Origin of the sequence: Rathayibacter sp. AY1F2 (assembly GCF_002930885.1) — a bacterium.
GTDB lineage: Bacteria > Actinomycetota > Actinomycetes > Actinomycetales > Microbacteriaceae > Rathayibacter.
This window is the reverse complement of the sequence record NZ_PSVG01000002.1, coordinates 222018-337304: the sequence shown is the minus strand read 5'-3', so window position 1 is coordinate 337304 and position 115287 is coordinate 222018. Positions and strand designations below refer to the sequence as shown.

The window sequence follows — 115287 nt, the reverse complement described above, 5'->3', positions numbered from 1 at the left end:
CGAGCTCATCGTCGAACGCGTCAACGCCGGCATCGCCGCTGCGCGGGCGAACGGGACCCGCTTCGGCCGACCCCTCTCTGATCCGGTCGTGATCGCAGAGAAGCTCGCGATCGCCGCCGACGCTCGCGCTCGCGGCCGCACCGCCGAGGACGCCGCTCACCTCGTCGGATGGAGCCGCGCGACGCTCTACCGCCATCAGCAGGCCCACGCGGCACGCGAGAGCACAGCAATGTAGCTGAGGACCGCTGGCACGGAGCAATCATAGAACGCCGTCCAACAACCCGTTATGCTTGCTACTCTCCCATATTCGACCTCACGGTACGAAATGCATTGACCGCCATGCGCAACAGCGCAAAATTTGTCAAATGACTGCTTGCGCAGGCCACTTATCTACCGATGGTGTTACCAGCGTTGGCTGTGGCCCGGCAGAAGTGACAGTGACACCGTCTTTTTCTTGCTGAGCTAGCAGCAGGTTGAGTTCTAGAATTTACGTTAAAGGATCTTCCTCGCCATTAAAACCATATGCTGCCGTCACCGCGTCATCGAGTTCTTTATGCAGATCTCGGAAGGTTGAAGACCCCGGCTTGCGAAGGACATCGTATTGCTGAGCAAGCGTTGACCCGAGACGGAACAGTGCCGCACGCTGGTTTACAATGGCGACCATTGCTTGTTTAATCCGGTCAACCGCTTCCGGCGTCGGCTCTTGCGGCCACGGGAAGGATCGGAAAACAGCTTCGGAAGTGTAGGTTTGACGAGTTTCTAGGGTTGTGCAACGTTCCCTGAACCAAGTCACGTGAACCTTGCTCTGGAGCACTCCCAGCGAGTAGTCGTCGCTGTAAGGGAAGGCCACAAGAGAATCCGCGATACGAAAGCGACCATCGATAAATGCGAAAACGGGCCCACGGAGTTCACTCGAAGTTCGAGTAAGCGCAATGTACCTGTCCATGCCAGCGGTCGACGCTAACAACTCCTCACGCCGCCAGCCGAGCATCCACAATCGATTAAGGAAACCAGCGTGGTGCTTATTCAGCCTAGCCTTAGGATTCGCCGCTAAGGCGATGTCATGAGCAGCCTTTTCAGCGACAGCTTTCGCCTGACGAGTAGGAAGCACCTCTTTTTCGAGATATTTCATCACGGCCGGATATTTCCGGCATGCCTCGTCGGCAGACTTATCCGGAAAAACCTTGTCATCTATACCGACGTCGCTAAGCACCTCACAATCACGTCGGTAGCTACCCGCGCCGTATCCGGTACCAGCAACTGCACAACAACTCCGTCGCCGGCTCCACGACGACGTACTTCCGCTCCGACGGTGCGGGAAGGGCGGTGCGGGGCTGTGGCGGGGAATTGGACAACCGGGTGGCGAAAAAGCACGAACGCCGGCAGCACCACGGACCCGGTCCTTGGACTCGGGGGTGCCGGTAAGACGTATACCACCCACCAGCCTGTCGCAGCCAGGACAGGCGAGGCGAGGGCCTACGTCCCCACTTTCGACCACAGATCGACCGTGGGGTGATCGCGTCCAGTGTCGCCGGATCAGGTCGACTCATCGAAGCGAATTGCCCCCAATGAGCGACGCCACCTCACAGGCGGCCGGCGGCAGTTATGCTGCGCGCTACAGCCACGCACTGAACGGCATGATGATGAGCCCCAGAATCGCGCACTCATCACCATCGACAGACGTCACTGTCTCCCCCGTGCAACGGCACACATGCTGGTGGGGGCTCTGAACCGCAGCTCCAAGCCCCCGCCAAACGCATGTGGTGTCAGTGGGCGGCGTCGTACGCGTCGACGACCTCGGAAGGGACACGGCCGCGGCTGGATACCTCGTAGCCGTTCTCGCCCGCCCACTCGCGGATCGCCTTCAGCCGCTGCGGGTCGCTCTTCTTCGCTGCCGTCGCGGGGGCGTTGCTGCCGCCGCGCACGCGGCGGCCGGCGTCGGTGTACTTCTTCAGCGCATCGGTCAGCTTCGCGGTGTTCTCGGCGGACAAGTCGATTTCATAGTTCGCGCCATCAATCGAGAACCGGACGATTCCGCCGCCGTCCTCGATCGGGGAGCCGTCGAGGTCATCAACAAAAGACAGTTTCTGTGCCATGCATCATTCGTATCAGAGTTTGCAGATCAAGTGGCCCGCCGCGCTAAGCACAAGCGGTCACGGCCACGATTTCATCGGTCGTAGTCGTAGTCGTAGTCGTAGTCGTAGTCGTAGTCGTAGTCGTAGTCGTAGTCGTAGTCGTAGTCGTAGCCGTAGCCGTAGCCGTAGCCGTAGCCGTAGCCGTAGCCGTGGCCTCGGTCCCGGTTTCGATCGCGGTCTGCTTGTTCCCGGGCGCGCTGCACCGAGTTGCGTGCTTCCGCTTCCCGCTCCTCGGCAGTACGAGGTCGTTTCAGCGTCTTCGCGAACTCCTCGATCGGCATCATGCCTGCCGTGGCGCGCGCGCGAATCTCCAACGCCCGCCGCAGCTCCTCCGCACGATGCTCGGTCAACGCCCGCTCTTGACCCCGATACCGCTCGTTCTGCCGCTGCTGCGGAACGCGCTGCCGTTGCGGGGTCCGCTCTCGGGGTGCTTGTTGCAGGTTGTAGTCTTTTTCCAGCTGGGTGGCTGCGCGTTGCGCGTTCCGGAAGTCATGTCGTGCATGCCAGAACTCTCCCGTCTCACTAACTCGACTGGCGACGATATGCACATGGTCGTCGCCGTGGCGGACCATGACCCAGGGATTATTCGTGTACCCCATTTGCTCCGCAAACTGCTGGCCCGCGTCCGCCCACTCTTGATCCGAGAGCTTCCGGTCACCGGCCGCGCATCGTAGCGATACCTGCCAGATCGGCTTTGTGATGTCCTCACGGGTATGTGCGGCGGCGCGGAGGTCTTGCGCCCACCGCGTTCCGTCCGTTTCCCCCTCGCGGCCGAGATTTCCGCCGGTCACTACACCGCCGCGCTGCCGCATGTAGTCCTTCGTGAACTGATGCTCGTTCGCTTTACCCGGCCCGTGCAGATACGCGGCGATATCACCCGGCCGGGATCCGCGGGTGATCTTCGCGATCACTCCAACTCCTGCAAGCGATTTCGCACTCGCGCCAATTCAGCCCGTGTCGCCTCAATAATTTCCGCAACCGCTTTCACCGCGGGCGGCGGACCTCCGAAACGCTGAGCAACATTTAACGCCTTCGCGATCTGATTCAGGTTCGATCCCGCATGAGAAAGGTCCGCCCGGATCTCCTGCAAGCCTTCGATCTGTATCGGTCCAGTGCGACCGTTGAGATGATCCGAAATGGACTCCCGTACCCACCGGCCCATCTGCCCGCGACCATTGGCGGCAGCAGCGGCAAGCCATACCGCGTGCTCCTCCGGAGTGAGACGCACCGCGACGGTCTTGGTCCGCTCGCCACGTGGACCCGACACCTGCTCCCCCGGAGCGGGTTTGGCATCGCCAGACGATGCCCCTGCCGCCCCCGCGGCAGGTGGTGGCCCGTCGGCCGGCCGTCCAGGCCGACGACGCCACCACGGGATCGAGTCAGTCATGACGAGAGACCTTCCGCAGCGGCCACGCGGAGGGTGACACCGAAGGTGGCACGAGGCACCCCGTGAAGGGGTGCGCGCCCCGCAGGGCAAGGAATTGCTGGTACGCACAGCGTAACGGCAATCACACCTTCTGCGGGGTCGGCGGCGGGGAGCGCGACGGCCGCGTAGCACCGCAGGCGCCAAGCGCAAGGGGCCCGCGCGAGCCGGGGGCCCGGCCTAGCGTGAAAGGAGCGGCGCCGCCGGTGGCGGCCCGCGGAGAAGACCGATGCAGAGGAGAGTCATGCCCGCCCTGACCGACACGTTCACGCTGTCCAACGGAGTCGCCATCCCGAAGATCGGGTTCGGCACCTGGCAGATCCCCGACGGCCCCGAGGCCTACGACGCGACGACCGCCGCGCTCGAGGCGGGCTACCGCCACATCGACACCGCCCGCGCCTACGGCAACGAGGCGAGCGTCGCCCGGGCCCTGCGCGACAGCGGCGTCCCGCGCGACGAGGTGTTCATCACCACCAAGCTCCCGGCCGAGGTGAAGGACTACGAGGGCGCGAAGGCGAGCTTCGAGACCACCATGGCGGCGCTCGAGCTCGACCACGTCGACCTGTACCTCATCCACGCCCCGTGGCCCTGGCAGGACATGGGCTCGGACCACCGCGAGGGCAACATCGCGGCGTGGAAGGCGATGGAGGAGATCCTCGAGGACGGTCGCTCGCGCGCCATCGGCGTCTCGAACTTCCAGGTCGCCGATCTGGAGTCGCTGATCGCGGCGACCGACGTGGTGCCGCACGCCAACCAGATCCGCTGGTTCGTCGGCAACACCCAGGACGAGACGACCGCGTACTGCAAGGAGCACGGCATCCTCGTGGAGGGCTACTCGCCGCTCGCGACGGGCGGCCTGCTCGACAACTCCGACATCGGCGAGATCGCCGCGAAGTACGACAAGTCGGTGGCGCAGCTCTGCATCCGCTACCTGCTCGAGAAGGACGTGCTGCCGCTGCCGAAGTCGACGACGCCTTCGCGCATCGTCGAGAACGCCGACGTCGACTTCGAGATCTCGTCCGAGGACCTCGCACACCTCGACTCGCTCGTCGACACGGAGTCCTGACCCGCGGTCGCCCGCTCCTGACGGTCCGGAGGCCGTCGCACTCGAGCTCGAGCGCGGCGGCCTCCGTCGTCTCGGCGCATCGGCCGCCGCCTCCGCTCGCGAGTGCGCAGGAGTTGCCGCGGTCGGTCTCGAGTGCGACGACTACTGGAGTCTCGGGGTGCTCGGCGTAGGAGCGACGGGCGTCCGGCGTCCCGAGGCCGCTCGCGAGTGCGCAGGAGTTGTCGCAGTGGGCGTCGAGTGCGACGACTACTGGCTTCTCGTCGGGCTCATCCCGATCGCGGTTCCGCGATTGCGCAGTATTTGTCGCAGTCGGTCTCGAGTGCGACGACTCATGGCTTCTCGCCGAGGCGAGCCGGGGCGAGGCGGGGCGAGCCGGGGCGGGCCCGCCCGCCCCGGCCGGCGCCCGCGCGTCAGGCCAGGCGCAGCAGGCGGCAGCCGTGCGGCTCGAGCTCGAGCTCGACGGCGCCGCCGACGATCGGCAGCTCGGCGCCGCTCCACACGTCGACGGCCGAGGCTGCGCCGGAGCAACCCAGGTCGGCCAGGTGCGCGGAGTAGGACCGCGCCGACGAGCCCAGCCAGAACACTCCGCGCCACTGCTCGTCGCCGCGCCACGCCGACCACACCACCAGGTCGCCGTCGCGGACGATCTCGCGGCTGCCGTCGCTGCCGAGCAGCGCGAGGACGTCGTCGTTCGTCAGCAGCGCCAGGGTGTCGGCGGGCGTGTCCGGGAGGTGCCCGCCCATCATCAGCGGCGAGCGGAGCAGGCACCACAGCGTCACGAGCGTCCGCTGCTCCGCTGGCGTGAACCGCGAGAGCCGGTCCTCGCCCACGTGCGCGCGCACGCCGATCCGCCCGAGCGGCAGCATATCGGCGTCGGCCCAGGCGCCGGGGCGCTGGTGCGGAGCCCAGCGCGCCGCCCGCTGGAACTGCTCGTGCAGGTGCGCCCAGTCGTCCCAGAAGTCGTCCGAGATCCGCCACATCTGCGCGGTCGACCGCAGCAGCTCGAGGTTCTCGAGCGAGAGCTGCTTGCCCGGGGAGAGGCTCAGCACCATCGGACGGCCGGTCGCGTCGATCGCGCGCGAGAGGGCGGCGATCTCCTCCGCCTGGATCGGCGGGTAGAGCACGTCGTCGAGCTTCACGAAGTCGACGCCCCACGAGGCCAGCTGCGCCATCACGGAGTCGTAGTACTGCTGCGCGCCGGTCGCGCTCATGTCGACGCCGTAGTTGTCGGGGTTCCACGGGCAGACGTTGCCGCGGTCGGCGATGTCGGCGCAGGTCACCTCCGCCCCGAGCACCGGCAGGCCGAGCTCGACGGCCCGCCGGGGGACGCCGCGCATCAGGTGCACGCCGAAGCGGAGGCCGAGGGCGTGCACGCGCGCGGCCAGCGCCGTGAACCCGCCCGTCGCCGCGGAGGGGAAGCGTCCGACGGCGGGCTGCGGGCGTCCCCAGTCGTCGAGCACCGGCTCCGACACCTCCTGGTAGTCGCTCGTGCCGGGATCGGGCTCGTACCACTGGATGTCGACGACGACCGTGTCCCAGCCGTGCGGCAGGAGGTGCTCGGCGAGGTACTCGGCGTTCGCGAGCACCTCCTCCTCCGTCACCGAGGCGCCGAAGCAGTCCCAGCTGTTCCAGCCCATCGGCGGGCGGCGGGCGGCCTCCGTGCGCGCGGCGATCACGACAGCTCCAGCGTCACGGTCGCGAAGGAGTGCGGGGGAAGCGTGACGCGCAGGCCTGTCGCCGTGGTCTCGATGCCCTCGAGGGCGACGGGACTCACCTCGTCGGCGGCACCGGGCCGGTTGTGCGCGTCGGGGCGGTCGGCCGTCAGGAGGCGGCCGGTCGCGCCGGTCACGGTCCCACCGCGGAAGTCGAGGGAGACCTCGAGCGGCTCCTCCAGGTCGACGTTCGTCAGCGAGACCAGGACGCGGCCGTCCTTCGTGGAGGCGGAGGCGGAGGCGACGGGGATCTCGCGGCCGTCGACCGCGTGCGTCGGGCCGGCGACCGTGGTCGGCAGCACCGTCGCGTCGTGGTGCCCCTTGTTCATCTCGAACACGTGGTAGGTCGGCGTGCGGACCATCTCGCCGCCGTCCGGGTCCGTCAGCAGCATCGCCTGCAGCACGTTCACCGTCTGCGCGATGTTCGCCATCGTCAGGCGGTCGGCGAAGCCGTGGAAGACGTCGAAGTGCCAGGCCGCGACCATCGCGTCGCGGATCGTGTTCTGCTGGAAGAGGAAGCCCGGGTGGGTCCCCGGCTCCACGTCCCACCAGGTGCCCCACTCGTCGAGCACCATCCCGTACTTCTTCTCGGGGTCGTGGACGTCCATCACCGCGGCGTGCGAGCGGAGCAGCTCCTCGATCCCCTGCGCGGCCACGATCGTGCTCCAGTAGGTGTCGGCGTCGAAGTCGGTCGCGCTGCCCTTCGCGTGCCAGCTGCCGCCGATCGTGTAGTAGTGCACCGAGACCGACTCCCACGGCACGGAGGAGAAGGGGTGCCCCTCGATCTCGGGGATCACCTCCATCAGCGTCTGCGTCCAGTGGGTGTCGGCGCCGTCGGCTCCGGCGGCCACGCGGTAGAGCGGAGTGTCGTTGCCGCTCTGCACGAAGGTCCCGAACTGCCGCGCCAGGTCGGCGTAGGCGCCGGCGCGCATGTTGCCGCCGCAGCCCCAGGTCTCGTTGCCGAGCCCCCAGAAGCGGACGGTCCACGGCTCCTCCCGGCCGTGGGAGCGGCGCAGGTCGGCCATCGGCGACTTGCCCGCGCCGGTGAGGTACTCGGCCCAGTCCGCCATCTCCTGCACGGTGCCGGAGCCGATGTTGCCCGAGATGTAGGCGTCGGCGCCGAGCAGCTCGCAGAGCGCCATGAACTCGTGGGTGCCGAAGGAGTTGTCCTCCGCGACTCCGCCCCACTGCGTGTTGATCAGGCCGGGGCGCTCCTCGCGCGGGCCGATGCCGTTGGTCCAGTGGTAGCGGTCGGCGAAGCAGCCGCCGGGCCAGCGGAGGTTGGGGATGTCGAGGGCGCGGAGGGCCTCGACGACGTCCAGGCGGATCCCGCCCTCGTTCGGGACGGGCGAGTCCTCGCCGACCCAGAAGCCGTCGTAGATGCACCGGCCGAGGTGCTCGGCGAAGTGGCCGTAGAGGTGGCGGCTGATGGTGGCGCCGGGGCGGTCGAGGTCGACGGTGACGGTGCTGTTCACGGCGTGCTCCAGGGTGGTGGCGGACGGGTCGGCGGCGGTGCCGGCGGTGTCGAGGACGCCGGGGGCGGCGGCGGTGCTCACGCGGTCGCGCGGACGAGCCGCAGGACGATCGCGCGGTCGGCGTGGAAGGTCGGCAGGTCCAGGCCCGCCTCGCCCAGCAGGCTCCCCGAGTAGGCGGGGGCCGGGGCGTCGGAGTCCAGCGGCACCGTCGACTCCAGCCAGTGCGGGCTCTGCCAGGGCGGGCCGAGCGAGCCGGGGCGCGCGGTCTCGATCCGGTAGCGCGCCCGCGGATCCAGGCCCGGGAGGCGGACGCGGCGGCGCGAGTCCGCGGTCAGCGCGGGCGTGACCAGCGTGTACAGCGCCTCCGAGCCGTCCGGCGCGACGACGCCGCGCAGCGACGGCGCGTCGGGGTCGGAGTCGTCGCCCCCGACGACCCGGCCGGTCGCGATCAGGCCGCGGTGCTCGCGGTACGCCGCGATCCAGCCCGCCAGCACGGGCTCCTCCTCCGCGTCCAGCTCGCGGAGGTCCCACTCGATCCCGAAGTGGCCGAGGAAGGCGATCGCGCAGCGGGTGTGCAGGTCGCTGGTGCGACCGGTGACGGAGTTGACCGGCGAGGCGACGTGCGAGCCGAGCATCTCCGGCGGCACGAGCAGCCCGGTCCAGCGCAGCATCCGCGAGCGGTCCAGCGGGTCCTGGTTGTCGGAGGTGTGCACGCGGTCGGTGCGCTCGAGGATCCCCAGGTCGACCCGGCCGCCGCCGGAGGCGCAGCTCTCGATCTCGAGCTCCGGGTGCCGGGCGCGCAGCTCGTCGATCAGCCGGTACAGCGCGAGCGTCTGCTCGTGCACCGCGGCCGTCCCGGTGGCGGGGTGGCCCGCGTCGATCAGGTCGCGGTTGTGGTCCCACTTGAGGTACGCGACGCCGAGGTCGGCGACCAGGCCGTCGAGCACGCCGAGGATGTGCGCGAACGCGTCGGGGTTCGTCATGTCGAGCACCTGCTGGAAGCGGAACCGCGGCGGCAGCTCCTCGCGGGCCCGCAGGATCCAGTCGGGGTGCGCGCGGGCGAGGTCGGAGTCCTCGTTGATCATCTCGGGCTCGACCCAGAGGCCGAACTCCATGCCCAGGCCGCGGACGTGCTCGGCGAGGGGGAGGAGGCCGTCGGGCCAGGCGACGGGGTCGGGCGTCCAGTCGCCGAGGCCCGCGCGGTCGTCGCTGCGGCCGAGGAACCAGCCGTCGTCGAGCACGTAGCGCTCGACCCCGAGGGCGGCGGCTCGGTCGGCCAGCTCGGCGAGGACGGCGAGGTCCTGGTCGAAGTAGACCGCCTCCCAGACGTTGAGCGTCACCGGGCGCGGCCGGCGCGAGGAGCGGGAGACCCCGCGGAGGTGGGCGTGGAAGCGGGCGGCCGCAGCGTCGAGGCCGTGGCCGAAGCTGCCGGAGATCCAGGGGGAGGAGTAGCTCTCGCCGCTCGCGAGGCGCACCTCGCCGGGCAGGAGCAGCTCGCCGCCGCGGAAGGCGAGCCAGCCGTCGCCGCGCTCCACCGCGTGCTCGTGGTTGCCGCCGATGCCGACGTGGCAGAGCCAGACCCGCCCGTCGGCGGAGTCGAAGCCGGGGGTGCCGACCGCGACGACCGTCGTCGCGTCCAGGCCGGTGCGGCCGCGCCGCGAGGAGCGGGAGTGGGTGCCGGTGACGACGGGGTGGCGCTGGGGGATCTTCTCGGTGCCCCAGCGGCCGGAGAAGTCCAGGATCTCGCGGGCCTCGGTCGGGATCCGGAGGGCGGGGTCGACGCCGATCACCTCGAGGTGCCCGGCGCCGTCGTTGCGGACCGAGACGCGGGTCCTGAGCAGTCCGGCAGGAGAGAGAACGATCTCTAGGACGACCCCGATCCGGGCCTGCGCGTCGTGCGCCTCGACGGTCACGGCGGCGCTGCCGGCCTGCGCGACCGCGCCCTCCGCGAGGGCCTCCCCGTCCACCGAGACGGTGTCCACGGTCAGCCTCGGCGACCAGCCGGCGCCCTCCCGGTGCACCCGGAGACCCGGCAGGCCGGCCCAGCCGAAGGTGTGCTCGGGCAGGATCCCGGGCTCGTAGGGGACGTCGGAGGAGCCCTCGATCCCCGTCCGCACGGGAGTTCTTGCGAAAGCTGCGAGATCGTCGTCGCTCGCGTCGAGTCGCGGACCCCAGTGCAGCAGCACGGGCAGGTCGCCTCCCGACTGAGTGAGGAGGGCGGACACGTCATCGGCGACGAGATGGATCACTCTCGGGGATTGCATGTCCCCATTCCTATCGTCGATCCTGGTCTGAGTACAGCGAGAGATCGATCTCGACCCTCGGTCGGAGGGACCACCGCGCGGATCGACCCGCGCCGATCGACCACCGCTCGCACCGCTCACCCCCACCACCCACGGCCTCGACGAGGAGCACCCATGCCGCTGACCCACCCGGCCCCGCACGAGACCCGCCTGGAGCGCGGAGTGCTCGACGCGCGGCGGCGGCTCAACCGCGACTACCTCCTCTCGCTCACCGACGAGGGGCTGCTGCAGAACTTTCTGATCGAGGCCGGGATCGGCGACCAGGGCTGGCACCTGCACCCCTCGCAGGACTCGCGCGAGGCCCGCGGCCTCGACCGGCACTGGGGCTGGGAGACGCCGGGCTCGCAGCTGCGCGGGCACTTCCTCGGCCACTGGCTCTCCGCCGCGGCCCGTGAGGTCGCGGTCACCGGCGACCCGCTGCTCCGGGTCCGGATCGACTCCGTGCTCGACGGACTCGAGCGCTGCCAGGAGGAGAACGGCGGCGGCTGGATCTGGGCGATCCCGCGCGGCTACCTCGACCGCCTCGCGACCGGCCGCCCCAGCTGGGCGCCGCAGTACGCGATGCACAAGCTGCTGATGGGCCTCGTCGACCTGCACCTCGACCTCGGCGACGAGCGGGCGCTGCGGATGGCGCGGGCCGCCACGGTCCCGCTGCTGGAGTGGGTCCGCGGATTCGACGACGCCGCGTTCCAGGAGATCCTCGAGGTCGAGACCGGCGGCATGCTCGAGGTCTGGGCCGACCTCCTCGCGATCACCGGCGACCCCGTCTACACCGAGCTGCTGGGCCGCTACGACCGCCGCTCCCTCTTCGAGGGCCTGCTCGAGGGCCGCGACGTGCTGACCAACATGCACGCCAACACCACGATCCCCGAGGTGCTCGGCGCCGCCCGCGCCTACGAGGTCACCGGCGACGAGCGCTGGCGGAGGATCGTCGAGGCCTACTGGGAGCAGGCGGTCACCCTCCGCGGCACCTTCTGCACGGGCGGTCAGACCTCCGGCGAGATCTGGACGCCGCCCTTCGCGTTCGCCGCTCGCCGCGGCGAGAAGACGCAGGAGCACTGCGTCGTCTACAACATGATCCGGCTGGCCGACGTGCTGCTGCGCTGGACCGGCGACCTCGCCTACGCCGACTACATCGAGCGGAACCTCTGGAACGGCCTCCTCGCCCAGCAGAACCCGCGGACCGGGATGGTCGCCTACTTCCTGCCGCTCGAGGGCGGCGCCCGCAAGGACTGGGGCAGCCCGACCGAGGACTTCTGGTGCTGCCACGGCACGCTGGTGCAGGCGCACACGCGCCACTCCGGGCTCGTCTTCTACCGCGGCGGCGACGCCGAGCTGACGATCGCGCAGCACGTCGACGCGAGCCTGCGCCTGCCGACCGCCGCCGGCGACGCGGCGGTGCGGGTCGAGGTGCTCGACACCGCCGGCTACGTCGGCCCGGACGCCAACGCGGGTGCCGCGGGCGACGTGCACCGCCCCACCGCCTCGCGGATCCGGGTCGAGATCGTCTCGGAGGAGGGGGTCGCGCTGCACGTGCGGCTGCGGGTGCCGGAGTGGACCGTCGGCGAGCCGGGGGTCGCGGGCGACGGCGCGCTCCTGATCGAGCACCCCGGCGGCCGCACGAGCGTCGACCTCGCCTTCGGCACCGAGATCCGCGCCGTGCCGATCCCGGACGAGCCGGGCACGGTCGCCTTCGTCGAGGGCCCGATCGTGCTGGCCGGCCTCGTCGACCGCGAGATCGCGCTGCGGGGGCGCCTCGAGGACGCCCCCGCCCTGCTCGCCCCCGACAACGAGCGGCAGTGGACCCAGTGGCTGCGCGGATACCGCGCCGTCGGCCAGCCCGCCGCCGTCCGCTTCCGGCCTCTGCACGAGGTCGTCGACGAACCCTTCTCGCTCTACTTCCCGGTCTCGGCCGGGAGCTGATGGACAGGATCCCCTCCGTGACCTGCGCTCCGCGCTCATGACCGCCTCCACCGCCTCCCCCGCCGTCCAAGCGATGCCCCGCGGCCGCCTCCTGCTGCCGATCTTCGCGATGCTCGTCGGCTTCGGGCCGCTCACCATCGACCTGGTGCTGCCGTTCCTGCCGACGCTGCAGGACGATCTCGGCGTCTCGGTGGCGACCGCCCAGCTGGTCGTCACCGGCGCCACCTTCGGCTTCGCGGCCGGCCAGCTCGTCTCAGGACCGCTCAGCGACGCGGTCGGCCGCAAGTGGCCGCTCGGCGTCTCGGCGGCGCTGCACATCGCGGCGAGCCTCGTCGCGGCGATGACCTCCGACACCGCCGTGCTGCTCTCGGCCCGCTTCGTCCAGGGCGCCGCCTGCACCGCCGCGGGCGTCGTCGTCACCGCCATCGTCCGCGACCTCTACAGCGGCAAGCGGCTCGTCACGATGCTCGCGAACCTCGCCGTGATCGTCTCGGTCTTCCCGATCCTGGTGCCCTCCGTCGGCGCGCAGCTGACCAAGGTGATCGACTGGCGCGGCTCCTTCCTCGCGGTCGCCGCCTGGGGAGCGCTCGCGACCGTGATCGCGCTCCTGGTGCTGCCCGAGACGCTGCCCCGCGAGCGGCGGCACCAGGGCGGGCTCGGCCCGTCGCTGCGCAACTCCTTCGGGATGCTCCGCCGGCCGCGCGTGCTGGCGCTCGCCGCCGCCTCGGCCGCGGGCTGGTCGGTCGGCTTCGCGTATCTCGCGACCGCTCCCTTCCTCTACACGAACGTCTACGCGGTCGGGCCCGACCTGTACGGGCTGCTGTTCCTGGTCACCTCGCTCGTGACGATCGCGGTCGGGCAGACGACGGGACGGGTGATCGTGCCGCGGTTCGGACCCCGGTTCGCGATGTTCGCCTCGGCGATCGTCACGGCGCTCGGCGCCGTCGTGGTCGCGGTGCTCGCGCTCACCGGCACGCAGCCGCTGCTCGTCGTCGTCGGCGCGCTGACGTTCGCGCTGGCCGGCCGCTCGCTCGGCTTCGCCCCGGTGCAGTACCTCTCGCTGCAGGGCCCGTCGAGCGAGGCGGGCAGCGTCACGGCGATCCTCGGCACGGTCAGCTTCACGGCGGCCGGACTGGTGATGCCGGTGATGGGCGCGTGGGCCGAGATCTCGCTGATCCCGTTCGCGATCCTGCTGCTGCTCGCGGGCCTGGTCGAGGGCGGCGTGGCGCTGCTGTTCCGGCCGGGCTCGCGGCGCTTCGATCCCGGGGCGCAGCGGATCGAGGACGAGCGGGCGGGGGCCGCCCCATCGGCCGGCCCCCGCGCGCACGACGAGAAGAGCTGAGATGACCCTCCGGGAAGGAACCACCGTGGAACTGCGCTCCGGCGACTACACCCTCCGCGTCGAGGCGGGCGGCCTCGAGGTGCTCAAGGGCGAGCGCGTCCTCTACGCGAACGACCGGCCCCTGCGCGTCACGGTCAAGACCGTCGCCGCGATCAGCGAGTACTCCGGCGCGCCCTACGACGACGTCTCGCTGTCGGAGGGGGCGATCACCGCGAGCGGGACGATCACCGTCCGCTCCGGGTCGGCCTTCGCCGTCACCGACGTCTGGCGCGTCGCGGGCGACGGCTTCTCCGTGCACCGCGACGTCGAGGTGCTGGCGGCCGGCGGCGACCTCGGCTTCTCCACCGCCGTCTCGCTCGGGCTGACCGGGTCCGACGACCTCCGCGACTACGAGTGCTTCGCCCCCGGCGCCTGGTACCGCGACAACGCCTTCGGGCCCGCCGACGCGATGGGCCGCGACCCCGGCAGCGAGTACTTCTGGCGCACCGAGACGCACTACGCGCTGCCGCTGTTCGCCGCGCAGAGCCTCGCGACCGGCGAGACCGTGGCGCTCTCGCGCTGGGCGGCCGACGCGACGCTGCCGCGCCTGGACGTGGTCCGCTCGGAGAACTTCACCGACCCGGAGTGCACCGTCGGCTCGATCGGCCTGAGCCGCCCGCAGGGCACGACGCTGAACTACCTCTACTACGGCTTCGGCGTGCGGACCCCGCTCGACGTGCCGCCCGCGGGCCTGTCGATCGACTACGTCCACCCGGGCGTCGACGGCGAGCGCCCGATCGACAACCCCTACTCCGGCCTCGACTACGACGCCGCCCCGAAGGCCCTGCAGCGGGTGAACCACCCGGTCGAGGTCGGCTTCCGCCAGCGCTACGCCGTCGCGGTCGACCTCGGTCGGTACGACGACTTCGCGACGATGATGCGCGCCACCTGGCGCAGCACCTACGCCCGGCTCCGCGACGACCTGTTCGAGGTCGACAACGAGCGGCACTTCCACCACGGCATGGCGATCCTCCAGCGCCTCACCCGCCGCTACGGCGACTCCTGGGGCCTGCCGTTCGCCTGCCAGCTGCCGGACCTCGACGTCTCGAGCGTCTCCTTCCAGTTCGGCTTCGTCGGGCAGCAGCCCGGCATCGGCTACCAGCTGCTGCGCTACGGCGACCGCGAGGGCGTGCCGGAGGCGTTCGAGCAGGGCGTCGGCATCGTCGACTTCTGGGCGCGGACCGCGCTGCCCGAGTCGGGCCCGCCGCGGATGTGCTTCAACCCCTCGCTCGGCGGCTTCGAGCCGTACCCGCACTACCTGCGGATGCTCGCCGACGGCGTCGAGGCGATCCTCGACGCCTACCTGCACCTGCGCGACCTCGGCGACGAGCGCCCGCTCTGGCTCGAGTTCTGCCGGCGGACCGCCGACTGGCTGCTCGAGGTGCAGGACGCCGACGGCAGCTTCCACCGCGCCTACAACGCCGACGGCTCGGTGCGGATGGACTCGCGCTCGAACACCCCGAGCGTGATCCGCTTCCTCGTGCAGCTGCACCTCGTGACGGGGGAGGGGCGCTACCTCGCGTCCGCCGTGCGCGCCGGCGAGTGGTCGTTCGCGAACATCCACCGCACGCTGGAGTACCGCGGCGGCACCTGCGACAACGCCGACATCCAGGACAAGGAGGCAGGCATCTACGGGCTGTTCGGCTTCCTCGCGCTGTACGACCTGACGGAGGAGCCGCGCTGGCTGGAGGGCGCCGTCCGCGCCGCCGACTACACGGAGACCTGGACCTACGCGTGGTCCTTCCCGGTCCGCGCGCCCTGGGCGCATCCCTTCAACCGGTACTCGATCAGCGGACAGAGCATCATCACCCTCGGCGGCGGCGCCGACGTCTACATGGCGGCCTGCTCGTACAGCTACTACCGACTGCACCTGATCACGGGCGACGAGCACTACCTCGATTTCGCCGAGTTCCTGCACCGCAACACCCGCCAGTCGACCGACGTCGACGGCAGCATCGGCTACGCGATGCCCGGCCTCGGCCACGAGAGCGGCGACTTCGCGACCCAGACCCTGCGCAGCCACCACCACTGGCTGCCCTGGTGCACCTTCGTCGAGGTCGACCCGGCCTCGCGCCTGCGCGACACCTTCGGCGTCTACGAGATCGCCGACGCGCAGCGCCTGCCCGCCGCCGAGCGGGCGGCCCGCAACCGCGTCTACGACCGCTACGGGCACTCGCGGAGCTGACCCCACCCACCGCATCCGGCTCGCGTCTCGTCCTCTCGTCGACGCAGCCACACGGCGGGTCCGGCGGCCAGCCGGGACGACACCCGGTGCGCTGCTCCGCCTCCGTCGGCGGACCGGAGCCCGTTCCGCGTGCTGCAGCCGTACCCTCCGCAGTGCCCTCAGCCGCGCCACTCCACGTCCACGCGCACCGCCTCCGCACCGAGCTCCAGCCCGCCCGACACCTCGCGCCCGTCGACCCGCAGCACTGCGTCGCGCAGCGTGCGCACCCGCGTCCCGCCCGCCGGTGCCAGCCACTCCGCGCTCGGCACCCGCCGCACCCACAGCGACGCCCGTCCCGGCGACCACTCCAGCCGGTCCACGACCACCCCGCCGCGCGCGTGCAGCCCCGTCACGGCACCCCGCGCCCACGCGGACGGCAGTGCCGGCAGCACCGTCAGCGTCTCGTCATCCGATCCCAGCAGCATCGCCGACACGAGCCCCGGCAGTCCGCCGCTGGCGTCGAGGTTGAAGATCCGCCCCGCGTCGTGCCGGGTCGTCAGCGTCGGTGACCAGTGCTCGACCGCGAGCCACTCCGCGCAGGTCAGCGCCGCGTCCCCGTCACCCAGCGCCGCCGCCGCGACGCCCACCTGCACCAGCCCGAACGCCATCTCCATCCGCCCGGGAGGAGCGGTCGGCGCCTCGGCCCGCCACGCGATCTTCGCCGCCACCGTCGCCGCCGCGGCGGCCCGCAGCCGCACCGCGGAGGCGCCGGGGCCCTCGAAGGCAGCGTCGCCCGCGTACCAGAGCGGGTACAGCTGCGACGCGTGCCGGTGCGCGATCTCCTCCGCGAACCGAGGGTCGATCCACTCCGCCAGCGTGCCGTCCTCGGCGACCCGGTACTCCGGCAGCTCCGCCACCACCCGCGCCCAGCGCTCATCGAGCGAGTCGTCGCCGCGGGCCCGGCCGAGCAGCGCCGTCGCCCGCGCGGCGTCCCGCAGCACGGCGACGTCGATCGTCGCATCGACCGCTATCGGCGAGCGCGCACCACCCGGTGTGTTCTCGGGGGAGTAGGAGGGGACGATCCGGCGCACCCCGTCGACCACGGTCGTCCCGGTCTCGGCGAAGCGCAGCACGCCCTCGGCCAGCTCCCACAGCCGGTCGTCGACGATGCCGCGGTCTCCCGTGGCCGCGACGGCGTCGGCGGCCAGGCGCAGCACCCAGCCGCCGCAGCCCGTCCAGAAGAGGTGCGGGTAGCTCGCCGCGAAGTGGTCGGCGCGGCCGTGGGTCGACATCCGCGACGGCAGGAGCATCCCCTCGGACCCGTAGACGAGGCGCGCGTTGTCGCGGTAGTCGTCGAGGTGCGGCAGCACCAGCTCCAGGATCGACAGCGCCAGCTCGGGCGTGCCGGTCGGGATCATCCCGGCCATCGCGCCGTTCTGCACGTTGCCGTTCAGTGTGTAGTCGGCCGACCAGGCCGGCCGCCAGGTGCCCTGCCAGACGCCCTGCAGCGTCGGCGGCAGCTCGCCGGTCGACGCGACGATGTTGGCCCGGCCGCTCAGCCAGGCCAGCTCGACCACGCGGCGACGGGCGCCCGCGTCTCCGGAGCGGGCGGCGTCCCACAGGTCCTCGGTCAGCTCGGCGTCGGAGGCGCCGTCGAGATCCAGCACGGAGGCGCCGACCAGCCGGCCGTGCCCCTGGCGCTGGGCGTCGCGCAGCTCCTCCCAGGAGAGGTCGGCGGAGGCGTCGGGAGCCGCGCCGATCGCGACGTCCAGCCGGAGCACGCGGGCGACCCCCGCGGAGATCTCCACGTCCGAGACGGCGGCGCCCCCGGCCACGCGCCACGTCGCTCCGCTCGTCGCCCGCGTCACGGCGCGGATCGCGGTCGGGCCCTCGCCCGCCTCGGCCGTGAGCACCGCGGAGGCGCCGCCCTCGACGTGCGACGAGACCACGGCCGAGGCGTCGGGCACGCCGGTGTCGAAGGAGGTCGCCTCGCCGGCCCCGAGCGCGAGCTCGACGGTGACGACGGTGTCCGCGGAGGACTCCAGCGCCAGCCGGACGCCCTCGCCGCCGTGCGGGGCGAGCAGGCGCACGGCGTGGCGGCCGCCGTCCTCGTCGGTCCACTCCACCGCGGCCTCGCCGCCGAGCGGATCGATCAGGCGGACCGCGGAGGCGACGCCGCCGGGGGTGCGCAGCGTGACGGTCGCGCAGAGGCCGAGCGGGTCGGTCCAGATCAGGCCGCCGTCGTAGCCGCTGTCGCGGGCGGCGCGGGCGAGCAGGGCGGTGGCGGTGTCGGAGTCGCCGGCCAGCAGGGCGCCGCGCAGCTCGTCGCGGACGCCGGCGAGGTCGGGCGCGTCCGGGCGCGGATTGACGGGGAGGAACCAGCGCTCGTGGGCGAGCGGGACGGTCAGGGAGTCGGCCGGGCCGTGCACCACGGCGCCGACGCGGCCGCTGCCGACGATCAGGCCCTCCTCCCAGGTCGGGGCCGCAGTGGCGGTGACGAGGGTGGGCGTGCGCGACAGTGCGCCGGCGATCGGGGCGATGATCGGTTCCTTTCGGGCTCGCGGGAGTGCCTGATATGTTGCGTGAACCCTCAAATTACCTCTCCCGGTGCGACGGCGCGCGGGAGTCGAGAGTTAGGAATCCGCGATGACGCGACCGATCACCCTCTTCACCGGCCAGTGGGCGGACCTCCCCTTCGAGGAGGTGGCGCGCCTCGCGGGGGAGTGGGGCTACGACGGCCTCGAGATCGCCTGCTGGGGCGACCACATCGACGTGGCGCGCTGGGACGACGCGGAGTACGTGCAGAGCCGGAAGGACATCCTCGAGCGCAACGGCCTCCAGGTGTTCGCGATCTCGAACCACCTCACCGGCCAGGCGGTCTGCGACGACCCGATCGACGAGCGCCATCGCGACATCCTCAGCGACCGCGTCTGGGGCGACGGCGACCCCGAGGGCGTCCGGCAGCGCGCCGCCCAGGACCTCAAGGACACCGCCCGCTTCGCCGCCGCGCTCGGCGTGACGCAGGTCAACGGCTTCTCCGGCTCGTCGATCTGGAAGGGCGTGGCCATGTTCCCGCCCGCCTCCGACGAGTGGATCGCCGCCGGCTACCAGGACTTCGCCGACCGCTGGAACCCGATCCTCGACGTCTTCGAGGAGGTCGGCGTCCGCTACGCGCTCGAGGTGCACCCGAGCGAGATCGCCTACGACTACTGGACCGCCAAGCGCACCCTCGAGGCGATCGGCCACCGCGCCTCGTTCGGCTTCAACTTCGACCCGTCGCACTTCGTCTGGCAGCAGCTCGACAGCGTCGCGTTCGTGCTCGACTTCGCCGACCACATCTTCCACGTGCACGTGAAGGAGTCGGTCACCAACCTCGACGGCCGCAACGGCGTCCTCGGCTCGCACCTGCCGTGGGCGAACCCGCGCCGCGGGTGGACCTTCGTCTCGACCGGGCACGGCGCCGTTCCGTGGGAGCCGGTGTTCCGCGCGCTCAACGCGATCGGCTACACCGGCCCGACCAGCGTCGAGTGGGAGGACGCCGGCATGGACCGCCTCGACGGCGCCCCCGAGGCCCTGGCCTTCGTGCGGAAGCTCAACGCGATCACGCCGCCGGCCGACGCCTTCGACGCGGCGTTCTCGACCTCGCGCGACTGACCGCCCGCCGCACGCCTGCATCCCGGAGGCCGGAAGGACCGACTGCCCGCGAGGGCCGTCCGGGCCTCCCGGCCTCCGTCGTGCTGCGAGCGCGTCCGCAACCGGGGCCGGGACGCTGCAGCGGGCGCCGAACGGGCCGGAGAGGACGATCCGCCCTCGATCGCGGACGCGATCCAGGTCGGTCTCGGCGGCGGGCCCCCGCCCCGACCCGGCGGCGTGCCGGGAACGACGGACGGCCGACCCCCCGCAGGGAGCCGGCCGTCCGGCCTCGCAGGATCTACAGGCCCTGGGAGAGGCGGTAGTACGCCGCGTTCGAGCGGATGTCGGACTCGAAGCCGCGGAGGGTGGTCGACTCGTCGATCACCAGGAGCTCGACGCCGGCGATGCGGGCGAAGTCCTCCCACGCCTCCAGGCCGATCTGCGTCGTCATGACCGTGTGGTGCGCGGCACCGGCGGTGATCCAGGCGGCGGCGCTGGTGCCGAAGTCCGGGGCGGGCTGCCAGACGGCGCGGCCGACGGGCAGGTGCGGGAGCGTCTGGGGCGGCTCGACGTTCTGGACCTTGTTCGCGACCAGGCGGAAGCGCTCGCGGACGTCGCTCAGGGCGACCACCACGGCGGGGCCGGCGTCGGCGGTGAAGACCAGGCGCACCGGGTCCTCGCGGCCGCCGATGCCCAGCGGGTGGATCTCGAGCGAGGCGCGCTTCGACGACAGGGACGGCGAGACCTCGAGCATGTGCGCGCCGAGGATGAGCTCCTCGCCGGGCGTCATGTCGTAGGTGTAGTCCTCCATCAGGCTGGTGCCGCCGGGGAGGCCGGCGCCCATGACGGCGGCGATCCGGATGAGGACGGCCGTCTTCCAGTCGCCCTCTCCGCCGAAGCCGTAGCCGTCGGCCATGAGGCGCTGCACGGCGAGTCCGGGGAGCTGGCGGAGCCCGCCGAGGTCCTCGAAGCTGTCGGTGAACGCCTCGAAGCCGCCCTCCTCCAGGAACGAGCGCAGGCCGATCTCGACCGCGGCGCCGTAGCGGAGCGACTCGTGGCGCTCGCCGCCGGGGAGCAGCTCGGGGACCACATCGTAGCTCTCGAGGTACTCCGCGACGAGGGCGTCGATCTGCTCGGAGGTGGCGGCGTCGACGCGCTCGACGAGCTCGTTCACGCCCCAGGTGTTGACGCTGACGCCGAGGCGGATCTCGGCCTCGGTCTTGTCGCCCTCGGTGACGGCGACGTTGCGCATGTTGTCGCCGAAGCGGGCGACCTTCATGCTCTGCGAGGCGGACCAGCCTGCGGCCGCGCGCGACCAGGTGCCGATGGCCTCGGTGACGCGAGCGTCGCTCGCGTGGCCGACGACGGTCTTCCGGGGCACGCTCATCCGGCTGAGGATGTAGCCGTGCTCGCGGTCGCCGTGCGCGGCCTGGTTGAGGTTCATGAAGTCGAAGTCGATGTCCTGCCACGGCAGGGCGACGTTCGCCTGGGTGTGGAAGTGCAGCAGCGGCTTGGCGAGCGCGTCGAAGCCGTGGATCCACATCTTCGAGGGGCTGAAGGTGTGCATCCAGGTGATGACGCCCACCACGGAGTCGTCGGAGTTCGCCTCGATCATGGTGCGGCGGATGGCGTCGGAGCTCTTCAGCACCGGCTTCCACTCGACGGTCACGGGGATCGCGCTCGCCTCGTTCAGCTGCGCGACGACGGCCTGCGACTGCTCGGCGACCTGGCGGAGGGTGTCCTCGCCGTAGAGGTCCTGGCTGCCGGTCAGGAACCAGACGGTGCGGGTGGCGAGGTCGGGGATGATGCTCTGGTACACGCTCATGCGATGGCTCCGGTGGGGTTCTGTCCGTAGACGTTCTGGTAGCGGTCGAACAGGGCGTCGATCGACTCCTGCGGGATGGGGACGAGCTCGCCGCCCTGGCGCGCGAGGTGCACGGTGCGGGCGACGTCCTCGGCCATGACGGCCGCCTTGACGGCGTCCTTCGCGTCCTTGCCGATGGTGAAGACGCCGTGGTTCTGCATCAGGACCGCGCGCGAGCGGTGGCCGCTGAGGGTCGCGACGATGCCGCGGCCGATGGAGTCGTCGCCGATGATCGCGAACGGGCCGATGGGGATCTCCCCGCCGAACTCGTCGGCCATAGCGGTGATGACGCAGGGGATCGACTCGGCGCGGGCCGCCCACGCGGTCGCGTAGGTGGAGTGCGTGTGCACGACTCCGCCGACCTCGGGCATCTCGCGGTACACGTAGGCGTGGGCCGCGGTGTCGCTGGAGGGGCTGCGGTCGCTGCCGGGGGTGCCGGGGACGACGTTCCCGTCGAGGTCGCAGAGGATCATGTTCTCGGGCGCGAGGTCGTCGTAGGAGACGCCGCTGGGCTTGATCACGAAGAGGTCGGCGCCGGGCACGCGGCCCGAGATGTTGCCGCCGGTCCAGATGACGAGGCCGTAGCGGACGAGCTCGGAGTGCAGCCGCGCGACGTCCTCGCGGACGCGGGCGATCGCCTCCTCGACGGCGGGGGTCTGGGTGGTCATGCGGTGGCTCCCTGGTTCTGCGGGTCGGTGAGGGTCTCGACGGCGGTCTGCTCGACGGCGAGGCCGGCGCGGTAGCGCTCGAGGTAGGCGGAGAAGCCGGCGACGTCGTCCGCGTCGGGGGCGACGGTCTCGAAGCCGGAGTCGCCGAAGACCTGATCGGTGAGGTACGCGTCGAGCGCGACTCCGCTCTGCAGGCGGTAGGCGGCGAGCACCGCCATGCCCCACGGGCCGCCCTCGGAGGCGGTCGCGGCGACCGAGACGGGGGCGTCGAGCGCGCCGGCGAGGAAGCGCTGGGCGACTCCGGCGGTGCGGAACATGCCTCCGTGCGCGAACATCTCGTCGATCCGGACGCCCTCGCCCGCGAGGACGCGCATGCCCAGCGCCAGCGTGCCGAACACGCCGTAGAGCTGCGCGCGCATGAAGTTGGCGAGCGTGAGGCGCGAGTCGGGGGTGCGCACGACGAGCGGGCGGCCCTCGACGAGCCCGGCGATCGGCTCGCCCGCGAGGTGGTTGTAGGCGAGCAGTCCGCCCGCGTCCGCCTCGCCCTCGAGCGCCTCGGCGAAGAGGGTGCCGTAGACGGCGTCGCTGTCGGAGGGTCCGCCGGACGCGGCGGCGAACCGCGAGAACAGGCCGACCCAGCCGGCGAGCTCGCTGGCTCCGTTGTTGCAGTGGACCATCGCGACGAGGTCGCCGGCGGGGGTCGCGACGAGGTCGAGCTCGTGGTGCACGCTCTCCAGCGGGCCCTCGAGGACGACCATGGCGAAGATGCTGGTGCCGGCGCTGACGTTGCCGGTGCGCGGGGCGACGGAGTTGGTCGCCACCATGCCGGTGCCGGCGTCGCCCTCGGGCGGGCAGGCCGGGGCGCCGGGCCGGAGGGAGCCGGTGGGGTCGAGCAGGAGCGCGCCCTCGGCGGTGAGCGAGCCGGCGTCGGCGCCCGCGGGGAGCACGGCGGGCAGCAGCTCGCGCAGGGGCTTCACGGCGCCGGCCGCGCGCTCGTCGTAGAGGTCGACGACGCGCTGGTCGTAGTCGCGGGTCGCCGGGTCGGTCGGGACCATGCCGGAGGCGTCGCCGACTCCGAGGACCTTCTCGCCGGTGAGGCGCCAGTGCACGTAGCCGGCGAGGGTGGTGAGGAAGTCGATCCGCTCGACGTGCGGCTCGGAGTCGAGGACCGCCTGGTGCAGGTGCGCGAGCGACCAGCGCAGCGGGATGTTGGCGCCGAACAGCTCGGTGAGCTCGGCCGACGCGGGCCCGGTGCTGGTGTTGCGCCAGGTGCGGAAGGGGACGAGCAGCCCGCCGTCCGCATCGAAGGGGAGGTAGCCGTGCATCATCGCCGAGACGCCGAGCGCCCCGACGGAGGAGAGCTGCACGCCGTGGCGCGACGAGGCGTCGGCGACGAGGTCCGCGTAGGCGGCCTGGAGGCCCGCGTGGACGGCGTCGAGGGAGTAGGTCCAGCGGCGGTCGACGAACTGGTTCTCCCACTCGTGGCTGCCGACGGCGAGGACCACGGACGGGTCGGCCGCGTCGACCAGGCACGCCTTGATCCGGGTGGAGCCGAGCTCGATGCCGAGGGCGGTGGCGCCGCTCGTGATCACGTCGGCGGGGGTGGGCCTGCGCTGGTCCATCATGCTCCTCGCTCGGGCGATGTGACCGTTCACAAAGCCCCGGGTCAGCGTAGGCGAAACGGCTCGGGGTCGGCAAGCGAGGGGCCGCCCGACGGGGTCCGACTGCTCCTCCTCCGCCGCAAGCCCCTTCCGCCGGGGCCGCCCGCTTGGTCGCATGAGGCATGCGTGAGATCAGACTCGTCAGACTCGTCACCCGCCTCGAGAACGCCGCCGCCCTCGATCCGCTCGTCGGCCGGGTGAAGCGGGCCGTGAACGCGGTGGTCCGGCCGCAGCCGGTGCGGGACGTGCTGCACGGCGTCCCGTTCGGCCACCCCGTCCATCCGCTGCTCGTCCTCGTACCCACCGGCGCCTGGGTGTCGGCGGCGGTGCTCGACCTGCTGCCGGGGAACCAGCGGGCGGCGCGGACCCTCGTCGGCGTCGGCGTGATCAGCGTCCTGCCGACCGCCGCCTCCGGCTTCACCGACTGGTCGGAGCTGCACGAGCAGCAGACCCGCGTCGGGCTGGTGCACTCGGCGGCCAACGTGGTCGCGACGGGCCTCTACGCCGCGTCGTGGGTGCAGCGCCGCCGCGGGCGCACCACGAGCGGGAAGGTGCTCGGGATGCTCGGACTCGCCGTCGTCTCAGGCGGCGGCTACCTGGGCGGCCACCTCAGCTACCGGCAGGCGGCGGGGGCGAACCACGCGGAGGACGTGCCGCACCGCTTCCCCTCGGGCTGGCAGGAGCTCGGCGCCCTGGCGGACCTGCCCGAGCGCACGCCGGTGAGGAGGGAGGTCGCGGGCCTCCCCCTGCTCGCCTTCCGGCGGGGCGAGCGGATCGACGTGCTCTCGAACGTCTGCAGCCACCTCTCGGGCCCGCTCGACGAGGGCGAGGTCTCGGCGGACGGCTCGGGGGAGGCGTGCGTCGCCTGCCCGTGGCACGGCAGCGCCTTCTCGCTCGAGACCGGCGAGGTGCTGCGGGGGCCGGCCACCTCGCCGCAGCCGCGGTTCCAGACGCGGGTGCGCGAGGGGCGCGTGGAGGTGCTGCTGCCGCACGCGGGGTGAGGCGGGGGCCGGTGCTGCTCAGGCCTGAGCCGTCGACGCCCGCTCCACCAGCACCGGCGGCACCGGGCAGTCGACGGCGGGCTCCTCGCCGCGCAGCTCCGCGAGCACGACGCCGATCGTGCGGCGGCCGACTTCCGCGAAGTCCTGGCGGATGGTGGTCAGCGGCGGCTGGTAGTGCGCCGCCTCGGGGACGTCGTCGAAGCCGACGACGCTGAGGTCCTCGGGCACGCGCAGTCCCCGCTCGGTGCAGGCGTGCAGGAGTCCGAGGGCCATCTGGTCGTTGCCGGCGAACACCGCGGTCGGCCGGGGCGAGGAGTCGAGGAGGCGGAGGCCGGCGCGGTAGCCGGACTCGGCGCTCCAGTCGCCCTCCACGACGGCGACGGGGTCGAGGCCGGCCGCGCTCATCCCGGCGCCGAAGCCCTCGAGCCGCGCCTGCGCCTCCACCCAGTGCTGCGGACCGGCGAGGTGCGCGATGCGGGTGTGGCCGAGGCCGACGAGGTGCTCGGTGGCCAGTCGTGCTCCGGCCGCCTGGTCGACGAGGAGCAGGGAGTCGGCGCCGCGGTCCGTCGCGCCGAGCGTCACCGAGGGGACGCCGATCGCGAGGCTCTTGATCGCCTCCAGCGCGCGCTCCTGCGGGGCGAGGACCACGATCGCCTCCACCGACTCCCGCTGCAGGTGGGCGAGACCGTCGGCCAGCGACTCCGCGTCCGGCGCCGCGTTCACGACCGGGACCCGGTAGCCCGCGTCGCGCGCCGCCTGCTCGATCGCGGCCATCGCGGTGGCGGTGCCGTAGAAGCTGTGGCTCTCGGCGGCGAGGATCCCGATCAGGCCGGAGCGGCTCGTCGCCAGGGCGCGGGCGGCGGCGCTGGGGCGGAAGCCGAGGTCCTCGATCGCGGCGAGCACGCGCTCCCGGGTGCGCGGCCGCAGCTGGGGGCTGTCGTTGAGCACGCGCGAGACCGTCTGGTAGGACACTCCGGCCCGCACCGCGACGTCGCGGATGGTCGGCGCGCGGTCGAGGGGCATGGCCACACCGTAGCGGTGCGTGCGCCCCCGTCCCCTCCCGCGAGACGCCTCCCGGGTGCGCGTCCGTCGGCGGGTCGCGTACCGGAGCGGCGTCCCGCGGGCGCGGGTCAGGGGCCGCCGAGCCAGTGGTCGATGCGGTGGTGGTCGGGGGTGAAGCCGTGGTCGACGCCCCAGAGGACGGCCTGCGTGCGGCTGGTCGCGCCGATCTTGCCGTAGACGCTGCGGATGTAGGACTTCACCGTGTTGGGGCTGAGGTAGGTGAGCGCGGCGACGTCGGCGTTGCTCTTGCCCTGCGTGATGAGCGCGAGGATCTCCGACTCCCGGTCGGTGATGCCCTCGTGGCGGCCAGGCCAGTCGAGGCCCGGTGCGCTGCCCGCCCGCCGCGGAGGATCGCTGACGACGACCTCGCCCGCCGCCACCCGCTCGAGCGCGGCCACCAGCTCCCGCGCCGGCAGGGTCTTGGAGAGGTAGCCGTGGACGCCCTGCTCGAGGGCGTCCGCGATGAGCGTCGGCGCGAAGTTCCAGGTGTAGACGACCACGTGCTCGGCCCGCTCGTTGCGCACCAGCTCCGCGATCTCGTGGTGGTCCGACTCCGGCTGGGCGAACGAGTCGTAGAGGACGACGTCGATCCGATCGGAGAGGGAGGCGTTCGCGTCGATCTCGGCGACGACCACCCGATCGCGGTAGTGGTCGAACATGTGCGCGAGGCCCGTGAGGACGACGTCGTAGTCGTCGACGAGCGCGACGGTGAGGGGCGCGCGGCGGGTCATGGTCGGACGCTACCGCACGGCTCGTCGGGGCGAGCACACCCCCAGGGGTGTACCGAGGCCTCCTCCGGGGTGGTTGCGTAGCCACCGGTCCCGCAACCGCGGAACCGATCAGCGGGCCCCCGCCCGCACAACGGAAGGACGACCGCCATGCTCGGTCTCATCATCAGCCTCATCGTCGTCGGACTCATCGCAGGAGCGCTGGCCCGGCTCATCGTCCCCGGGAAGCAGAGCATCAGCATCGGCATGACCATCGTGCTCGGCATCGTCGGCTCGTTCGTCGGCGGCTTCCTCGGCTTCCTGATCTTCCAGCACGACCCGATGGACGGCTTCTTCCAGCCCGCCGGCATCATCGGCTCGATCATCGGAGCGATCATCGTCCTGCTCGTCTACACCCGCTTCGCCGGCCGCTCCGCCGGGCGCCGCTGACCCGCAGCGCACGGCGACAGCGAGGTCGCTTCCGACCCGCGCTCCGCGGGCGTGCAGGCACCACGCTGACCGGCGGCCCCGGCCCGGCTCCCTCCACGGGCCGGGCCGTCGTGCTGTCCGCGGGGTGCCCGGGCGTCGACCGCGGTCTCCGACGCTGCGTCCGCGGGTTCCGGCGCTCCGTCCGCGGAGCCCGCGCTGCGTCCTCCGCCCTCCGCGGATCGGCAGCGGAGTCCGCGGCTGCCGTGTCGGCGGCTGCCGAGTCCGTCGCCGCGGAGTCCGCAGCCGCGCAGTCCGTCACCGCCCAGCCGCTGCGCACCGGGGTGCGCGATGCTCGGGCGATGCCGCTCGTCGTCCCCGATGCCCTCGTCCCGCTCGCGCTCCGGCTCGCCCGTGCGAACCGCACCTTCGTCAGCGCGGAGGGAGCCCGTCGCCGCATCCGGGAGCGCGCGCTCCGTCCCGCCTCCTTCGGACCGCCGCCCCGCCTCCGGCCCGGCGTGCGCGTCGACGTGGAGCAGGTCGGCTCCTGGCCGGTCTACACGATCCGCCCGCGGGTGATCCGCGGCGGAGTCGTCTACGTCCACGGCGGCGGCTGGGTGAACGAGATCGCGCCCCAGCACTGGTGGCTCGCCGCCCGCATCGCCGACGAGGCCTCCGTCGCGGTGACCCTCCCGATCTACCCGCTCGTGCCCTTCGGCACGGCGCTCGAGGCGCGCGACGGCGTCCGCGCCCTGGTGCTGCGGAGTCGGGAGCGGCACGGGGCGACCTGCCTCGCCGGCGACTCGGCGGGCGGCCAGATCGCCCTCTCGACCGCTCTCGCCCTGCGCGACGACGGGGTGGTCCTGCCGCGCACCACCCTCGTCTCGCCCGCGCTCGACCTCTCCTGGAGCAACCCGCGGATCCCCGAGGTGCAGCCGACCGATCCCTGGCTCGGCACCCCGGGCGGTCGCGTCCTCGCCGAGAGCTGGCGCGGCGCCCTCGACCTGCTCGATCCCGTGGTCAGCCCGCTGTTCGGCGACCTGGCGGGCCTCGGCCCCCTCACCGTCTTCACCGGCACGCGGGACGTCCTCAATCCGGACGCCCATGTGCTGGCCGAGCGGGCGGCGGCCGCCGCGGTCCCGTTCGAGCTCCACGAGGCCGTCGGGCAGGTCCACGTGTACCCGCTCGTGCCCACGCGGGCCGGCCGCGAGGCGCAGCACGACCTGGTCGAGGGGCTCCGCGCGGCGGTCTGACCACCGGCCGGCCCAGGCGTCCGGCAGGCTCCTCTCAGTCCGTCTTCCGGACGGCGGACGGCGCCTCCGCCCGCTCGTCCACGACGTCGAGGCGAGCCAGCGCGTTCGCCGTCCCCCGGCGGCCCCGCGTCGCGACCAGGCCGATCAGCGCGGCCGCCGCGAGGACGAAGGCGAGCAGCGACCAGAACCCGCCCTCGACGGCGAGGAGGGTCGACCAGCCGCCCGATCCCGCCGCCCAGCGCACGAGCCGCTGCCAGAGGAACGGTCGCGGCTCGGGACGCAGGCGCACAACCGTCTCGCCGAGGGTCCGCCCGGACCGCAGCACGATCACCAGCTGGAGCAGCGGAGCGACGAACGGCAGGGCGCCGAGAACCACGTCCCCGGGGCTCGAGCGCGTGTCCACCCCCGCGAGCACGAGGCCGACCCCGGTGATCGAGACGAGCGCGCCCGTGATGAGGCTCAGCGCGAGCACGTCGCAGAACATGCCGAACGCGCGGCGGCGGATCGTGACCGGGCGGGCCCGCTCCGGCACCGCGCCCTCGGTCCGGCGGGTGAAGACGACGAGCACAGGGGAGAGGAGGGTGCCGAGCAGGGCGCCGGCCGTGTTGGCCAGCAGGTCGTCGACGTCGAAGAGCCGGTAGGCGCACGGGTAGAGGAACCAGTCGCCCGTGAGCTGCGTGACCTCGATGAGGAGCGAGACGGCGAAGCCGGCGACGGTGCCGCCGATCAGCCCGGCGACGAGGCGCCCGCGCAGAGCGAGGTGTCGGACGAGCATCCCGAGGGGGACGAAGAAGACCACGTTGAGGAGCACCTGCGCGGACGCGGGGTTCGTCAGCAGCGCGCGGGGCCCGTCGATCCCGCCCTCCTTCGCGATGTCCCCGACGAAGGCGAACAGGCGCAGCTGCGGACCCGATCCGGTGCGGCAGGCGGCGGCGACCGTCGCCTCGTCGGGCAGGGGGAGGAGCGTGTAGGTGACGAGGGCGAGCGCGTAGACCACGGCGGCGAAGGCCAGCACCGCGTTGCCGATCCCGAGGACGCCGCGGCGCCGGTACTGCAGGGCGGCCCAGGGCACGAGGCCCACGAGGGCGACGGCGGAGCCGAACAGGAGGGCGAGCACGGCGGAGGTCATGCGTCGACAGTAGGAGAGCGGAGGCCGATCCCCACCGACAGGCGCTCCGGGGATCTCCGCCAGCGCGATTCATCCCTCCCCAGCGCGGGATCCGGGCGCTCCTCCAGGGATCCGAGCGATCCCCGCCCGCCGCCTCCACGCCCTGCTAGCGTTTCCTGGGTCGCGTCCAAGAAACGCGTGCACCCCCGACCCCTCCACGAAAGACGTCATGCCGCTGCGCTCCCGCCTCCTCGCCCTCCCCGCCGCCGTCGCGGCCGCCGCGCTCCTGCTCAGCGGCTGCACCGCCGAGACGCCCGACGCCTCCAGCACCCCCGTCGACGGCGGGACGCTGACCTACGCGTCCGGCGACGCCGAGCCCACCTGCCTCGACCCGCACGTCGGCGGCAACTACCCGCAGGCGCTCCTCGCGACACAGGTGCTCGAGTCGCTCGTCTCGCGCGACGCCGACGGCACCATCACGCCGTGGCTGGCCGAGTCGTGGACCGTCTCGGACGACGCGCTCAGCTACGACTTCACCCTGCGCGAGGGTGTGACCTTCACCGACGGCACCGCCCTCGACGCGGAGGCGGTCGCCGCGAACATCGCGCACCTGCAGGACCCGGCGACCAAGTCCTCCACCGGCTACCTCGCCGTGGCGAAGGTCGCCTCCGTCACCGCGGTCTCGCCGACCGTCGCCCGCTTCACCCTGACCGCGCCGGACAGTGCGCTGCTCGAATCGCTCGCGCAGCCGTGGACCGCGATCGAGTCGCCCGCCGGCATCGCCCGCGGCGAGGAGGCGAACTGCGAGGCGCCCGTCGGCACCGGCCCCTTCACCGTCTCGGAGTGGGTCAAGCAGGACCACGTGACCCTCACCCGCAACGAGGCCTACGACGCGTCGACCGGCCCGACCGGGGACGGCCACGAGGGCCCCGCGCACCTGGCGAGCATCACCTGGCGCTTCATCCCCGACTCCGCCACCCGCTACGCGGCGCTGCAGTCGGGCGAGGTCGACGTGCTCGACAACGCCCAGCCCGACACTCTGAAGGCCGCGACCGGAGCCACGGACCTCGTCGAGCTCGACGCGCCCCGGCCCGGCTCGGTCAACCGCCTCGAGCTCAACTCCGGCCAGGCGCCGTTCGACGACGAGTCCGTCCGCGAGGCGTTCGTCCGCGGCGTCGGCGTGAACGACGCGATCGACTCGCTCTTCTTCGGCACCGCCGAGCGCTCCTACTCCCCGCTGTCCAGCCGCGAGGCGACCGCGTACTCCGACCCGTCGCTCTTCGAGGACGCCGGGTCCGACTCCGAGACGGCCGCCGCCGAGGACCTGCTCGAGAAGGCCGGCTGGGTGGACTCGGACGGCGACGGCATCCGCGAGAAGGACGGCACGCCGCTGACGCTGCGCTTCCCCGTCAGCACCAACCAGTCGATCCCGGCCGAGCAGTCGCTGTTCGAGCAGATCCAGGCCTCGGCGAAGACCCTCGGCTTCGACGTGCGGATCAGCCTGCTCGACCTGTCGAGCTGGTACACCGCCCTCGCGTCGAACGAGTACGAGCTGGTGAGCGCCCCGTACACGAAGGTCGGACCCGACGTTCTGCGGATCCTCTACTCCTCCTCGGGCATCACCCCCGCGCCGAGCGGCTACTTCGCCAACCACGCGCAGATCGCCGACCCCGCGCTCGACTCGCTGCTCGAGCAGGCGAGCGCCACGACCGACGAGGACGCCCGCGCCGACCTGTACGAGCAGGCGCAGCGGATCGTCCTCGAGGGCTACTGGATCCTGCCGCTCTACGACCAGCAGAACCACTACCTGCACCGGTCGGCCGTCCAGGGCCTCGTCGCCCTCGACACCGTGTCGACCCCCTGGTTCGCCGACGCCTGGGTCTGACCCGGCCCCGGAGAGCCGCCTGCACCGATCGATGAGCGGACGCACGCCGGTCGAGTAGTCGCCGCGGCGGCGCATCGAGACCCCGCGATCGGGACGGGCGGAGCTCGAGACGCCCGCTCCGCGGGCTGCTCGATCAGCAGGGGTCCGTCCTCCATGCTGGTCGAGTAGCCGCCGTCGGTCGCGCATCGCGTGCTCCGGAGGGAGCGGACCTCGACGACGCCCCCCTCCACCGCCCCGACCAGAGAGGACGCCCGCCCGCATGATCCGTCGCGTGCTCCTCCGCCTCGGTGGCGCCCTCGTGGTGCTGTGGGCCGTCGCGACCGCCGTCTTCGTCCTCATCCGCCTCGTCCCCGGCGATCCGGCGCAGGCGATCCTCGGCGGTCCGGGCTCGCAGGCGTCGCCCGAGGCGCTCGCCGCGGTGCGGGAGCAGTACGGCCTCGACCAGCCGCTCCTCGTGCAGTACCTGGTGCAGCTCGGCAGGCTCGCGCGCGGCGACCTCGGCACCTCCTACTCCCTGCGCACTCCCGTCGCGCAGATCCTCGGCGAGCAGCTGCCCGGCACCCTCCTGCTCGCCGTGCTCGCGCTCACCGCCGCATGGATCCTCGCGCTCGCGACCGCCCTCTGGTCGACCCGGGGCGGCCGCCTCGCCGCCGCGGTCGGGTCCGGCCTCGAGCTCACGGCGGCCGCGCTCCCGCACTTCTGGCTGGCGACCGTGCTGATCGCCGTCTTCGCGACCGCGCTGCGCTGGCTGCCCCCGGTCAGCACCGGGTCGCCCGCCGGGCTGGTGCTGCCGACGCTCACCCTCGCGATCCCGCTGGCGGGCTTCCTCGGCCAGGTGATGCGCCGCTCCCTCCTCGACGCGCTGGAGTCGCCGTTCGTGCTCGCCGCTCGGGCGCGCGGCGAGGGCGAGTTCGGCGTCCGCGCCCGCCACGCCCTGCGCCACGCGGTGCTGCCAGGGGTCTCGCTCTCGGGCTGGGCGTTCGGCTACCTGATCGGCGGGGCCGTGGTGGTCGAGACGATCTTCGCGAGGCCGGGGCTCGGCCGGACTCTGCTCGCGGCGGTGACCGTCCGTGACGTGCCGGTGGTGACGGGTGTCGTGCTGGTCACGGCGCTGGCGTACATCGTCGTGACGCTCGCCACCGATCTGCTGACCCGCGTGATCGACCCGCGGCTGGCCCGGCGGGAGGCGGTCGCGTGAGCGAGCTCGAACTGCGCGCCGCCCGCCCGCTCCGCCGGGGTCCCTCCCGCCTCCGCGCCGGCGAGGTGCTGGCCGCGTTCTTCGTCGTGCTGCTCCTGCTCGCCGCCGTCGCGCCCGGGCTGCTCGCCCCCTCCGATCCGCTCGCCGTCGCCCCGCGCGACGCCTTCACCCCACCGGGTGCCGCGCACCTGCTCGGCACCGACGAGTCCGGTCGGGACGTCCTCAGCCGCCTCATCGCGGGGGCCGGCGCGTCCCTCCTGATCGGCGCCAGCGCCACCGCGATCGGCCTCGTCCTCGGCGCGGTGCTCGGGGTGGTCGCGGCTTTCGGCGGCCGCGTCGTCGACGGCGTGATCGGCCGCGTACTCGAGGTGCTCTTCGCCTTCCCCGCGCTCCTGCTCGCGCTGCTCGTGATCGTGGTCACGGGTCCCGGAGTCGTCCCCGCCACCATCGCGGTCGGCCTCTCGACCGCGCCGGGGTACGCCCGCATCCTGCGCACGCAGCTGCTCGGCATCCGCGACTCCGGCTACGTCGAGGCGGCGCGCGTGCTGGGGCACGGACCCGTCCGCATCCTCGTCCGGCACGTCCTCCCCAACACCTTCGGGCCGCTCGCCGTGCTGGCGACCCTCGGCGTCGGCCAGGCGATCGTCTGGGCCTCGGCTCTCAGCTACCTGGGCCTGGGCGCCGAGCCGCCCGCGCCGGAGTGGGGCGCGATGCTCTCCGCGGGCCGCACCTACCTCGCGAGCGCGTGGTGGCTGACCGTGTTCCCGGGACTGGCGATCGTGCTGACCACGATCGCGACGACGGTCCTCGGCGGGCGTCTGAGGGGTGCGCGGTGAGCGCGGTCGTCGTCGAGGGGCTCCGGGTCGCCTTCGACGGAGTCGAGGTGGTGCACGGGGTCTCGTTCCGCGTGGAGCCGGGGGAGTGCGTCGCGATCGTCGGCGAGTCCGGGTCGGGCAAGAGCGTCACCGCGCGAGCGCTGCTGGGGCTGAGCGGAGGCGCCGTGACCGGGAGCGTCCGCGTCGGCGGGACCGAGGTGGTCGGAGCGGGCGAGCGGGAGTTGCGGCGGCTGCGCGGCGGATCCGTCGGCTTCGTCCCGCAGGACGCGCTGCTCTCGCTCGACCCGCTGCGCCCGATCGGCCGCGAGATCGGCGACGTGCTCCGCCTCCACGGCCGCCTCCCCGCGGCCGAGCGCGTGCAGCGGACGGTCGAGGCCCTGGCGAGCGTCGGCATGCCGGAGCCGGCCGAGCGGATGCGGGAGCGCTCGGGCGACCTCTCCGGCGGGCTCCGCCAGCGCGCCCTCCTCGCGGCGGCCGTGGCGCTCGATCCGCCGCTGCTCGTCGCCGACGAGCCGACCACCGCGCTCGACGTGACCGTCCAGGCCCGCGTGCTCGAGCTCTTCGCCGAGCAGAAGGCGCGCGGCCGGGCGCTCGTCCTGGTCTCGCACGACCTCGCGGTGGTGGCGGGCCTCGCCGACCGCATCCTCGTGCTGGCCGACGGCCGCGTGGTGGAGGAGGGGACCGCGGCCGAGGTGCTGCGTGCGCCCCGCAGCCCCGAGGCCCGCGCGCTCGTGGCCGCCGTCCCCGCCGGGCGCCCGCGCGGCTCCCGGCTCACCGACCCGACCGCACCGGCGACCCCGCCCGAGACCCCCGGCGAGGTCGTGGTCGCGGCCCGCGGTCTCGCCGCCCGCTTCCCGCTGCCCGGCGGAGGAGTGCGGGTCGCGGTCGACGACGTCGACCTCCGGCTGCGGCGCGGCGAGACCGTGGGGCTCGTCGGCGAGTCCGGGTCGGGCAAGAGCACGGTGGCCCGGCTCGTGCTGGCGCTGCGGCGTCCGGACGCGGGCGCCGTCGAGCTGTTCGGCGAGCCGTGGTCGGCAGCGACCGAGCGCTCCCGCCGTCCCCGCCGCCCGCGGATCGGCGCCGTCTACCAGGACAGCCTCTCCTCGTTCGACCCGCGCTGGAGCGTCGGCCGCCTCCTCCGCGACGCCGGCGCAGCCTCCGTGCCCGCGCTGCTCGAGAGCGTGGGGCTCGACCCCGCCCTGGAGCGGCGCTCGCCGCGGACCCTCTCCGGCGGTCAGCGCCAGCGCGTCTCGATCGCCCGGGCGCTGGCGACGCGCCCCGACGTGCTGATCTGCGACGAGCCCGTCTCGGCCCTCGACGTGTCGGTGCAGGCGCAGATCCTCGACCTGCTCGACGACCTGCAGCGCCGTCACGGCCTCGCCCTCCTCCTCATCTCGCACGACCTCGGCGTGATCGCCCACATGAGCGATCGCATCGCCGTGATGCGCGAGGGTCGGATCGTCGAGGCGGGGCCGGCCGCGTCGCTCCTCGCCGCACCGCAGGAGGAGTACACGCGCCGCCTGCTCGCCGCCGCCCCTCGCCTCGAGCGCTGAGCCGTCCGCGGCGCCGCGCCCGCCCGCACCGCCGAGGCGCCGCGCTGCCCGCCGGGACACCGCCTCAGCAGTGGTGTCCCTCGAGCGCAGCGGTGTCTCGAAGCGCCCCCCGCGCAAGCCCGCGCCGCGAATCCGCCGCACCTCCACCACGTGTCGGACCTGCGGCGTAGCGTTGCCGAGGTGATGCGCCCGACGACCCAGACCCTCGGCCAGCTCCGTGCCTCCGGGCACGTGCAGAAGAGCCTCCGCACCGAGATCCGCGACAACCTGCTCGACGCCCTGCGCGAGGGCCGCGATCCCTGGCCGGGCCTGCACGGCTTCGCCGAGACGGTCATCCCGCAGGTCGAGCGCGCCGTCATCGCCGGCCACGACATCGTCCTGCTGGGCGAGCGCGGCCAGGGCAAGACCCGCCTCCTGCGCACCTTCGTCGGCCTGCTCGACGAGTGGACGCCCGTCATCGAGGGGTCCGAGCTCGGTGAGCACCCCTACGAGCCGATCACCACGGAGAGCCGCCGCCGCGCGGAGGAGCTGGGCGAGGACCTGCCCGTCGGGTGGAAGCCCCGCGAGGAGCGCTACGTCGAGAAGCTGGCCACCCCCGACACCAGCGTCGCCGACCTCATCGGCGACGTCGACCCGATGAAGGTGGCCGAGGGCCGCAGCCTGGGCGACCCGGAGACCATCCACTTCGGCCTCATCCCGCGCAGCCACCGCGGCATCGTCGCGATCAACGAGCTGCCGGACCTGGCCGAGCGGATCCAGGTCGCCATGCTCAACGTGATGGAGGAGCGCGACATCCAGATCCGCGGCTACGTCCTCCGCCTCCCCCTCGACGTCCTCGTCGTCGCGAGCGCGAACCCGGAGGACTACACGAACCGCGGCCGGATCATCACGCCGCTGAAGGACCGCTTCGGCGCCGAGATCCGCACCCACTACCCGACGGCTCTCGTCGACGAGGTCGCCGTCATCCGGCAGGAGGCGGACCTCGTCGCGACCGTGCCCGATGCGCTCATCGAGATCCTCGCCCGCTTCACGCGGGCCCTGCGCGAGTCGAGCTCCGTCGACCAGCGCAGCGGCGTCAGCGCCCGCTTCGCCATCGCCGGCGCCGAGACGATCGCCGCCGCCGCCCTGCACCGCGCCACCCGCCGCGGCGAGGAGGAGGCGGTCGCCCGCCCCATCGACCTCGAGACCGCCGTCGACGTGCTCGGCGGCAAGATCGAGTTCGAGGCGGGGGAGGAGGGCCGCGAGGACGAGATCCTCGACCACCTGCTCCGTCAGGCCACCGCCGAGACCGTCCGCGCCCACCTGCGCGGCGTCGACCTCGGGCCGCTCGTCGAGGCCGTCGAGAACGGCGCGATGATCACGACGGGCGAGCAGGTGACCGCCCGCGAGTTCCTGGCCGGCCTGCCGCTGCTGGGCGAGGCCCGCGTGTACGACGAGGTCGCCGAGCGCCTCGACGCCGTGGGGGAGGGGCGCCGCGCCGGAGCGGTCGAGCTCGCCCTCGAGGGCCTCTACCTCTCGCGCAAGCTGAGCAAGGAGACGGGCGGGGGCGAGGCCGTCTATGGCTGATGCTCCGCGCGGCAACCGGCGGCTGAAGCGCGACGCGCGCTACGCGAAGTACGACGGGGGACCCGATCCGCTCGCTCCTCCGGTCGACCTGAAGGAGGCCCTCGACGCGATCGGCGAGGACGTGATGGGCGGCACCTCGCCCGAGCGCGCCCTGCGCGAGTTCCTCCGCCGGGGCACCCGCGACCGCGAGGGCCTGGACGACCTGGCAGCCCGCGTCGCCGAGCGGCGTCGCGAGCTCACGCAGAGGAACAACCTCGACGGTACGCTCCGCGAGATCCGCGAGCTCCTCGACAAGGCCGTCCTCGCCGAGCGCAAGCAGCTCGCCCGCGACACGCAGATGGACGACGGCGACCGCGCGCTCGCCGAGATCCAGCTCGACAGCCTCCCGCCCTCGCCGGCCGCGGCCGTCTCGGAGCTCCGCGACTACCGCTGGCAGAGCCCCGAGGCGCGCGCCGACTTCGAGCGGATCCGCGAGCTCCTGGGCCGCGAGATGCTCGATCAGCGCTTCGAGGGGATGAAGCAGGCCCTCGAGAACGCGAGCGACGAGGACCGCGCCGCGATCGACGCGATGCTCCGCGACCTGAACGAGCTGCTCGAGGCGCACGCGCGCGGGGAGGACACCCCCGAGCAGTTCGACGCCTTCATGGAGCAGCACGGCGAGTACTTCCCCGAGGGCCCGGAATCGGTGGACGAGCTGATCGACGCGCTCGCCGCCCGCGCGGCGGCGGCCCAGCGGATGCGCAACTCGATGACCGCCGAGCAGCGCGCCGAGCTCGACGCCCTCGCCCAGGAGGCCTTCGGCACGCCGGAGCTCATGCAGTCCCTCGGCCGCCTCGACGAGACCCTGCGGGGGCTCCGTCCCGGCGAGGACTGGGGCGGCTCCGAGCGGATGGACGGCGAGCAGGGGCTCGGCCTCGGCGACGGGACGGGCGTGTTCCAGGAGCTGGCCGACCTCGACGCCCTCGCCGACCAGCTCGCGCAGACGGACCGCTCCTCCCTCGACGACCTCGACCTCGACCTGCTGGCGAAGCGCCTCGGCGAGGACGCCTCCGTCGACGCGCAGACGCTGAAGCGCCTGGAGCGGGCCCTGCGCGACTCCGGGACTTTGCGCCGCGGCTCCGACGGCCGCCTCGCCCTCAGCCCGAAGGCCATGCGCCAGCTCGGCAAAGCGCTCCTGCGCGACATCGCCGAGACCGTCTCCGGCCGTCAGGGCGCCCGCGACGTCCGGCGCGCGGGCGCGGCGGGCGAGCGCTCCGGAGCGACGCGCTCGTGGGAGTTCGGCGACACCGAGGCCTGGGACATCCCCCGCACGGTGACCAACGCCCTCACCCGCACCGCCGGCGAGGGCCGGCCGGTCGGCTCGGGGGTGCGCATCCTGATCGACGACGTCGAGGTGCAGGAGACGGAGGCGCGCACGCAGGCCTGTGTCGCGCTCCTCGTCGACACCTCGTTCTCGATGGCGATGGACGGCCGCTGGGTGCCGATGAAGCGCACCGCGCTCGCCCTGCACACCCTGATCAGCAGCCGGTTCCGCGGAGACGCGCTGCAGCTCGTCGCCTTCGGCCGACGCGCCGAGGTGATGGACGTCGAGCAGCTGGTGGGCCTGGACGCCGAGTGGGACAAGGGCACGAACCTGCACCACGCGCTGCTGCTGGCCAACCGGCACTTCCGCAAGCACCCGAACGCGCAGCCGGTGCTGCTCATCGTCACCGACGGCGAGCCGACCGCGCACCTCGAGCCCGACGGCGGCGTCTTCTTCGACTACCCGCCGGACCCGCTGACGGTCGCCGTCGCGGTCCGCGAGCTCGACGCGTCGCTCCGCCTCGGCGCGCACACCACGTTCTTCCGCCTGGGCGACGACCCGGGCCTCGCGCGCTTCATCGACTCGCTCGCCCGCCGGGTCGGCGGCTCGGTGGTGAACCCGGAGGCGGAGGACCTGGGAGCGGCCGTCGTCTCCTCCTACCTCGGCGCTCGCGGCGCGGGTCCGGGAGGCGGCGGGACGCCGGGCGAGGAGCTGTTCGGCCGCGGCTGGAGCTTCTGAGCCGCTCAGGATGCAGGAGGGACCCGCTCCCGCGCCTGAGGATCAGCGCGTCTCCGCCGCTCCGGAGGCGTTCGTCCTGAGTTCCGACCGCGCCCGGCTCAGAACAGCGGCCAGGGCACCGCGGGCATCCCGCCCCGCGGGCCTGGGAAGCGGCCGAAGGAGCCGAGCCGCTCGCAGCGCTTCGCGAACGCGGCGACCTCGTCCTCGGTGAGCAGCTCCGAGAGCGCCTCGCCGAGCGGTCCGTCGATCTGCGCGCGCAGGAGCGCCAGCGCCGTCAGCTCCTCCTCGAGCAGCGGTTCGCCGATCCAGCCCCAGAGGACCGTGCGCAGCTTGTGCTCGGAGTGGAAGGTGAGGCCGTGGTCGACCCCGTAGCGGTGGCCGTCGGGCAGCGCGAGCACGTGCCCGCCCTTCCGGTCCGCGTTGTTGGCGACCACGTCGAACACGGCCATCCGGCGCAGCGCCGTCGAGTCCTCGTGCACGAGGGAGATGTCGCGGTCCTCCTCGTCGCTGCCGTCGAGGACGTGCCGCCATCCGTCGGGCACGGCGTCGGCGGGCACCAGGTCGACCGCGTCCTGGTCCGGATCGATGTCCTGCCAGAGCTGGACCATGCCCGGCCCGAGAGGACCGTCGCGGAGCCACGTGCGCGGCACCACGTTCCAGCCGAGCGCCTCCGAGACGAGGTACGCGGCGACCTCGCGGCCCGCGAGCACGCCGTCCGGGAAGTCCCACAGCGGCTTCTCGCCCGAGATCGGCTTGTAGACGACGGACGTCTCGCCGAGCTGCGCGAGGAACGTCGCGTTCGAGGCGATCGTGATCCGGCCGGCCAGCTCCAGCTCGCCGTCGAGCCCGCCCGGGTCGCTCATGCGAGCGGGCAGTCGTGCCCGTCGGGATCCATCGGCTCGCCGCAGCGGGGGCAGAGCGGACGTCCGGCGCCGACGACCTCGAGGGTGCGCTTCGCGAAGGCGCGCGCCGTTCCGACCGGGATCTTCACCTGCAGCATCTCGGTGGGCTCGGGCTCCTCCTCGGAGTCGTCCTCCGCCTCGGTCAGCGGGTAGGCCTCGATCACGATCTGCGCGGTGGACGGGTCCCAGCCGAGGCTGAGACCGCCGACGCGGAACTCGGGCTCCACGGGCTGGTCGAGCGGGTCGTTGTCGACGAGCTCCGGGGGAGTGCCGGCGGGGACGCTGACCGGGTTGCCCTGGGCGGTCATCAGCTGGTCGAGGATCTCGTCGATCTTCTCGGCGAGGAGGGCCGACTGCTGCTTCTCGAGGCCGACGCTGACCACGCGGGGCCCGGTCTTGGCCTGGAGGTAGAAGGAGCGCGAGCCGGGTGAGCCGACGGTCCCCACGACGACGCGATCGGGCCAGTCGAATCCGTGCACGATCGGAGGCATGCCCCCAGTCTACGAGCGCCCGCCTCCGCGGTGGCTGCGCGCGTCGGGCTCGGGCGGCCTGCTGATCGAGCAGCCGTCTCTTCTGCTGACCGAGCCCCCCGCGGAGCGGGCGCATCGAGATCCACCGCCGCCGAGCACCCGCGTCCCTGCCGCTCGGTCGAGCCCTGAAGCGGCCCTCCCGAACCGCGCCTACTCGTGCCCCGCCCCGCCCCCCACAGCGGCGTCCGCCACGGGGGCCGCCTTCCGCAGCCAGCCCAGGTCCCCGGCGTCCGTGTTCATCGCGACGACCTCGGGCCGCCCCGCGCCGTAGCGGATGATCGACACCGACGCCGGTCCGACGCTGAGCCTCTGGAACAGGTCGAGGTGCATGCCGAGCGCGTCCGCGAGGATCGCCTTGATCGTGTCTCCGTGGCTGACCGCCGCCCACACCGCGCCGGCCCCGTGCTCCTCCGCCACCGCCGCGTCGTGCCGCCGGATCGCCGATACGGCCCGGGCCTGCATCGCGAGCATCCCCTCGCCGCCGGGGAACACCACCGCGGAGGGCTGGTTCTGCACCGTCGCCCAGAGCGGCTCCGTCGCGAGATCCCGCAGCGAGCGCCCCGACCAGTCGCCGTAGTCGCACTCGGTGATGCCCTTGTCGATCACGGTCGCCGGCGATCCCGTCTGCCGCTCGAGGACGAAGCGCGTGGTCTGCCGGCACCGCTCGAGCGGGCTCGACACCACGGTCGCGAGCTCGACCGCCGCCAGCCGCTCCCCGGTGCGCGCCGCCTGCGTGCGTCCGACGTCGTCGAGCCGCACTCCGGCGGTGCGTCCGGCGAGGATCCCCGCGGTGTTCGCGGTGGTGCGTCCGTGCCGGACGAGGAGGAGCGTGGGCATGGGGCCAGCGTAGGCGGCCGTGCTCCCGCCCCGCCCCGTCGGACCACCGGGGCCGCGCCGGCGCGTTCAGCGCGACTCCATCGCGGGACGGATGCCCCGGCCGCAGCGCCTGCCTAGGGTGGAGGAGCGGCCGCCCACCGCGGCCCGGAAGGGACACACATGGACGGGACGACGCCCCCCGGCATTCCCCAGGACGGCACGGACACCGAGAGCCCCGCCGCGCGCACCGCCGCCGACGGCACCGCTGCCGAGCACACCGACTCCGCGCACACCGACTCCGCGACCCCCGCGTGGGCCGCCCCCGAGGCCTCCGGCCGCCACGGCGAGGTCGCTCTGCGGATCCGCGGCCTCCGCAAGCGCTTCGGCGACAAGGAGGCCGTGAAGGACATCGACCTCGACGTCCCCGCCGGCTCCTTCTTCGGGCTCGTCGGCCCCAACGGCGCGGGCAAGACGACGACCCTCTCGATGGCCACGGCCCTGCTCCGCCCCGACAGCGGCGTCGTCACGATCCACGAGGTCGACGTCTGGAAGGACACCCTCGAGGCGAAGCGGCTGATCGGCGTCCTCGCCGACGGCGTCAAGCTGTTCGACCGCCTCACCGGTCTCCAGCTCGTCACCTACTACGGCCTGCTCTGCGGGCTCGAGCGCTCCGTCGTCGTCGAGCGGACCGACGACCTCCTCGCCCTGCTCGGCCTCGATCCGGCCGACCGCACGCTCGTCGTGGACTACTCCGCGGGCATGACCAAGAAGATCGCGCTCGCCTGCGCGCTCGTGCGCGCCCCGCGCCTCCTGGTGCTCGACGAGCCGTTCGAGTCGGTCGACCCGGTCTCGGCGGCGAACATCCGCGACATCCTCACCGGCTTCGTCGCGTCGGGCGGCACGGTCATCGTCTCGTCCCACTCCATGGACCTCGTCGAGCGGATGTGCGACCGCGTCGCCGTCATCGCCGACGGCCGCGTGCTCGCCTCCGGCACCCTCGAGGAGGTCCGCGCCGGCTCCAGCCTCGAGGAGCGCTTCGTCGAGCTGGTCGGCGGCCGCACCCACCAGGAGGGACCGGCATGGTTGCGCATCTCCTGAGGCTGCGGCTGCTCCTGCTCCGCAACTCGCTGACGCGGAACGTGTGGCAGCTGATCGGCGTGATCCTCGGCGGTCTCTACGCGATCGCGGTGCTCGGCCTGGTCGCGGCCGGCCTGGTCGCGCTCGGAGGCACGGACCCGGCGTTCGCGAACGTCGCGATCGTCCTCGGCGGCTCCGCTCTGATCCTCGGCTGGGTGCTCGGGCCGATCTTCCTGTCCGGCTCCGACCAGAGCCTCGACCTGCCCACCCTCGCGACCTTCCCGATCCCGCTGCGGACCCTCCTCCTCGGGCTCGCCGCCGCGGGCCTCGCGGGCATCCCCGGCGTGGTGACCACGCTCGGGGCGCTCGCCTCCGCCGCCGCCTGGTGGAGCCGTCCGATCGGCATCCTGCCCGGCCTCGTCGCCGCGGTGATCGGCGTCGCGACCTGCGTGGTCGCGTCCCGCCTGATCGGCGCGCTCACCACGGGCCTGGGCTCGAGCCGCCGCTACCGCGAGGTGATCGGCGGCGTCGTGCTCGTCGTCGTCATCCTGCTCGGACCGCTCTTCTTCGGCCTGACCAACGTGATCCGCGACGGCCTGGACGTCCTGCCCGTGATCGCGGGCGCCCTCGGCTGGTCGCCGCTCGGCGCGATCTGGGCCGTCCCCGGATCCGTCGTCGCGGGCGACTGGGTCGCGGCGATCGCGCGCCTGCTGATCGGGCTCGCGACGCTGGCCGTCCTCGTCTGGGCGTGGGCCCGGGCGCTGCGGCACGCGCTCGCGGAGCCCGCCGCGTCCGGCGCGCACTCCGCCTCCGGATCCGCGGGCCTCGGCCTGTTCGGGCGCTTCCCCGGCACCCCGACCGGCGCCGTCGCCGCGCGTGCCCTCGGCTACTGGTGGCGCGACCCGCGCTACAGCCGTGGGCTCCTCGTCATCCCCGCCGTCGTCGTCCTCGCGGTGTTCTACTCCGCGATCGGCAGCGGCGGCGACACCTTCGTGCTGCTCTCGGCCGTGCTCGTCGGCCTGATCTTCGGCGTGACCCTCTGCGCCGACGTGTCGTACGACGGCACCGCCTGGGCGGCGCACGTCAGCTCCGGAGTGACGGGGTCGGCCGACCGCGCCGGTCGCGTCGTCGCCGCCGCGATCATCGGCGTCCCTGCGGTGGTCGCCGTGGCGGTGGGCACCGCGCTGTACGCGGGACGCGCCGACGCGATCCCGGCCGTGCTGGGCATGGCGCTGGCCCTCGTTCTCAGCGGGTTCGGAGTGTCGAGCGTCGCCTCGTCGCTCGTCGTCTACCCCGTGCCCGGGCCGGGGGACAGCCCGCTGAAGACGCCGCCGGGCTCCGGGATGATCTCGAGCGTCGTGATGCTGGGGAGCATGGCCGCGACCGGTCTGCTGGCGCTCCCGTCGATCGTCCTCGGCGCGATCTCGCTCATCGGCGGCGACCCGGCCTTCGGCCTGATCGGACTGGCGGCCGCCCTCGTGCTGGGCACCGTCTTCGCGCTGGTGGGCATCCGCGTCGGCGGTCGGATCGTCGACCGCCGAGCGCCGGAGCTGTTCGCCGCCCTCGTGACGATCGGCTGACGCGGGTGGCGGGGCGCGGGTGGGCGGTGCCCGCCCGCTCCCCGTCTCCGCCCCGCTCCCCGCCCCCGCGAGTGCGCGGAAGTCGTCGCACTCGAGCTCGAGTGCGACGACTCCTGCGCACTCGCGGGAGCGCCGAACGCCGAGTGCCGAGCACTCAAGAGTCGTCGTAGTCGAGCGCGAGCACGATGACTTCTGCGCACTCGAGGGTCGCTCGAGTGGACGAGTGTCGAGTCTCCAAGAGTCGTCGCAGTCGAGGGCGAGTGCGACAACTCCTGCGTGCTTGCGAGTGCGACGACTCTTGCACACTCGCGGGAGCCGGCGAGGACCGCGCGCACCCGCGAGTGGCCGCGCGCCCGCGAAGGCCCGCACGCAGGAGCCGCGGCAGAATGTGGACATGCGCAGCCTCGAAGTCCTCCTCGATCCGGAGTCGGAGGCTCGCGTCCGCAGCCAGTGGGAGGCGCTCGAGGCGGCCGGCATCCCCAGCCTCGCCCTGCACACGTCCGCCAGCAACCGCCCGCACCTCACCCTGGTCGCCGGGCCCGAGCTGACCGCCCCGGAGCCGGGCGCGCTCGGTCCGCTTCCGGCGACGGCCGACCTGGGCGCCGTCCTCCTCTTCCCGCACGCCGGGCGCTTCGTCCTCGCCTGGGGAGTGGTCCGCTCGCCCGCCCTCGACGCTCTGCACGACCGGGCCACGCGCCTCGTGCCGGGCGGCGTCGACACCTCGCTGCCGGACGCCTGGACGCCGCACATCAGCGTCTCGCGCCGCCTCCGCGCCGAGCAGCTCGGCGACGCCGTCCCCATCCTCGGCGAGCCGTTCACCGTCGGCCTCGCGGGCGTCCGCTTCTGGGACGGCGACACCCGCACCCTCACCGACCTCTGATCCGGGCGCCGCAGAAGCCCCCCGACGCTCCTTGCAGCCGCCTCCCCAGGTCCCTCCCTGCGGCCCTTCTCCACAGTTCCCCGGACCCCCGGGGCGGCGTCGGAGGCGGCGGGTAGAGTTCCACGGGTGACAGAGCCCACCGCGACAGCCCTCCCCGCCCCGCCGCTCGCCGACCCCTCGGCGGAGTCCCGCGGCGGCGTCCGGAGCGACGCGGCGAGCGGCGCTGCTGGCTCCGGATCCTCCGAGGCGCAGGCGATCCTCGAGAAGGTCTTCGGCTACGGCTCCTTCCGCGGCGAGCAGCAGGCCATCGTCGAGCAGGTCATCGGAGGCGGTGACGCCGTCGTCCTCATGCCCACCGGCGGCGGCAAGTCGCTCTGCTACCAGATCCCCGCCATCGTGCGCCCCGGCACCGGCGTGGTCGTGTCCCCGCTCATCGCGCTGATGCAGGACCAGGTCGACGCCCTCCGCGCGAACGGCGTCCGCGCCGAGTTCCTCAACTCCACCCAGGACGCGGGCGAGCGCAGCCGCGTCGAGCGCGCCTACCTCGACGGCGAGCTCGACCTGCTCTACGTCGCCCCGGAGCGCCTGGGCAACGAGGGCATGAAGCAGTTCCTCGCCCGCGGCCGGATCGCCCTCTTCGCGATCGACGAGGCCCACTGCGTCAGCCAGTGGGGCCACGACTTCCGCCCCGACTACCTCGCACTGGGCGAGCTCGCCGAGCGCTGGCCCGACGTCCCGCGCATCGCCCTCACCGCGACCGCCACCGAGGCGACGCACCGCGAGATCACCTCGCGCCTGCACCTCGGCGCCGCCCGCCACTTCGTCTCGAGCTTCGACCGCCCGAACATCCAGTACCGGATCGTCAACAAGGTCGAGCCGCGCAAGCAGCTGATCGACTTCCTGCGGCGCGAGCACGCGCACGACGCGGGCATCGTCTACGCCCTCTCCCGCAAGAGCGTCGAGGCGACGGCCGAGGCGCTGCGCTCGGCGGGCTTCGACGCCGTCGCGTACCACGCGGGCCTCGACTCGCGGGTGCGCGCCGCCGCCCAGTCGCGGTTCCTCCGCGAGGAGGGCGTCATCGTCTGCGCGACCATCGCCTTCGGCATGGGGATCGACAAGCCGGACGTGCGGTTCGTCGCGCACATCGACCTGCCCAAGTCGGTCGAGGGCTACTACCAGGAGACGGGTCGCGCCGGCCGCGACGGACTGCCGTCCACCGCCTGGCTCGCCTACGGCCTGCAGGACGTGGTGCAGCAGCGCCGGATGATCGACGAGTCGCCGGGAGACCTGGCGCACCGTCGGCGGATGTCCGCGCACCTGGACGCGATGCTCGCGCTCTCCGAGACGGTCCAGTGCCGCCGGGTGAACCTGCTCGCCTACTTCGGCCAGGAGAGCACCGCCTGCGGCAACTGCGACACCTGCCTCGAGCCGCCCGCCTCCTGGGACGGCACCGTCGCGGCGCAGAAGTTCCTGTCGACGGTCGTCCGCCTCAAGCGGGAGCGCAACCAGCAGTTCGGCGCCGGACACATCATCGACGTCCTCCGCGGCAAGACCACGCCGCGCACCACTCAGCACCAGCACGACGGCCTGGCCACCTGGGGCATCGGCGCCGAGCTCAGCGACACCCAGTGGCGCGGAGTCGCCCGCCAGCTCCTCGCGCAGGGCCTGCTCGGCGTGAACGACGACGGCTTCGGCACTCTCGTGCTCACGCCCGCGTCCGGCTCCGTCCTCAGCGGCGAGCGGAAGGTCGAGCTGCGGCAGGAGCCGGAGAAGCCGGCCCGCTCCAGCGGATCCTCCCGCTCCGGGCGGTCCACCGTCGCCGAGCTGTCGGGCGAGGCTCAGCCGCTGTTCGAGCGGCTCCGGGAGTGGCGCGCCGCGCAGGCCCGCGCGCAGGCGGTCCCGGCCTACATCGTCTTCAACGACGCGACCCTCCGCGAGATCGCGACCGCCGAGCCGGCGACGATGGACGCGCTCAGCATCATCGGCGGCGTCGGCCAGAAGAAGCTGCTCACCTACGGGGAGGCAGTGCTGGCCGTCGTCGCGGGGGAGAGCCCCGAGATCGCCGTCCCGGAACCGGGTGAGGAGGCTCCCGCTCCCCGCCGCGCGCCGGCCGCCCGTGGCGGGTCGTCCCGCTCGCAAGGGGCGAAGCCCTCGTTCGGCCGCGAGTCGTCCGGTCCGCCGGTGTCCGCCGCGCAGCCGCCGGAGGACGACTGGGTGCCGCCGGACGAGCCCGACTGGGAGCCCGGCTGGGACAGCTACTGATCCGTCGCTGAGGCGCGCGATTCACCGCCCGCGACGGAGGCGGGCGTCGGCGCGGGCGATCGTGTCCCGGCGTCCGCGTCGACGATCTTCCCCACCTCGTCACCGACGCGAGCGTCCTCGGCCCGAGGCGTCGGCGAGCGCCCTCAGCCGTTCGCGCCCGTCGACGCCATCCAGCCGCCGAGCAGCGTGCAGCAGAACGACACCGCGAGACCCGCCACCGGCACCCAGAACGCGATGCGCCGCCGCACCAGCAGCACGATCGAGATGACCAGCGCCGCGACGAACGGGACCCACACTCCTCCTGCGGCGAGGACCATCCCGCCCTCGATCAGGCCGATGTCGCAGGCGTTCGATCCGCCGCACGAGTCGCTGGCCATCGCGAAGAACAGCCCGAAGAACGACAGCAGCAGCGTCACCGCGGAGGCCACGAGGATCAGCACGATCGTCAGCACCAAGTCCCAGATGCGGACCGGGCGCCGATGGGGCACCCCGGATCCCGGCGCGGCCGGAGGCGCGGGAGGCGCGGCCGCGACGTCCACGGGCGGCGCACCCGGAGTCCGGGGAGGCGCTGCCGCGACGTCCGCGGGCGGCCCGGCCGCCGGGTGTCGGGCGGGCGGAGGGGGAGGCAGCGGCGGCTCGCTCATGCCGAGAGACTAGCGAGGCGGCCTCCGGTGCGGCGTCCCTCCTCCGCAGAAGCAGCCCGTAGGGACAGCCCGTGAGCCGCCCCCTCCTCCGCTCCTGTCGGCAGGGACAGCCCGTCCAGCGCACAGACGAGGCGCCCCGCCCCCGCCTGGTCGGTTCCGACAACGCGCTTCCTCCTCCGCCCGGCGCCGTTTGTGCCCGGGCGACGGAACGTTTCCGCCGCGCCGCCGCGCGACCTACCGTGCGAGGACCGCCTCCGCTGCCGCGCCCGTCGGCGCACGACGCACCGGGAGCGGCCCGAACCGCAGACGGTCGAAGGGACACGAACACCATGGTCAGCACCGCTCCCCACCCCCGCTCCGCCGCCGACGCCGCCGACCGGGCGGCCACCGGGCGCACGCGGGCCCGGCGCTCCCGCTCGGGCTCCATCGCGCCCACGCCGCCGGTGGACTCCCTCGGCTCCGAGGTCGACGCGCGCCTGGACGAGGACGGCGCCCCCTCCGTCGACGTCGCCGCCCTCGGGGAGACCCTGCTCGGCGCCTGGCGCGAGCAGCGCCTCGCCAGCCGCGCCCTGACCGCCCGCCCCGAGCTGCACCGCACCGACGGCCTCCCGATGAAGGAGCACCGCCTCCGCGTCTCGGAGCAGATGCGCGTGCTCGCGGCCGAGGGCGGCGTGCACCGCGCCTTCCCGGTCGACCTCGGCGGCGAGGCCGACCACGGTGGCAACATCGCCGGCTTCGAGGAGCTGGTCACCGCCGACCCCTCCCTGCAGATCAAGTCCGGCGTGCAGTGGGGGCTCTTCGGCGCCGCGGTCCTGCACCTGGGCACCCGCCCGCACCACGAGAAGTGGCTGCCGGGGATCATGAGCCTCGAGATCCCGGGCGCCTTCGCGATGACCGAGACCGGGCACGGCTCCGACGTCGCGTCGATCGCCACGACCGCCACCTACGAGGACGGCGAGTTCGTGCTGCGGACGCCGTTCCGCGCGGCCTGGAAGGACTACCTCGGCAACGCTGCGGTGGACGGGCGCGCGGCGGTCGTCTTCGCGCAGCTGGTCACCCTCGGCGTGAACCACGGCGTCCACGCCTTCTTCGTCCCGATCCGCGACGAGCAGGGCGCGTTCCTGCCCGGCATCGGCGGGGAGGACGACGGCCTCAAGGGCGGTCTGAACGGGATCGACAACGGCCGCCTCCACTTCGACGGCGTCCGCGTCCCGCGCGAGAACCTGCTGAACCGCTACGGCGACGTCGCCGCCGACGGCACCTACTCCTCGCCGATCGCGAGCCCGGGCCGCCGCTTCTTCACCATGCTCGGCACGCTGGTGCAGGGCCGTGTCTCGCTCGACGGAGCCTCGGTCGCCGCGGCGAAGATCGCGCTGACGGTCGCCGTCACCTACGGCGATCAGCGCCGCCAGTTCACCGGCGGCGGCGAGCGGGAGGAGGTGCTGCTCGACTACCAGCGGCACCAGCGCCGCCTCCTGCCGCGCCTGGCCACCACCTACGCCGCCGCCTTCGCGCACGAGAAGCTGCTGACGGCGTTCGACGAGGTCTTCTCCGGCGCGAACGACACCGAGCAGTCGCGGCAGGACCTCGAGACCCTCGCCGCGGGGCTGAAGGCGCTCTCGACCTGGCACGCTCTCGACACGCTGCAGGAGGCGCGCGAGGCCTGCGGAGGCGCGGGCTTCCTCGCGGAGAACCGGCTCACGCAGCTGCGCGCCGACCTCGACGTGTACGCGACCTTCGAGGGCGACAACACCGTGCTCCTCCAGCTGGTCGCCAAGCGCCTGCTGACCGACGTCGGACGCCGCTTCAAGGGCGCCCAGCCCGCGGAGCTCGCGCGGTACGCCGCCTCGCAGGTCGCGGGGGCGACCGTCGACAACTCGGGTCTGCGCCGTCTGGCCCAGGTCGTCGCCGATCGCGGATCGACGGCCCGCTCGGTCGGCCAGCTGCGGGAGGACCAGCGCGAGCTGCTCACCGGCCGCGTCGAGAGCATGGTCGCGGGGATCGCCTCACGGCTGCGCCCGGCGTCGAAGCTGCCCTCCGACGAGGCGGCCCGCCTGTTCAACGCGCACCAGAGCGAGCTCATCGAGGCGGCGCGCGCGCACGCCGAGCTGCTGCAGTGGGAGGCGTTCACGGAGGCGCTCGCCGGCGTCGAGGACGCGGGCACGCGCACCGTCCTCACCTGGCTCCGCGACCTGTTCGGCCTGGGCCTGATCGAGAAGCACCTCGACTGGTACCTCATCCACGGGCGCCTGTCGTCGCAGCGAGCGGTCGCGGTGACGTCCTACATCGACCGGCTGCTCGCCCGCATCCGCCCGCACGCCGCCGACCTGGTCGCGTCGTTCGGCTACGGGCCCGAGCACGTGCGCGCGGCGATCGCGACCGGCGCCGAGGCGGAGCGCCAGGAGGAGGCGCACGCCTGGTACGAGGCCGCCCGCGCCTCCGGCACCCTCCCCACTCCGGAGAAGCGCCGCTGAGCCCCTCCTCGAGATGCCGCTCCGGTACGCGACACGTCGCGCGAGGCGCACCGGAGTGGCATCCCGTGGCGACAGGACGGGGAGGGGCGCGTCAGGACGCGAGGAACGCCAGCGCCTGGTCGCGCTCGGCGCGCAGCTCGAGCACGGACTCGTCGATCCGCGCGCGGGAGTGCGCGTCGATCTCGAGCCCCTCGATGATCCGCCACTCGCCGTCGACGGAGCGGACCGGGAACGAGGAGATCAGCCCCTCCTCCACCCCGTAGGAGCCGTCCGACTCGACGGCGGCCGAGGTCCACGACGTGCCGTCGACCCAGTCGCGCACGTGATCGATCGCGGCGGAGGCGGCGGACGCGGCCGAGGAGGCTCCGCGGACCTCGATGATCTCGGCGCCGCGCTTGGCGACCCGCGGCTCGAACTCCGTGTGCAGCCACTCCGCGTCGACCAGCTCGGGCACCGGCCGTCCGCCGACGGTGGCGTGCGTCGCGTCGGGGTACTGCGAGGCGGAGTGGTTGCCCCAGATCGCGACGCCCTCGATCGCGTCGACGGGGGCGTCGAGCTTCGCGGCGAGCTGCGCGACCGCCCGGTTGTGGTCGAGGCGCGTCATCGCGGTGAAGCGGCCGGCGGGGATGTCCGGGGCGCTGCGCCGCGCGATCCAGGCGTTGGTGTTGGCCGGGTTGCCGACGACCAGCACGCGGATGTCGGAGGCGGCGTGCGCGTTCAGCGCGGCGCCCTGAGGCCCGAAGATGCCCGCGTTCGCGGCGAGCAGGTCGGCGCGCTCCATGCCCGCGCTGCGCGGCCGGGCGCCCACGAGGAGGGCGACGCTCGCGCCGTCGAACGCGGCGGCCGGGTCGTCCGTCGCCTCGATCCCGCGGAGGAGGGGGAAGGCGCCGTCCTGCAGCTCGAGCGCCGTGCCCGCGGCCGCGCGGAGGCCGGAGGGGATCTCGAGCAGGTTCAGGCGGACGGGGACGTCCGGCCCGAGGAGCTGACCCGAGGCGATGCGGAAAAGGAGCGCGTAGCCGATGGCGCCTCCCGCTCCCGTGACCGTGACCGTGAGCGGAGTGTGCTGCTGGTTCATGCGCCGAGCGTATTCCCGCCGGCTGGGGGAGGGGGAGGAGTCAGCCGGACGGCGGGCCCTCGGCGGGAGGCGCCGTCGACCCGCGGAGCACGAGCTTGTTGCGCAGCCGCACGTGCTGCTCGGCCACGCTCCCGCCGTCGATCAGCGTCAGGAGCGCCCGGGCGGCCGCGCGCCCCACGCGGTGCAGCGGCTGCCTCACCGTCGTGAGCGCGGGGACCACCCGGGAGGCGTCGGGCACGTCGTCGTAGCCCACGACCGACAGCTGCCCCGGCACCGAGAGGCCCAGCGCCCGGGCCGCCTCGATCACGGCGATGGCGGAGGCGTCGTTCGCGGCGAGGACCGCCGTCGGGCGGTCGGGCAGCAGCAGCAGCTCGTGGGCGGCGGCGAGGGAGGGGTCGTGCCGGTAGTAGCCGACCCGTACGAGCGCGGGGTCGTAGGGGAGGCCGGCGTCCGCGAGCGCCCGCTGGTAGCCGGCGCCGCGGCGGTGCGACGACTCCAGGTCGGGGCGGCCCGCGACGAAGCCGATGCGGCGATGGCCGAGCCCGATCAGGTGGCTCGTCGCCAGCTGCGCTCCGCCGAAGTCGTCGGTCGCCACCGAATGCAGCTCGGTCTGCGCGGTCAGCGGATCCACGACGACGAGCGGCAGGTCCGACGAGGGGATCACGCCGGAGGGAGTCACCAGGATCGCTCCCGCTACGTGCGCCTCGGTGAGGCGCCGCAGGGACTCCTGCTCCCAGCCCGCCCGGCCCCGGCGGCTCGCCCCGCTGCCGGCGAGGAGGTCGAACCGGGTCCCCCGGAGCGCCGTCGCCACTCCCTGCAGCACCTCCGTGCCGAACGGCTCGAAGTCGCCCAGGAGCACGCCGATGACGCCCGAGCGCTCCGCGCACTCCGTCGTCACGACCTCCTGCTCGGCCTCCGCCGTCGCCGCCCCTGCGGACATCCTCGTCCCCTCCCGCCGTCCCCGCCCGGCCGCGGCGGAACGCGGTGATCGCCTCGCTGCGCTGCTCCGGACGGTTGAGAACACGTCCTTGCAATCGGGAATGTTCCCGGTAACATTGCCCGCAAGACTAGCTGAGGGAAAGCTCAGCAGTCGAGAGAGACGAGTGTCGGGCAGCCTTTCTCCCCTCAGTGCTGAGGGGGTCGAGAGCTGGAGCTCGCGTGGCCACGCTGTGGAAGCCGCCGCGCACGAGCCGTCCGCCGCTCTCCGCGCGTCCTGCGCTCCAGGCGCGGCCGAACGCCCCTCGGGCTGCGCCGCGCTCCGTCCTCTCGCGGCCTCGGGCCGCGCCACCACTCCGCGCCGTCCGGCGCTCGACCTGATCGGCGACGATGCCGATCGAGTGAGGAACACCATGTCCACGCGACGCACCCCCCGACCCCTCTGGCTCGTCCGCTCGGGCGCAGCTCTCGCCGGCTGCCTGCTCCTGTCCGGCGTCGCCGCCGCGGCCGCGGCCGCCGACACCGAGTACGGCTCCGACGACGTCGACGTGAACGTCAGCATCGAGGAGCTGGAGCAGCCCGGCGCCCTCTCGATGTCGATCGACGGCACCTCCGCCACGCTCGCCGAGGAGGGCTCCACCCCGACCGTGCGCGCCTTCACGGGGCAGCTGCCCGACGTGACCGTGACGGACACCCGGACCGTCGACGAGATCCCGGCCGGAGCCGGCTGGTACGTCCTCGGCTCGGCGAGCGCCTTCACCGGCGACGCGGACCAGGAGGACATCTCCTCCGACCACCTCGGCTGGACGCCGGTCCTCGTGGACGGCGGCGAGTCGGGCCTCGTGTCCGAGGGCGACCCGGTCGACACGATCCTCGACGAGGGTGCCGACGCCGTGGGCCTGTTCGACCAGGAGCTGCTCGCGCTGTCGCTCGACTCGCAGGAGACCGCGACGGACGGGTCCTGGACCGTGTCCGCGGGCCTCACCCTGAAGACCGAGGCCGACGTCGCCCCCGGCGACTACTCCTCCGTCCTGACGCTGTCGCTGTTCGAATGACCCCGATGCGCGCAGTCGCCTCCACGGCGATCGGCGCCCTCCTCGCGGCGGGCCTGCTCGCCTCCGGCGCGGCTCCGGCGACCGCGGCCGGCGCGTGGTCGCCGAAGGCCTCGTACACGTCGACGGACCGCGGCGACGGCACCTACTCCGTGCCGCTGCTGAACGCCGACGTGCCCGACGTCAGCGTCGAGCGCGTGCCCGCGGCCGAGAACGACGAGGGCCGCGACATCTACTACATGATCAGCACCACGATGCACCTCAGCCCGGGCGCCCCGATCATGAAGTCCTACGACCTCGTCAACTGGGAGATCGTCAACTACGTCTTCGACCGGCTCGAGATCGGCGACCGCTTCTCGCTCCGGAACGGGCAGAACTCCTACGGCAACGGCCAGTGGGCCTCGTCGCTCCGGTACCACGACGGCCGCTACTACGCGGTCTTCAACACCAACAACCTCGGCGGCTCCTACCTCTACTCGACCGACGACATCGAGGACGGAGCCTGGACCCGCACGGCCCTCGGCCGCGCCTTCCACGACCCGTCGCTCTTCTTCGACGACGCGGACGGCGGCACGCCGTACATCTTCTACGGCTCCGGATCCACCAGCGCCGTGAAGCTGAGCGAGGACCTGACGACCGTCGTCGCCGAGTACCCGAACATCCTCCGCACCTCGGACTACCCGGGAGCCGGCTACCTCGGCGGCCTGTTCGAGGGCGCGCAGGTGCAGTACATCGACGGGCAGTACTACATCGTCATCATCACGTGGCCCTCGGGCCAGGGCCGCCAGGTGGCGCTGTTCCGCTCGTCCGAGCTGCTGGGCCGCTACGCGACCGCCGACGGCAGCAACCCCTACGAGGGCAAGGGCGTGCTGAACTCCAGCGGGTTCGCCCAGGGGAGCCTCGTGCCGATCGCGAAGGAGGACGGCTCGACCGCCTGGCACGGCATGTTCTTCCGCGACAGCTTCCCGACCGGCCGCATCCCCGGGCTCATCCCGGCGACGTGGAAGGACGGCTGGCCGACGTTCGGGACGAACGGCTCGGTGCCGGTGGGCGGGAGCTTCCCGAAGCCGATCCGCCTCAGCCCCGAGGAGGAGCTGTTCGAGCGGCAGAAGAGCATCGTCGTCTCGGACGACTTCGACAACGACGCCCCGGCGAAGGCCTACCAGGACGAGTCATGGACGATCCCGCCCGCGCCCGCCTACGACGCGTCGCTGCTCGGCGTGCAGCTGCTCCAGAACCCGGGAGCGGAGTCGGGGACGGCTCCGTGGGCAGGCCAGTTCGGCGCGACGCTGTCGGCCGACACGACCGACCCGGCGTCCGGCACCGCCGCGCTCCGCGTGGGCACCCGCACGCTCAACGGCTCAGGCCCGAGCCAGGTGCTCGCGAACAAGCTGCAGCGCGGCGTGACCTACACCGTGTCCGCGAAGGTGAAGTACACGACCGGCCCCGCGTCGGTCCGCTTCAACCTCTGCGCCGACTTCGGCGCGGGACCCGTGACGATGGCCTCCGCCGCCGTCACGCAGGGGCAGTGGACGACGATCACGGGGACCTACACGGTGCCCGAGACCGCGAACGTCGGCAGCGTGAAGTTCGCCGTCGAGACGCCGTGGGGCAATCCGCAGCCGGCGTCCTCGAGCACCGAGTACCTGCTCGACGACGTCTCGCTCGTCGGCGCCGCTCCCACCCTCGAGCGCCCGACGGCCGCCGAGATCGAGCCGAACGGCTCGACCCTCGCCCTCCCCTGGCAGTGGAACCACGCCCCCGACAACCGCTACTGGTCGCTGACCGAGCGCGAGGGCTGGCTCCGCCTCACCAACGGGAAGGTGCTCAGCGGAACGGCCGCGCACACGCGTCTCTCGGGCTCGCCCGAGATGACGTACCTGGAGGAGGCGCGCAACACGCTCTCCCAGCGCATCGTGGCTCCGAAGCAGTCGGCGGAGGCGGCGTTCGACGTCTCCGGGATGAAGGACGGCGACGTCGCCGGCCTCGCGGCCTACAACCGCGGCTTCTCCTACGTCGCGGTCAAGCGCGTGGACGGCGTCACCACCGTCGGCGTCGTGAACCGCAGCCAGCCGTTCGCGACCACGTTCGACCAGGCGGCCGTGGAGTCCTTCCTCCCCGGCACCACCGCCGCCCTCGGCGACGCCTCGCAGGTGCGCCTGAAGGCCGACCTCGAGCTCTCGGCCCCGGCCGGACAGCTCTGGACGACCTTCTCGTACAGCCTCGACGGGACGAGCTGGACGAAGCTCGGCAGCCGCGTCGGCCCGCAGACCCTCGACGGTCAGCTCACGCACTTCATGGGCCACCGCCTCGGGCTGTTCAGCTACGCGACGAAGACCGCCGGCGGCCACGTCGACGTCGACGAGTTCCTCCTGAGCGACACCCTCTCCTCGGAGGGGAAGGCGCTCGACCGCTCGCAGCTCGACGCGGCCGTCGCTCACGCGGCGACGCTCCGCTCCGACGACTACCCGGCCGACGCCTGGTCCGACCTCCAGTCGGTCCTCGCGAAGGCGCAGGCGGTCGGCACCGCGGGAACGCAGAACCAGATCGACGCCCCGGAGCGCGCGCTCAGCTACCAGCTGGCCCGCCTCGGGACGCTGAAGGAGGCGTCGCTCGACGTGACCGCCGCCGCCGCGACCCGCTGCATCGCGGGGAAGGTCGTCGTGACCGTGCGGGCGACCAACGCCGACGACGTGCCCGTCGCCCTCCGGATGGAGAGCGCCTCCGGCACGAAGACGGTCGCCGCGCTCGCACCCGGCGCCACGACGAGCCACGCCTTCACCACGCGGGCGGCCTCGGTCCCCGCCGCCGAGGTGGTCGTGACCGCGACCGCCACCCTCGACGGCGAGCCGGTGACGACCACGGTGAGAGCGCCCCACCCGGCCGCGTCCTGCGGCTGAGCACTCCGGGGGCGGCCCGCGCGGCCGTCCCCGCCCCCGAACGCGTCAGCGGCACCCGTCGCCGACGATCTCCTGCACGACACGATCAAGGAGGATCCGTGAGATCACCACAACGAGAAGCCGCTCCGAAGGGGCGGTTGCGGCTGAGGCTGCTGGCCACGGCCGCGCTGACCGCGCTCCTGGTGGCCCCCTTCGCCGCCCAGACCTCGTCCGCCGCTGAGGCGGAGCTCATCGTCAACGGCGGCTTCGAGAGCGGCATCAGCAGCTGGTTCGTCAACAACGGCAACGCCGCCGACGCCGGCACCATCGCGACGACCACGGATGCGCGCACCGGCACCGCCGCAGCGCTCGTCACCGGCCGCACGACCACCGGCGCGGGCGCCATGCAGGACCTCAGCGGCAAGGTCGTCGCCGGCCAGACCTACCAGGTCAAGGCGCAGATCAAGTACGAGAACGCCGCGAGCCCCGCGACCAAGCAGTTCTTCGCCACCATGCACTACGGCGGAGGCACCTACACGAACCTCGCGAGCGTCACCGCCACGAAGGGGCAGTGGGCGACGATCAACGGATCGTTCACCATCCCCGCCGGGCAGAGCGTCGCGACCGCGCGCCTCTTCTTCGAGACGCCGTGGACCGCGACTCCCTCGGCCGCGCCCGAGACGCACCTCATGGATTACAAGCTCGACGACGTCTCGCTGGTCGGAGCGGCGCCGCCCGCGCCCGCCTCGCGCACCATCGAGGTCGTGGGCAAGATCCCGGGCGACCACAACCCGCTCATGGGCTGGAAGTTCGGCGCCGACGGCTTCGGCTTCGTCGAGAACGGCCGCGTGTACATGTACATGACGAACGACACCCAGGGCTACGCTCCGAACCCCGCCACGGGCGTCTCGGCGGGCATCGACTACGGCAAGATCAACCAGATCACCGTGATCTCCTCGGACGACCTCGTCAACTGGACCGACCACGGCGAGATCCAGGTCGCCGGCTCCACCGGAGTCGCGCCCTACACCGGCAACTCGTGGGCTCCCGGCATGGCGAAGAAGACCGTGAACGGCGTCGACAAGTACTTCCTCTACTACGCCAACGGCGGCGGCTCCAGCAACGTGATCACCGGCGACTCGCCGGTGGGCCCGTGGACCAGCCAGCGGACCTCCACGCTCATCAACGCGTCCACCCCGGGCGCCGAGGCGGTCGCGTGGAAGTTCGACCCGGCACCGCTCGTCGACGACGACGGCCAGGGCTACCTGTTCTTCGGAGGCGGACCCGCCTCGACCGCGCTCCCCGCGGCCGAGCGCTTCAACAACCCGAAGAACATCCGCGTGATCGAGCTCGGCGACGACATGATCTCGACCCAGGGCACTTCCGCCGTCGTGGACGCGCCCGTCGCGTTCGAGGCGGCCCAGGTGTTCAAGCGCCAGGACAAGTACTACCTCTCGTACTCGTCCCACTTCGGCGGCAACGACTTCGGCGGCAACCAGACCCGCGAGCCCGGCTACCCGGGCGGCGGCGAGATCGGCTACATGATCTCGGACGACCCGATGTCCTGGCCCAAGGAGAACTACGCCGGCGTGATGTTCCCGAACCAGAGCCGCTTCTTCGGAGCCGGCACCGGCGGCAACAACCACCAGTCGGTCTTCGAGCTGGGCGGCAAGTACTACTTCACCTACCACGCGCCGACGCTCAACAAGCGGATCAACGGCGACACCACCCAGGGGTACCGCAGCCCGCACATCCAGGAGCTGCAGTTCAACGCCGACGGCACGGTGCAGCAGGTGGTCGGCGACTACAAGGGCGTCGACCAGGTGAAGGACTTCGATCCGTACCGCACCTTCCCGGCCGAGACCATCGGCTGGAGCAAGGGCATCGCGACGGCGCCGCTCGGCACCCCCGCCGCGGGCGCGACCCAGAACCTCGTGCTGAAGGACCTCGACAACGGCGACTGGACCGCGCTGTCGGCCGTCGACTTCGGGGACACCGGAGCCGCGACGTTCACCGCGAAGGCCAAGGCGCTGCAGGCCGGCGGCACCGTCACCGTCCGCCTCGACTCCGAGACCGGGCCCGTCGCGGGCACCGTCGCGGTGAACGGGACGACCGGCGAGTGGACCGACGTCAGCGCAGCGCTGACCGGAGCGACGGGAGTGCACGACGTGTACTTCAGCTACTCCGGACCCTCCGGCGACCTGTTCGAGCTCGACACCTTCGCCTTCACCGAGGGCGAGGCTGCTCCGGCGCTCGACATCACGGCGAGCGCTGCGACCCGCTGCATCGCGGGCAAGGCGATCGTCACCGTCCAGGCGAGCAACGGCTCCGACGTCCCCGTCGGCGTGACCTTCACGTCGACGTCCGGCACGAAGTCGTTCACCTCGGTGGCGCCCGGCAAGACCGTGTCGCACGCCTTCACCACCCGTCAGGCGAACCTGCCCGCCGGTGCGGTGACCGTCGAGGCCACGGCCACGATGAACGGCGCCCCCGTCGAGACGGAGGTGAGCGCTCCGTACGCGGCGCGCCCGTGCTCGTAGCGCACGGCTGAACCACCGGGGAGCGCCCCCGGCCCTGCGGGGCCGGGGGCGCTCCTGCGCGTGCGGGGGGATCTCGATACGCCCCTCCGGGGCTGCTCGATCAGCATGTGCCGGCCGCGCAGCGGGGTGATGAGACCCCGCTGGGTCAGCGGCTGTCGGCCAGGCGCATCGTGCCGCCGGCCTGGGCGGCGAAGGCGCGGGCGGTCGCCGCGATGGTGCGCTGCATGACCCGCGCCGCGGCGGTCGGCGCGAGGTCCGCCGGGCGCGCGAGGCTGATCGTCCGGGTCAGCGTGGGCTTCTCGAGCGTCGGCTCCTCGATGCGGATCGAGCGCAGGCCCGGGCGCCCCTGCAGCACCATCGCCGGGACGACCGCGACGCCGAGGCCCCGCTCGGCGAAGCGCAGAACCGCGTCCATCTCGGCGCCCTCCAGCACCACGTCCGGCTCCAGGCCCGCGGCGGCGAACGCGGCGTCGGTCGTGCGGCGCAGGTCGTAGCTGGAGTTGAAGACGATCTGCGGGAGGCGGGCTACCGCCGCCAGGTCGAGCGCGCCGGTCGCGGCGAGGGGAGGCTCCGCGGCGGAGGAGACCACGACGAGCTCCTCGACGAGCAGCGGGGTCACCGTGAAGGCGCCGGGAGCGGCCGCGGTCGAGGTCGTCACCAGCGCCAGGTCGAGCTCGCCCCGGGCCAGCCGGTCGAAGAGGCTCCGCGACCCGTCCTCGGCGAGGTGCAGCTCCACGGCGGGATGCACGGAGTGGAAGGCGTGCAGCACCTCCGCGACGAGGCTGATGCAGAGCGTCGGCGTCGCGCCGAACCGCACCCGGCCGCGCTCGAGCCCGGCCAGCTCGGCCAGCTCGCGGCGCACCGATCCGGCGTCGGCGAGCATGCGCCGGGCGAGCGGCAGCAGCAGCTCGCCGGCCGGTGTGAGGGTGCTGCCGGAGCGCGCCCGGTGGAAGAGCTCGGAGCCGAGGTCCTGCTCCAGCGCGGCGATCCGGCGGCTCAGCGAGGGCTGCGCGAGATGCAGCTCCTCGGCGGCGCGGGTGAAGCTGCCGAGGCGGGCGACCTCGACGAATCCGGTGAGCTGCTCGAGATCCACATGCATACCCTATGCGCATGGCTGTGCCCAGCATTATGCATTGGAGTAATCGAAGCGCCGTGCCTAGCGTGGAGGCATGACCACTTCAGAGACCACCGCACCGGAGCGCCGGATCTCCACCTCCGTCCTCGTCATCGGCACCGGCGGATCGGGCCTGCGCGCCGCGATCGAGCTCGCCGAGGCGGGCGTGGACGTCCTCGCGCTCGGCAAGCGCTCGAAGTCGGACGCGCACACCTCCCTCGCCGCCGGCGGCATCAACGCCGCCCTCGCCACGATGGACCCCGACGACAGCTGGCAGCAGCACGCGGCCGACACCATCACCGAGTCCTACCAGCTCGCCAACCCGCACACGGTCGAGATCGTCACCTCCAACGCCGCCCGCGGCATCCAGGACCTCGAGCGCTACGGCATGCCGTTCGCCCGCGAGGACGACGGCCGCATCTCGCAGCGCTTCTTCGGCGCGCACACCTACCGCCGGACCGCCTTCGCGGGCGACTACACCGGCCTCGAGATCCAGCGCACGCTCGTCAACCGGGCCGCCCAGCTCGAGATCCCGATCCTGGACACCGTGTACGTCACGCGCATCCTCGTCAACGAGGACGGAACAGTGTTCGGCGCCTACGGCTTCGACCTCGTCGACGGCACCCGCTACCTGATCCACGCGGATGCGGTGATCCTCGCCGCGGGCGGCCACAACCGCATCTGGCGCCGCACCTCCTCCCGCCGCGACGAGAACACGGGCGACTCGTTCCGCCTGGCCGTCGAGGCCGGCGGCCGCCTGCGCGACCCCGAGCTCGTCCAGTTCCACCCGTCGGGCATCATCGAGCCCGAGAACGCGGCGGGCACGCTGATCTCCGAGGCCGCGCGCGGCGAGGGCGGCATCCTCCGCAACGGCCTCGGCGAGCGCTTCATGGGCAAGTACGACGCCGAGCGCCTCGAGCTCTCGACCCGCGACCGCGTCGCCCTCGCCTGCTACACCGAGATCAAGGAGGGTCGCGGCACGCCGAACGGCGGGGTCTGGCTCGACGTCTCGCACCTGCCGCGCGAGACGATCATGACCCGGCTGCCGCGGGTGTACCAGACGATGCTCGAGCTGCAGATGCTCGACATCACGAAGGACCCGATCGAGATCGCGCCCACGGCGCACTACTCGATGGGCGGGGTCTGGGTGCGCTCGGACGACCACAGCACCGACGTCCCCGGGCTCTACGCGATCGGAGAGGCCTCCAGTGGACTGCACGGCGCCAACCGCCTCGGCGGCAACTCGCTGATCGAGCTGCTGGTGTTCGGCCGCATCGTCGGGCAGGCGGCGGCGGAGTACTCCGCCTCACTGACCGCCCAGACGCGCTCGGCCGCGTCCGTCCAGGTCGCCCGCGACGAGATCGCCGGCCTGCTCGCGGCCGACGGCACCGAGAACGTCCGCGCCCTGCAGCGCGCGATCCGCAACACGATGACCGAGCACGCCGGAGTCGTCCGCGACGAGGAGGGCCTGCTCGCCGGGCTCGCCGAGCTGGACGCGATCGAGGCGCGCATCGCCGACATCGGCGTGCACCCGGACATCGCCGGCTTCCAGGACCTCGCCCACGCCTTCGACCTCAAGTCGGCCGCGATGGCCGCGCGGGCCACCCTCGAGGCCGCCCTCGAGCGCCGGGAGAGCCGCGGCTGCCACAACCGCAGCGACTACCCGGACATCGACCCGGCCCTCCAGGTGAACCTCGTCTGGTCGCCCTCCACGGGGATCACCCGCGAGGAGATCCCCGCGGTGCCGGAGGAGATCCAGGCGCTGATCAGCGGCGAGGTCGCCACCGCGGGCAAGCTGCTCGAGTAGCAGGAACCGCGAGGGCACGACGCCGGCTCCCTTCCGAGGGGCCGGCGTCGTGCTGTGCGCGGCGCTCGCCGCCCCGCCCGGATCCGCACCGCCGGTTCGTCGGCGCTTCGGATGCCTCCGGTGAGGCCGCGGCGCCGACGGAGCACACGTCCAGGAGGAGCGGAAGATGCCGCGAGGGCGGCGGCGCCCGCGTCCGCGCGGGAGGCGGCAGCGCATCCCCGCCGGACGCCCGGCCCCTCTCGACTCGCCGACGGCGCGGTCCTACAGTGGCTGCGACGACCCTCGACTCCCGCCGCGGGACCGACGGCGCCGTCGCGAGCGGAGGGAAGCCGTGTCCTCGACCGCCCCCGTGCCCGGACCCGCCGTCGACGCCTCGACGAGGCTCCGCGACTTCCACCAGATCCTCCTCAACACCGCCGTCGCGAACGTGACGACGAGCTTCCTCTGGTTCGCGCTCACGTTCTGGGTATACCTCGAGACGCGCTCCGTCCTGGCGACCGGGATCATCGGCGGCGCCTACATGCTGCTCGTCGCGGTCTTCGCGATGGCCTTCGGCACGATCGTGGACCGGCACCGCAAGTTCCGCGTCATGGTGTTCGCCGGCGCGGTCACGCTGGTGTCCTTCGGCGTCGCGGGCGGTCTCTTCCTCGCGCTGCCCGAGGCGGCGCTCCTGGACTTCCGCGCCCCCTGGTTCTGGGTGTTCTCGGGCACGATCCTCTTCGGCGCCGTCATCGAGAACATGCGCAACATCGCCCTGTCCACGACGGTGACCCTGCTGGTCCCGGTGGAGGGGCACGCCCGCGCGAACGGCCTCGTCGGCACGGTCCAGGGCCTCGCCTTCGTGGTGACGAGCGTCTTCAGCGGGCTCGCCATCGGCCTGCTCGGCATGGGGTGGACGCTGGTGATCGCGATCGGCCTCTCCGCCGCCGCGCTCCTGCACCTCCTCTTCCTGCGCATCCCGGAGGACCGGCCCGCGCCGACGGGGGAGAGGGCGCCGCTGATCGATCTCCGCGGCAGCATCACCGCGGTGCGGGCGGCGACCGGGCTGTTCGCGCTCATCGTCTTCTCGACGTTCAACAACCTGATCGGCGGCGTCTACATGGCGCTGATGGACCCGTACGGCCTCGAGCTGTTCCCGGTCGAGCTGTGGGGCGTGGTGCTCGGAGTGACGGCGACCGGTTTCGTCATCGGCGGTCTGCTCGTCGCGAGGTTCGGTCTCGGGAGGAACCCGATCCGGACGATGCTGCTGCTCGTGATGGCGATGGGCCTGATCGGCGCGGTCTTCACCCTCCGCGACTGGTGGTGGCTCTACGCCGGCGGCATCTGGATCTACATGACCCTGATCCCGGCGATCGAGGCCGCCGAGCAGACGGTGATCCAGAAGGTCGTCCCCTTCGAGACCCAGGGGCGCGTCTTCGGCTTCGCGGCGGCGTTCGAGTCGGCCGCCGCTCCGATCACGTCGTTCCTCATCGCCCCGATCGCCGAGTTCGCGCTCATCCCGTACATGGAGTCGCCGGCCGGGCGCTCGGCGTTCGGCGGGCTGCTCGGCGACGGCATCGGCCGGGGGATCGCGCTGGTGTTCCTGGTCGGCGGAGTCGTCATGATCATCGCGGCCGGCGCGGCGATGCTCACCCGCTCCTACCGCGTCATGTCGGCGCACTACCTGCGGGAGGCCGCGGCGAGCGGGGAGGCGGAGCCCGTCGGCACGGAGGCGCCGGAGACGCACCGGACCGCGCCGAGCACCGTCGAGCAGAACCGCTAGCGCCCGCAGACGCCGCCCGTCATGCGCCTCCGGGGGGTCCGGCGGACCGGACGGCGCCGACACGAGGAAGACGTGCCGGACGCCCCCTCCCCAGGGTGCGGCGTCCGGCACGTCGGCTGCGACCACCCGGTCGAGGGGCCCTCCTCGACTCCCGAGCGCTCCGCTGCCCCGCGCCTCCGGAGGGAGACATCGGGGCATGCGGCGCCGGCGGGGGGAGGGCTCTGGTTCCCCGCCCCGCCGGCGCCGGCCGCCCGCGAGGGGCGGCGAGGATGCTCGTTCGGGCGTGCCTCGAGTGACGGCTACATGCCGTCACTGAGCATGGACTGCACCAGCTTCACGTGGCGCTCGAGGTTCAGCTGGCTGAACTCGCTGTTGTAGTTGAGGCCGTAGTTCAAGATGTGACCCGGGGTGCACTGGATTGTCGCGTCCGGTCCGTCCCAGGTGCGCAGCAGTGCCAGGGCCGAGTCCCAGCTGCTGTTCTCGCAGTTCGTGTTGAAGGTGGTCGACGTGCCCAAGCCCACGGTGTGCGAGATCTCGTGCATGGCGGTGCCCTCCACCATGTAGACGCGCTCCTTGCCGAAGCGGATCTGGCCGTAGATGTTCGCATCGGCCGTCGGGGTTCCGGGGCTGTACGAGACGGTCAGGGAGCGGGAGATGTTGCTGAGGCGGTTGTAGCGCGCCACGGCGCGGTCCATCGCGTCGGTGATGCGGGCGTAGGCGTCGGCCTCGTCCGCGGTCGGGCTCGCGACGCGGTTCAGCGTCCAGGTGATCTTCTGCACGGTCGGATCGGTCAGTGCCCAGCGCTGGGCCTTGGAGCCGGTGCAGGTCCACTGCTGAATGGGGGAGCCGTCGATCTGGCGGAAGTCCTTGTTGTCGAGGCAGAGGTCGCTGTGCCCATTGGCGATCTCGGCGTAGCCTCCGCCGACGGAGGTGATCCGCCACTGCTGGGCGGTGCTTCCGTTGCAGCTCCACTGCCGCACCTCCGAGCCCGGAGTGGTGCCGAAGTCGAAGTTGTCGAGGCAGAGGTTGCTGAAGGTGTTCTTGATCTCGGCGTAGCCGGTGCCGAGGTCGGTGACCTGCCAGCGCTGGTTGCTCCCCTCGGTGCAGCTCCACTGCCGCACCTCGGCTCCGGGCTGAGTGCCGAAGTCGAAGTCGTCGAGACACATGCTGCTGTGCTGGTTGCGGATCTCCTGCGCCGATCCGAGGCCGACCGGGGCGGTGGCTGCAGAGGCGGGCGAGCTGATGCCGAAGGTCGTGATGCCGACGACGGCCGCGATCAGGGCGCCGATCAGGCGCTTGGAGGGGTGGGACTTCGTTGTCCGGGACATGGGTGCCTTTCACAGACATCCGGCGTCCCCGAAGGGACGCGGATGAGGGTCGCAGGAAGGAGCCGTGTCCGAAGGGATCGGAGCACGGCAGAGGATGCGCCGGAGCGACCGGGATGGTGATCCGGTCGTCCCGCCGCGGGACGCGTCAGCGCCGACGCTCCGAGTGGGATGGGAAGCTGATCACGACCTGCATGTTGACGTGGACAACCATCGACCGGTCGCGGAGCCGGTGTCAAGTGCCGGTCTCGAGCGGATCCGGTCCGAGCCCCGCCGGGCGAGGGTGATCCGTCCACGCGGATCCCCGTGCTCGCAGGGAGAGAGCGCTCACACCCGCCGTCGCTGCGGCATCGCCCGGGAATCCGCCATTGTTACCGTTAACAAAAGTCGGTACGGTGTCACGTGAAGTGGGCAAGCGCGTCCTCGCGCCTCGCGTCCCACTCCGACCGGTTCGAAGGCGAACCTGAGAGGAACGTCGATGATGACGACAGCACCACCCTCCCGCCGCACCCTCCCGCCGCAGGCCCACGCCCGGCCCCGATGACTGTCGGCCCGGCCGACACCTTCCACGCGGTGACCGCGGTCGGCGCCCGCAGCGCGCGACGTCTCGTCCTCGCACCCACGTCGACCTCCGCCTCCCGATCACGGGTCGCCAGGCCCGCGTCCCGGGCCGCCTTCCGGCGATTCCCTCCCCGCCAGACAGAAGCCGGACTCACCACTCCGCCGGCCGATCGCGCGGGCTCCGTCCTCCCCCTCCGACCCCTCACCTGAAGGACCCCCATGTCACGAACCCCCCGGCAGGAGCGCACCCGGCGCTCACGCCTCCCCCGAGCGGGCGCCGCGCTGACGCTCGCCATCGCCTGCCTCGGCGGCGTCCTCGGACCGATCGGCGCCGCCGGCGCCGCAGAGACCGTCCCCGCTCCCGCGCTGCAGTACTCGTTCGACGGCATCGGCGCGACGCTCGCCAATGGAGCCGTCGTCGCCGACTCCGCTCCGGGCAACCACCCCGGCACCCTGATCAACTCCGGCGCGACCAGCGTCGCGGGTCCCTCCGGCGCCTCCACCGACCGCGCTCTCTCGCTCCCGGGCGGATCGAGCACGTCGGCCGCGCCGCACGTCCGGATCGCCCCGGGCCTGATCCCCGCCGGCACGCAGGACGTCACGATGTCCGCCTGGCTGCGCTGGAGCGGTGCTCCGGACTGCACCTGGCCCTTCACGCTCGGCTCCAGCGTCGACTCCCACGTCCTCTCCACCACGAAGTGCGGACCGGCCGGCTTCGGCGCGATCAAGAGCGGCTCCGAGGTGCGGGCCGCAGGCAACACTCCGGTCGCCGCGAACCGCTGGGTGCACATGGCGGTCGTCGTCAAGGGCGGCCAGTCGGTCTCGACCTACTTCGACGGAGCTCTCGTCGGCCAGGGCAGCACGACCTTCACCGCCGCGTCCGCGATCGGCACGTCCACGTTCTCCGGCTTCCTCGGCAAATCGTTCTACGGCGCGGACGCCTACTGGGCCGGTGCCATCGACGACATGCAGGTCTGGACCTCCGCGCTCACCGCCGGCCAGGTGCAGCAGAGCGCCGCATCCGTGCACTCGGTTCTCGCGAACCAGGACGCCGCCGTCTCGCTCGGCGACACCTCGAACGTGACCTCGAACCTCGCCCTCCCCACGACCGGCGCCAACGGCTCCACGATCACCTGGACGTCGAGCGCCCCCGGCGTCGTCAGCACCAGCGGCGTCGTCACCCGGCCCGCCGCGGGCAGCCCGGACGCCACCGTCACGCTGACCCCGACCGCCGTCCACGGCGGCATCACCGTCGTCGGCCGTGCCACCACCGTGTTCGTCCCGGCGTACGCCGCCGGTGACAGCGCCGAGGCCGAGCTCGCCCGGGCCGTCGCCGACGGCATCAGCAACGATCCCGCTCTCGCCGGACCGGTGCGCGGCAGCCTGAACCTGCCCTCGACCGGAGCCGACGTCGCCGCCACCGCCGCGCGCGCGAACAGCTCCAGCGCCGTGGTCAGCTGGACCTCGTCGAACGAGGCCGTCATCACCTCCGCCGACAAGGGCACCGCGCCGAACGTCGTCGCGAAGGGCTCGCTCACGCGCCCGTCCGCCGACACCACCGTCACCCTCACCGCGACGGTCACGGTGCCCGGCACCACGCCCCTCGTGCGGACGCTCGCGCGCACCGTTCCGGCCGCGGCTCCCGTGGCCGCGAGCGACCTCGACGCGTACCTGTTCGCGTACTTCACCGGCGACAGCATCGAAGGCGAGAAGATCCGCTTCGCGACCTCCGACGGCAACGACTCGCTCACGTGGAAGACCCTGAACGACGCCCAGCCGATCCTCACCTCCACCATGGGCACGAAGGGGCTGCGCGACCCGTTCGTCTTCCGCTCGAAGGAGGGCGACCGCTTCTTCCTGATGGCCACCGACCTCTCCGTCGGCACCACCGGCTTCGGCGGATCGACCAACCGCGGCAGCCGCTACCTCGAGATCTGGGAGTCCACGGACCTCGTCAACTGGGGCCAGCAGCGCCACGTCGAGGTCAACCTGCCCAACGCGGGCATGACCTGGGCACCGGAGGCCACCTACGACCCCACCATCGACGCCTACGTCGTCTACTGGACCTCGGCCCTCTTCACCGACAGCACGCGCAACGTCGAGGACGGCAACGGACCGCAGATCCTCACGTCCACCACCCGCGACTTCCGCGACTTCACCACCCCCGAGGTCTGGTTCAAGGCCGCTGACGTCCCCTCGCTCAACAAGAGCAACGGACTGATCGACGCCACGATGCTCAAGGACGGCGACACCTACTACCGCTTCACGAAGGCGACCCAGACCAGCGGCTGCCCCTCGCCCGACATCATCGGACAGAAGTCGACGAACCTCCGCGCCACCACCGCCTCCGGTGCGTGGAGCCTCATCGACACCTGCATCGGCCGCACCGCCGGAACGCCGGAGGTCGAGGGTCCCGAGATCTTCAAGACCAACGAGGGCGACCGGGCGGGGTACAAGTACTTCCTCTGGACCGACAACTATGGCGGACGCGGCTACATCCCGCTCGGCACGAACTCGCTCGAGGGCGACATCCAGTGGACGATCCCCAGCAGCTTCTCGCTGCCGACGTCGCCCCGCCACGGATCCGTCGTCTCCATCACTGCGAAGGAGCGCGACGGGCTCGCCGCGAAGTGGAACCCGTCGCTCCTGGTGACCTCGATCGACGCCGTGGCGCGGACCGTTCAGGCCGGATCGACCACCGTCGACCTGCCCGCCACGGTGGGCGCGACGTTCAAGGACGGCCACCGTGAGACGGTCGCCGTGACGTGGGCGACCGCCGATCTCAGCTCGCTGAAGAAGGCGGGCGACACCGTGCAGGTGCGCGGACAGCTCGCCAACTCGGCAGCGACGCCGGCCATCGCCACCATCACCGCCACGGCTCCTCCCGGACCGTCGCTGACGGCCTCGGCCGCGAGCCGCTGCGTCGCCGGCAAGGTGACGGTTACCGCGACCGGCACCAACACGAGCGGCTCCACGGTCGAGATGACCGTCGGCTCGCAGTGGGGGAGCAGGACCTTCGCCGGGGTCGCTCCCGGCAAGTCCGTGTCCGCCGCCTTCACCACCCGGGCGACCTCGGTCACCGCGGGCGAGGTGAGCGTCGCCTCGAAGGACGCGAACGGCACCAGGACGGCCACCGCGCCGTACTCGGCGCTCACCTGCCGCTAGGCCGGTGACAGGGGAGGGGCGGCGTCCAGCCGCCCCTCCCCTGACCTCCTCCGTTCCGGGGCCTCCGGCCACCGGAGCAGGGGAGCATGGACCCTGGGTCCGTGCTCCCCGCATCCACCTCTCCCACGGAAGTAGACGAACAATGCGGTTCCGACGCACGACGGCCCTCCTGGTCGCCGCGAGCCTGACAGCGGGAGGGGCTGCGCTCGGCGCGGCACCCGCACAGGCCGCGGTGCCCAGCCCGGTCCTCTCCTACGACTTCTCCTCGTCCGCCGCCGTCGGCTCCGCCGTGGGCGCGGGCACGACCCTGACCGACTCCGCTGCCGGCCGCTCCGCCACCGTGCGCGGGACCGGAGCGACGACCGTCGCCGGTCCGCGCGGCGGCACCGACCGCGCACTCCGCCTCCCCGGCGGCGCCGCAGGCAGCTCCGCCGCCTACGCCGAGATCGCGCCGGGACTGACCACGGCGGCCACCACCGACGTGACCATGTCTGCCTGGCTGCGCTGGGAGGGGAACCAGAACTGCAGCTGGGCGTACGCGCTCGGGCAGTCGACCGAGCGGTACCTCTTCACCACGCCCCAGTGCGGAAGCAGCCTGATCGGTGCCGTGAAGAACGGCTCGGAGCAGCGCGCGGCCGACTCCGGTCCCGCCGCCACCGGCCGCTGGAGCCACGTCGCCGTGGTCCTGCGCAGCGGCGTCAGCGTCTCGACCTACGTCGACGGCCGGCTCGCCCAGACCACCCCGACCTCCGCGACCGGAGCGGCGACTGTCGGCACCTCCGCCTTCTCCGGCCTCCTCGGCAAGTCGTTCTACGGCCCCGACCCTCTCTTCGCCGGGGCGATGGACGACGTGCACGTCTACTCCTCCGCACTGACCCAGGACCAGGTGCGCGAGGACGCGGCTCCGGCCGCTGCCGCGATCGCTGCATCGGACGCCGCCGCGGCGACCATCGCCGTGACCGGACCCGTCACCAGCGACCTCTCCCTCCCGACCCGCGGCGCGGGCGGCTCCGTCCTCACCTGGGCGAGCAGCGACCCCGCGGTGATCGGCACCGACGGCTCCGTGCGCCGCCCGGCACCCGGCTCGGCGAACGCCACCGTGACCCTGACCCCGACCGCGACGTTCGCCGGATCCGCCGCCACCGGCACCGCGCGAACCGTCACCGTCGCCGCCGACACCGAGGCCGACGCCACGGCGCGCCTGCGCACCGCCCTCGTCGTCCCGCCGACCGTCGCCTCCGGAACCGCTCTTCCCACGGTCGCCGGCTACACCGTGTCGTGGAGCGCGGACGGTGCCGGCCTGTCCGGCAGCCGCCTCGTGAACGACTCGGCGACCGACCGGGCACTCGCGCTCACCGCCTCCGTGAAGGTCGGCGCCACCACGCTGACGAAGACCTTCCGCACCACCGTCCTCAGCGCCTCCACGGCGAAGACCGTGGTGTCGTACACCCGGACGCCGACCGGCGAGGACAAGGCGAACCAGGACACGATCGCCCGCGGCCTCCACCTGGCACTCGGCTCGTCCGTCGCCGACGCAGCACCGCTCTCGGGTAACTCGGGAGTCCTCTTCGCCGACGGGGTCTTCCTCGGAACCGACAAGGCCGACAACCGCGGCCTCGCGAACCCCTCGCTGTTCACCTTCGCCGACGGCACCGTCGGCGTGATCGCCACGCGCGTCCTGCAGTCGGGCGCGTCCGACGGCACCGGGGCCTCGAGCGCTCTGATCTTCAAGGCCACGGACGCCACCGCGTCCGACTTCACCGAGCTCGGCCTCATCGACCTCGGCACCACCGGCGGCGTCGTCGCGCCGAAGGCCGTCTTCGACACGGACCAGAACCGCTACCTCGTCTCCTGGACGGACTCCTCCGGGGCGGCGAAGTACACGACCGTCACTGACCTCGCCCGCACCGAGCTCCGCGCGCAGGCGTTCTGGCCGAAGGACGGCGGCCGTCGCAGCGTCGTCGTGACCGACGGGAACCGCGGTGCGGTCCTCGGTGGAAGCCCCGCCACCGTCGCCGCTCCCGACCTCTCCGGAGTCTCGGGCCGCGTCGCCGACGCTCTGCCGGGCGGCGCGCTGACCGTCTCCGGCTCCGTCGCCGACTCGCTCGTGAAGAAGTTCGGCCGCACGGTCAACACCGGATCCTCGGTCGCACCGCAGACGATCGATCAGGGCGACACCTCCGCCTTGTCCGGAGTGAAGGCGCAGCTCTCCTACAACGACGGCTCGACCGGCAGCCTCGGCATCGACTGGAACCAGCAGCAGCTCGCCGACCTCGCCGCGAAGGGCCCGGGAACGTACGACCTCTCCGGGACCGTCCGCCAGCGGCAGTACAACGAGCCGTTCGCCTACAACCGCGCGGATCCGACGATCTACCGCTACGAGCGCAACGGGAAGACGCAGTACCTCTTCACCGCCACGGACGACACGAACAACAACAACGTCGCCTCGCAGCACCTGCCGATCCGGGTCGCCGACAGCATCGACCAGCTCAGCGACGACAACGGCGGACGGGCCCGTGAGGTGGACCTCCTCAACCGCACCACGCGGATGGACCGCACCGCCGAGGGCAAGGTGATCGCGGGCTGCTACTGGGCCCCCGAGATCCACGAGATCGGCGGCAAGCTCTCCATCCTGTTCGCCCCGTGCTTCAACCCGGACAACGACCAGTCGAACCAGAACGGTCAGTGGTTCACGGTGCAGGCGCACATCATGCAGCTGCGCGACGGCGGAGACCCCGCGAACCCCTCCGACTGGAGCGCGCCGCGCGCCGTCGTGAAGAGCGATGGGAGCGCCCTCGGACGCCCCGGCACGGGACGCAACATCAGCCTCGACATGACCTACTTCGAGTCCGGTGGAACTGCGTACTACGCCTGGTCCCAGCGCTACGTCGACAACGGAGTGAGCGACCCGGCGACCTGGATCGCCAAGGTCGATCCCGCGAACCCCACCCGCGTCATCGGCGAGCCGACCCCGATCATCGTGCCCTCGCTGACGTTCGAGGACCACCTGTCCGAGGGAGCGTTCGCGATCCAGCGCGACGGGAGGATCACGCTCGTCTACTCCAGCAGCGGCGTCAGCCCGAAGTACATCGTGGGCGGCGCCTGGGCGAAGGAGGGCAGTGACCTGACCGACATCGCGAGCTGGACCAAGTACGACGCCCCGCTCCTGCAGAGCGTTCCCATGCCCGACGGCGTCCTCGACTACCGCACCTACGAGCAGGGTCCCGGCCACGGAGCCGTCACCCAGGACGAGGACGGCAACGACGTGTACGTCTACCACACCTGGGGCAACGGAGTCGGGGGTGACGGCCGCGACACCCGTCTCGCCCGCATCCACTACGCCGCCGACGGCCGGCCGGTCTTCGATCTGACGCCGACGGAGGAGGTCGCACCCGCGAACCGGACTGTGACCGCGAAGGTCACCGTCACGTCGCCGCTGACCGTGACAGCCACGGCGTCGACCCGCTGCGTCAGCGGGAAGGTCGTCCTGACCACTGTGGTCAAGAACGACAGCCGCTCGATCATGGACATCACGACGGTCACCGCCTTCGGCTCGAAGACCGTGACCGGAGTCGCGCCGGGAGCGTCCGCCTCGAGCGCCGTCACCACCCGCGCGGTCTCGATCCCCGCGGGGTCGGTGGCCGCGACAGGAAAGGCCGTCGTCGACGGGAAGACGGTCAGCACGCAGACGAGCGTCGACTACCCGGCGCGCAGCTGCCGCTGAGACGGTGAGGGAGCGGGCGCCACGATCGCCCGCTCCCTCGTCGTCCCGCCCCCGACCGGCACTGCGCCGCCCTGCAGTGCTGCCACCTCAGAAGGACGACCGACGAGATGCACCACAGAGTGAGAACCAGGACCGTCCCGACCACCGGGCTCGTGCTGACGAAGGTCGTGCAGTCGCACCCCCTCACCGAGGAGAAGGGCGACGGAGCGGCCGGGAGCGCAGCTGCCGTCGGAGGACACGACCTCCTGCTGATCAACGGCAACGCCCTCCCTCTCTCCTAAGTCCCCCTGAGCGGTACGGGTGGGTCCACGGCCCTGATCGCCCGACGATCCCGCCGAGCCGACCTCACCACCGGCTGCAGACCGGGGTGGTGATCGGGCCGGATTCTGCTGTCCGGGCCGATCGCTGATGCGTGGAGCTCTCCTGAGGCGACTCCCGGACGCGCGCCGGCGGTGACCGGCCCAGCCCCTTCCTCCCGATGCAGCAGGAGACCGCCGTTCCCCCGGAGATACCCGTGATGCGCCTCGATCGATTCCTCGCGTCCCTGGCACGCTCTGCGCGGTGCACGAACCGCTGCGGAGCCTGCGGGCTCGACTGCAGCATCGATGTCTTCATCCTGATCGCGCTCGCGACCGGAGAGAACCGCGACGAGACCCGCCTGCGAGCAGTCCTCGACCTCCGCTCCGGCGACCGTGTCGAGGTCCTCGAGGTGCGCAAGCGGCTCCTCCGGCTCTCCCGCCGGGGCCTGGTGCTCCTGGAGAGAGGCAGGAGGACCGCACTGCAGCGCATCGAGCGCTTCTCGATCACGCGCGACGGCCGGGCCTTCCTGGCGTCCCACGCGAGAGCGCTGGACCTCCTCGCCGAGGAGATCCACGTCGCGCTGCTGTCCCGCTGACGAGCGGAGTGCCTGTGCGGGCGCACGCGGGACGTCTCCTGGTCGGCCGTCGTCGGACCGGTCGTGTCGGTGACGCTCCACGTGGCGCGACTTCGACATGGACGTCGCCTCCGGCTGCGTCCTGAGCGCTCCGGGGCAGCACGAGGCGTCGCCGACCATCCTGGGCGCCGCGTTCGCGACCGTGCTGCCGTGGCGCGAGGCGGTGGCGGCGCTCCTCGAGGACGCCGTCGCTGCTGCATCCTCAGCAGTGTGAGGCGGGCGGGGGACCCGCCTCACGCCGGAACGCGCCCTTCGTGCATCACCCCGTGCTGGAGAGCTGGATGATCTCGGAGATCACCGCGGCTCGAGTGTCGTCCGGTATCCGATCGCCTCCGAGGGAGTGGTGTGACCACAGGCCGTCAGCCGCAAGGCAGGCGATGAACTGGCGGAGAGTGATCGGATCGGTCGCGGTCTCCTCTGCGGAGGGCGTCCACCTTCGGCGCACCTCCGCTACCGGCGCTCGGAGAGCGGTGTCGCTGCCCGTGGCCTGGAGGAGTCCGATCTGCATGTGCGTCGACGGCGTCAGGGCGACGGTGACGTAGGCACTCACGCGCTCCGTCAAGGTGGCCTCGTCCGCCGTCTTCCCCGCGACGTCGATCAGCTGGGCTTCCCAGCCGGCCGCGACGTGCTCCTGGAGAGCATGGGCGAGATCGGCTCGATCGCGGAAGTGGTACATCATTCCACCGCGTGTCAGCCCAGCCTCTTCGGCAGTCGCTTCGAGCGTGACGCGAACAGAACCTTCCCTCGCCGCGACACGGACCGCTGCGTCGAGGATCCGAGTCCGGTTGTTGGGTCGCGTCGCGCGAGGAGACGTCCGAGGAGAGGGCAGGACCCCCTCACCGCTGGGCGGGTTCGGTTCCATGTCGTGATCGATTCCGCCGCTCCCTCGGTCCGAGTGAGCGGCTAGGGACGGCGGGTGCTGCGGCGCCCGGAGGGTGTCGACGCGTCACCGCACGAGCGGGTGCGACAGCGTCGGCCGCCAGTCTGCCATCCTCTCCTGCCGACGTCGGAAGGTGAGGCCCGACCCCCTCGGTGTCGAATCGTCCTGACGACGGACTGCACCCGGAGGGATGGCTGTCGCGATCGATGAATCAGGGAGATACAGTACATTCATGATTGTAAAGTTATGGTACCGTGATCGCCTGCCCAGCTTCGGAGCTGCGGGCGGTCAGATGCACTGCCGGTGCGGGATCCGAGGCTGAAAACCTCCAGCAACTTCATTCCTCAGAAGCCTGGAGGTTTCTTCATGTCCAGAATCGCGGACAAGCCGAACGCCCGCTGGTGGGCGCTCGCCGTTCTCGCCATGACCCAGCTCGTCGTCGTCCTCGACACGATGATCGTCACCATCGCCCTGCCTCAGGCCCAAGTGGATCTCGGGATGAGTGACAGCCTGCGCCAGTGGGTCGTCACCGCCTACGCCCTCGCCTTCGGAGCACTTCTCCTTCTGGGCGGTCGGATCGCCGATTACTGGGGCCGCAAGCGCACCTTCATGGTCGGAATGATCGGCTTCGGAGCGGCCTCGCTCTGGGCCGGACTGTCGCAGAGCGGCATGGAACTCGTCATCGCTCGCGGCGTCCAGGGCGCCTTCGCGGCGCTGCTCGCCCCCGCCGCGCTCGCCATGCTCACCGTCACGTTCACCCACGGCAAGGAGCGCAATCTCGCCTTCGCCGTCTTCGGCACGGTCGCCGGATCCGGAGCCGCCATCGGCCTGATCCTGGGCGGCGTGCTCACCGAATTCACCGACTGGCGCTGGTGCCTCTTCGTCAACCTCATCTTCGTCGCCTTCGGCCTCGTCGGCGGGGCTCTCGTGCTTCGCGAGAGCAAAGCAGAAGGAGACAACCGCTACGACGTCTGGGGAACCGTCACCGTGACCCTGGGACTGGGCGCGATCGTCTACGGGTTCACCCGAGCCGAGCACGGATGGGGCGCGATCGACACCGTCGCCTTCCTCGCACTCGGCATCGTCCTGCTGACCGTCTTCGTGCTCATCGAACGCAAGGTCGACCAGCCGTTGCTGCCCCTGCGCGTCATCCTGCGTCGTGTGCGAGGCGGCGCGATCCTGATCCAGGCCGCCAATGGCGCCGTGATGATCGGGGCCATCCTCTATCTCGCGTTCTACTTCCAGATCGTGCTCGGAATGGGACCGCTGATGGCAGGGCTCGCGAACCTCGCCATGACCGTCGCGATCATGGCGTTCTCGCCCGTCACCACGAAGATCCTCAACACGTTCGGCCCCCGACCCCTGATGATCGTCGGGCCGCTCGTCTCGGCAGCAGGGCTCTTCCTGCTCCTCGGCATCACCCCGGACGGAAACTACTTCCTCCAGGTCCTGCCCGCCCTGGTCGTGCTCGGAATCGGACTCTCCATGCTCTTCGTGCCCGTCCAGAACCTCGCCCTTCTCGGGGTCGAGAACGAGGACGCCGGAGTGGCCTCCGCCGTCGTCAACTCCGTCTTCCACATCGGCGGGTCCATCGGTCTCGCGGTGTTCACCGTGTTCTACGCGAGCACCGCGGACTCCGCCATCGCGTCCGGAACGGCCGAGCTCACCGCATTCACCGACGGCTACAAGGCCGGGTTCCTGGCCGCAGCAGTGACCATGGTCGCCGCCTCTCTCACCGGATTCCTCCTCATCCGAGGGAAGAAGGAAGATCTGAACCCCGCCTGGGACGAGGCGGAGGCCGCCCTCGTCCACTGAGACGATGCCGAAGGGGCGGGCCGGTTCGTGCAGCAGCGGCAGACCGGCTCGCCTCTTCCCGTCCGACTCACGACACCCCGTACGTCGCCGACCGACGACCTCCCCTCGATGGGGAGTCGTTCGTGGATCGCAACGGTCCGGTCGTCCGACGCGGCCGCGTCATCCGGTGGGTCCTCTCCCGCGATGCCGGCTGCACCGCCGAGATCATCGAGGGTCGCGACCCGGTCGCCCGGCACATCATCGCAGACCGGAACGACGACGCCCGGCCGCCCTCAGGTGAGGGGCGGCCGGGCGTCGTCGGTCGGAGGACCCGGTCAGGTCAGCCGCAGCGGAGCGCCGGGTAGGCGGCGCTCACGGGAGCGGAGGCGCTGCCGACGGTGGCGACCCCCTGGACGGTGCCGGCGGTGACCGAGGCGGCCCGCGTGGTCACGGCCAGCGAGGCGGTCCGGCCCGCGTCGATCTGCTGGGTCTTCGCGCCCCACAGGGTGTTCCAGCGGAGGTCTGCGGTCGACGCGGCCTTGTTGACGGTGGTCAGCGTGACCACCACCTTGCCCGCGACGCAGCGAGCCGCTGCAGTGGCGGTGACGGGCACAGCCGGCGCCTTCACGGTGATCGTCGCCGTGACGGTGCGGTTGGCCGAGGCCACCTCCTGCTCCTTCGAGAGCGAGAGGTCGAGCCGGCCGCTCGCGCGGATGTTCACGCCCTTGAACCAGGTGTTGCGGTCCGAGTCGAACAGGCCGCCCGCGTTCTGCGGGTCGGTCGCCGTGTGCGGGTCCGGGTAGGGGCGGGCGTGGTAGGCGAGGAGCAGGTTGCCCGACTCGTCCTCGACGAACGAGTTGTGCCCGGTGCCGGCCTGCTGGCGCGAGAAGTACTGCGTCTCGTCCGCGCCGAGGCGGCCCAGGTAGGTGTCCTCGGTGTCCAGCACGGGGAACGCGGTCTGCGTCCACGTCGCGGGATTGAGGAGGTCGGCACTCGCGTCGGCCGTGAGCAGGCCGAGCGAGTAGTACTTGTCGACCGTTCCGCCCGAGTAGGTGAGGTACATGCGTCCTCCCTTGGACACGATGAACGGCGCCTCGACGACGCCCTGGTCGTTGCCCTCGGTGGTGTCGGACGGGGTCGGCGAGCGCTTGCCCGACTCCCACGGCTGGCTCTCGCCGTAGATGCGGGTGACCGCACCGGTGACCAGCGGGACGGTGCCCTTGGGCCCCATCGTCGCCTTGGCGAGGGAGAGCGTGTTGCCGTTGGGCAGGACCCAGTAGCCCTGGGTGGCGCCGTTCTCCTGGCGGTCGATGTAGCTGACGTCGAAGGCCGCGCCCTCGAGGACGACCGGCTCGCCCCACTTCGTCTGGTCGAGGAATCCGCCCTCGGCGATCGAGGCGTCGGTCCCGGTGTAGGGGATCAGGACGGTGTTGTCGCACCAGCCGCCCACAGGCGCGTAGCCCTTGTTCATGCCGGCGACGATCCACCAGGTGCCGTTGATCTTGTGGAACTCCTGCGCCCAGATGTATCCGCCCCAGCCGTAGAAGGTGTTCGGGTACTGGCTCTGGCGACCGGGCGTGCCGGCGTCGGGGTCGATCACGATCTGCTCGGGAGCGGAGTCGAGACCGGCGATGGTCTTCGAGCGCTTGAGGCCGATCTTGCGGTAGCTGGAGCTCTCCTCGATCGGGCCGAGCGAGTCCTGACCGTAGTGCGAGCCCGTGAGGTAGTAGTAGCCGTCGTCCTCGTTGAAGAAGACGTGCGGATCCGCGCGGGCCTCGTTGACCATCGCCTCGGGGTCCTGCTGGACGGAGCCGGTGACCCGGTAGGTCCCGGGACGCGAGGTGTCGACGGCGGTGGTCAGATCGTCCTGCCAGTCGACGTTGAGCGACTTGGTCGAGCCGTCGTTGTACTCCATCACGGCCTGCCCCGGGAGCGCTGCGGCGATCGCAGCGGATCCGGCGCCGGAGTCGACGGAGCCGCTGAGCGACTTCACACCGGTGTTCTTCAGGTCGACGTACTCGCGGTAGAACGTGCTGAACTCGGTCGAGGTCAGCGCCGTCTCGCCGGCCTGGCCCTGGGTGAACCCGGCAGGGAGACCCGAGCCCTGGACACCGGGGACGCGGGCGTCGGCGCGGGTGGTCGCTCCGGGAGCGGTGCCGGAGGCGAGGTCCGTGAACAGCGTCACGCGGCCCTCGGTGGTGAGCAGATCGGTCCAGAACAGCTTGTAGACGCCGAGGGCGGAGTCGAAGACGATCCGCGGGTCGGTCACGACCGAGCCCGGCGCGACCCGGAGGACGCGCTGGTCGCGGAACGTGCGGCCGTCGGCGGAGCTCCAGAGGTAGACGGAGTCCGTGGCGTTGTTCTGCGACGAGACCGCGCCGAGCGAGCCGTCCTTCGAGCGGAACAGCAGCGGCGAGCCCATCTGGGCGTTCGGGCGCTGCGCCTGATCGCCGTCCTTGAGGACGGAGAGGATCGACTGCGAGCGGTTCAGCGGCTCCCAGGTGGTCGCGCCGGCGGGCAGTGCGGCCGTGAAGAGCGAGTCCGCGCGGCGGTCGTCGTTGTACGCCAGCGGGTCGTCCTTCACTCCGTTCGTCGTGGTGACGGTCTTGACGGAGGTGGCGATGCGCCCGCCGGGCACGGCGAGGGTGCTGTCCCACGCGTAGGTCTGCCCGGCGACGGCTGCCTGGAGGCGGACGGCGACGGGAGCGGTGAGGCCCGAGAGGTTCACGGCGCCGGTGGAGGAGACGCGCGCGGCGCCGGCGCCGGAGGCGGTCCACGTCACGGTGTTCCCGAGGACCTGCGCGGGCAGGTCGCCGAGCACGGTCGTGGGGACGTCGAGGGCGGCGCGCAGGTCGGTCGCCACGGTGCTGCTCGTCGCGCCCAGCTCGGCCCCGGTCAGGGCGCGGTCGTAGACGCGCAGATTGTCGAGGAGTCCGGTGAAGTACTCCCCGCCGCCCCAGTTGGCCTTGCCGATCTGCAGGACTCCGCCGGTCGATCCGAGGACCGTCGCGAGCGAGGGGCCGGCCGTCGTGACGGCGACGGGCTTCGCGTCGACGTAGAGGCGGGCGGTGCCGGCGCTCAGCACGAGATCGACGTGCTTCCACTCCGTGCTGCTCGGGCCGGTGAGGTTGCCCGAGGAGTCGCGGGCGCCGCTGTTGGCGTACCGCTCGACGGTGATGCCGTTCGTCCTGTCGAGGACGCCGACGTACTTCTCCTGGGCGTAGTCCTGGGTCGCGGCCGAGCGAGCGGCGAAGACCGACCAGCCGACGTTGTCCGCGGCGGCGGGCTTGGAGTCGTACGACAGAGTGACGGAGTCGCGACCCTTCAGCAGCGGCTGCCCGTCGGTCGCGGTGAGGTCGAGCCAGAACGAGGACGACAGCGAGACGGCGCTGCCCTGCCCGGTGCGGCCGGCGACGAGGGTCGGCGTGCCCTTCACGGCGGCGCGGGTCGATCTGTCGGTGAAGGCGCCTCCGCTCGGGGCGGTGTCGAAGGTGAAGTCCGCGAGCAGGCTCTGCGCGGGAGTGGTCGCCGCTGTCGCGGCGACGGCGACCGGCACGGCGGCGCCGGCGGCGAGGGCGATCGTCGCGGATGCGGCGAGGGTGGCGGCGAGCAGGCGCGAGGGCCTGCCTCCGCCCGGGGGTCGTGACGTCATCGTCGACGTGTCCTCTCGGGTTCTGCAGCGAACCGGTGGGCGGACGGGGGATCCCGCCTGCGGTGTGGTCTTCGCACGGTACCGGCGATTGTTCACGGTAACAAGGGAGCACGACCGACAGTTGCGAAATTCCCACACCCGTCGGTCGGCCCTTTCACGCAGAAAGCCGTAGCGGGCGGACCGACAGCTCCGCGCCCGCCCCCGCCCCCGCCCCGCCCGGTCAGTGCCCGCGCGCGATCCACTCCTCGCGGTGCGGCGCCTCCGCTCCGATCGTCGTCGAGTCGCCGTGGCCGGTCCGGACCACCGTCGCGGCGGGCAGCGTCAGCAGGCGCTCCGTGATCGAGTCGATGATCGTCGGGAAGTCGCTGTACGAGCGGCCGGTGGCCCCCGGCCCGCCCTGGAAGAGCGTGTCGCCGGTGAACACCGTGCCGAGCGCCTCGGCGACGAAGCAGACGGCGCCGGGGGTGTGGCCCGGGGTGTGCCGCACCTCGAGCTCGACGCCGGCGACGGGCACGATCCGCCCGTCGACCAGGGCGCCGCTCGGGGCCGTACCGGGGTGCACGGCGTCCCACAGCATCCGGTCGGCCTCGTGGAGCAGCACCGGGGCGCCGGTCGCAGCGCGGACTCCCTCGACCGCGTCGAGGTGGTCGTCGTGCCCGTGGGTCAGCAGCACGGCGAGGAGTCGGCGCTCGCCGACGGCCGCGAGGATCGCGTCCGCGTCGTGGGCGGCGTCGATGACGACGCACTCGGAGTCGTCGCCGACGATCCAGACGTTGTTGTCGACGTCCCAGGTGCCGCCGTCGAGGCTGAAGGTGCCGCTCGTGACGAGCTGCTCGATCCGCGCGCCCATCAGAGCACCACCACCGAGCGGAGCACGTCGCCGCCGGCCATCGTGGCGAAGGCCTCCTCGATGTCCTCGATCCCGATCCGCTCGCTCACGAACTCGTCCAGGGGCAGGCGGCCCTGGAGGTAGAGGCCGGTCAGCATCGGGAAGTCCCTCTCCGGCAGGCAGTCGCCGTACCAGCTCGACTTCAGCGAGCCGCCGCGGCCGAAGACGTCGAGCAGGGGGATCTCGAGCGTCATCTCGGGAGTCGGCACCCCGACCAGCACCACGGTCCCCGCGAGGTCGCGGGCGTAGAACGCCTGGCGCCAGGTCTCGGGGCGGCCCACGGCGTCGATGACGACGTCCGCTCCGAAGCCGTTCGTCAGGGCCTGCACCGCCGCGACGACGCCCGCCTCGTCGAGGCCGCTGGAGTCGATGACGTGCGTGGCGCCGAGCTTCTCGGCCGCGACCAGCTTCTTGGGGTCCCGGTCGATCGCGATGACCGTGCCGGCGCCCGCGAGAGCGGCGCCGACCACGGCGGCCGTGCCGACTCCTCCGCAGCCGATGACCGCGACGGAGTCGCCGCGCGTCACGTTCCCGGTGTTCATCGCCGCGCCGAGGCCGGCCATGATCCCGCAGCCGAGCAGGCCCACCGCGGCGGGGTCCGCCTCCGGATCGACCTTCGTGCACTGCTTCGCGTGCACGAGGGTCTTCTCGGCGAAGGCGCCGATCCCGAGGGCGGGGCTGAGCTCGGTGCCGTCCTCCAGGGTCATCCGCTGAGTCGCGTTGAAGGTGTCGAAGCAGTACCAGGGCTCGGCCCGGGTGCAGGCCCGGCACTCGCCGCAGACCGCGCGCCAGTTGAGGACCACGAAGTCGCCGACCGCGACATGGGTGACTCCCTCTCCGATCGCGCTGACCCGTCCGGCCGCCTCGTGACCGAGGAGGAAGGGGAAGTCGTCGCTGATCCCGCCCTCGCGGTAGTGGAAGTCGGTGTGGCAGACACCGCAGGTCTCGATGTCGACCACGGCCTCGCCCGGGCCCGGGTCGGGGACGACGATGTCGACGAGCTCCACGGGAGCGCCCTTCGACCGGGCGATGACGCCGCGCACAGTGGTGGGCATGGGGGCTCCTTCGACGGGGGCGTGCAGGTCCGCTCCACAGTAACGACCGCGGGAGGCGGGTGCGCCGGGTGGACGCGGGCGCTCCCGCCCTCTCCGGTGCGGGGCCGCCCGCCTCGCGGACCGCGACCCTGACAGTCGGTAGGGTGCGGGCCATGCGCACTCTGTACCCCGAGATCGAGCCCCACGACTCCGGCATGCTCGACGTCGGCGACGGCCACTCGCTCTACTGGGAGGTCTCGGGCAACCCCGAGGGCAAGCCCGTCGTGTTCCTGCACGGCGGCCCCGGAGCCGGCACCTCGCCCGCCCACCGGCGGCTGTTCGACCCCGAGAAGTACCGCATCGTGCTGTTCGACCAGCGGATGTGCGGCCGCTCCACCCCGCACGCCGGCGAGCCGGAGGCCGACCTCTCGACCAACACCACCTGGTACCTGGTCGCCGACATCGAGCGCCTCCGCGAGCACCTCGGCGTCGAGCGCTGGCTCGTGCTCGGCGGCTCCTGGGGCTCGACCCTCGCCCTCGCCTACGCCGAGACCCACCCCGAGCGGGTCAGCGAGATCGTCCTCCGCGGGATCTTCACCCTCCGCCGCGCCGAGCTCGAGTGGTTCTACGAGGGCGGCGCCGCCGCGGTCTACCCGGACCTCTGGGAGGGCTACACCTCCGTCGTCCCGGCCGGCGAGCGGGGCAGCCTCATCGAGGCGTACTACCGCCTGCTCCACGACGCGGACCCCGCCGTGCACGGCCCCGCCGGTGTCGCCTGGACCACCTGGGAGGCGTCGACCATCACCCTCCTGCAGAAGCCGGAGCTGATCGCGGACTGGTCCGATCCCGTCTTCGCGCTCGCCTTCGCCCGCATCGAGAACCACTTCTTCGTGCACAGGGGCTGGTTGGAGGAGGGGCAGCTGATCCGCGACGCCGGCGTCCTCCGCGACATCCCGGCCGTCATCGTGCAGGGCCGCTACGACATGTGCACCCCGGCCTTCACGGCCTGGGACCTGCACCGGGCCTGGCCCGAGGCCGACTTCCGGATGATCGCCGACGCGGGCCACGCCTTCGACGAGCCGGGGATCCTCGACGCGCTGATCGAGGCGACGGACCGCTTCGCGTCCTGACGGGCGGGGCGGTCCGCGCCTCGCGGCCGGGATGCCCGGGCGCCCGTGCCTGAGCGTCCCGCGCCCGGTGCCGTCGTGTCCCGGGAGCGGGTCTACCCTGATCAGATGCGCGCGGACGACGCCTCCGGGATGGAGGACTGGCCCACCGGCCGGCTGCTCTCCACCGCCTCCCGGATGGTCGAGCACGCCTGGCACGGCGCCCTCGCCGAGATCGGCCTCACCCACGCCGGCCTGATCGTGCTGCACCTCCTGCAGGCGGGTCCCGTCGCGCAGAAGGAGCTGGCCGCCGCGGCCCACGTCGAGGTGCAGACCATGTCGCGCACCATCGAGCGCCTCGAGCGCGAGGGCCACGTCTCGCGCACCACGGATCCGTCGGACCGCCGCCGGCAGCTCGTCGCGCTCACCGACGTGGGCAGCGAGGCCTGGCGCCGGGCGCACCGCCTCGAGGTCGACATGTTCCCGGGCTCGCTCGAGCACGGCCCCCTGCGCGAGGCGCTGCTCGAGATCATCCGCTCGGCCAGCGAGTCGCGCTGGGGCTGACCGCAAGCCCGAGCGGAGCCCGTCCGCGGAGCGCTAGCTTCGTCGGCATGACCTTCAACGACGACTCCCAGCTCAGCGGCGGCAAGGTCCGCCGTCGCGGCCGCACCACCGGCATCGCCGTCGGCGGGGGCGCGGTGGGCGTGGTCGTGCTCGCGCTGCTCTCGCAGCTGCTCGGCGTGAACCTCTCGGGCCTCGGCGAGGTGTTCGGCGGAGGCGGGTCCTCGCCGGAGGGCGTCACCTCCACCGCGGTGGCCTGCGACAGCGGCGCCGACGCGAACACGCAGGTCGACTGCCGCCTCGAGGGTGCGGCTGAGTCGCTCGACCGCTACTGGGGCGAGCAGACTCCGACCCTCGGAGTCGCCTACACGACCCCGACCGGCGTCGACCTGTTCGAGGACAGCACCACCACCGGCTGCGGGAGCGCGACCGCCGCGGTCGGCCCGTTCTACTGCCCGCCGGATCGGACGATCTACCTCGACACCGACTTCTTCGACGAGCTGCGCACCCGGTTCGACACCTCGGGCGGATCGCTCGCGCAGATGTACATCCTCGCCCACGAGTGGGGCCACCACATCCAGAACCTGACCGGCGCGATGGAGTCGGCGGACCGCTCCGGCACCGGCCCCGAGTCGGACTCGGTGCGCCTCGAGCTGCAGGCCGACTGCTTCGCCGGAGCCTGGGTGGGCGACGCCTCGACGGTGCCCGACGAGACCGGCACGCCCTACCTCAAGCCGGTGACGGCGCAGGAGTACCAGGACGCGCTCGGCGCCGCGGCCGCCGTCGGCGACGACCGCATCCAGGAGCAGGCCACCGGCACCGTCGATCCGGAGGGGTGGACGCACGGCTCGGCCGAGCAGCGCCAGCGCTGGTTCCAGGCCGGCTTCGAGGGCGACGCCATCGACTGCGACACCTTCGCCGCCGCGCAGCTCTGACCCGGCGCCGCTGAGCGCTCCTCGCCGCTCGATGAGGACCCGCGCGGGTCAGGACACGGAGTCGGCCGGCTCCTCCATGTACCACTCGGTGAACGAGCGCGCCCGCCCGTCAGGGGCGAAGCGGATGACCCAGAGGTTCAGGTAGGTGCGGTCGCCCGGATAGACGGTGCGCGCCTCCACCACGGCGGTCTCCTCCGTCAGCGCGACCAGGCCCCACGCGAACGTCGGGTCGGCGGGCTCCTCCTCCGCCAGCCACCACTCCACGATCGCGTCGCGCGGAGTGATCGCGTCGCGGTGCGGCGCCGTGAAGTACTCGGCGTCCTCGGTGAACAGTGCGGCCACATCGGCCGCGTCGTCCGTGGCCCAAGCCTTCTCGTAGCGGGCGATCCAGCTCTCGATGTCGATCATCCGCCCATCCTCGTCCTGCCCGACGCGCGCGGGAAGGAGAAGGAGGGAACAAAGCGGCGCCCCGCGCCGTTGAGCCCCGAGCCGGTCGAAAGCAGAGCCGAGCGATACGATCCCGCCGACGACGGCCCGCCCGCCGCCGCGGTCCGGGTGCGCGTCCGCCGCCGACACGAAGGACAGCCGTGCCCGACTCCGACAGACGCTCCCTGACCCGCTCGCCGGACCCGCGCCTCATCACCGCCGTCCTCGCCTTCGCGGGGATGAGCGCCTCCTTCATGCAGACGCTGGTCGTCCCGATCCAGTCCGAGCTGCCGACGCTGCTCGGCGCCGACCGCACCGAGACCGCGTGGGTGATCACCGCGACGCTGCTCAGCGCCTGCATCCTCACCCCGGTCTCCGGCCGCCTCGGCGACCTCTACGGCAAGCGGCGGATGGCCGTGGCCGCGCTGGTCGTGCTCGTGATCGGCTCGATCGTGTGCGCCTTCGCGGGGGACGTGTGGACGCTGGTCGTGGGCCGGGCCCTCCAGGGCGCGGTGATGGGCGTCATCCCGCTCGGCATCTCGATCCTCCGCGACACCCTCCACCGCGACCGGCTCCCCGGTGCGATCGCCCTGGTCAGCGCGACCCTCGGCATCGGCGGCGCGCTCGGCCTGCCGCTCAGCGCCCTCATCGCGCAGAACACCGACTGGCACGTCCTGTTCTGGATGTCCGCGGGCCTCGGCGTCCTCGACATCGTCCTCGTCCTCCTGGTCGTACCGGTGTCGACGCTGCGCTCGCCCGGCACCTTCGACGTGGTCGGCACGATCGGCCTCGCCCTCGGACTGAGCGGCGTGCTGATCGCCGTCTCGCGCGGCAACGACTCCGGCTGGACGAGCCCCGCGATCCTGGGCTCCGGCCTCGGCGGCATCGCCGTCCTGCTCCTCTGGGGCTGGTACGAGCTGCGGCAGGAGAGCCCGCTCGTCGACCTCCGGGTGGCCGCCCGCCCCGCCGTGCTCTTCACCAACCTCGCCTCGGTGGCGGTCGGCTTCGCGTTCTTCGGCGCCCAGATCACCCTGCCGCAGCGCCTCGAGCTGCCCGCCGCGTCGGGCGTCGGCTTCGGCCTGAGCCTGATCGTGGCGAGCCTCGTGCTCGCCCCCTCGGGCCTGGCGATGATGGCGACGTCCCCGCTCGCCGCCCGCCTCTCGGCGCAGTCCGGGCCGCGGCTCGTGCTGATCGCCGGCTCCGGGCTGATCGCGGTCTCGTACCTGCTGATCCTCCCGTTCGGCGGCGAGGTGTGGCAGATCCTGGTGATCAACGCCCTCATCGGCGTCGGCCTGGGCCTCGCCTACGCCGCGATGCCGACGCTCATCATGCACGCCGTCCCCGCCTCGGAGACCGCCGCCGCGAACGGGCTGAACTCGCTGATGCGCACCCTCGGCACGACGCTCTCCTCCGCCGTGACCGCGGGCGTGCTCGCGCAGCTGACCGTGTCCGTCGGCGACGTGCAGCTGCCGAGCTCGCAGGGCTTCGAGACCACGTTCGTGATCGGCGCGATCGGAGCGCTGGTCGCCGTCGCCCTCGGCCTGCTCATCCCGCGGGCGCCCCGCCCTGAGGCGCGACCCGCTCTGCCCTGACCGGCCCGCGCGTCGTCGGCCGCGAGTGCTCCTCGCTGAGGAGACCTGGTCGCGGCCGGCGACGCGCGGCCCGCTACTCGTCCTCGAGCAGCATCCGCTCGATCTGCAGCTCGCGCAGCCGCGTCGAGGCCTGCAGGTTCTCGCGCGCGGCGAGCACCAGGCGGCACAGCAGCACCAGCAGCACGATCGCGAGCACCGCGACCGCCGTCACGACGACTCCGTACAGCGCGGTCAGGACTCCCCAGGTCTGGATCATCCCTCGACGCTACGGAGCCGCGCCCGACCTCGCGTCCCCCGCTCGGCGGAGAGCGCGGGGCGGGGCGGGCAGCCGGTGCAGGGGCAGTGGACGCGCAGAGCCCGGCCCGCGAGGGCTCAGCCCGCGAACGCCCCGCGGTACGCCCGCGCCGGGTGCGTCGCCGGCAGCTCGTCCGTCCCGAACAGCTTGCGGCGCAGCGTCCCCTCGGCGTACTCGGTCTGCGCGAGGCCCCGCTCCTGGAGCACCGGCATCACCCGGTCGACGAACTCCTCGTAGCTGCCGGGCAGGATCCAGTTGACGACGTTGATCCCGTCGATCCCCGCGTCGCGCCAGCCCGCCAGGTGGTCGGCGATCTGCTCGGGAGTGCCGACGACCCGTCCGCGCAGCTTCGCCGAGAGCCGGGCCAGGTCGCGGACGGTCGGCTCGCGGTCGGGGGAGGCGTCCCGGATCCACTGCAGGTGGCTCTGGCCGGCGTAGGTCTCGATCGCCGAGAGCGGCAGGTCGGGGTCGAGCTTCTCGCCCGTCGCCGGGTCGAAGCCGAGGTTCGAGTGCACGAGAAAGGCGTCGGAGGAGAGGTACTCGTCGATCTCGCGCTCAGCGCGTCGCGCCTCCTCCTCCGTGTCGCCGGTGATGAAGGAGAGCCCCAGGTAGAAGGAGGGCGCACCCGCTCCGCGACCGGCCGCCGCGGCGAGGGCCCGCGTGTCCTCGATCAGCTCGCGGGTCTTCTCCGGCGACCCCGAGAACACGAACTGCGCCTCCGCGTTCCGCGCGGCGAAGCGCCGGCCCGCGGGGGAGGAGCCGGCCTGGAAGAGCACGGGCGTGCGCTGGGGCGACGGAGCCGAGAGGTGCGGCCCCTGCACGCGGTAGCGCTTCCCGACGTGGTCGATGCGGTGGATGCGCGCCGGGTCGGCGAAGGAGCCGCTCTTGTCGCGCAGGAGCGCGCCGTCGTCCCACGAGCCCTCCCACAGCTTGTAGACCACGTCGAGGTACTCCTGCGCCCAGGCGTAGCGCTCGTCGTGCTCCTCGAGCCGGTCGTAGCCGAAGTTGCGGGCCGCGCCGTCGAGGGCGCTGGTGACGATGTTCCAGGCGATCCGCCCCTTCGAGAGGTGGTCGAGGGTCGAGACCTTCCGGGCGAAGTCGAACGGATGCGACTGCAGCACCGAGCTCGTGAACGCGAAGCCGAGGTGCTCGGTGCTCACCGCCAGGGCCGAGAGCAGCACCGACGGGTCGTTGCTGGGCAGCTGCAGCCCCTCGCGGGCGTTGACGTCCCAGTCGCCGTCCGCCGGACCGTAGAGCCCCGCCACGTCGGCGAAGAACATCGCGTCGAAGCGGCCGCGCTCCAGCGTCCGGGCGAGGTCGATCCAGAGCTGCACGTCGTCGAACTCGTGCTGCCGGGCGTCGGGGTGGCGCCAGAGGCCGTGCTGGATGTGGGAGGCGGTGTTCATGACGAACGCGCAGAAGCGCAGCGGGCGGGGCTCGGTGATCACGCTCCCAGGCTAGGCCGGGCGCCTCCCACCGGTCTCGAACGACTCCGCGCGTAGGGTGTCCGACTGTGGAATCCCGCATCCCCGAACCCGCGCACGCCGTCCCTCCGCTGACGGATGCCGTCGCCGAAGCGCTCGACGCCACCACCGTCGCCGAGATCCGCGCCCTGCGCGACGACTTCGCGCGCTTCATGCTCCAGTACAAGTTCGGGATGGACGAGATCGTCACGAAGGTGTCGATCCTGCAGGAGGAGTTCCGCGAGCTGCAGGAGTACAACCCGATCGAGCACGTCACGAGCCGGCTCAAGTCGGCCGACAGCCTGATCGAGAAGATCGAGCGCAAGGGCTGCGAGACGACCTTCGAGGGCATCGCCGACGCGATCACCGACATCGCCGGCGTGCGGATCACCTGCAGCTTCGTCTCGGACGTCTACCGCGTCTTCGACCTGCTCACCTCGCAGTCCGACGTGACGGTGCTCGAGGTGAAGGACTACATCGCCGAGCCGAAGGAGAACGGCTACAAGAGCCTGCACGCGATCGTCGAGGTGCCCGTGTTCCTCTCCGGCGGATCGGTCGACGTCTGCGTCGAGGTGCAGTTCCGGACCATCGCGATGGACTTCTGGGCGAGCCTGGAGCACAAGATCTACTACAAGTACGACCGCCAGGTCCCGCAGGAGCTCCTCGACGGCCTCGCCGACGCGGCCCGCACCGCCGCCACCCTCGACGCCGACATGGAGCGCCTCCACCGCCAGGTCCGCGGCCCGCTGCCCGGGGCGCGCACCTACGACGTCTGACGCGCCGCCCCACGCCCCCGATCGGGCCGCCCCGACTCCTGCCGATCGAGCACCCCGCGCAGCGGGCCTCTCGAGATCCCCCTACGGAGTCAGCAGCGGCAGCAGCGCCAGCAGCAGCACCGCGGAGCCGTTCAGCGTCGCGTGCGAGACGATCGCCGCTCCGAGCCGCCCGGTGGTCGTCGCGATCCAGCCGTGCGCGAGTCCCGCGGTGACCGTCGTCACGCCGAGCGTCACGATCGTCGCCGGGTTCACCATCTGGTGCCCGTGCAGCAGGGCGAAGACCGCCGTGGACGCCAGGATGCTGAACACCATCGCCCAGACGCGGCGGCCGCGGGTGGGCGGCGCCGACTCCGCGGAGCCCCGGAGCATCCGGTTCCGCACCGCGCGCATCACGACGCCGCGGCAGAGGACCTCCTCGACCAGCGGCGCGACGACGACGGGGATGAGGACCGAGCTCAGCACGAACCACAGCGGATCGGGGTCGATGTCGAGGTTCCCCTGCGCGTCCTGGAGGAGCGGAGCGAACGCGGCGAGCACGAACAGGATCACGACGCGCACCGCGATGCCGAGCCCGATCCCGATGGGCACGTCGATCCAGCGGAACCGCAGCCCGAAGTCGGCCGCCATCGTGCCCAGCCCGCGCAGCCGAGACGCCGCGAACGGCACGATCAGCGCGACGAGGTAGCTCGCGAGCGCCCCCGCGAAGGCGAGTCCGGCGGAGTAGGGGAGCACGCCGAACCCGAACAGCAGGATGAGCACGGCCAGCGGCAGGACGATCCCGACGATCGTGAGCACGGCGGTCGGCAGGCCCCAGCGGACCCGAGGATCGGGCAGGTAGAGGAGGGAGGAGTAGGGCGCGTGGACCGAGGGGAGGGGCTCGGCCGGCCACGACGTCGTCGCAGCGGAGTCGGGCGCGAGCGTCGCGGGATCGGGCGGCGGGAAGGCGTCGGGTTGCATGGCCGGGCCAGCCTACGCAGACCGCCTGGACGGGATCCGGGCCGCAGTCACTGCTCGGCGCGGGCCGGAACGGGAGGGATGTGCGGCAAATCGCGGCGGCGGGGACCTCCGGGTACGAAGAAACCCCCGCCATGTAGAAGCTAGGCGAGGGTTCCAGTGGCTCCGACGGGCGTCGATCCCGTGACCTCACGATTTTCAGTCGTGCGCTCTACCAACTGAGCTACAGAGCCGTTGCGACGTGATGTCGCTGGAGAGGTGATCTCCTGAAAAAGGCCCTTCCTCTCGGAAGGGCCTCTTTGCGACCCTGACGGGACTTGAACCCGCGACCTCCGCCGTGACAGGGCGGCACGCTAACCAACTGCGCTACAGGGCCTCGTTGCGAAGACAAGCATACTGCCTTCGAGGCTGTTCTATTTTCACGCCCCGACCCTCTCGAGCCGGCGCACTTTCCGGTGGTGCTGGTACTTCTGGTGGTGCTGGTAGTACCGACCCATCCGTGACCCCAACGGGATTCGAACCCGTGCTGCCGCCGTGAAAGGGCGGTGTCCTAGGCCACTAAACGATGGGGCCGGAGACTCGCGGGGCGACCCTGCGGCCGACCCCCCATGACTACCGACACGCAAGCATAGGGGGCCGCGGCGCAGGATGCAAAATCGACGGTTCCGCAGGCGGCGTGCACCCCGTCCGGGGTTGACCCGGGTCTAGGAGATCGGGCAGGGCCGCGGTTAGGGTGGGGCGGAATCGCTCTTCCCCCCACCCGCGCGCCGGAGCCGCACCGCCGCGGAGGGAGGGCCCCCTATCCCCGAGGTCCCATGCCCCACTCCCTGCGCCGTCCGCGTTCCGCTCGCCTCCCCGGCGCGCCGCGACTCGGGCGACTCCGAGGTGCTGCCCTGGCCTCCGCCGTCGTCGCGCTCGTCGCCGGCCTGCTCGTCGCCACTCCCGCCCAGGCGGTCGAGTACCCGTCGTGGGCCGACGTCGAGGCGGCGAAGGGCGACACCGCCGCCGCGGCCGCTCAGGTCGACCGGATCACGTCCCTGATCGGCGACCTCCAGAGCGAGGTCGCCTCCGCTCAGCAGCTCGCGCAGCAGCGCGGCGACGAGCACTTCGCCGCTCAGCAGGCGTTCGACGAGGCCTCGGACCAGTCGAAGAAGCTCGAGGACCGGGCCGCCGCCAGCGCCGAGGAGGCCGACAAGGCCTCGCAGCAGGCGGGCCTCCTCGCCGCGCAGCTCTACCGCAGCACCGGCACCGACCTGTCCGTCAACATCTTCCTCGACCAGAAGGCCGGCCAGGCCGACCAGCTGCTGTCGAAGATCGGGAGCATGACCAAGCTGGTCGAGCGCTCCTCCGCGATCTACGAGCAGGCCAGCACCGCCCGCAACACCGCGTCGTCCCTCGCCGACCAGGCCGAGGTCGCGCAGACGGAGCGCGAGCGCCTCCGCGTCGCCGCCGAGCAGAAGCTGGCCGAGGCGACCGCCGCTCAGGAGGCGTCCGAGGCCGCGCTCGCCGAGCAGCAGGAGCAGAGCGTCGTGCTCGAGCAGCAGCTCGCCGCGCTCCGCGACACCGAGTCGAAGACCGTGGCCGAGTACGAGGCCGGCGTCGCCGCCCGCGAGGCCGAGCGCCTCCGGAAGCTCGCCGAGGAGGAGGCCGCCCGTCAGGCCGCCGCCCAGGCCGAGGCCGCGCGCCGCGAGGCCGCCCGGGCCGCAGCCGCGTCCAGCGGCGGAAGCGGTGGCGGTGGCGGCGGGTACGTCGCCCCCTCGGGCGGCGGCGGCTCCAGCGCCGTCAGCGACTCCGGCTGGGTCCGCCCCGCCGGGGGCCGCGTCACCGGCACCTTCGGCCCGCGCGACAGCATCTCGACCGGCGGAGGATCCTCCGGCTCGTACCATCGCGGCACCGACCTCGCGGGCGGCTGCGGCATCCCGATCTTCGCGGCGCACAGCGGCACCGTCTCCTACGCGGGCCCCAACGGCACCTACGGCAACTGGGTGCTGATCGACCACGGCAGCGGCATCAGCACCGGCTACGCCCACATCATGTCCGGCGGGATCTACGTCCGCGTCGGCCAGCAGGTCCAGGCGGGCGAGCAGATCGCCGCCGTCGGCTCGACCGGCGCGTCCACCGGCTGCCACCTGCACTTCGAGACCCGCGTCAACGGCTCCGCCGTCGACGCCCAACCTTTCATGGCCCAACGAGGAGTCACCCTTGGCTGACGCACAGACGACCGCACGCACCTTCACCCCGGCACCCCGGGAGCGCGCCTGGAAGGGCCGCCTCCCGCTCGTCATCTCCGCCGCCTTCGCGGTCACGGCGGTCACCGCGTCCCTCGGCATCACCCCGGCCCTCGCCGACGACGCGAAGTACCCCTCGTGGGACGACGTGCAGAACGCCAAGAAGGACGAGGCGAGCAAGCAGGCCGAGATCGACTCGATCACCGGCCTCATCGCGAGCCTGCAGACCGCGGTCGACGAGAAGTCGATCACCGCGATGAAGAAGGCCGAGGCCTGGCGCCAGGCCAAGGAGGCGCTCGACGCCGCAGCGAAGGCCGTCGTCGACCTCGAGGAGAAGGCGACCACCGCCTCCGCCAAGGCCCAGACCTCGAAGATGCGCGCCGGCCTGCTGGCCGCGCACCTCTCTCGCGCCGCCGGCGGCGACCTCTCCGCCAGCCTCGTGGCCAAGGGCAAGGACGCGGGCGACCTGCTCTACCAGCTCGGCGCGATGTCGCAGCTCTCGGAGCAGTCGCAGAAGGTCTACGCCGACGCCCTCGCCGACAAGCAGAACGCGGAGTCGCTCGGCGACCAGGCCGACCGCGCCGTCACCGAGCACCAGGCGCTCTCGGACGAGGCCGACGCCGCCCGCAAGGACGCCGACGCCGCCGCCGAGTCGGCCCGCGCGTCGCTCTCGGCGCAGGAGGAGAAGTCGCAGGAGCTGGTCGCCCAGCTCGCGCTGCTGAAGGACTCCTCGGTCGAGGCCGAAACCCAGTACCTCGCGGGCGAGCAGAAGCGCCAGGCCGACGAGGCCGCCGCTCAGGCGCAGGCCGAGGCGGAGGCCGCCGCTCAGGCGCAGTCCACCGCCCGCTCCGCCCAGCAGCAGTCCTCGGCGCAGGCCGACACCGCCGCCCCGTCGCGTCAGACCGCGTCCCTCCCGCAGCCCGCCGCGCCGCAGCCCGCGCAGCAGCAGCCCGCTCCTGCTCCGGCCCAGCCCGCTGCTCAGCCGGTCGCCCAGCCGGCGGCTCAGCCGCTCCCGCAGCCGGTGACCGCTCCGGTCCTGGTGCCGACCAGCGGCGCCGTCGAGAACGCGATCTCGTACGCGATGGCGCAGCTCGGCGAGGAGTACGTCCTCGGCGGCATGGGTCCGGACCAGTGGGACTGCTCGGGCCTCACCAAGGCCTCGTACGCGTCCTCGGGCATCTACATCGGCACCCACTCGGCGACGAACCAGTACAACACCATGGCCGGCGCCGGCAAGCTCGTCCCCTACAGCCAGCGCCAGCGCGGCGACCTGATCTTCTGGGGCGGCGGCGGGGACTACTACCACGTGGCCATCTACCTCGGGAACAACCAGATCATCGAGGCCGCCGACTACGGCAAGCCCGTGCGCATCTGGAACACCTGGGGCACGCCCGCCGGCATGGTCGGCCGCCCGGCCGCCTGAGCCGCGGCCGCACCGCGCAACGAGAGAACCCCCTCCTGTCGAGACGACGGGAGGGGGTTCCTTCGTTGGTGCGAGGGGTCAGTGACCCTCTTCGGCCAGCTTCTTGATGCCGTCCTGGACGATCTGCTCCGCCTCGGCGGCGTCGCCCCACGCGTCGACCTTGACCCACTTGCCGGGCTCGAGGTCCTTGTAGCGCTCGAAGAAGTGCTTGATCTCGTTCTTCGTCTGCTCCGGGACGTCGCCGATGTCCTGGATGTGCTGCCAGCGCGGGTCCTTCGCGGGGACCACGATCACCTTCGCGTCGGAGCCGGCCTCGTCGCTCATGTTGAGCACGCCGACCGGGCGGACGGAGACGCCCACGCCCGGGAAGACGGGGTACTCGAGCAGCACCAGCGCGTCGACGGGGTCGCCGTCGAGGCCGAGGGTGTTCTCGAAGTACCCGTAGTCCGTCGGGTAGACGAAGGAGGTGAAGAGCACGCGGTCGAGGTAGACGCGACCGGTCTCGTGGTCGACCTCGTACTTGTTGCGGCTCCCCTTGGGGATCTCGACGACGACGTCGTATGCGGCCATGCTCTCTCCTTGAGTCGGTGGCGCCGTGAGCGGCGCATCGGCGGACGGATCGGCCTCCGGAACGCTCGCGCGGGTGCGCGCGCGGGAGGGGCGGATCGCTGGCATTACGTTACTTGATGTGCCCGATCGCCCCCGCCTGACCCCCGCTGTCGCCGATCTGCGGCGGGCGGTGCGCGAGAGCCTCGACGGGCTCGACCCCGGAGCGCTCGTGCTGGTCGCGCTGAGCGGGGGAGCGGACTCGCTCGCGCTCGCGGCGGCGGTCGCCTTCGAGGCCCCGCGGGGCGGGAGGCGGGCCGGCGCGGTGATCGTCGACCACGGGCTGCAGGAGGCGTCGGCGGAGGTCGCGCGGCGGGCCGCGGAGCAGGCGCACGGGCTGGGGCTCGCGCCGGTGCTGCGCGAGGTGGTGACGGTGTCCGCCGAGGGCGGTCCGGAGGCGGCCGCCCGCAGCGCGCGCTACCGCGCCTTCGACGACGCGCTGACCGCGACGGGCGCCGCCGCGATCCTCCTGGGCCACACCCTCGACGACCAGGCCGAGACGGTGCTGCTGGGCCTGGCACGAGGAGCCGGTGCGGCCTCGCTGCACGGGATGGCGCCGGTGAGCGGGCCGCTGCGTCGGCCGATTCTGGGCCTGCGCCGCGAGACGACCCGTCTCGCCTGCTCCGACCAGGGGCTCGTGCCGTGGGACGACCCGCACAACGACGACCCCCGCTACTCGCGGGTCCGGGTGCGGAACCGCGTGCTGCCCGTGCTGGAGGACGAGCTCGGGCCGGGAGTGGCGCAGGCCCTGGCGCGCACGGCCGAGCAGCTGCGGGAGGACGGGGACGCGCTCGACGCGCTCGCCCTCGACTGGGCGCTCGAGCTGGTGGGCCAGGACGAGGCGGGGCACGTCACGGTCGACGCGCGCGGGCTCGCCGCGGACCCGCCGGCGCTGCGGCAGCGGATCATCCGCCTGGTCGTGGCGAACGAGTTCGGAGTCGCGCTCTCGCGCTCGCAGACGCTGGCGGTCGCCGCGCTGGTCACCGACTGGCACGGCCAGAAGGGCGTCGACCTCCCCGGCGTCCTCGCCACCCGCCGCGGCACCACCCTCGTCTTCGCACCCGCGGCCCCCTGACCCCGCACCCGCCTCCCCCTGACCCTGTCCCCGCGACGCTGGTCTCCGCGAGATGCCCGACCCCTCCCCGCGAGATGCCGCTCCGGCACGCGACTCGCCGACGGAGGTGTACCGGAGCGGAGTCTCGCGGAGGGGAGAGGGGGGCCGGTCACCCGTAGAGTGGCCGGGTGGAAGCAGCCGACATCGCCGACGACATCACCGAGGTCCTCTACACCGAGGCCGAGATCCACGAGCGGATCCGCGACCTGGCCCGCGCCATCGAGCGCGACTACGCGGGTGAGAACCTGCTCATCGTCGGGGTGCTGCGCGGCGCCGTGATGGTGATGGCCGATCTGGCCCGCGAGCTCAAGCTCGACATCGTCATGGACTGGATGGCCGTCTCGTCCTACGGGAGCGGCACCAAGTCCTCCGGCGTCGTGCGGATCCTGAAGGACCTCGACTCCGACATCACGAACCGCAAGGTGCTGATCGTCGAGGACATCATCGACTCCGGCCTCACGCTCTCGTGGCTGCAGGGCAACCTCCGCAGCCGCGGCGCCGAGTCCGTCGAGATCTGCGCGCTGTTCCGCAAGCCCGCGGCCGCCAAGGTCGAGGTCGACGTGGCCTACGTCGGCTTCGACATCCCGAACGAGTTCGTGATCGGGTACGGGCTCGACTACGCCGAGCGCTACCGCAACCTCCGCGATGTCGCCGTCCTCGCCCCGCACGTCTACGAGTAGCCCCGCGGACACCGCGCAGGAGAGCCTCGAGCGGCTCTTCGCGGTGCCCCTGCTGGGCTATCACATGAGCTACCCGACCTCCCTGCGGGCCGACCTCGAGTTCAACTACTGGTGGCTTGCGCACGCGATCGACGCGGCCGTCGACGCCTTCGAGCGCACGGGCGACGAGGCGCACCTGGAGCGTGCCCGGCGGATCCACCGGGCGATCCGCCTCCGCAACGGCGGGCGCCTGGTCAACGGCTACTTCGACGACATGATGTGGCTCGGCGGCGCGCTCGCCCGCCTCGGGGAGGCCTCCGGCGACCCGCGGTTCCTCGACCGGGCCGACCGCCTGTGGCGCTTCGCCGTCGCGAAGGGCTGGAACCTCCGCCACGGGGCGAGCCTCGCCTGGCGCCGCCGGCAGCTCGACTACAAGAACGCGCCCGCGAACGGCCCGTTCGCGATCCTCGGCGCCCGCCTGGAGCGGCTGCGGCCGGACGGCCGGGAGGAGCTCTCGCGCGCCGCCCTGGACTGGATGCACGTGCGCCTCCGCGACGACGACACCGGCTTCGTCGCAGACGGCATCGGCCGCGAGGGAGGTTCCGCGCGCGACGACTGGGCCTTCAGCTACAACCACGCCGTCTACATCGGCGCGGCGCTCGCCCTGCACCGCCTGCGGCCCGACCCCCGCCTGGTCGCCCACGCCTCCCGCACGGCCGAGGACCTGCTGGACCGGCTCGCCCCCGATGGCGTCTTCGTCGACCAGGGATCGGGGGACGGCGCCCTGTTCGGCGGCATCGCCTACCGGCACCTCGTCGACCTCGCCACGACGAGCGGAGTCGCGCCCGCGGTGGCGGCTCGCGTCCGCGGCTTCGTCGCCGGCAGCGTCGCCGCGCTGCAGAGCTCGAGTGTCCGCCGCGGCGTGCTGCTGGCCGGGCCCCGCTGGGACGTGCCTCCGTCGCTGCCCGCCACGCTCTCGGCCGAGATCGGCGCCGTGCTCGCCCTGGAGGCGTCAGCGCGACTGGACCGGTCGCCGGTGCCGTCAGACTGACGGGGTGAAGGCACCCGAGAAGCGCACCGTCGCCGTCGTGATCAACCCGAGCAAGTTCGACGACGTCGGCGCCGCGGAGGACCTGGTCGCGACGATCGCGCGCCGCCACGGCTGGAACGAGCCGCTCTGGTTCGAGACCAGCCCGGGCGACTCCGGTGCCGCCGCGGCCCGCGCCGCACTCGAGGCGGGCCCGGACCTGGTCTGCTCGATGGGCGGCGACGGCACCGTCCGCGCCGTCGCCACGGTGCTGCGCGGGACCGGCGTCCCCTACGGCCTGCTGCCCAGCGGCACAGGCAACCTCCTCGCGCGGAACCTCGGGATCCCGCTCGGCTCGCTGCCCGAGGCGGTCGAGATCGCCCTGCTCGGGCAGGACCGCGCCATCGACGTGGGCACGGCCGCGTTCGACGACGGCGAGGAGCGGGTGTTCATGGTGATGGGCGGGGTGGGCCTGGACGCCGAGATCATGGACAAGACGGACGAGGAGCTGAAGAAGCGGGTGGGCTGGGGCGCCTACTTCGCGGCGGGCGCGCCGGCGATGTTCAAGGCCGGATTCGAGGTGACCCTCACGATCGACGGCGCGGAGGAGCCTCCGCAGCGCTGCTTCATGGTGCTGGCCTGCAACTGCAGCTCCGTGGTCGCGAACATCGAGCTGGCCGCGGGCGCGGTGCTCGACGACGGCGACCTGGAGCTGGTGCTGCTGCGTCGGCGCTTCGGCCTCGCGCTGGACGTGGCGACCGGCAACCGCAACGGGCTCGCCTCGCTCCGGCAGTGGCCCGGCCGCGAGTTCTCGTTCGAGCTGGACCAGCCGGTGCTCGCCGAGCTGGACGGCGATCCGGTCGGCCGCACCCGCTCCGGGCGCTTCGGCGTGGATCCGGGCGCCCTGCTCGTGCGCCTGCCGGTGCCGACGCCCCGGAGCCCGGGACTGACTCCGCACGACTCGGTGATCGTCGACACGTCCGCCATCTCGACGCTGCTCCCGGAGCCGCCCTCCTCCTGACGCTTGCGCGCTCTTCTTTACGGTTGTAAGTTATCTGACGGACGTAAAGAAGGCGCTCCTCGCGCCGGGAAGAAGGACCCTGTGACCGATCCGCGGCTCACCCGCTCGCGCGAGCTCCTGCTCACCGCGATCACGACGGCCCTCGACCGCCCGGGCGACGACCAGCCCTCCATCACGGAGCTCTGCGGCGCCGCGGGCGTCAGCCGCCCCACGTTCTACCAGCACTTCGGGGATGTGCCGTCCCTGATCGAGGCCGCCGCGGTGGAGCGGATGCACGCGCTGTTCGGCGACGTCGCTCCCGGCACCGCCCCCGCCGACTGGGAGGGCGCGGTCCCGCGCATCGTCCGCGGCCTCCTCGAGGGCCTGCTCGTGCACGCCGACTTCTACCGCCGCGTGCTGAGCGGAGGGACGGCCCGCGCCGTGCAGGAGTCGGTCGTCGCGTTCCTCGCGCAGCGGCTCCTCGCCTTCTCGCCCCTCGCCGAGCGCGGATCGGGCGGCGGCGACCACGCCCGCGTCGAGCGCTTCGCCGTCCTCCTCGCCGCCGGCACCACCTGGCTGGTCGTCGGCTGGCTCCTCGACGGCGACGCCCGCCGTCCCGTGGCCTCGGCCTCCGCCGACATCGCCGAGCTCCTCGTCACCGGAGTCGCCTCGCCGCGGCTCGCCGCCCTGCACTCCACGAAGTAGAAGGACCATGACCACCTCCCCGCTCCGCCGCGCCCTGCGCGCCGTGAACCCGCGCCTCGTCGTCGTCTTCGCCGCGATCGCGCTCATCCCGCTGATCTACGCGGGACTGCTGACCTCGGCCAACCTCGATCCCACGCACCACCTCGACACGGTGCCCGCCGCGATCGTCAACGAGGACACCGGCGCGACCGCCTCGGACGGCTCCGCGCTCGCCCTCGGCGACGACCTGACCGAGCAGCTCACCACCGACACGTCCGGCTCGGACTTCGCCTGGACGGCGACCGGTGCCGACGAGGCGTCCCGCGAGCTCGCCTCCGGCGACGTCCTCGCCGTGCTGACGGTGCCGGCCGGCTTCTCGGCCGACGTCGCCTCTGTCGGCGGCGACGACCCCGCCGCGGCCGTGCAGGCGAAGCTGTCGATCGAGACGAACGACGCGGCCAACCTGATCGTCGGCAACATCGCCTCCACCATCGGCACCACCGTGACGAAGACGCTGGAGGAGAAGGTCGGCGCGACCTACCTCGAGAACGTCTACCTCGGCTTCACCGACGTGCACTCGAGCCTCGAGCAGGCGGCCGACGGCGCCGCTCAGCTGGCGGACGGCGCCGGGACCGCCGCGTCCGGCTCCTCCGAGCTGGTCGTCGGGCTCGCGCAGCTGCAGGACGGCACCGCGCAGCTGGCGACCGGCGCCGACTCCCTCCGCTCGGGCGCGGGGAGCGCGGCCTCCGGAGCGTCCGACCTCTCGTCGGGACTCCAGCGGATCGCGAGCGGGACCGGGCAGCTGCCCGACCAGGCGGCGGCGCTCGACACGGGAGCCCGCACGGTCGCCGACGGCGCCCAGCAGCTCGACGGCGGAGCGGCGTCGCTCGCCTCGGGCGCCACCGACCTCGCCGCGGGGACGTCGACCCTGAAGGACGGCGCGGCCTCGGCGGCGTCCGGCGCCGAGGCGCTGGCCACCGGGTCCGCCTCCCTCTCCGACGGAGCGGGGAAGGCCCTCGCAGGAGCCCAGCAGCTCGCGACCGGCGCGGGAGCGCTCGCGACCGCCACTCCGCAACTCGCCACCGGAGCGACCGGAGTCGACTCCGGCCTCGCCTCCCTGCTCTCGCGGTACGACTCGCTGTCCGATGCCCAGCGCGTGGCCGAGCTGACCGCCCTCGAGCAGGGTGCGGCCGCTCTCGCGGGCGGAGCCGCCTCGGCGGACGCGGGCGCGCAGACGCTCGCCTCCGGTGCGACCGCGCTCGTCGGCGACGACGGCAGCGGACTGACGGCGCTCGCCGCCGGTGCCGCCACGGTCTCGGGCGGAGCCGCCGACCTCGCGACCGGCACCGCCGCTCTGTCCACCGGGGCGACCTCCGCCGCCGACGGCGCCCAGAAGCTGCAGACCGGTGCGCAGGCCCTCGCCCAGGGAGCTGCGACCCTCGACGGCGGAGCCGCGCAGGTCGCCGGCGGAGTGGACACCCTCTCCGGCGCGGTCGGCCCGCTCACCAGCGGAATCGCCTCCGCGGCCGCCGGCGCGTCCGACCTCGCCTCCGGGACGGCCGCCCTCGCGACGGGCGCCTCGGACCTCGCGGACGGCGCCGAGACCGCCGCGACCGGCTCGGCCGACGCGGCCACCGGTTCGCAGGACCTCGCCGACGGGATCGACTCGCTCGCCTCCGGATCGCGCACCCTCGACACGAAGCTCTCGGACGGCGCGGACGACGTGCCCACCTACACCGGCGAGCAGGCTCAGGAGCTCAGCACCGTCGCGGCCGCCCCGGTCGGGATCGACGCCGAGCGGATGAACCGCGTGCCGTCCTACGGCTACGGCCTCGCCCCCTACTTCATGGCGCTCGCGCTCTGGGTCGGCGCGCTGGCCTTCTACCTGATGAGTGCCCCGCTCAGCTCCCGCCTCCTCGCCGCGCGCCGGCCCGCCTGGGTCATCGCGCTGCGCAGCTACCTGCCCGGCGCGCTGATGGCGGTCGCCCAGGGCGTCCTGGCCGCGCTCGTCATCCGCTTCGGAGTGGGCGTCGAGGCGTCGAACCTGCCCGGGCTGATCGGGATCGCCGTGCTCACGAGCCTCACCTTCGTGGCGATCAACCAGGCGCTGATCGCGCTGCTGGACGCCCCGGGTCGGTTCCTGGCGCTGCTGATGATCGTGCTGCAGCTGTCCTCGGCCGGAGGCACCTACCCGGTCGAGACCGCGCCCGCCTTCTTCCAGGCGATCCACGGCGTGCTGCCGCTGACCTGGACGGTGGAGGCGTTCCGCTCGCTGATCGCCGGCGGCAGCATCGGAGTCGCGCACGCGGTCCTGGTGCTCGTGCTCTGGCTGGTCGGGGCGCTCGCCGTGACCGTGCTGGCCGCCGCCCGCCGCCGCCGCGGCCTCGTGCCCGCCCTCCGCGACCCGGAGCCCCTCCTCGAGTCGGCCTGACGCGGGCCGGGCGGGCCCGGTCTGTCCGTCCGCGCCTCCTGCGTTCTCGCGGCGCGCCCCGCTCGGACACCTTCGCCTCCTTCCCGAGACCGCAGTAGTCGTCGCTGTCGAGCTCGAGTGCGACAACTCCTGCGCTCTCGCGGCCCGTCCCTACCGCCGAAGCGCCGATCCCCGCGACCTCCACCCGCAAGGCAGAGGACGCGGACCGGGAAACGCGTGCCAGCGTTTCCCGGCAGTCCGACGCACCCCGCTCTGCGGAACGCACCATCTCGCGAAGCCGACCGCGCGCGGGGATGCGGCCCGCCGCATCCCCGCCAGACCACACAGCCCGCGGCCGTTCGGCCCACGGCGAACGCGTGGGCGGCGCTCAGAGTGCGGGAGGTAGCCTGGCAGGCACAATCTCCTCGTCAGAAAGGCGCCGGGTGTCGCACCCGCAACAAGCATGAACGTGAAGCGCATCTTCCGGGGTCCCATCCTCTACGTCGTCCTGGCGATCGTCGCGGTGTGGATCGGCTCCTCGCTGATCACCATGTCCGGCTTCCGGCCGGTCACGACGCAGGAGGGTCTCGACCTCCTGAAGGACGGCAAGGTCGACTCGGCGAAGATCGTGGACGGCGAGCAGCGCGTCGATCTCACGCTCAAGCAGGCCGACGGCGACAACGGCACGCAGGTGCAGTTCTACTACGTGGCCCCTCGCGGCGCGGAGGTCGTCGACGCGGTGTCCGCGGCCGATCTCGGCAGCACCGGCTACAACGACGAGGTCCCGCAGACCAACTGGTTCCTCTCGGCTCTCGGCTTCCTGCTCCCCATCCTGCTGATCGGCGCGTTCTTCTGGCTGATGCTCTCGGGCATGCAGGGCGGCGGCAACCGCGTCATGCAGTTCGGCAAGTCGAAGGCGAAGCTCGTCTCGAAGGAGTCGCCCAAGGTCACGTTCGGCGATGTCGCCGGCGCCGACGAGGCGATCGAGGAGCTGCACGAGATCAAGGAGTTCCTCAAGGAGCCCGCGAAGTTCCAGGCCGTCGGCGCCCGCATCCCGAAGGGCGTCCTGCTCTACGGCCCTCCCGGCACCGGCAAGACCCTGCTGGCGCGCGCGGTCGCGGGCGAGGCGGGCGTCCCCTTCTACTCCATCTCCGGATCGGACTTCGTCGAGATGTTCGTCGGCGTCGGCGCGAGCCGTGTCCGCGACCTGTTCCAGCAGGCGAAGGAGAACTCGCCGGCCATCATCTTCGTCGACGAGATCGATGCCGTCGGCCGCCACCGCGGCGCCGGCATGGGCGGCGGTCACGACGAGCGCGAGCAGACCCTCAACCAGCTGCTGGTCGAGATGGACGGCTTCGACGTCAAGACGAACGTCATCCTGATCGCGGCGACGAACCGCCCCGACATCCTCGATCCCGCGCTGCTGCGTCCGGGCCGCTTCGACCGCCAGATCGGCGTCGACGCCCCCGACCTGCTCGGCCGCAAGCGGATCCTCGAGGTCCACGGCCGCGGCAAGCCGCTCGCCGGCGGAGTCGACCTCGAGGTCGTCGCCCGGAAGACCCCGGGCTTCACCGGCGCCGACCTGGCCAACGTCCTCAACGAGGCCGCGCTGCTCACCGCCCGCTCCAACGCGCAGCTGATCGACAACCGCGCGCTCGACGAGGCCATCGACCGCGTCATCGCGGGGCCGCAGCGCCGCACGCGGGTCATGCGCGACAAGGAGAAGCTGATCACCGCCTACCACGAGGGCGGACACGCTCTGGCGGCGGCGGCGATGCGCCACACCGACCCCGTGACCAAGGTCACGATCCTTCCGCGCGGTCGCGCCCTCGGCTACACGATGGTGCTCCCGCTGGAGGACAAGTACTCCACGACCCGCAACGAGCTCCTCGACCAGCTCACGTACGCGATGGGCGGCCGCGTCGCGGAGGAGATCGTCTTCCACGACCCCACGACCGGAGCGTCGAACGACATCGAGAAGGCGACCTCCATCGCCCGCAAGATGGTCACCGACTACGGCATGTCCGCGAACGTCGGAGCGGTCAAGCTCGGCCAGTCGTCGGGCGAGATGTTCCTCGGCCGCGACATGGGCCACCAGCGCGACTACTCCGAGCAGATCGCCGAGACGGTCGACGCCGAGACGCGCCAGCTCATCGAGCAGGCGCACGACGAGGCGTGGCAGGTCATCAACGACAACCGCGACATCCTCGACCGCCTCGCGATGGAGCTGCTCGAGAAGGAGACGCTCGACCACGACCAGTTGGCCGAGATCTTCAAGGACGTCCGCCGCATCGACGAGCGCCCGCAGTGGCTCTCGAGCGACAAGCGCCCCCTGTCCGACCTGCCGCCCATCGCGGTCCCGGTCGCCAAGGCGCCGATCGACTCGGGTGCGACCGACGGGGGAGTCTCCTCCGCTGGTGCCGACGAGGTCGCGCCGAAGCGCCCGCCGCTGATCAACCCGCGCCCCGCGACGGCGTAGCGCGCGCGTGCCCGTCGACAAGGCGCGCATCGAGGCGGCCGTCGCCGAGATCCTCGCGGCCATCGGGGACGACCCGGGCCGCGAGGGACTCCTCGACACGCCGCGGCGGTTCGCCGAGGCGTACGAGGAGTTCTTCGGCGGGTTCGACGACGACGCCGCGGCCCAGCTGACCGAGACGTTCGCGGTGGTCGAGGGCGGCCAGGAGTCGCCGCTCGACCAGACGGTGGTCGTGCGCGACCTCGCCTTCCGCTCCGTCTGCGAGCACCACCTCCTGCCGTTCCTCGGCGTCGCGCACATCGCCTACCGGCCGCGCGAGCGGGTCGTCGGCCTCGGCCGGCTGCCGCGCGTGGTCGAGACGGTCGCGTCGCGACCGCAGATCCAGGAGCGGATGACCGAGCAGATCGCCGACGCGCTCGAGCAGGGCCTCGCTCCCGAGGGAGTGCTCGTCGTGGTCGACGCCGAGCACGGCTGCGTGCGGATGCGCGGGCCGCGCCAGACCGCGAGCTCGACCGTGACGGTCGCCGCCCGCGGCTCCCTCGCCGACCCGGCCGCCCGCGCCGAGATCATCGCGCTGATCGGCGCCGCGCGGGGGGAGTGACGTGGCCACCACCGTCGCCGACCTCACGCCGACAGGCCGCGCCGCGCTCCTCGGGATCCTCAACGTCACTCCGGACTCGTTCAGCGACGGCGGCCGCTGGCTGTCCGTCGACGACGCCGTCCGCCACGGCCTCGACCTGACCCGGCCCGCCGGGGACGGACCCGCCGCGTTCGGCGCGGACCTGGTCGACGTCGGCGGCGAGAGCACCCGTCCCGGTGCGGCGCGCGTCGACTCCGCCGCCGAGCAGGGCCGCGTGCTGCCCGTCGTCCGCGCCCTCGCCGCGGAGGGGGTGCGCGTCAGCATCGACACGATGAGCGCCGCCACGGCCGAGGCCGCCCTGGATGCCGGCGCCGTCGTCGTCAACGACGTCTCCGGCGGCCTCGCCGATCCGCGGATGCTCGCGCTCGTCGCCGAGCGCGGCGCCGTCTACATCGCGATGCACTGGCGCGGGCACAGCGCGGGCATGACCGCTCTCGCCTCCTACGGCGACGTGGTGGCGGACGTCCGCGGCGAGCTCGAGCGCCGCGTCGACGCCGCCCGTGAGGCCGGGATCCGGGATGACCGCCTCCTGCTCGACCCCGGCCTCGGCTTCGCGAAGGTCGGCGCGCACGACTGGGCGCTGCTGGCCGGGCTCGACGCGATCGTCTCGCTGGGTTTCCCGGTCCTGGTCGGCCACTCGCGCAAGCGGTTCCTCGCTCCGTTCGCCCCCGCCGGCGCCCCGGCCGCCGAGCGCGACGAGGTCTCCGCCATGCTGAGCCTCATCGCCGCCGAGCACGGCGCCTGGGGCGTCCGGGTCCACGACGTCCGCTCGTCCGCCCGTGCCCTGGCCCTCGCCGCCCGACTCCAGGAGGAGACCCCGTGACCGCGATCGACCCCGCCGCCCTCGCCGTGCGCGACTCCATCACCCTCACCGGGCTGCGCGTGCGCGCGCACCACGGCGTCTTCGACTTCGAGCGCGAGAACGGACAGGACTTCGTGATCGACGCGACGGTCTGGCTCGACACCGCGCCGGCGGCCGAGGGCGACGCGCTGGCCGAGACGGTGCACTACGGCGAGCTCGCGATCGCCCTGGCCGACGCGGTGACCCGCGACCCGGTCGACCTCATCGAGACCCTGGCCGAGCGCCTCGCCCGGGTCGCCCTGGGCTTCGCCGCCGCCGACGTCGTCCGCATCACCGTCCACAAGCCGGACGCGCCGATCCCGCTGCCCTTCGAGGACGTCGCCGTGCAGATCACGAGGACCCGCTCGTGAGGCCGCGGCAGGAGCGCGTCCGCCCGGTGCGCCACGTCGTGCTCGCGCTCGGCAGCAACCTCGGCGACCGCCTCGCGCACCTCGAGGAGGCGCTGCGGGCCCTCGCCACGACGCCGGGCCTGCGCATCGAGGCGGTGTCCAAGGTCGTCGAGTCGCCCGCGTGGAAGCCCGAGGGCGTCGACGCGGACGCGCCCGGCTACCTCAACGCGGTCGTGACCGGCTCGACCGTCCTCGAGCCCGACGACCTGCTCGCGGCGACGGCGGCGATCGAATCGGCCGGCGGCCGGATCCGCGGCGAGGGCGAGGAGCGCTGGGGCGACCGGACCCTCGACATCGACGTGATCGCGGTCGGCGGCGTGCTCCGCGACGACCCGCACCTGACCCTCCCGCACCCGCGGGCCGCCGAGCGGGCGTTCGTGCTCGAGCCGTGGCTCGACGCCGAGCCGGCGGCGGTCCTTCCCGGAGCCGGACCCGTGGCCGAGCTGCGCGCACGGGCGACCGACCGCGTGACCGACCACCCGGCCGGGTTGACCTGGCCGGGGCGCGACTCCGCCCGCGGCACCACCGCCGACCCCGAGAGCAGGACCCCGTGAGGCGCACCCGCATCAGCACCCTGCTCGGACTCGGCCTCGCCGGGGCCGTCGCGGGGTTCCTCCTCGACCTCGCGATCGCCGCCGCCGGCCGCCCCGTGCTCATCCCGCCGCTGACGGTTCCGCTGACCCTGATCGTGGTCGCGGCCCTCGTGCTCGGCTTCGCCGTCCCGATCCACCGCGCCACGAAGGGCACGCTGCGCCGGCCCATCGATCCGTTCCGGGCGATGCGCGTCGTGGTGCTGGCGAAGGCGTCCAGCCACGTCGGTGCTCTGCTGCTCGGAGCCTCCGGCGGCATCCTGGTGTACCTGCTGAGCCGTGCGATCCCTTCGCTAGGCTCCGTGTGGCAGGACGTCGCGACCATCGTGGGTGCGCTCGTCCTGCTGGTGGCCGGCCTGGTCGCCGAGCACCTGTGCACCATCCCGCCGAGCGACGACGACGACAGCGCCGTCGGCGAGGTGAACCACGCCTGACGCCGACGCCCGGACCGCCGCGGGCAGTGAGGACGACGCCATGCCCGCCGAGCCCGAGGACGCGTCGCCGACGACCCGCCGCGACGCGAGGGGACGCCGGCGGGACCGCCTCGACATCACGGGGGAGTGGCGCCGCGTCTCGCCCCGGTACGTCGCGGTCGAGATCGTGTCGGCCGTCGTGTCGAGCGTGCTGCTGCTCGCCGTGCCCGTGGTGCTGATGCTGATCGGCCTGCCGTGGGGCTGGATCCCGCTGGCCGCCGCGGCCGCCCTCGCGGTGACCCTCCTGATCGTGGCCCCGCGCCGTGCGCGCGCCTACGGCTACCTCCTGCGCCAGGACGACCTGCTCTTCCGCCGCGGCATCATGTTCCAGCGCTTCGTGTCGGTGCCGTACGGGCGGATGCAGCTCATCGACGTCAACCGCGGGCCGCTCGCCCGGGCGCTCGGCCTCGCCGACCTCCGCTTCGTCACCGCCGCCGCGGCGACCGGCGTCAGCATCCCGGGCCTGGCCGAGCAGGATGCGGAGGAGCTCCGCGACCGCCTGGTCGAGCTCGCCGAGTCGCGCCGGGCCGGCCTGTGACCGAGCTCCGCGCCGTCGAGACGGACCTCGCCGACGGGGAGTGGCACCGCCTCCATCCCGCGACCCCGGTCCTCAAGGGCGGGATCGGCCTGCTGGTCGTCCTCGGCATCGTGATCACGAACCTCCGCGAGCGCCTGGTCGAGCTGTTCCTGCCCGGGCCTGAGGGGTACGAGAGCGGCGATCCGGTCGACGAGCTGCTGCGCCGCGGTCTCGTCGGCTGGGCGCTGCTGGCGGTCGCGGTGGGCCTGGCGGTCGCCGTCTTCGCGTTCTGGCTGTCCTGGCGGATGCACACCTTCCGCATCACGGACGAGCTCGTCGAGGTGCGCTCCGGCGTGCTCTTCCGGACCAACCGGCGGGCGCGGCTGGACCGCATCCAGGGCATCGCGGTGCAGCGTCCGCTGTTCGCGCGGCTGTTCGGGGCCGCGAAGCTCGAGGTGAGCGTGGCCGGGCAGGACGCGAACGTCCAGCTGTCGTACCTCGGCTCGCGGCTGGTGGACGCCCTGCGCCGCGACATCCTGCGGCTCGCCTCCGGGGTGCGCGAGCGGGAGGCGACGGTCGACGGTGCGGCTCCGGCGGGCGGGTTCCTGGCGCGCCGGCTGGAGGAGTTCGGCGAGCCTCAGGACGAGACGCCGCCCGAGTCGGTCGTCTCGATCCCGCCGGGCCGACTCCTCGGCTCGCTCGTCTTCAGCGGCTTCACGCTGTTCCTGGCCGCCTCGGTCGTCGCCGTGGTGTTCGTCGCCGTCTACGGCTCGCCCTACGTGCTCTTCGCGATCCTGCCGGGCCTGATCGGCTCGGGCAGCTACTACGTCCGCCAGTTCGTGCGCTCGCTCCGGTACTCGATCGCCGCGACGCCCGACGGAGTGCGGGTCGGCTACGGCGTGCTCTCGACCAGCAGCGACACGATCCCGCCCGGCCGGATCCACGCCGTCGAGATCACGCAGCCGCTGCTCTGGCGCCCCTTCGGCTGGTGGCAGGTGCGGATCGACCGCGCCGGCCACGCGGCCTCCCGCGGGGCGAACGGCGAGCCGAACACCACGATCCTGCCCGTGGGCGACCTCGCCGCGGTCGAGCGCGTCCTCGCCCTCCTGCTGCCCGGACCGGCCGAGGGAGCGGAGTCGACGCCCGTCGGCGACGCGCTCCGGCACCGCGACGCGGCCGGCTTCACCCGGGCGCCGCGCTCGGCGGTGTGGCTCCGCCCCTTCTCGTTCCGGAGGACCGGGTACCGGCTGACGGACGAGGTCGCGATCCTGCGCAGCGGAGCGGTCTGGCGGCGGGTCGCCGTGGTGCCCCTGGCGCGGATGCAGAGCGTCGGGGTCCAGCAGGGACCGCTCCAGCGCCTGCTCGGGCTGGCCTCGGCGCGCGTGCACACGGTGGCCGGCCCCGTCACTCCGCTCGTGCCGGTGATGAGCGCGGCCGACGGACTCGCCTTCTTCGAGAGCCTCGCGGCGGCCGGAGTGCGGGCCGCCGACCGTGACGCGAGCCACCAGTGGGGGCGGCGGGCGGCCGCACCCGCCCTGCCCGACTGGCCCGCTCCGGAGGGGGAACCGCATGCCTGAGAACCGCCGCGACGGACGCCTGGGCGTCGGCGTGATCGGTGCCGGACGCGTGGGCCCGGTGCTCGGTGCCGCGCTCGCCGGGGCCGGCCACGCCGTGATCGGTATCGCCACCACCAGCGAGAGCGGCCGCGAGCGCGCCGACGCGCTGCTCCCCGGAGTCCCCGTGCTCGCGATCCCCGAGCTCGTCGAGCGCAGCGAGCTGGTGATCGTCGCCGTTCCCGGGAGCGAGATCGCCGCCCTGGTCGCGGGGCTCGCCGCGACGGGAGCGTGGCAGCCCGGCCAGCTGGTGCTGCACACGGCGCCTGAGCACGGCTACGGGGTGCTCGCGCCGGCGCTCGCCTCCGGGGTCATCCCCCTGGCAGTCCACCCGGCGATGGCCTTCAGCGGCACCAGCCTCGACCTGGCGCGCCTCGCCGAGACCTACTTCGCCGTGTCGGCGCCGGGCCCGGTGCTGCCGATCGCGCAGGCGCTGGTGGTCGAGATGGGCGGGGAGCCGGTGACCGTGGCGGAGTCGGACCGCGCCGCCTACGCGGAGGCCGTCTCGACCGCCACGACCTTCTCGACGGCGATCGTCGACCAGGCGGCGGGTCTGCTGGCGGGCATCGGCGTCGAGAAGCCGGGCTTCTTCCTCTCCAGCCTCGTCCGCTCCTCCGTCGACGACGCCCTGCGCCGCGCGGCGGGCTGACGGGCGGCGCCGCTCGAGACGCCGCTCCCCGGGCCGGACGCCGCTCGGGAGGCGGCGCCTCGCGGAGGAGCGCGGCGTCCCGGTGTCGAGGGCCCCGGTGGTCGCGGGCCCGCCGGTAGCATCGTCGGGTGATCAGCACCGTCCACCGCATCGGCGACCTCCGCGAGCGGCTGCAGGAGGCGCGGCGGGCCGGTCGGCGCATCGCGCTCGTGCCGACGATGGGCGCCCTGCACGCCGGGCACCTCGCCCTCGTCGAGCGGGCGCGCGAGCTGGCCGACGTCGTCGTCGTGTCGGTGTTCGTGAATCCGCTGCAGTTCGGCCCGTCCGAGGACCTGGACCGCTACCCGCGCGACCTCGAGGGCGACACCGCCCTGCTCGACGCGGCCGGGGCCGACCTCCTCTTCGCTCCGGGAGTCGCCGAGATGTATCCCGATGGGCCGTCCTCGACGCGGGTCGTCGCGGGCGAGGTCGGCGGTCTTTATGAGGGGCGTGCGCGGCCGGGCCACTTCGATGGGATGCTCACCGTCGTCGCCAAGCTCCTGAGCATCGCCCAGCCGCACGTCGCGGTCTTCGGGCAGAAGGACGCGCAGCAGCTGTTCCTCGTGCGCCGCATGGTCCGCGACCTCGACCTGCCCGTGGAGATCGAGGGCGTCGGCATCGTGCGGGAGGAGGACGGGCTCGCCCGCTCCAGCCGCAACCGCTACCTCGACGAGGAGCAGCGCCGCGCGGGCCTCGTGCTGCCGCGCCTCCTCGCGGCCGCCGCGGAAGCCGCGGACCGCGGTGCCGCCGCGGCGATCGAGGCCGCCGAGGCCGTCGCGCACGCCGAGCCGCTCGTTAAGCTGGACTACCTCGTCGTCGTGGATCCCGCGACGCTCCTCCCGGTCGACGCCGACCACCGCGGCCCGGCACTCGTGCTCGTCGCCGCGATCGTCGGCACCACCCGCCTCCTCGACAACGCCCCGATCCTGCTCGCCTGATCGCGGCCGTCCGCCCCGAACCGAAAGCACCGCGACCCCTCATGGCCGACACCCCCGACGTCCCCGAGACCACGACCCCCGCCGCCGAGCAGGCCGACTCCGAGCAGGCCGCCGCCGAGCGGGCCGCGCAGCAGGAGGCCTCCGAGCAGAAGGCCGTCCGCCTCGCCAAGCGCGAGCGCCTGCTCGAGCTCGCGGGCGACGACCTCGGCGCCGGCGCCTACCCCGTCGCGGTCGGAGTCACCGACACCATCGCGGCCGTCCGGGCGCGCCACGAGGGCATCGAGCCGGACGTGAAGACCGGCGAGCGCGTCGGCCTCGCGGGCCGCGTGGTGTTCCAGCGCAACACGGGCAAGCTCTGCTTCGCGACGCTGCAGGCCGGCGACGGCGAGCGGATCCAGGCCATGGTCTCGCTCGGCGACGTGGGCGAGGAGTCGCTGGCGGCGTGGAAGGAGCTCGTCGACCTGGGCGACCACCTCTTCGTCGAGGGCGAGGTCGTCTCGAGCAAGCGCGGCGAGCTGAGCGTGTGGGTGTCGGAGTGGACGATCGCCGCGAAGGCGATCCTGCCGCTGCCGAACCTGCACAACGAGCTCGGCGACGAGACCCGGATGCGCCAGCGCTACCTCGACCTGATCGTGCGCCCCCAGGCCCGCGAGACGGTCGTCACCCGCGCCCGGGTGAACGCCTCCCTCCGCGACACCTTCGCCTCGCACGAGTTCCTCGAGGTCGAGACCCCGATGCTGCAGGTGATGCACGGCGGCGCCTCCGCCCGCCCCTTCGCCACGCACTCGAACGCGTTCGACACCGAGCTGTACCTGCGCATCGCGCCCGAGCTCTACCTCAAGCGGGCGGTCGTCGGCGGCATCGACCGGGTCTTCGAGATCAACCGCAACTTCCGCAACGAGGGCGCCGACTCCACGCACTCGCCCGAGTTCGCGATGCTCGAGGCCTACCAGGCGTACGGCGACTACAACTCGATCGCCGACCTCACCCAGGAGCTGATCCAGAACGCGGCGCAGGCCGTCGCGGGCTCGCACGTGGTCACCTGGGCCGACGGCACCGAGTTCGACCTCGGCGGCCGGTGGGACCGCGTCTCGATGTACGAGAGCCTGTCGCTCGCGGCCGGCATCGCGATCACGCCGGAGACGGAGCTCGCCGAGCTCGAGACCCTCGCCGCGCGCGAGGGCGTCGAGGTGCACGTCCCCACGCACGGCAAGTACGTCGAGGAGCTGTGGGAGCACTTCGTGAAGGGCGGCCTGACGCGTCCGACCTTCGTGATGGACTTCCCCGTCGACACCTCGCCGCTCGTGCGCGCGCACCGCAGCATCCCGGGCGTCGTCGAGAAGTGGGACCTCTACGTCCGCGGCTTCGAGCTGGCCACCGGCTACTCCGAGCTGATCGACCCGGTCGTGCAGCGCGAGCGCTTCGTCGAGCAGGCCCGCCAGGCCGCCGCGGGCGACGACGAGGCGATGCGCCTGGACGAGGACTTCCTCCGCGCCCTCGAGCACGGCATGCCCCCCACCGGCGGCATGGGCATGGGCATCGACCGCCTCCTGATGGCGATCACCGGCCTCGGGATCCGCGAGACGATCCTGTTCCCGCTCGTCAAGTAGGGTCGCAGGAGCCGAGGGGGAGACATGGTCAGGGCATCGAGCATCGTCGCGGCCGTCGCGGCGGGCGTCCTCACGATCGCGCAGTTCGGAGTGGGGACCGCGGTCGCCGCGAGCGTCCTCACCTCCTCCGGCGACGTCGGCACCGCGCTGGCCGACCGGCGAGCGGCCGAGGCGTTCACGCCCGACCCCACGATCGCCGGCTTCGCGGAGCGGACCGCCATGTCCGACCGCGGCCGCGCCCTCTACTACGCGTCGAGCCCGTCGGTCGAGCCGACCGCCGGCTTCAACGACCTCTGCGGCTACGGCGCCTCCGACGACATCGTCCTCGGCTGCTACACCGGCACCAGCATCTACATCTCGGACGTCGCCAATCCCGACCTCGACGGGATCCGCGACGTGACGGCGGCCCACGAGATGCTGCACGCCGCGTGGGTGCGGCTCGACGCGGAGGAGCAGGCCGAGCTGGGCGACGAGCTCGAGGCCGCGTACGAGACCCTCCCGCAGGACGGCACGATCGCCGAGCGCCTCGAGCTGTACCGCACCGGCGGCCTCGGCGAGCGCGTCAACGAGCTGCACTCGATCCTGGGGACCGAGGTGGCCGACCTGCCACCGGCGCTCGAGGCGCACTACGCCGAGTTCTTCGACGACCGCTCCGTCGTCGTGGGCCTGAACGCCCGCTACGAGGCGGTCTTCACCGATCTCGAGAACCGCATCGAGGACCTGGTCTCCCGGATCGAGACGATGTACGCCGACCTCACGGCGCGGATCGACGCGAACAACGCCGAGTACGACGCGCTCAACGTCGAGATCGACGACTTCAACTCGCGCGCCGACAGCGGCGACTTCGGATCGACGGCCGAGTTCGAGACGGAGCGCGCCGATCTGCTCGCCCGCAGCCAGGCCGTCGACGCCACCCGCGCCGCCATCGACGCGGACGTCGCCGTGTACGACGGCCTGCGCTCGGAGCTGGAGGGCCTCAACTCCGACGCCGCGGCGCTGAACAAGTCGGTCGAGAGCCAGTAGCGCCCAGCGCCCGCGAAGGCCGCTGGGCGCACGGGCCTCCGGGCTCACGGCTCCCGCGCCGGTGCCGCGGGTAGGATCGCCGCATGGACTGGGAGCTGTGGAACCAGGGGCTGTGGGCCCTCGTGCCGACGATCACGGTCGGAGCCATCTTCTGGTTCGTGATGCGCGCCCTCATCCGCTCGGACCGCAACGAGCGCCGAGCGTACGACCGCATCGAGGCCCGCGAGCGCGAGCGCCGCGGCTTGCCTCCCCGCGACGCCTCCTGACCACCGCCGCCGCCGCGCGGGTGCCTCCCGCGCCCGCTGAGCGGCTCCGCACGACGAACGAGGAGGCGCGGTGCCCGCACCCGACTGGGCGGTGATCCTCCCGATCGCGGCCGTCGTCGTCGAGCTCGTGGTCCGCGTGATCGCCGTCATCGTCGTGCCGCGGAACCGCCGTCCGACCACCGGCCTCGCCTGGCTGATGGCGATCTTCCTGATCCCGTACGTCGGCATCCTGCTGTTCCTCTTCATCGGGAGCTACCGGCTGCCGCGCAAGCGCCGCCGGAAGCAGCAGGAGATCAACCGGTTCATCCTGGAGTCGACCGACGGCATCGACCGCGTCGCCCGGGAGCACCCGTGGCCGCAGTGGCTGGAGTCGGTGGTCACCCTCAACCGCAACCTCGGGGCGATGCCGCTGGTCGGCGGGAACGACGCGCGCCTCCAGGGCGACTACGAGCAGACCATCCGCGCGATGGCCGCCGAGATCGACCGCGCCCGCCGGTACGTGCACTGCGAGTTCTACATCCTCGCCGCCGACTCGACCACCGCGCCCTTCTTCGACGCGCTCGACCGCGCGGTGGCGCGAGGGGTGCGGGTGCGGATCCTCCTCGACCACATCGCGTCGATCCGCGTGCCCGGCTACTACAGCGGCACCCATCGCCGGCTGCGCGCCCTCGAGCGGGCGGGCGCCTCGTGGTCGTACATGCTCCCCGTGCGGCCGTGGCGCGGGCAGTACCAGCGGCCGGACCTGCGCAACCACCGCAAGCTGCTGATCGTCGACGGCAACGCGGCCTTCATGGGCTCGCAGAACGTCGTCGACTCCAGCTACAACAAGCGCGGCAACATCCGTCGCGGCCTGCACTGGCACGACCTGATGGTGCGCCTCGAGGGGCCGGTGGTGCAGGGCATCAACGCCATCTTCATCACCGACTGGTACAGCGAGACCGACGAGCTGCTCCTGCGGGAGTCGGAGCCGATGGAGGCGCTGCAGCAGCGCGACACGATCGACTGCCAGGTGGTGCCGAGCGGCCCGGGGTTCGAGGGCGAGAACAACCTGCGCCTGTTCCTGACGCTGCTCTACTCGGCGCAGAAGTCGATCATCATCACCAGCCCGTACTTCGTGCCCGACGAGGCGATGCTCTACGCGATCACGACGGCGACCCGGCGGGGCGTGCACGTGGAGCTCTTCGTCTCCGAGATCGGCGACCAGGCCGTGGTCTACCACGCCCAGCGCTCGTACTACGAGACGCTGCTGACCGCGGGCGTGCGCATCTGGATGTACCGCAAGCCGACCATCCTGCACGCGAAGCACTTCACGATCGACGACGACGTCGCCGTGATCGGCTCGAGCAACATGGACATGCGCTCCTTCACGCTCAACCTCGAGGTCTCGCTCATGGTGCGCGGCTCGGAGTTCGTCGAGGACCTGCGCCAGGTGCAGCAGGACTACCGCGAGCACTCCCGCGAGCTGACCCTCCGCGAGTGGCGGCAGCAGCCGCTCCGCTCGACCCTGCTCGACAACCTGGCGCGGCTCACCTCGGCGCTGCAGTAGCGCGGCTCCCGTCCGCCCGCAGGCGGAGGATGCGCGGCCCCGACTCGTCGCGCAAGTCCCTGTGCGGGCCGCCGCGCCCCGCGTAGCGTCGGAGCGTCCTCAGCACCATCCGGTTCCGCCTGCCCGGCGCCGGGTTCGAGAAGGGAACGGACATGACGGCATCCCGTACGACGCGCATCCTCATCCTCGGCGGCGGCTACGTCGGCCTGTACACCGCCTGGGGCCTCGAGAAGAGACGGGGGGAGGCGCCGATCGACGTCACCGTCGTCGAGCCGAACCCCTACATGACCTACCAGCCGCTGCTGCCCGAGGTCGCCGGCGGGCACGTCCAGCCGCGCCACGTCACGGTGCCGCTGGTCTCCGCGCTCAAGCGCACCCGCGTGATCCGCGGCGCGATCACCGGCGTGAGCCTCGCCGAGCGCAGCGCCACCGTCGCCGCGATGGACGGCTCCACCCGCACGATCGAGTTCGACCAGGTCGTCTTCGCGCTCGGAGCCGTCACCCGCACGTTCCCCACGCCGGGCCTCGCCGAGCACGGCATCGGCTTCAAGACGGTGGAGGAGGCGGCGCACCTGCGCGACCGCGTCATCGAGAACATCGCGGAGGCGGCGCTCACCACCGATCCCGCCGAGCGCCGGCGCCTGCTCACCTTCGTCTTCGTCGGCGGCGGCTACACCGGCGTCGAGGCGCTGAGCGAGCTGCTCGACCTCAGCCGCAAGACGCTCGCCGCGCAGCCCTCCCTCTCGATGGGCGACGTCACCTGGCACCTCGTCGAGGCGCTGGACCGGGTCGCCCCCGAGGTCGGTCCCGAGCTCTCGAAGTGGACGCTCGACCACCTCCGCTCGCGCGGCGTGCACGTGCACCTGAAGACGACGATGCCCTCCTGCGAGGACGGCGTCGTGGAGCTCTCCTCCGGCGAGCGCATCCCGACGGCCACGATCGTGTGGACCGCCGGCGTGAAGCCGAACCCCATCCTCGACGCGACCGACGCGCCCCGCGGTCCGAAGGGCCACGTCATGGCGGATGCGCGCCTGCGCGTCATCCGCGAGGACGGCGAGCCGGTGGGCGGCGCCTGGGCGGCCGGCGACGGCGCGCAGGTGCCGGACCTCACCAGTGAGAAGCAGCCCGCGTACTACCCGCCGAACGCGCAGAACGCCGTTCGGCAGGCCAAGCTCCTGGCGCGCAACATCATCGCCGACCTCACCGGAGGCACCGTGGAGGAGTACCGCCACGCCTCCGTCGGGACCGTCGCCGAGTACGGCATCGGCAAGGGCGCCGGCCTGATCAAGGGCGTGAAGCTGCGCGGCCTCCCCGCCTGGCTCGCCCACCGCGCCTACCACGGAGCGGCGATGCCGACCCTGGACCGCAAGTGGCGGATCATCACGGGCTGGCTCGTCGACGCCGTCACTCCGCGCGACCTCTCGCCGATGAGCACGCTGCAGGATCCTCGCCGCGCCTTCCGCGAGACGGCCGAGGCCACCGACCGCGAGGCCGCGGCGAAGGCCGCCGCGAAGAAGGAGTCGGACGCGTCCTGACGCGCCGGTGGGAGCGCGGGAGTCGCGGTGGTCGAGCGGGATCATCGCGACTCCCGCGCTCCCGAGTCGTGGGCCCCGCCTCGGAGCGCCTCGGCCTGACGGTCTCGCCTCAGGCCCGGCGGCGCGGCTTGAGGCGCACGGTCGGCAGCACGGGCGCGGGGAGCGCGCGTCCGCCGTACCCGTCGACGGTGCCGAACGGTCCTGCGGGATCCGCCCCGGCGATCACGTCGGACTGCCAGCGCTCGCGGGCGGCCGCCACGTCGTCATGGCTGCGGCCGACGAAGTTCCACCACATCACCAGCTCCTCGGCGAACGGCTGGCCGCCGAGCAGCACCACGCGGGCGCCCGCGTCCCCGGCGGTCAGCACCAGGTGCGAGCGGCCGGGCGCCAGGTAGGCGAGGTCCGAGCGCGGGACGTCCGCTCCCTCGACCGCCACGGGGCCGGCGTCGACCAGCACGCCGTACTCCCAGGACTCCTCGACCGGCAGCTCGACCCGGGCACCCGGCTCGAGGTCGATCTGCGCGGCGACC

At 72.6% G+C, this 115287-nt stretch carries 90 protein-coding genes, 3 tRNA genes and 1 pseudogene (1 of these 94 cut by a window edge); 59 read left to right on the top strand and 35 right to left on the bottom strand.

The window, feature by feature from the left end; genetic code table 11:
• Positions 1-235, top strand: a pseudogene (locus C5C54_RS03230) (recombinase family protein); the annotation flags it as partial.
• A 252-nt stretch (positions 236-487) separates the two neighbouring features.
• Here C5C54_RS03230 and C5C54_RS17555 read toward each other — a convergent pair.
• The 4 genes from C5C54_RS17555 to C5C54_RS03215 form a co-directional block, all read right to left on the bottom strand.
• Positions 488-1213, bottom strand: coding sequence for a type IIL restriction-modification enzyme MmeI (locus C5C54_RS17555; RefSeq protein ID WP_146078776.1), 726 nt, complete (start codon positions 1211-1213; stop codon positions 488-490).
• Between the two features lie 553 nt (positions 1214-1766).
• On the bottom strand, positions 1767-2096 hold the full coding sequence (locus tag C5C54_RS03225) for an Lsr2 family protein (RefSeq protein ID WP_104287773.1): 330 nt from the start codon (positions 2094-2096) through the stop codon (positions 1767-1769).
• 71 nt (positions 2097-2167) lie between these two features.
• Positions 2168-3046, bottom strand: coding sequence for a relaxase/mobilization nuclease domain-containing protein (locus C5C54_RS03220; protein WP_104287772.1), 879 nt, complete (start codon positions 3044-3046; stop codon positions 2168-2170).
• On the bottom strand, positions 3043-3522 hold the full coding sequence (locus C5C54_RS03215; protein ID WP_104287771.1) for a plasmid mobilization relaxosome protein MobC: 480 nt from the start codon (positions 3520-3522) through the stop codon (positions 3043-3045). Before C5C54_RS03215 ends, C5C54_RS03220 begins: the two co-directional genes overlap by 4 nt.
• Positions 3523-3802: 280 nt before the next feature.
• Here C5C54_RS03215 and C5C54_RS03210 point away from each other — a divergent pair, with 280 nt between their 5' ends.
• On the top strand, positions 3803-4624 hold the full coding sequence (locus tag C5C54_RS03210; RefSeq protein WP_104261718.1) for an aldo/keto reductase: 822 nt from the start codon (positions 3803-3805) through the stop codon (positions 4622-4624).
• A 410-nt stretch (positions 4625-5034) separates the two neighbouring features.
• On the opposite strand, the gene C5C54_RS03205 is transcribed toward C5C54_RS03210, so the two are convergent.
• Genes C5C54_RS03205 through C5C54_RS03195 form a run of 3 tightly spaced genes read right to left on the bottom strand, consistent with a single transcriptional unit; the run spans position 5035 to position 10075 of the window.
• Positions 5035-6300 carry a glycoside hydrolase family 27 protein gene (locus tag C5C54_RS03205; protein WP_258063194.1) on the bottom strand — a complete coding sequence of 422 codons (1266 nt, stop codon included), beginning with the start codon at positions 6298-6300 and terminating at the stop codon, positions 5035-5037.
• A complete protein-coding gene (locus C5C54_RS03200) occupies positions 6297-7892 on the bottom strand; it encodes an alpha-N-arabinofuranosidase (RefSeq protein ID WP_374953277.1) in 1596 nt (531 codons plus the stop codon). Before C5C54_RS03200 ends, C5C54_RS03205 begins: the two co-directional genes overlap by 4 nt.
• Positions 7889-10075, bottom strand: coding sequence for an alpha-galactosidase (locus tag C5C54_RS03195; RefSeq protein WP_104287770.1), 2187 nt, complete (start codon positions 10073-10075; stop codon positions 7889-7891). The genes C5C54_RS03200 and C5C54_RS03195 overlap by 4 nt, the downstream gene beginning before the upstream one ends.
• Before the next feature lie 153 nt (positions 10076-10228).
• On the opposite strand from C5C54_RS03195, the gene C5C54_RS03190 reads away from it, so the two are divergent.
• Genes C5C54_RS03190 through C5C54_RS03180 form a run of 3 tightly spaced genes read left to right on the top strand, consistent with a single transcriptional unit; the run spans position 10229 to position 15603 of the window.
• Positions 10229-12037 carry a beta-L-arabinofuranosidase domain-containing protein gene (locus C5C54_RS03190; protein WP_181127842.1) on the top strand — a complete coding sequence of 603 codons (1809 nt, stop codon included), beginning with the start codon at positions 10229-10231 and terminating at the stop codon, positions 12035-12037.
• Between the two features lie 37 nt (positions 12038-12074).
• Positions 12075-13379, top strand: coding sequence for a multidrug effflux MFS transporter (locus C5C54_RS03185; RefSeq protein WP_104287769.1), 1305 nt, complete (start codon positions 12075-12077; stop codon positions 13377-13379).
• A gap of 25 nt (positions 13380-13404) precedes the next feature.
• A complete protein-coding gene (locus tag C5C54_RS03180) occupies positions 13405-15603 on the top strand; it encodes a hypothetical protein (RefSeq protein WP_104287786.1) in 2199 nt (732 codons plus the stop codon).
• Between the two features lie 158 nt (positions 15604-15761).
• Here the strand turns inward: C5C54_RS03180 and C5C54_RS03175 are convergent, their stop codons facing one another.
• Positions 15762-18176 carry a glycoside hydrolase family 95-like protein gene (locus C5C54_RS03175; protein ID WP_146078775.1) on the bottom strand — a complete coding sequence of 805 codons (2415 nt, stop codon included), beginning with the start codon at positions 18174-18176 and terminating at the stop codon, positions 15762-15764.
• Positions 18177-18228: 52 nt separating this feature from the next.
• Between C5C54_RS03175 and C5C54_RS03170 the strand changes: the two genes are divergently transcribed.
• Positions 18229-19236, top strand: a complete 1008-nt coding sequence (locus C5C54_RS03170; RefSeq protein ID WP_104226056.1) for a sugar phosphate isomerase/epimerase — start codon at positions 18229-18231, stop codon at positions 19234-19236.
• Positions 19237-19513: 277 nt separating this feature from the next.
• Here the strand turns inward: C5C54_RS03170 and araA are convergent, their stop codons facing one another.
• The 3 genes from araA to C5C54_RS03155 are packed head-to-tail and all read right to left on the bottom strand — an operon-like array spanning position 19514 to position 23369.
• A complete protein-coding gene (araA, locus tag C5C54_RS03165; RefSeq protein WP_104267736.1) occupies positions 19514-21040 on the bottom strand; it encodes an L-arabinose isomerase in 1527 nt (508 codons plus the stop codon).
• Complete coding sequence (locus C5C54_RS03160) at positions 21037-21747, bottom strand: L-ribulose-5-phosphate 4-epimerase (protein ID WP_104224687.1); 711 nt, start codon at positions 21745-21747, stop codon at positions 21037-21039. The genes araA and C5C54_RS03160 overlap by 4 nt, the downstream gene beginning before the upstream one ends.
• On the bottom strand, positions 21744-23369 hold the full coding sequence (locus C5C54_RS03155) for a xylulokinase (protein ID WP_104248018.1): 1626 nt from the start codon (positions 23367-23369) through the stop codon (positions 21744-21746). The genes C5C54_RS03160 and C5C54_RS03155 overlap by 4 nt, the downstream gene beginning before the upstream one ends.
• Positions 23370-23530: 161 nt before the next feature.
• On the opposite strand from C5C54_RS03155, the gene C5C54_RS03150 reads away from it, so the two are divergent.
• Positions 23531-24409 carry a Rieske 2Fe-2S domain-containing protein gene (locus C5C54_RS03150; RefSeq protein ID WP_104287767.1) on the top strand — a complete coding sequence of 293 codons (879 nt, stop codon included), beginning with the start codon at positions 23531-23533 and terminating at the stop codon, positions 24407-24409.
• An 18-nt stretch (positions 24410-24427) separates the two neighbouring features.
• On the opposite strand, the gene C5C54_RS03145 is transcribed toward C5C54_RS03150, so the two are convergent.
• Both C5C54_RS03145 and C5C54_RS03140 read right to left on the bottom strand, forming a co-directional pair.
• Positions 24428-25432 (bottom strand): LacI family DNA-binding transcriptional regulator, encoded by a 1005-nt coding sequence (locus tag C5C54_RS03145; protein WP_104287766.1) that lies wholly within the window; start codon positions 25430-25432, stop codon positions 24428-24430.
• Between the two features lie 107 nt (positions 25433-25539).
• Positions 25540-26202 carry a response regulator transcription factor gene (locus C5C54_RS03140; protein ID WP_104225041.1) on the bottom strand — a complete coding sequence of 221 codons (663 nt, stop codon included), beginning with the start codon at positions 26200-26202 and terminating at the stop codon, positions 25540-25542.
• Positions 26203-26349: 147 nt separating this feature from the next.
• Here C5C54_RS03140 and C5C54_RS03135 point away from each other — a divergent pair, with 147 nt between their 5' ends.
• Positions 26350-26628, top strand: a complete 279-nt coding sequence (locus tag C5C54_RS03135; protein ID WP_104287765.1) for a GlsB/YeaQ/YmgE family stress response membrane protein — start codon at positions 26350-26352, stop codon at positions 26626-26628.
• 242 nt (positions 26629-26870) lie between these two features.
• Entirely contained in the window at positions 26871-27857 is a 987-nt protein-coding gene (locus tag C5C54_RS03130; RefSeq protein WP_258063193.1) for an alpha/beta hydrolase, read from the top strand.
• A gap of 34 nt (positions 27858-27891) precedes the next feature.
• Here C5C54_RS03130 and C5C54_RS03125 read toward each other — a convergent pair whose 3' ends face one another.
• Entirely contained in the window at positions 27892-28986 is a 1095-nt protein-coding gene (locus tag C5C54_RS03125; protein WP_104272949.1) for a VanZ family protein, read from the bottom strand.
• 208 nt (positions 28987-29194) lie between these two features.
• Here C5C54_RS03125 and C5C54_RS03120 point away from each other — a divergent pair, with 208 nt between their 5' ends.
• The 6 genes from C5C54_RS03120 to C5C54_RS03095 all read left to right on the top strand — a co-directional run bounded on the left by C5C54_RS03120 (position 29195) and on the right by C5C54_RS03095 (position 38044).
• Positions 29195-30850 (top strand): ABC transporter substrate-binding protein, encoded by a 1656-nt coding sequence (locus C5C54_RS03120; RefSeq protein ID WP_104272950.1) that lies wholly within the window; start codon positions 29195-29197, stop codon positions 30848-30850.
• 259 nt (positions 30851-31109) lie between these two features.
• Complete coding sequence (locus C5C54_RS03115; protein WP_104226048.1) at positions 31110-32048, top strand: ABC transporter permease; 939 nt, start codon at positions 31110-31112, stop codon at positions 32046-32048.
• Complete coding sequence (locus C5C54_RS03110; protein ID WP_104269115.1) at positions 32045-32884, top strand: ABC transporter permease; 840 nt, start codon at positions 32045-32047, stop codon at positions 32882-32884. Before C5C54_RS03115 ends, C5C54_RS03110 begins: the two co-directional genes overlap by 4 nt.
• A complete protein-coding gene (locus tag C5C54_RS03105; protein ID WP_104287764.1) occupies positions 32881-34437 on the top strand; it encodes an ABC transporter ATP-binding protein in 1557 nt (518 codons plus the stop codon). Before C5C54_RS03110 ends, C5C54_RS03105 begins: the two co-directional genes overlap by 4 nt.
• A gap of 183 nt (positions 34438-34620) precedes the next feature.
• Complete coding sequence (locus C5C54_RS03100; protein ID WP_104287763.1) at positions 34621-36003, top strand: magnesium chelatase; 1383 nt, start codon at positions 34621-34623, stop codon at positions 36001-36003.
• Entirely contained in the window at positions 35996-38044 is a 2049-nt protein-coding gene (locus C5C54_RS03095) for a VWA domain-containing protein (protein WP_104287762.1), read from the top strand. The genes C5C54_RS03100 and C5C54_RS03095 overlap by 8 nt, the downstream gene beginning before the upstream one ends.
• Before the next feature lie 98 nt (positions 38045-38142).
• Here C5C54_RS03095 and C5C54_RS03090 read toward each other — a convergent pair whose 3' ends face one another.
• The 3 genes from C5C54_RS03090 to C5C54_RS03080 all read right to left on the bottom strand — a co-directional run bounded on the left by C5C54_RS03090 (position 38143) and on the right by C5C54_RS03080 (position 40313).
• The gene (locus tag C5C54_RS03090; protein ID WP_104226043.1) at positions 38143-38907 is read right to left on the bottom strand and encodes an SCO1664 family protein; all 765 of its coding nucleotides are present in this window, start codon (positions 38905-38907) and stop codon (positions 38143-38145) included.
• Positions 38904-39437: a DUF3090 domain-containing protein gene (locus C5C54_RS03085; RefSeq protein WP_104225051.1), complete on the bottom strand. Its 534-nt coding sequence runs from the start codon at positions 39435-39437 to the stop codon at positions 38904-38906. The genes C5C54_RS03090 and C5C54_RS03085 overlap by 4 nt, the downstream gene beginning before the upstream one ends.
• A gap of 189 nt (positions 39438-39626) precedes the next feature.
• On the bottom strand, positions 39627-40313 hold the full coding sequence (locus tag C5C54_RS03080; RefSeq protein ID WP_104226042.1) for a histidine phosphatase family protein: 687 nt from the start codon (positions 40311-40313) through the stop codon (positions 39627-39629).
• A 159-nt stretch (positions 40314-40472) separates the two neighbouring features.
• On the opposite strand from C5C54_RS03080, the gene C5C54_RS03075 reads away from it, so the two are divergent.
• From C5C54_RS03075 to recQ, 4 genes are all read left to right on the top strand, one after another.
• Positions 40473-41390: an ABC transporter ATP-binding protein gene (locus C5C54_RS03075; RefSeq protein WP_104225053.1), complete on the top strand. Its 918-nt coding sequence runs from the start codon at positions 40473-40475 to the stop codon at positions 41388-41390.
• Positions 41372-42949 carry a transporter gene (locus C5C54_RS03070; protein ID WP_104262323.1) on the top strand — a complete coding sequence of 526 codons (1578 nt, stop codon included), beginning with the start codon at positions 41372-41374 and terminating at the stop codon, positions 42947-42949. The genes C5C54_RS03075 and C5C54_RS03070 overlap by 19 nt, the downstream gene beginning before the upstream one ends.
• Positions 42950-43343: 394 nt before the next feature.
• Complete coding sequence (locus tag C5C54_RS03065) at positions 43344-43829, top strand: 2'-5' RNA ligase family protein (RefSeq protein ID WP_104340465.1); 486 nt, start codon at positions 43344-43346, stop codon at positions 43827-43829.
• A gap of 126 nt (positions 43830-43955) precedes the next feature.
• A complete protein-coding gene (gene recQ, locus C5C54_RS03060) occupies positions 43956-46091 on the top strand; it encodes a DNA helicase RecQ (RefSeq protein WP_104287760.1) in 2136 nt (711 codons plus the stop codon).
• A gap of 143 nt (positions 46092-46234) precedes the next feature.
• Here the strand turns inward: recQ and C5C54_RS03055 are convergent, their stop codons facing one another.
• Entirely contained in the window at positions 46235-46735 is a 501-nt protein-coding gene (locus C5C54_RS03055) for a DUF6264 family protein (RefSeq protein WP_219812142.1), read from the bottom strand.
• Positions 46736-47064: 329 nt separating this feature from the next.
• Between C5C54_RS03055 and C5C54_RS03050 the strand changes: the two genes are divergently transcribed.
• Positions 47065-49209, top strand: coding sequence for an acyl-CoA dehydrogenase (locus C5C54_RS03050; protein WP_104287758.1), 2145 nt, complete (start codon positions 47065-47067; stop codon positions 49207-49209).
• A gap of 91 nt (positions 49210-49300) precedes the next feature.
• Here the strand turns inward: C5C54_RS03050 and C5C54_RS03045 are convergent, their stop codons facing one another.
• On the bottom strand, positions 49301-50284 hold the full coding sequence (locus tag C5C54_RS03045) for a malate dehydrogenase (RefSeq protein ID WP_104287757.1): 984 nt from the start codon (positions 50282-50284) through the stop codon (positions 49301-49303).
• A 40-nt stretch (positions 50285-50324) separates the two neighbouring features.
• Positions 50325-51224, bottom strand: coding sequence for a LacI family DNA-binding transcriptional regulator (locus C5C54_RS03040; RefSeq protein ID WP_104226034.1), 900 nt, complete (start codon positions 51222-51224; stop codon positions 50325-50327).
• A 409-nt stretch (positions 51225-51633) separates the two neighbouring features.
• Between C5C54_RS03040 and C5C54_RS03035 the strand changes: the two genes are divergently transcribed.
• The 3 genes from C5C54_RS03035 to C5C54_RS03025 all read left to right on the top strand — a co-directional run bounded on the left by C5C54_RS03035 (position 51634) and on the right by C5C54_RS03025 (position 57691).
• Positions 51634-52275 (top strand): hypothetical protein, encoded by a 642-nt coding sequence (locus C5C54_RS03035; RefSeq protein ID WP_104233676.1) that lies wholly within the window; start codon positions 51634-51636, stop codon positions 52273-52275.
• A gap of 5 nt (positions 52276-52280) precedes the next feature.
• Entirely contained in the window at positions 52281-55172 is a 2892-nt protein-coding gene (locus tag C5C54_RS03030; protein WP_258063192.1) for a family 43 glycosylhydrolase, read from the top strand.
• A 98-nt stretch (positions 55173-55270) separates the two neighbouring features.
• Positions 55271-57691: a family 43 glycosylhydrolase gene (locus C5C54_RS03025; RefSeq protein WP_219812141.1), complete on the top strand. Its 2421-nt coding sequence runs from the start codon at positions 55271-55273 to the stop codon at positions 57689-57691.
• Between the two features lie 145 nt (positions 57692-57836).
• Here C5C54_RS03025 and C5C54_RS03020 read toward each other — a convergent pair whose 3' ends face one another.
• Positions 57837-58790 (bottom strand): LysR family transcriptional regulator, encoded by a 954-nt coding sequence (locus C5C54_RS03020; RefSeq protein WP_104287755.1) that lies wholly within the window; start codon positions 58788-58790, stop codon positions 57837-57839.
• Positions 58791-58860: 70 nt separating this feature from the next.
• On the opposite strand from C5C54_RS03020, the gene C5C54_RS03015 reads away from it, so the two are divergent.
• Both C5C54_RS03015 and C5C54_RS03010 read left to right on the top strand, forming a co-directional pair.
• Positions 58861-60612: an L-aspartate oxidase gene (locus tag C5C54_RS03015; protein WP_104247858.1), complete on the top strand. Its 1752-nt coding sequence runs from the start codon at positions 58861-58863 to the stop codon at positions 60610-60612.
• A 331-nt stretch (positions 60613-60943) separates the two neighbouring features.
• Positions 60944-62374, top strand: a complete 1431-nt coding sequence (locus C5C54_RS03010) for an MFS transporter (RefSeq protein WP_374953276.1) — start codon at positions 60944-60946, stop codon at positions 62372-62374.
• Positions 62375-62673: 299 nt separating this feature from the next.
• Here C5C54_RS03010 and C5C54_RS03005 read toward each other — a convergent pair whose 3' ends face one another.
• Positions 62674-63702: an RICIN domain-containing protein gene (locus C5C54_RS03005; protein WP_104287753.1), complete on the bottom strand. Its 1029-nt coding sequence runs from the start codon at positions 63700-63702 to the stop codon at positions 62674-62676.
• Positions 63703-64479: 777 nt separating this feature from the next.
• On the opposite strand from C5C54_RS03005, the gene C5C54_RS03000 reads away from it, so the two are divergent.
• From C5C54_RS03000 to C5C54_RS17845, 5 genes are all read left to right on the top strand, one after another.
• Entirely contained in the window at positions 64480-67425 is a 2946-nt protein-coding gene (locus tag C5C54_RS03000; RefSeq protein WP_104287752.1) for an immunoglobulin-like domain-containing protein, read from the top strand.
• A gap of 142 nt (positions 67426-67567) precedes the next feature.
• Positions 67568-71149 carry a family 43 glycosylhydrolase gene (locus tag C5C54_RS02995; RefSeq protein ID WP_104287751.1) on the top strand — a complete coding sequence of 1194 codons (3582 nt, stop codon included), beginning with the start codon at positions 67568-67570 and terminating at the stop codon, positions 71147-71149.
• 119 nt (positions 71150-71268) lie between these two features.
• Positions 71269-71430 (top strand): hypothetical protein, encoded by a 162-nt coding sequence (locus tag C5C54_RS17850; RefSeq protein WP_181127841.1) that lies wholly within the window; start codon positions 71269-71271, stop codon positions 71428-71430.
• A gap of 236 nt (positions 71431-71666) precedes the next feature.
• Positions 71667-72044, top strand: a complete 378-nt coding sequence (locus C5C54_RS02990) for a hypothetical protein (protein WP_104287750.1) — start codon at positions 71667-71669, stop codon at positions 72042-72044.
• 97 nt (positions 72045-72141) lie between these two features.
• Positions 72142-72297: a hypothetical protein gene (locus C5C54_RS17845; RefSeq protein ID WP_181127840.1), complete on the top strand. Its 156-nt coding sequence runs from the start codon at positions 72142-72144 to the stop codon at positions 72295-72297.
• Between the two features lie 45 nt (positions 72298-72342).
• Here C5C54_RS17845 and C5C54_RS02985 read toward each other — a convergent pair whose 3' ends face one another.
• Positions 72343-72945, bottom strand: a complete 603-nt coding sequence (locus tag C5C54_RS02985; RefSeq protein ID WP_104287749.1) for a TetR/AcrR family transcriptional regulator — start codon at positions 72943-72945, stop codon at positions 72343-72345.
• Between the two features lie 384 nt (positions 72946-73329).
• Here C5C54_RS02985 and C5C54_RS02980 point away from each other — a divergent pair, with 384 nt between their 5' ends.
• Positions 73330-74778, top strand: coding sequence for an MFS transporter (locus C5C54_RS02980; RefSeq protein WP_104287748.1), 1449 nt, complete (start codon positions 73330-73332; stop codon positions 74776-74778).
• A 319-nt stretch (positions 74779-75097) separates the two neighbouring features.
• On the opposite strand, the gene C5C54_RS02970 is transcribed toward C5C54_RS02980, so the two are convergent.
• The 3 genes from C5C54_RS02970 to C5C54_RS02960 all read right to left on the bottom strand — a co-directional run bounded on the left by C5C54_RS02970 (position 75098) and on the right by C5C54_RS02960 (position 80353).
• Positions 75098-78409, bottom strand: coding sequence for a family 43 glycosylhydrolase (locus tag C5C54_RS02970; RefSeq protein WP_104287746.1), 3312 nt, complete (start codon positions 78407-78409; stop codon positions 75098-75100).
• Between the two features lie 220 nt (positions 78410-78629).
• Complete coding sequence (locus C5C54_RS02965) at positions 78630-79259, bottom strand: MBL fold metallo-hydrolase (RefSeq protein ID WP_104224396.1); 630 nt, start codon at positions 79257-79259, stop codon at positions 78630-78632.
• Positions 79259-80353 carry an S-(hydroxymethyl)mycothiol dehydrogenase gene (locus tag C5C54_RS02960; protein ID WP_104226021.1) on the bottom strand — a complete coding sequence of 365 codons (1095 nt, stop codon included), beginning with the start codon at positions 80351-80353 and terminating at the stop codon, positions 79259-79261. Before C5C54_RS02960 ends, C5C54_RS02965 begins: the two co-directional genes overlap by 1 nt.
• A gap of 152 nt (positions 80354-80505) precedes the next feature.
• On the opposite strand from C5C54_RS02960, the gene pip reads away from it, so the two are divergent.
• The 3 genes from pip to C5C54_RS02945 all read left to right on the top strand — a co-directional run bounded on the left by pip (position 80506) and on the right by C5C54_RS02945 (position 82934).
• A complete protein-coding gene (pip, locus tag C5C54_RS02955; protein WP_104226020.1) occupies positions 80506-81462 on the top strand; it encodes a prolyl aminopeptidase in 957 nt (318 codons plus the stop codon).
• A gap of 105 nt (positions 81463-81567) precedes the next feature.
• On the top strand, positions 81568-82002 hold the full coding sequence (locus C5C54_RS02950; RefSeq protein ID WP_104247849.1) for a MarR family winged helix-turn-helix transcriptional regulator: 435 nt from the start codon (positions 81568-81570) through the stop codon (positions 82000-82002).
• 47 nt (positions 82003-82049) lie between these two features.
• Positions 82050-82934 (top strand): neutral zinc metallopeptidase, encoded by an 885-nt coding sequence (locus tag C5C54_RS02945; protein ID WP_104247848.1) that lies wholly within the window; start codon positions 82050-82052, stop codon positions 82932-82934.
• A 48-nt stretch (positions 82935-82982) separates the two neighbouring features.
• Here C5C54_RS02945 and C5C54_RS02940 read toward each other — a convergent pair whose 3' ends face one another.
• A complete protein-coding gene (locus C5C54_RS02940; RefSeq protein ID WP_104247847.1) occupies positions 82983-83342 on the bottom strand; it encodes a nuclear transport factor 2 family protein in 360 nt (119 codons plus the stop codon).
• Between the two features lie 179 nt (positions 83343-83521).
• Between C5C54_RS02940 and C5C54_RS02935 the strand changes: the two genes are divergently transcribed.
• Entirely contained in the window at positions 83522-84952 is a 1431-nt protein-coding gene (locus C5C54_RS02935; RefSeq protein WP_244230520.1) for an MFS transporter, read from the top strand.
• Between the two features lie 73 nt (positions 84953-85025).
• Here C5C54_RS02935 and C5C54_RS02930 read toward each other — a convergent pair whose 3' ends face one another.
• Both C5C54_RS02930 and C5C54_RS02925 read right to left on the bottom strand, forming a co-directional pair.
• Positions 85026-85208: a hypothetical protein gene (locus tag C5C54_RS02930; protein ID WP_104224402.1), complete on the bottom strand. Its 183-nt coding sequence runs from the start codon at positions 85206-85208 to the stop codon at positions 85026-85028.
• A 116-nt stretch (positions 85209-85324) separates the two neighbouring features.
• A complete protein-coding gene (locus C5C54_RS02925; RefSeq protein WP_374953130.1) occupies positions 85325-86653 on the bottom strand; it encodes an NtaA/DmoA family FMN-dependent monooxygenase in 1329 nt (442 codons plus the stop codon).
• Between the two features lie 230 nt (positions 86654-86883).
• Between C5C54_RS02925 and C5C54_RS02920 the strand changes: the two genes are divergently transcribed.
• The gene (locus C5C54_RS02920; RefSeq protein WP_104234325.1) at positions 86884-87486 is read left to right on the top strand and encodes a GTP pyrophosphokinase family protein; all 603 of its coding nucleotides are present in this window, start codon (positions 86884-86886) and stop codon (positions 87484-87486) included.
• An 81-nt stretch (positions 87487-87567) separates the two neighbouring features.
• Here C5C54_RS02920 and C5C54_RS02915 read toward each other — a convergent pair whose 3' ends face one another.
• The 4 genes from C5C54_RS02915 to C5C54_RS02900 form a co-directional block, all read right to left on the bottom strand.
• Positions 87568-88443: a CPBP family intramembrane glutamic endopeptidase gene (locus C5C54_RS02915; RefSeq protein WP_104287745.1), complete on the bottom strand. Its 876-nt coding sequence runs from the start codon at positions 88441-88443 to the stop codon at positions 87568-87570.
• Between the two features lie 157 nt (positions 88444-88600).
• Positions 88601-88673 (bottom strand) — tRNA-Phe (locus tag C5C54_RS02910).
• A gap of 69 nt (positions 88674-88742) precedes the next feature.
• Positions 88743-88816 (bottom strand) — tRNA-Asp (locus C5C54_RS02905).
• Between the two features lie 124 nt (positions 88817-88940).
• Positions 88941-89013 (bottom strand) — tRNA-Glu (locus C5C54_RS02900).
• A 242-nt stretch (positions 89014-89255) separates the two neighbouring features.
• Between C5C54_RS02900 and C5C54_RS02895 the strand changes: the two genes are divergently transcribed.
• Both C5C54_RS02895 and C5C54_RS02890 read left to right on the top strand, forming a co-directional pair.
• Positions 89256-90650 (top strand): peptidoglycan DD-metalloendopeptidase family protein, encoded by a 1395-nt coding sequence (locus C5C54_RS02895; protein WP_104287744.1) that lies wholly within the window; start codon positions 89256-89258, stop codon positions 90648-90650.
• Positions 90643-92091, top strand: coding sequence for an NlpC/P60 family protein (locus C5C54_RS02890; protein WP_258063191.1), 1449 nt, complete (start codon positions 90643-90645; stop codon positions 92089-92091). The genes C5C54_RS02895 and C5C54_RS02890 overlap by 8 nt, the downstream gene beginning before the upstream one ends.
• 78 nt (positions 92092-92169) lie before the next feature.
• Here C5C54_RS02890 and ppa read toward each other — a convergent pair whose 3' ends face one another.
• Positions 92170-92661, bottom strand: a complete 492-nt coding sequence (ppa, locus tag C5C54_RS02885) for an inorganic diphosphatase (RefSeq protein ID WP_068255683.1) — start codon at positions 92659-92661, stop codon at positions 92170-92172.
• Between the two features lie 118 nt (positions 92662-92779).
• Between ppa and tilS the strand changes: the two genes are divergently transcribed.
• The 21 genes from tilS to C5C54_RS02780 all read left to right on the top strand — a co-directional run bounded on the left by tilS (position 92780) and on the right by C5C54_RS02780 (position 114757).
• The gene (gene tilS / locus C5C54_RS02880) at positions 92780-93772 is read left to right on the top strand and encodes a tRNA lysidine(34) synthetase TilS (protein ID WP_104272967.1); all 993 of its coding nucleotides are present in this window, start codon (positions 92780-92782) and stop codon (positions 93770-93772) included.
• Between the two features lie 167 nt (positions 93773-93939).
• Positions 93940-94491 carry a hypoxanthine phosphoribosyltransferase gene (gene hpt / locus C5C54_RS02875; protein WP_104224109.1) on the top strand — a complete coding sequence of 184 codons (552 nt, stop codon included), beginning with the start codon at positions 93940-93942 and terminating at the stop codon, positions 94489-94491.
• Between the two features lie 64 nt (positions 94492-94555).
• Positions 94556-95521: a glycoside hydrolase family 76 protein gene (locus tag C5C54_RS02870; protein ID WP_181127839.1), complete on the top strand. Its 966-nt coding sequence runs from the start codon at positions 94556-94558 to the stop codon at positions 95519-95521.
• A gap of 4 nt (positions 95522-95525) precedes the next feature.
• Positions 95526-96518, top strand: a complete 993-nt coding sequence (locus C5C54_RS02865) for a diacylglycerol kinase family protein (protein WP_104226014.1) — start codon at positions 95526-95528, stop codon at positions 96516-96518.
• Positions 96519-96599: 81 nt separating this feature from the next.
• Positions 96600-97202: a TetR/AcrR family transcriptional regulator gene (locus C5C54_RS02860; protein ID WP_104226013.1), complete on the top strand. Its 603-nt coding sequence runs from the start codon at positions 96600-96602 to the stop codon at positions 97200-97202.
• A 7-nt stretch (positions 97203-97209) separates the two neighbouring features.
• Positions 97210-99612 carry a YhgE/Pip domain-containing protein gene (locus C5C54_RS02855; RefSeq protein ID WP_104287741.1) on the top strand — a complete coding sequence of 801 codons (2403 nt, stop codon included), beginning with the start codon at positions 97210-97212 and terminating at the stop codon, positions 99610-99612.
• A gap of 442 nt (positions 99613-100054) precedes the next feature.
• Positions 100055-102070 (top strand): ATP-dependent zinc metalloprotease FtsH, encoded by a 2016-nt coding sequence (gene ftsH, locus C5C54_RS02850; protein WP_104224104.1) that lies wholly within the window; start codon positions 100055-100057, stop codon positions 102068-102070.
• A gap of 7 nt (positions 102071-102077) precedes the next feature.
• Positions 102078-102668: a GTP cyclohydrolase I FolE gene (gene folE / locus C5C54_RS02845; RefSeq protein ID WP_104249700.1), complete on the top strand. Its 591-nt coding sequence runs from the start codon at positions 102078-102080 to the stop codon at positions 102666-102668.
• A gap of 1 nt (position 102669) precedes the next feature.
• On the top strand, positions 102670-103530 hold the full coding sequence (gene folP, locus C5C54_RS02840) for a dihydropteroate synthase (protein WP_104287740.1): 861 nt from the start codon (positions 102670-102672) through the stop codon (positions 103528-103530).
• Positions 103527-103919 (top strand): dihydroneopterin aldolase, encoded by a 393-nt coding sequence (folB, locus tag C5C54_RS02835; RefSeq protein ID WP_104347803.1) that lies wholly within the window; start codon positions 103527-103529, stop codon positions 103917-103919. Before folP ends, folB begins: the two co-directional genes overlap by 4 nt.
• Positions 103916-104512, top strand: a complete 597-nt coding sequence (gene folK, locus C5C54_RS02830) for a 2-amino-4-hydroxy-6-hydroxymethyldihydropteridine diphosphokinase (RefSeq protein WP_104287739.1) — start codon at positions 103916-103918, stop codon at positions 104510-104512. The genes folB and folK overlap by 4 nt, the downstream gene beginning before the upstream one ends.
• Positions 104509-104982, top strand: a complete 474-nt coding sequence (locus C5C54_RS02825; protein ID WP_104238407.1) for a DUF3180 domain-containing protein — start codon at positions 104509-104511, stop codon at positions 104980-104982. Before folK ends, C5C54_RS02825 begins: the two co-directional genes overlap by 4 nt.
• A 40-nt stretch (positions 104983-105022) precedes the next feature.
• On the top strand, positions 105023-105559 hold the full coding sequence (locus tag C5C54_RS02820; protein ID WP_104234302.1) for a PH domain-containing protein: 537 nt from the start codon (positions 105023-105025) through the stop codon (positions 105557-105559).
• Positions 105556-107115 carry a PH domain-containing protein gene (locus C5C54_RS02815; protein WP_104287738.1) on the top strand — a complete coding sequence of 520 codons (1560 nt, stop codon included), beginning with the start codon at positions 105556-105558 and terminating at the stop codon, positions 107113-107115. Before C5C54_RS02820 ends, C5C54_RS02815 begins: the two co-directional genes overlap by 4 nt.
• A complete protein-coding gene (locus tag C5C54_RS02810; protein WP_104224097.1) occupies positions 107108-107800 on the top strand; it encodes a Rossmann-like and DUF2520 domain-containing protein in 693 nt (230 codons plus the stop codon). Before C5C54_RS02815 ends, C5C54_RS02810 begins: the two co-directional genes overlap by 8 nt.
• 128 nt (positions 107801-107928) lie before the next feature.
• The gene (panC, locus tag C5C54_RS02805; protein WP_104287737.1) at positions 107929-108777 is read left to right on the top strand and encodes a pantoate--beta-alanine ligase; all 849 of its coding nucleotides are present in this window, start codon (positions 107929-107931) and stop codon (positions 108775-108777) included.
• A 41-nt stretch (positions 108778-108818) separates the two neighbouring features.
• Positions 108819-110387 carry a lysine--tRNA ligase gene (gene lysS, locus C5C54_RS02800; protein WP_104287736.1) on the top strand — a complete coding sequence of 523 codons (1569 nt, stop codon included), beginning with the start codon at positions 108819-108821 and terminating at the stop codon, positions 110385-110387.
• A 24-nt stretch (positions 110388-110411) separates the two neighbouring features.
• Complete coding sequence (locus C5C54_RS17840) at positions 110412-111410, top strand: hypothetical protein (RefSeq protein ID WP_181127838.1); 999 nt, start codon at positions 110412-110414, stop codon at positions 111408-111410.
• A gap of 83 nt (positions 111411-111493) precedes the next feature.
• Positions 111494-111676 carry a hypothetical protein gene (locus C5C54_RS02790; RefSeq protein WP_104224094.1) on the top strand — a complete coding sequence of 61 codons (183 nt, stop codon included), beginning with the start codon at positions 111494-111496 and terminating at the stop codon, positions 111674-111676.
• Positions 111677-111746: 70 nt separating this feature from the next.
• Entirely contained in the window at positions 111747-113222 is a 1476-nt protein-coding gene (gene cls, locus C5C54_RS02785) for a cardiolipin synthase (RefSeq protein WP_104224093.1), read from the top strand.
• A 152-nt stretch (positions 113223-113374) separates the two neighbouring features.
• Positions 113375-114757 (top strand): NAD(P)/FAD-dependent oxidoreductase, encoded by a 1383-nt coding sequence (locus C5C54_RS02780; protein WP_104261512.1) that lies wholly within the window; start codon positions 113375-113377, stop codon positions 114755-114757.
• Positions 114758-114866: 109 nt separating this feature from the next.
• Here C5C54_RS02780 and C5C54_RS02775 read toward each other — a convergent pair whose 3' ends face one another.
• A protein-coding gene (locus tag C5C54_RS02775) for a pirin family protein (protein ID WP_104287735.1) crosses the window boundary here: on the bottom strand, positions 114867-115287 show its end. Its footprint extends 569 nt past the window's final position; only the last 421 of its 990 coding nucleotides appear in the window; its start codon lies beyond the right edge, outside the window; its stop codon occupies positions 114867-114869.

Bases quoted from the DNA above. Each gene is read 5' to 3' on its own strand.
- C5C54_RS03120 (WP_104272950.1), top strand. From the start codon at position 29,195: ATGCCGCTGCGCTCCCGCCTCCTCGCCCTCCCCGCCGCCGTCGCGGCC.
- C5C54_RS02870 (WP_181127839.1), top strand. From the start codon at position 94,556: ATGAGCTACCCGACCTCCCTGCGGGCCGACCTCGAGTTCAACTACTGG.
- C5C54_RS02895 (WP_104287744.1), top strand. From the start codon at position 89,256: ATGCCCCACTCCCTGCGCCGTCCGCGTTCCGCTCGCCTCCCCGGCGCG.
- pip (WP_104226020.1), top strand. From the start codon at position 80,506: ATGCGCACTCTGTACCCCGAGATCGAGCCCCACGACTCCGGCATGCTC.
- C5C54_RS03045 (WP_104287757.1), bottom strand. From the start codon at position 50,284: ATGAACCAGCAGCACACTCCGCTCACGGTCACGGTCACGGGAGCGGGA.
- C5C54_RS02855 (WP_104287741.1), top strand. From the start codon at position 97,210: ATGACCACCTCCCCGCTCCGCCGCGCCCTGCGCGCCGTGAACCCGCGC.
- C5C54_RS03035 (WP_104233676.1), top strand. From the start codon at position 51,634: ATGTCCACGCGACGCACCCCCCGACCCCTCTGGCTCGTCCGCTCGGGC.
- C5C54_RS02920 (WP_104234325.1), top strand. From the start codon at position 86,884: ATGCTCCAGTACAAGTTCGGGATGGACGAGATCGTCACGAAGGTGTCG.
- C5C54_RS03070 (WP_104262323.1), top strand. From the start codon at position 41,372: ATGGTTGCGCATCTCCTGAGGCTGCGGCTGCTCCTGCTCCGCAACTCG.
- lysS (WP_104287736.1), top strand. From the start codon at position 108,819: ATGGCCGACACCCCCGACGTCCCCGAGACCACGACCCCCGCCGCCGAG.
- ftsH (WP_104224104.1), top strand. From the start codon at position 100,055: ATGAACGTGAAGCGCATCTTCCGGGGTCCCATCCTCTACGTCGTCCTG.
- C5C54_RS02950 (WP_104247849.1), top strand. From the start codon at position 81,568: ATGCGCGCGGACGACGCCTCCGGGATGGAGGACTGGCCCACCGGCCGG.
- C5C54_RS03095 (WP_104287762.1), top strand. From the start codon at position 35,996: ATGGCTGATGCTCCGCGCGGCAACCGGCGGCTGAAGCGCGACGCGCGC.
- C5C54_RS02980 (WP_104287748.1), top strand. From the start codon at position 73,330: ATGTCCAGAATCGCGGACAAGCCGAACGCCCGCTGGTGGGCGCTCGCC.
- C5C54_RS02960 (WP_104226021.1), bottom strand. From the start codon at position 80,353: ATGCCCACCACTGTGCGCGGCGTCATCGCCCGGTCGAAGGGCGCTCCC.
- C5C54_RS03015 (WP_104247858.1), top strand. From the start codon at position 58,861: ATGACCACTTCAGAGACCACCGCACCGGAGCGCCGGATCTCCACCTCC.
- ppa (WP_068255683.1), bottom strand. From the start codon at position 92,661: ATGGCCGCATACGACGTCGTCGTCGAGATCCCCAAGGGGAGCCGCAAC.
- C5C54_RS03115 (WP_104226048.1), top strand. From the start codon at position 31,110: ATGATCCGTCGCGTGCTCCTCCGCCTCGGTGGCGCCCTCGTGGTGCTG.
- C5C54_RS02995 (WP_104287751.1), top strand. From the start codon at position 67,568: ATGCGGTTCCGACGCACGACGGCCCTCCTGGTCGCCGCGAGCCTGACA.
- C5C54_RS03190 (WP_181127842.1), top strand. From the start codon at position 10,229: ATGCCGCTGACCCACCCGGCCCCGCACGAGACCCGCCTGGAGCGCGGA.
- C5C54_RS02990 (WP_104287750.1), top strand. From the start codon at position 71,667: ATGCGCCTCGATCGATTCCTCGCGTCCCTGGCACGCTCTGCGCGGTGC.
- C5C54_RS03170 (WP_104226056.1), top strand. From the start codon at position 18,229: ATGACGCGACCGATCACCCTCTTCACCGGCCAGTGGGCGGACCTCCCC.
- C5C54_RS03195 (WP_104287770.1), bottom strand. From the start codon at position 10,075: ATGCAATCCCCGAGAGTGATCCATCTCGTCGCCGATGACGTGTCCGCC.
- C5C54_RS03215 (WP_104287771.1), bottom strand. From the start codon at position 3,522: ATGACTGACTCGATCCCGTGGTGGCGTCGTCGGCCTGGACGGCCGGCC.
- C5C54_RS03075 (WP_104225053.1), top strand. From the start codon at position 40,473: ATGGACGGGACGACGCCCCCCGGCATTCCCCAGGACGGCACGGACACC.
- C5C54_RS17845 (WP_181127840.1), top strand. From the start codon at position 72,142: ATGGACGTCGCCTCCGGCTGCGTCCTGAGCGCTCCGGGGCAGCACGAG.
- C5C54_RS03160 (WP_104224687.1), bottom strand. From the start codon at position 21,747: ATGACCACCCAGACCCCCGCCGTCGAGGAGGCGATCGCCCGCGTCCGC.
- araA (WP_104267736.1), bottom strand. From the start codon at position 21,040: ATGAGCGTGTACCAGAGCATCATCCCCGACCTCGCCACCCGCACCGTC.
- C5C54_RS03100 (WP_104287763.1), top strand. From the start codon at position 34,621: ATGCGCCCGACGACCCAGACCCTCGGCCAGCTCCGTGCCTCCGGGCAC.
- C5C54_RS02945 (WP_104247848.1), top strand. From the start codon at position 82,050: ATGACCTTCAACGACGACTCCCAGCTCAGCGGCGGCAAGGTCCGCCGT.
- C5C54_RS03210 (WP_104261718.1), top strand. From the start codon at position 3,803: ATGCCCGCCCTGACCGACACGTTCACGCTGTCCAACGGAGTCGCCATC.
- C5C54_RS02810 (WP_104224097.1), top strand. From the start codon at position 107,108: ATGCCTGAGAACCGCCGCGACGGACGCCTGGGCGTCGGCGTGATCGGT.
- C5C54_RS03185 (WP_104287769.1), top strand. From the start codon at position 12,075: ATGACCGCCTCCACCGCCTCCCCCGCCGTCCAAGCGATGCCCCGCGGC.
- C5C54_RS03155 (WP_104248018.1), bottom strand. From the start codon at position 23,369: ATGGACCAGCGCAGGCCCACCCCCGCCGACGTGATCACGAGCGGCGCC.
- C5C54_RS02970 (WP_104287746.1), bottom strand. From the start codon at position 78,409: ATGACGTCACGACCCCCGGGCGGAGGCAGGCCCTCGCGCCTGCTCGCC.
- C5C54_RS03135 (WP_104287765.1), top strand. From the start codon at position 26,350: ATGCTCGGTCTCATCATCAGCCTCATCGTCGTCGGACTCATCGCAGGA.
- C5C54_RS03125 (WP_104272949.1), bottom strand. From the start codon at position 28,986: ATGACCTCCGCCGTGCTCGCCCTCCTGTTCGGCTCCGCCGTCGCCCTC.
- C5C54_RS03055 (WP_219812142.1), bottom strand. From the start codon at position 46,735: ATGAGCGAGCCGCCGCTGCCTCCCCCTCCGCCCGCCCGACACCCGGCG.
- C5C54_RS02930 (WP_104224402.1), bottom strand. From the start codon at position 85,208: ATGATCCAGACCTGGGGAGTCCTGACCGCGCTGTACGGAGTCGTCGTG.
- C5C54_RS03020 (WP_104287755.1), bottom strand. From the start codon at position 58,790: ATGCATGTGGATCTCGAGCAGCTCACCGGATTCGTCGAGGTCGCCCGC.
- C5C54_RS03225 (WP_104287773.1), bottom strand. From the start codon at position 2,096: ATGGCACAGAAACTGTCTTTTGTTGATGACCTCGACGGCTCCCCGATC.
- C5C54_RS02790 (WP_104224094.1), top strand. From the start codon at position 111,494: ATGGACTGGGAGCTGTGGAACCAGGGGCTGTGGGCCCTCGTGCCGACG.
- C5C54_RS02780 (WP_104261512.1), top strand. From the start codon at position 113,375: ATGACGGCATCCCGTACGACGCGCATCCTCATCCTCGGCGGCGGCTAC.
- C5C54_RS02915 (WP_104287745.1), bottom strand. From the start codon at position 88,443: ATGCAACCCGACGCCTTCCCGCCGCCCGATCCCGCGACGCTCGCGCCC.
- C5C54_RS02925 (WP_374953130.1), bottom strand. From the start codon at position 86,653: ATGAACACCGCCTCCCACATCCAGCACGGCCTCTGGCGCCACCCCGAC.
- C5C54_RS03050 (WP_104287758.1), top strand. From the start codon at position 47,065: ATGGTCAGCACCGCTCCCCACCCCCGCTCCGCCGCCGACGCCGCCGAC.
- C5C54_RS03040 (WP_104226034.1), bottom strand. From the start codon at position 51,224: ATGTCCGCAGGGGCGGCGACGGCGGAGGCCGAGCAGGAGGTCGTGACG.
- C5C54_RS03080 (WP_104226042.1), bottom strand. From the start codon at position 40,313: ATGCCCACGCTCCTCCTCGTCCGGCACGGACGCACCACCGCGAACACC.
- C5C54_RS03005 (WP_104287753.1), bottom strand. From the start codon at position 63,702: ATGTCCCGGACAACGAAGTCCCACCCCTCCAAGCGCCTGATCGGCGCC.
- C5C54_RS02820 (WP_104234302.1), top strand. From the start codon at position 105,023: ATGCCCGCCGAGCCCGAGGACGCGTCGCCGACGACCCGCCGCGACGCG.
- C5C54_RS17840 (WP_181127838.1), top strand. From the start codon at position 110,412: ATGGTCAGGGCATCGAGCATCGTCGCGGCCGTCGCGGCGGGCGTCCTC.
- C5C54_RS03065 (WP_104340465.1), top strand. From the start codon at position 43,344: ATGCGCAGCCTCGAAGTCCTCCTCGATCCGGAGTCGGAGGCTCGCGTC.
- C5C54_RS03090 (WP_104226043.1), bottom strand. From the start codon at position 38,907: ATGAGCGACCCGGGCGGGCTCGACGGCGAGCTGGAGCTGGCCGGCCGG.
- C5C54_RS03030 (WP_258063192.1), top strand. From the start codon at position 52,281: ATGCGCGCAGTCGCCTCCACGGCGATCGGCGCCCTCCTCGCGGCGGGC.
- C5C54_RS03140 (WP_104225041.1), bottom strand. From the start codon at position 26,202: ATGACCCGCCGCGCGCCCCTCACCGTCGCGCTCGTCGACGACTACGAC.
- C5C54_RS03000 (WP_104287752.1), top strand. From the start codon at position 64,480: ATGTCACGAACCCCCCGGCAGGAGCGCACCCGGCGCTCACGCCTCCCC.
- C5C54_RS02985 (WP_104287749.1), bottom strand. From the start codon at position 72,945: ATGGAACCGAACCCGCCCAGCGGTGAGGGGGTCCTGCCCTCTCCTCGG.
- C5C54_RS02940 (WP_104247847.1), bottom strand. From the start codon at position 83,342: ATGATCGACATCGAGAGCTGGATCGCCCGCTACGAGAAGGCTTGGGCC.
- C5C54_RS02965 (WP_104224396.1), bottom strand. From the start codon at position 79,259: ATGGGCGCGCGGATCGAGCAGCTCGTCACGAGCGGCACCTTCAGCCTC.
- C5C54_RS03145 (WP_104287766.1), bottom strand. From the start codon at position 25,432: ATGCCCCTCGACCGCGCGCCGACCATCCGCGACGTCGCGGTGCGGGCC.
- C5C54_RS03085 (WP_104225051.1), bottom strand. From the start codon at position 39,437: ATGCCTCCGATCGTGCACGGATTCGACTGGCCCGATCGCGTCGTCGTG.
- C5C54_RS03150 (WP_104287767.1), top strand. From the start codon at position 23,531: ATGCGTGAGATCAGACTCGTCAGACTCGTCACCCGCCTCGAGAACGCC.